The organism is Sphingomonas sp. P2_B6 (assembly GCF_056404755.1).
Genome location: NZ_JBFUDK010000005.1, coordinates 55,689 through 171,031, shown reverse-complemented (window position 1 = coordinate 171,031; position 115,343 = coordinate 55,689). Strand labels below are relative to the sequence as shown.

The following is a 115,343-nucleotide window of genomic DNA, read 5'->3' as shown; positions in this document are numbered from 1 at the left end:
GCGCAGCTTGAGAGCGAGCGGATTCCGGCACGCGTGCTGCATCTCAACCTGCTGCTCCTGCGGCACATTACCGGCGCGACCTATCAGCAGATCGCGAGCTGCTGGGCACTGAACGAGTTCGTCTTTACCGGCGCGATCGATCCCGATGTCGGCCCCGAACAGGCCGAGCGGCTGGTCGAACGGTGCCAGGCCCATGCCAATCCCAATTATCCGCAGGCTTATGCCGATCCGGGCGATTTCGGCCGCCTGCTGATCCGGCTGCGCCACGAGATCATCCCGCGCTACCTGATCGAGTGCGCCGAGGAAATATTGGCGCAAGAGCCGACCATGGTCGGTTTCACCTGCCTGTTCGATCAGACCATGGCCTCGATCGCGGTGGCCAGGCTGTTGCGCGCGGCCCGGCCCGATCTCCAGATCGTGCTCGGCGGCTATGCGCTGGAGGGGCCACCGGGACGCGAGGTGCTGCGATCCTTTCCCTGGATCGACGCCGTCGCCGGCGGCGACGGAGAGCCGATCATCGGCCGGCTCGCCCGGGCATCGGTAGGGGAGGGGGCGCTTGACGCGATCCCCGGCGTGATGACGCGCGCCAACCCGGTTGGGCCGCCGCGCACGCTCTACTCCCTCGAGAACAGCCCCACGCCGGACTATGCCGACTGGTTCGCCGATCTCGAGGCGCTGAGCGAGCGCGACAAGCTGCATATCACCACGACGGTACTGCCGATCGAGAGCTCGCGCGGCTGCTGGTGGGGGCAGCACCAGCATTGCGTCTTCTGCGGCATTGACGAGCAGACTTTGGTCTATCGCCGCAAGAAACCGGAAACCGTGATACGGCTGCTGGCGGAGATGCGCGATCGCTATGCCGACGCGCCCTATCGCTTCTCCGACTATATCCTGCCCAATGAATACATGACCGAGCTGCTGCCCGCGCTCGCGCGCGTCTCACCGCCCTATGAGATGCACTGCGAGATAAAGGCCAATCAGAGCGAGACGCGCATGGCCGCCTTCGCCGATGCGGGTTTCACCGAGGTCCAGCCGGGCATCGAATCCTTCGACAGTGCCGTGTTGCGGCTGATGAAGAAGGGGGTGCGCGGTATCCACAATGTCCAGACGCTCAAGCTCGGTTATGAGCATGGCATCCTGGTCAATTACAATATTTTGTATGGTATCCCCGGCGAGACGGCTGACGGATATCTGCGCATGACCGAGCAATTGCCGCGCCTCTATCACCTGACGCCGCCGGTCACCCGCACCGAGGCGATCGTGACGCGTTTCGCCCCGCTCCACGCGAGCCCCGCCGCGTTCGTGCCCGGATGCGGCGAGGATTTCCGGCCCGAGCATCACAAATGCTACGACACGTTGTTCTCGCCCAAATGGCTCGCCGAAACCGGCTTCGACCTCGACAATTACGCGTATTATTTCGAGCGCTATTTTGACTATGCCGACGAGAATGCGCTGCTTTATTCGCTGATCGTGCGGATCGTGGATCACTGGAAATCGCAGCACCTCGCGCGCGACGTCCATCTTTCCTGGCAGGAGGTGCGCGGCGGTCTGGCGATCGACGATGCGCGTTTCAGCCGGCCGATCCGCACCATGCTGGGCGGCACCACCGCCGCGGTCTACCGTGCCTGCGATCGCGCGCCCGTAACGACGGCCACCTTGGCTACGGCGCTCGATCTCACCACCACCGAGATCGAAACGGCGATCGAGGAACTCGACGAGACGCGCCTGATCTGGCGGGAGGACAATCAGGTACTCGGCCTGGCGATCCCGGCCGCCATCGTCGACCGGCACCGACACAATGGCTGGCGATCCCGCTGGACGTCCGTCTATAGTTAGAGCCTTTTTGAGCTGGATTGACCCACCGCCTCCGGCTGGCGCGGATCGATTCAACATATGGTCTGCGCGTCATAGTCCTCCTTGGAACCAAGGAGTGTGCCCCCATGACCATCATTTTCCCAAACACACGACCGGCACACTGAGATGCCGACGGTCCCCACAGAACAGAACCGCGCGGGCATTGCCGGCGTGACCGACGCAAAGCTCCAGCCCGGCGATTATACCGGCACTGGGCTGCAGGCGCTCGGCGCCGGGATGCGGCAACTCGGCGGAACGGGCGCGACCATCGCCGGCGAGATGCGGCAGCGGCAGGACCGCGACGACGAGCTGGAGGTGAAGAAGGCGTGGAACGCCTATGCCGAGGGCGCCCGGGCGATCAGGGCAGACGCGCTGGGCAGGTTCGAGGCCGACCCGCGGGGCATGCTCGACAGCCTGACGCGGGATTATGGCGGCTTGCGCGACTGGATTCGCAGCGGGCTGAAGAATGATCGCCAGCGCGGCCAGTTCGACGAGGTGATCGCCGAGCGGTTCGCCTATGACCTGTCCGGCGCCCGCTCCGCCGCCGATCAAGCGCTGCGGCGCGGCCAGGACGAGCAGGGCCTGCGGATCGAGCAGAATGCGGCCGACGACGCGGTCGACACCTGGGACGATCAGGCGCTGTTCGACAAGCATCTGGAGACGGGGGTGGAATCGCTGGTGGCGCGGGGCCAGGCACGGGGGGACGATTCCGCCACGATCGAGCACAGCGCCGCCGCCTATCGCTCCGGCGTCCAGCGCCGCGCGGTGCAGGATATGATCGAGCGCGATCCGGTCGCCGCCGCCAACCGCTACCGTCTGATGCGCGACGGGATGACCCCCGCCGATCGGCAGGCGACCGACGCGATGATGATCGAACCGCTCGCTCGCGCGCTGGCGAGCGCGGAAGTGGACAAGCGCCTGCTCCCGGACAAACGGGGCGGGGCGCTCTCTCCCGAGCGGCAAGCGATGATCGCGTCGGAAATCGAAGACGGGCCCATCGCAGATGCGCTGAAGCGTTACGCGTTGGACGATCTGGATGATCGCTCCTCCCTGCAGGCTCGCGCCAGTAAGAAGGCCGCGGACACAGCCCGGGAGGCGGGCCTGGCTGTCGTTGGGCAGCTTGGATCGGACTTCACCTCGATCTCGCAGATCCCGGTAGCCGTGCGACGCGACCTCGACGAGGAAACCGATGAGGCGCTGCGTGGCTTGGCGAGGGCCAACCTCGATCCGACGCCGGTCACATCGGGCGGCGGTACGTCGCTGATGATGAACATCATGGCCTCCGAAAACCCGGCCGCGTTCGCCAAGCAGGATATGCGACTGATCCGCGCCAAGGTCACGCCCGAGGAATATGAGAGGCTGGCGCGGATTCGGAACGCGGCCGGCGGCACGCCGCGCGCTATCAATGGGCGGCCTTATCGGCGCATATGGGATAGGCTCCAAATCGGTGTTGCGAGCGCTGACGGCGATGATCTCGGCACCCAAATTGGCGATCCGCGCCTCGTGCGGATTTCCCAGGACGAAACATCTGCGACGCAAGGCATCGCCGACAGGAAGGGAGCAGGAGAAGCAGATCGCCATCTCGCTCCGGCGGTTACTGTGCCAGAACGCAGCCGCAACGGAGCACCAGGGCGGCATCGCGGTTCCCGGAACCAGCCGCGTGATAGCGGACTTCGGCCAAGTCGCGGTCGGGATCCGGCGACAGAGCCGACCGCAATCCCGCCTGATCGGCGGATAAGGCGTATCTTTCGTGGAATACCACGAGGTTCCGTGACGCTACAGGCGCCGGATGGCGCAACTTTTCTGGCTCCCGCGAACGCCGATTTCAAAGCAGCCTATCGATCGGCTGCGGGGCATTGGAACAGTTGGACGGCGAAGGCCCCGATCAAGGCAGCCGTCGGGCATTGGGCACTTATGATTTTCAGCGCAGAGGCGACATCTTCATTCCGCGCTACACTGACGCGTCCAATTATGCGGTTGGAGTCGTGATGGCAGGTGCCGGATATACGCTCGAGGAAACTTTCAGTATCGCAGGCGGCTTTGCCGCTTTGAATTCGTCGAACGCAGGTTCGGCGCGTCAAAGGTTATGGTGGAAGAGGGGGTGGATCGCGGCGATGAGGGGCACTTACAAATAGACGTGATCTCTCCCGAGTTTTCGTATCATCTCCCCTCGAACATATCCTTCGTTAGTCATCCATCGGCTACGTGCGTCAGGATCTGGATGGCGCAACGGAATCCTCCGCAAATCCTCAAAACCTCCTGCGATATTCGATATGGTTTGCCTATGTCCTTCACTTGTACCGCGACGGGGAGTGAGTCGATGTCGATGCGCAGTTTTACACGGTCAGCGATCTCCCAGCTCTCGTGGGGCTTGGTCGTCGCGATTATATCTCTGCCAGTTTCCCCATCGATCTACGCACTGATGGTGTACGGGCATCAGTGCGCCAATATTATCGAGCCCGGATCGGATTCCGCATTTCTATGCCTGGTTAATCTCGCGGCGACTGCGCCTCTTCTCGCAATAACGGGATCCCTGGCTGACGATGGCGCCGACACTAAAATGTGGTTCGGCATCGTTCTCGTTTCGCTGGCCATCGGGATATCCTTTTCGGTAATCGGTGCCTGGCGGCCGTCAGCACGAAGGACTGGAAGATAGGATAGCGCCGCGTGGCTATCCGGGCGACGCCGGCAGCCGCATCGCCCTTGATCGCGACCGAATTGATCCAGCCCAGCGGCTCGGTCGACGACGTGACGACATATTTGGTCACCGCATCGAACTTCGCGCCGATCGGGTCATCCTGCTGGAAAGGCCAATGGGCGGCGAAGATGTCATAGGTGAACCGCCCGAGCAGCAGGTCGAAATCGCCGTCCATATGCTGGCCCATCACCTCGTCCCACAGGGCCATCTTGCTTTACGCTGGTCGAAGCGCGGCCGTCTCCATTGCCCGGCGGATCGCGTCCTTCATCTGGGCGGGTGAGAAGGGCTTGTTCACCGCGACGACATGCTCCGCCGTCAGGTCGAGCGCGCTGTTGTCGGCATAGCCGGTGATGATGATCGCGGGCAGCCCCGGCCGGATCTGGCGGGCGCGGCGCACCACCTCGGCACCGGAGACGTGCGGCATGGCATAGTCGCTGATGATCAGGTCCACCTTGTCCGGATCGCGATCGAGCAGGTCGAGCACCGCGGGGCCGTCCGCCGCGGCGACGGGTGCATGGCCAAGGTCCTCCAGCAATGCCGCGGTGGTGGCGCGCACGCCCTCATGATCGTCGACCAGCAGGATGTTGAGGCTGGTGCCTTCCGCGAGGGCCTGGACAGGTTCGGCCGGTATCGGCCTGGGGGCGCAGTCCGCCGCGCGGGGCAGCCACAGGGCGACGCTCGTGCCCTCGCCCTCGCTGCTGTCGATCCGCACCGTCCCCCCCGACTGGTTGGCGAAGCCATAGACCATGCTGAGGCCGAGGCCCGTACCCTTGCCGACATCCTTGGTGGTGAAAAACGGCTCCATCACGCGTTCGAGCATGTCGGGCGCGATGCCGAAGCCGGTGTCCGCGACGGTCAGCACGACATAATCGCCCGGCGGCAGATCGAGATCGTCGCGCGCGCCGGCCTCCGCCCCGACCATGGCGTTGCGCGCGGAGATATGGATCGTCCCGCCGTCCGGCATGGCGTCGCGCGCGTTGATCGCGAGGTTCATGATCGCGAGCTCGAGCTGCGCTTCGTCGGCATAGGGGTGGGCGACGCCGGGCTCCAGATCCCAGGCGATCTCCACCAGCCCGCCAAGCGTATGCGACAACAGGTTGCTGACCGAATCCGACAGGCTGGTCAGGTCGATCGCCGCCGGCTCAAGCTTCTGCTTGCGCGCAAAGGCGAGCAGGCGGGAGACCAGTTCGCTGCCCTGGCCGGCCGCATGCTGCGTCATTGCAAGGATCTTGCGATGCTCGTCGGCCAGCGGCACGCGGCGCTCGATCATGCCCAGGCCGCCGATCACCGCGGCGAGCAGGTTGTTGAAGTCGTGCGCGATGCCGCCGGTCAGCTTGCCGATCGCGTCCATCTTGCGGACATGCAGCAGCTGCGTCTCCAGGTCCTTGCGATCGGTCACGTCGAGCAAGGTGCCGGCATATTCCATCGGCTCGCCGTCCGCATCGCGCATCAGCACGGCCTGATCAAGCACGTGGCGATAACGTCCATCGGCATGCTGCCAGCGATATTCCATCGCCAGCGGCGCGCCGTGCCCGCGACCCTTTAGCGTTTCTTCGACGCGCTGCCGGTCCTCGGGATGGATCCGGTCGTGCCACAGCGTCGGCGTGCGCCGAATCTCGTCCAGGCTGAAGCCCGTCATCGCGGTGAAATCGCCGGAGATCAGCTTCGGCCGTCGCGGAAAAGTGCCTTCGGTCTCGAGGTACAGCAGGATCGGCAGCGACTGGATGATCGCGCCCTGGCGCTGTTCGGCGAGGCGAAGCGCGCGTTCGGCGCGCAGGCGCTGGTCGTTCGCCTTCAGTGTGGCGTCGAGCAGTTTCTGCTCGGCCTGCGCCTTGCGGCGTATCTCAAGCGTCATCTGGAACAGATCGACGAACACCGCGACCTTGGAACGCAGCACGATCGGTTCGACCGGCTTGAACACATAATCGACCGCGCCCATCGAATAGCCGCGGATCAGATGTTCTGTCTCCTTGTTGACGGCGGAGAGGAAGATGATCGGGATGCGCTTGGTCTGTTCGCGGCCGCGGACCATCTGCGCGACCTCATATCCGTCCATGCCCGGCATATAGACGTCCAGCAGGATCACCGCGAAATCGCCGCGCAGCAATTCGCGCAGTGCCTCCGGGCCCGATTTCGCGACGACCACGTCCCCCACATCCTCCAGCACGGTCCGGATCGCGAGCAGATTATGTTCGTCGTCGTCGACCACCAGGATGCGCGCACGCGGAGCCGGCTCGGCGACGACCGTGAGCAGCGGTGCCGCCTCGGCCAGCGTCACAGGCTGAACCGCGAAAGGATGCTTGCGCCCCACCCGGTCACTCCGCCGCCGTCACGGCACGCAGCGGCGCGGCGGGCACACGATCGCGCGATCGCGCCACCCAGACGCGGAGCAGGGCGAGCAGCAGCTCGATGTCGACTGGCTTGGCGATGTAATCGGAGGCGCCGGCGTCGAGGCATTTCTGGCGGTCGCCCTTCATCGCCTTGGCCGTCACCGCGATCAGCGGGATATCGGCAAGCTCGGGAAGAGCCCGAATGCGCTGCATCGTTTCGTACCCGTCCATCTCGGGCATCATGATGTCGATCAGCGCCAGGTCGATGCCCGGTGTCTGTTCCAAGATCAGGATACCGTCCTTGCCACCCTCGGCGTGCACGACCTCGACGTCGTAGCTCTCCAATACGCTCGTGAGGGAGTAGATGTTCCGGATATCGTCGTCGACGATCAGCATCTTCGATCCGGCGAGTTCCGGCACCTCTGGCAGGCCGGCGATGGGCTCCGCGCCATCGACGATCGTCACCTTGGGCACCGCCGGGCGTGTCCGCGCGACGCGGGCCAGCTCGCGGAACACCGCGGACAGCGTTTCGGGCGCGGCCGGCTTCTCGGTCACGCCGAACGCGCCCATGTCCATCGCCATGGCGAGCTTGTCGGCGCCGGAGATGACATGGATCGGCAGATGCATGGTCTTGGGGTCGTGCCGCAGCAGATCGAGCAGGACGAAACCGTCGATATCCGACAGGCCGAGATCGAGCGTGATCGCATTAGGCTGCAGCTTGCGCGCCAGCGCCAGGGTCCCGGCACCGGCGGTCGACACGACACCCTTCAGCCCGGTCTCGCGCGCGATGTCGAGCAGGATCGAGGCGAAGGTCGGATCGTCCTCGACGATCAGCACGAACGGAGAATCGCCGAGTGAATCCCGATCGTCGGTCACGTCGATCGGCGCGGGCAGGGCGTTGGGCACGATCGCGCCGCTATTGTCGTAGCGCGCGGTGGTGGTCGCGACCGGGCCGGCACCCGCGTCGACCGCCTGAAGCGGCACGAACAGGGTGAAGGTCGATCCCTCGCCCGGCGTCGATCGCACTTTCAGTTCGCCGCCGAGCAGGCGGGCGATCTCACGGCTGATCGAAAGGCCGAGGCCGGTGCCGCCATATTTGCGGCTGGTCGTGCCGTCGGCCTGCTGGAAAGCCTCGAAGATCAGCTTCTGCTTGTCCTGCGGGATGCCGATGCCGGTATCGGTCACCGCGATCTCGATCGCATGATCGGCATTGCGCAGCACCGGATGATTGCTGCTCCACCCCGCCCGGGCATTGCCGACCGACAGGGTGACCGATCCTTGCGCGGTGAACTTGAACGCATTGGACAGCAGGTTGAGCACGACCTGTTGCAGGCGCTTCTCGTCGGTGCGGATCGTGGCGGGCAGATCGCCGTCGAACTCGACCTTGAAGTCCAGATTCTTGTCCGCCGCCAGCTGACGGAAGGTCCGCTCCATATGCTGTTTCAGCGCGTTCATCGGCATGTCGCCGATCTCGATCGAGACGGTCCCGGATTCGATCTTGGACAGATCGAGGATGTCGTTGATCAGGTTGAGCAGGTCGGAGCCGGCCGAGTTGATCGTGCGGGCGAACTCGGTCTGCTTCTCGTTGAGATTGCCCTGCGGATTGTCCGCCAGCAGCTTCGACAGGATCAGCAGCGAATTGAGCGGCGTGCGCAGCTCGTGCGACATGTTGGCGAGGAATTCGGACTTGTATTTGGAGGTGAGGGCAAGCTGCTCGGCCTTTTCCTCCACCGCGCGCCGGGCCATTTCGATTTCGAGATTCTTGGCCTCGACCTGCTTCTTCTCATTCTCCAGCAGCTGCGCTTTCTCCTGCAGCTCCTCGTTGGTGGCGTGCAGCTCTTCCTGCTTGGTGGTCAGCTCGGTCTGGCGCGCCTGCAGTTCCTGCGTGAGCAGCTGCGACTGTTTCAGCAGGCCCTCGGTGCGCATCGTCGCGGCGATGGTGTTGAGCACGATGCCGACCGATTCCATGAGCTGGTCGAGGAAGGTCTGGTGCGTCTCGTTGAACTCGCTGAACGAGGCGAGCTCGATCACCGCCTTCACTTCATCCTCGAACAGGGCGGGCAGGATGTTGACGTTGGTCGGCGCGGCATGGCCGAGGCCCGAGCCGATCCGGATGAAGTCGGCCGGCATGTTCTGCAGCAGGATCGGGCGCTTGTCTGCCGCGGCCTGGCCGACCAGCCCTTCGCGGAGCCTGAACTCGGATTTAAGCGCGCTGCGATTCTCCGCGCCATAGCTCGCGGCGAGCTCCAGCACGGTTTCGTCATTGTCGCGGTTGGTGACGTAGAACACGCCATATTGCGCGTTCACCAGCGGCGCGAGCTCGGTCATGATCAGATTGGAAACGGTGGTCAGATCGCGCTCGCCCTGCAGCATGCGCGAGAAACGGGCGAGGTTGGTCTTCAGCCAATCCTGCTCCGCATTCTTCAGCGTCTGCTCCTTCAGGTTGCGGATCATCTCGTTGATGTTGTCCTTGAGCGAGGCCATTTCGCCCGAGGCTTCCACCGCGATCGATCGGGTAAGGTCGCCCTTGGTCACCGCGGTCGCCACATCGGCGATCGATCGCACCTGGTTGGTCAGGTTGGCGGCGAGCTGGTTAACGTTGTCGGTCAGGTCGCGCCACAGGCCCGCGGCACCCGGCACGCGTGCCTGGCCGCCCAGCCGGCCCTCGATGCCGACTTCGCGCGCCATGTTGGTCACCTGGTCGCCAAAGGTCGACAGCGTCTCGATCATGCCGTTGATCGTGTCGGCCAGCGCCGCGATCTCGCCCTTGGCGTCCACCGCCAGCTTGCGCTTGAGGTTGCCCTGCGCCACCGCAGTCACCACGTCGGCGATGCCGCGCACCTGGTTGGTCAGGTTGGTCGCCATCAGGTTGACGTTGTCGGTAAGATCCTTCCACGTGCCGCCCACGCCCGGCACCTGCGCCTGGCCGCCGAGCTTGCCTTCGGTGCCGACCTCGCGCGCCACGCGCGTCACTTCCGAGGCGAAGCCGTTGAGCTGATCGACCATCACGTTGATGGTGTTCTTCAGCTCGAGGATCTCGCCCTTCACGTCCACCGTGATCTTCTTGGACAGATCGCCCTTTGCCACGGCGGTCGTCACTTCGGCGATGTTGCGAACCTGACCGGTTAGATTATCGGCCATCAGATTCACGTTATCGGTGAGATCCTTCCAGGTGCCGGCGACGCCGCGCACCTGCGCCTGGCCGCCCAATTTGCCTTCGGTACCCACTTCACGCGCCACGCGCGTCACTTCGGAGGCAAAGCTGTTGAGCTGGTCCACCATGGTGTTGATGGTGTCCTTCAGCTCGAAAATCTCACCCTTCACGTCGACGGTGATCTTCTTGGAAAGGTCGCCCAGCGCCACCGCGGTGGTCACTTCGGCGATGTTGCGCACCTGGCCGGTCAGGTTCGCGGCCATCGCGTTCACATTCTCGGTCAGGTCCTTCCAGGTGCCGCCGACGCCCTCGACCTGCGCCTGGCCGCCGAGCCGGCCCTCGGTGCMCACTTCGCGCGCCACGCGCGTCACTTCCGACGCGAAGGAGTTCAGCTGATCGACCATCACGTTGATGGTGTCCTTCAGCTCGAGGATCTCGCCCTTCACGTCGACGGTGATCTTCTTCGACAGATCGCCGCGCGCCACGGCGGTGGTCACTTCGGCGATGTTGCGGACCTGGCCGGTCAGGTTGCCGGCCATCAAATTGACGTTGTCGGTCAGATCCTTCCAGGTGCCGGCCACGCCTTCCACCTGCGCCTGGCCGCCGAGCTTGCCTTCCGAGCCCACTTCGCGCGCCACGCGGGTCACTTCGGAGGCGAAGCCGTTCAACTGATCGACCATCACGTTGATGGTGTTCTTCAGCTCGAGGATCTCGCCCTTCACGTCGACGGTGATCTTCTTGGAGAGATCGCCGCGCGCCACGGCGGTGGTCACCTCCGCGATGTTGCGCACCTGGCCGGTCAGGTTCGCCGCCATCAGGTTCACATTGTCGGTAAGATCGGCCCAGGTGCCGGCGACGCCCGGCACCTGCGCCTGGCCGCCCAGCTTGCCCTCGGTGCCGACTTCACGCGCGACGCGCGTCACTTCCGACGCGAAGCCGTTGAGCTGATCCACCATGGTGTTGATGGTGTTCTTCAACTCGAGGATTTCGCCCTTCACGTCGACGGTGATCTTCTTGGACAAGTCGCCCAGCGCCACCGCCGTCGTCACCTCGGCGATGTTACGCACCTGGCCGGTGAGATTGTCGGCCATCAGGTTGACGTTGTCGGTCAGGTCCTTCCACGTGCCGCCCACGCCCGGCACCTGCGCCTGGCCGCCCAGCTTGCCCTCGGTGCCGACCTCGCGCGCCACGCGCGTCACTTCCGAGGCGAAGCCGTTGAGCTGATCGACCATCACGTTGATGGTGTTCTTCAGCTCGAGGATCTCGCCCTTCACGTCGACGGTGATCTTCTTCGACAGATCGCCCGATGCCACGGCGGTGGTCACTTCGGCGATGTTGCGCACCTGGCCAGTGAGATTGTCCGCCATCAGGTTGACGTTGTCGGTGAGGTCCTTCCACGTGCCGGCAACGCCTTCCACGCGCGCCTGACCGCCCAATTTGCCCTCGGTGCCGACCTCGCGCGCCACGCGCGTCACTTCCGACGCGAAGCTGTTGAGCTGGTCCACCATGGTGTTGATGGTATTCTTCAGCTCCAGGATTTCGCCCTTCACCTCCACGGTGATTTTCTTGGACAAGTCGCCCGACGCCACGGCGGTGGTCACCTCGGCGATGTTGCGCACCTGGCCGGTCAGGTTGGTCGCCATCGCGTTGACGTTGTCGGTCAAGTCCTTCCAGGTACCGGCGACGCCGCGCACCGTCGCCTGGCCGCCCAGCTTGCCTTCGGTGCCCACTTCGCGCGCCACGCGTGTCACTTCCGACGCGAAGGAAGCGAGCTGCTCAACCATGGTGTTCACCACCTTGCCGATGCGCAGGAATTCGCCGCGCAAGGGGCGGCCGTCGATCTCGACCGTCATGGATTGCGACAGGTCGCCCTTCGCCACCGCGCCGATCACGCGGGCGACTTCGGCGGTCGGCTGGACCATGTCCTCAATCAGCTCGTTGACGGAACGGATCGCGCTTTCCCATCCGCCGGTCGCGGCTTTCACGCGGCCGCGCTGGGTGATCTTGCCTTCCTTGCCGACGACGCGCGACAGGCGCTCGAATTCCTCGGTCATCTGCTGGTTCAGCCCGACGACCTCGTTGAACAAGGTGGCGAGCTCTGCGTCGGGGCCCTGCAGATCCTCCGACAGGCGCGTCGTAAAATCACCCCGGCGCAAGGCGCGCAGGGCGGACACGATCTGGCGGCGGTCAAGCGACTCGCGGGGGGTTTCGATGTTCAAGATCAGCTCCCTGGCACTCTCCCCCCGAAGGTCCTTGTCCAGCCCCCCGGCCTCGCGGTGCGCAGCATACTGCAACCTTCTCCAACAGCTACTGAATTTTTCGAGAGAGCGGGAGTTGGATCGGGCGCGACAAAAGCACAGGACGCGGGCCGCCGTAACGGACGTCCGATTCCTGATCCAGATTAGCGCATTAGCCGGATCGTCCGACCGGGCAGCGCGATACCGCGGTATCGCACGAGGCGCGCCGGCGGGCTCAAACGTAATTCCGTTTGCGGACAGGAGCGATGGTCTGTTAGCCGTTCATCATGCGCGACGCGATACGCGACCTGTTTTCCACGCCTCGCAATACGAGGGACCATTTTCACACGGTGGACCTGTTGCGCGGGATAGCGGCGCTGGCTGTCGGGCTGTTCCATTATCTGAACTTTTTCATCCCCCCCGCGCAGCAACAGCCAGTGGCGAATTTTCTCGATCGAGAGCCGCTTCGCGAGGTTCTTTGGCCCGCCTATCATTACGGCCTCTGGGCGGTGCAGCTCTTCTGGCTCATCTCCGGCTTCGTCTTCGCCGCCGTCTATGTGGACACTGCCGTATCGGCGCGGACGTTCGCCATTGCCCGCATAGCGCGGCTCTATCCGCTGCATCTGCTGACCTTGTTCGTCGTCGCCGGGCTCCAGTTCTGGCGGCTGTGGTGGTTGGGGAATTTTCAGATATTCCAGTTCAACGACCTGTATCACTTCATCCTGAATCTGTTTTTCGCGTCGAGCTGGGGATTTGAGCGCGGCCTGTCGTTCAACGGCCCGATCTGGTCCGTATCGGTGGAAGTGGCGATTTATGCTGTGTTCTGGGTGACGCTGAAACCGCTTTACCGCGTCGGTGTGCTGGGACCGCTGGCGCTTGCCTGCCTGTTCACGACGGGATCGATATTCGATCTGCCCGGGACCGTCTTCTGGCAGTGCGGATTCTATTTCTTCACTGGTTCCGCGATCTACGTCGCTTTCTCGTTTCTGCGGCGCAGTCCCTGGCTATTTTTCGTCGCCGGCCTGGCGTCGCTCGCGGCGGCTATCCTGGCTGCCTTGCATGTTTCGTTCGAACATCTGATGCCGGTCATCATTCCGGGGCTGTTTCTGCTCGCCTGCGGGGTTGAGGCCGCGGGTTGGGGCCGCTCCTCCCGCTGGACGGAACTGATCGCCAACAACACCTATGGCGTCTATTTGTGGCATATCCCCGTCCAGCTCGGGTTGATGCTGATACTGGATGGCGTGGTCGGCGATCGAGCGGCCGTCTCAACCGGATGGTTCCTGCTATTATATCTCGGTCTGGTGATCGTCATCGCGCGGCTATCGTATCTGAACATCGAGCGCCCCGCCGGCCAGGCCATCCGGAGATTGTCCGCGAGGCGCCCGGGCGCGCCCGCATAAGTGCTTTCGGACAGGCGCTAACGCGCGCGGCCTAGATCAATCCGAGGGCTCGCATGCTGGCATGCCCGCCAGTCGACATGATCAGATGATCGTGCACCGCGATCCCCAGCGGCTGGCCCGCGCGGGCGATGCGCCGGGTGAGATCCACGTCGGCGCGGCTCGGCGTCGGATCGCCGCTGGGATGATTGTGGACCAGAATGATCGACGTCGCATGAAGCTCCACAGCGCGGCGGACCACTTCGCGCACATGGATCGCCGCCTCGTCGATCGTTCCGCGCGATATCACTTCGTCGAGGATCAGCCGGCCCCGCCCATCGAGATGCAAGGCACGAGCGATCTCGACCGCGCTGAAAGCGTGCGCCAGCCGCAAATAGTCGAGCAGCGCCGGCCAGTTATCCAGCACCGGCCCACGCGAGAAGCGCAAGGTCGCGATATGCGTCAGGGCGGCGTCGAGTCCGCCGATCAGCGCTTCCAGATCATGCCGGCCATCCAGCACCCGCAGCCGCGCATGGCCGCTCGCCATGAGCACGCCAGGCAGCGAGCCGAACTCCTGTACCAGCCTCGCGGACAGGCCAGCCGCGTCAGCGCCCGCTATGGAGTGAAGGAATCCCGCCAAGATGTGTCGGCACCGTAAATCCGAAGGCGCTTGCGGTGTCGCCATGTGCCGATCGCGACGATCAGCAACATCGGATAGGCCTCGAACGAGATCAGGAACTGATATCCCCGGGGCAATGCGCTGTGGTCGATCGCCCGGATCAGATGCGCGATGACGGCGAGGAGCTGCAAACCGGTGAGCCAGAGCGGCCAGAACCGCGTCGAGACGAGCGCCAGCACGAACAGGCCGACCAGCAGCAACAGATCGATCGCGAAGACCCAGACCTGCACCTTGAGAAATGATCCCGAAAAGGGTTGCGCCTGCGTGGCGAAGCTTGCGACCGAGGCCACCAGCATCATGGCCGCCGCGGCGCGCTCCGGCGCGCCGCCCCGGGCCAGCGCGTAGGCGCAGCAAAGGACGAGAATCATCTCGTACAGGATGACGCGCAGCATCTCGCGAGCGGAGCATTCAACCGGGCCCCGCGTCAACCGCGATCAGGCGGCCGAGCCTGTCGACGGCGTCGCGCGCCGCGGAAACATGGTCGTCGAGCATGCGTGCCCCCGCAGCGCCGGCGCGGCGCGCGGGCGCTGTCAAAATACCGTCAGTAAGTGCCGTTCAGGATCGCGCCGACGAACCGTCCGGCCCCATTGATCACCCCGAACCCGAGAAACAACATGGCCATCACGGACGCCGCGATCGCGAACGGCCATGCCAGGCGCTGGATCGTGCTCAGGTCATTGCGTTGCCCTTCTCGCGTAGGGATGGGCCAGCGCGCTTCCGGTCCGGTCGGCGTCAACCGCTCGCCCGGTCGGGGCCAGCTGTCGCGAACCGAAGCGGACGGCTGAACCGGGCCCTCCTCGTCCGGAAACGGGATTGCACGGGAATCGATGGGATCGGGGAGGTGGGATGGACCATAATGTGGTTCGACCGAACCCTCCCAGCCCTCGCGCGTGGCGACCATCAGGAGGGCGGCGCGAGTCGAGGCGACACCCAGCTTTTCGCGCGCGCCGCGCAGATGCCCTTCCACCGCGCGCTGGGAAATGCCGAGCTCGAACGCGATCTCCTTGTCCATCTTCCGATCCCATTTGCCGCGAAGACATTGCAGCTGGCGAGCGGTCAGGCCGTCAAGTCGAGTCGATCCCATTTGGAGCAATCTACTTCATGCCAAGCGCTTGGAAAGCATGCACACGTCCGAAATTATCGCTCCGGGAATCGTCGCAATTCGGTGCTCCAGGCGCCGCAATCGGCACTCGGCCGACAGAACGTCATGGCATCTCCTGCCAAATCCTATAGGATCGCAACAAGAAAACCGCCATGGTTGCGCAGGAGAGAGCCGATAATGTCCCGAACCCTGACCATGGCCCTCGCGCTTTTCGCGCTCGCTTTCGCCGCCAGCCCCTGTACCGCCGCGGAGGTCGAGCGTCGCAGCTTCGGCACGTTGCAGGACGGCACGGCGATCGAGGCGATCTCCCTGACCAACAGGCACGGGGTGAAGGCGACCGTGCTGACCTGGGGGGCGACGCTCCAGTCCCTGCTCGCGCCCGACCGCAAGGGACGGCTCGCCGATGTGGTGCTCGGCTATACCGACATGGCTTCCTATGAACGCAATAATTCCTTTTTCGGGGTGACGGTCGGACGCGTCGCGAACCGCATCGCCAAGGGTAGTTTCGTGCTCGATGGCCGCACCTATACGCTGCCCAGCGTCAACGGACGCGTCGCGAACCTCCATGGCGGGACGCGCGGCTTCGACAAGATTGTCTGGCAGGTGGAATCGGTGAAGAACGGCCCCACCGCGAGCGTGACCTTCAAGCATGTTAGCCCCGACGGCGACCAGGGCTTTCCCGGCACGCTCACCGTCCACGCGACCTTCTCGCTCGATGAACGCGACCAGTTGCAGATCGAATATCGTGCGACGACCGACAAGCCGACGATCGTCTCGATGACCAACCACAGCTATTTCACCATGGCAGGCGAGGATGTCGGGCGCGGATCGGACAACCAGCTGACGCTATTCGCGGATGGCTATACCCCAGTCGACAAGGACCTGATCCCGACGGGCCAGATCGTGCCGGTCGCCGGCACGCCGTTCGATTTCCGCACGCCTCGGGCGGTCGACGCCCGGGTGCGTGACGTCCGCGATCCGCAGATCCTGATCGGCCACGGATACGACCATAATTTCGTGCTGCGCGATGGGCATGGCGCGGTGCGGCTCGCGGCGCGGCTCAGCGATCCCGTGTCAGGGCGGGTGCTCGAGCTCTCGACCAACCAGCCGGGGTTGCAGGTCTATAGCGGCAACGGGCTGAACGGCGCGCAGATCGGCAAGGCCGGCCGGGCCTATCGCCAGGGCGACGGCGTCGCGCTCGAGGCGGAGAATTTCCCCGATGCGATCAATCATCCCGCCTTCCCTTCGGCGCGGCTCGATCCGGGCAGCGAATATCGCAACGTCATTGTCCTGAAGCTGTCGATCGAGTCCTCGGGCAAACGCTGAGCGTCGCCCAAGCGCGGCTTTTCCAACGCAAGAACCAAGAGGTATTTCATGGACGTCGGTTTCATCGGACTGGGCCTGATGGGCAGCGAGATTGCTGCCAACCTGATCAAGGCGGGTCACAAGGTCACCGTGTGGAACCGCAGCGCCGACAAGGCCGCGCCGCTGGTCGCGGCGGGCGCGACCTTGGCCGCGACGCCGGCCGAGGCAGCGCTAAGCCCGGTGGTGATGAGCATGCTCGCCGACGACAGGGCGCTCGAGGCGGTGGCGTTCGGCGAGGGCGGCCTATTGTCCTCCGGCACCCCGACCATTCATGTCTCGATGAGCACGATCAGCGTCGCCATCGCTGACCGCCTGGCCGAGGCCCATGCGAAAGCCGGCCAGACCTATATCTCCGCGCCCGTGTTCGGCCGTCCGCTCGCCGCCGCCGCGCGGAAGCTGTTCGTTGTCGCCGCCGGTCCGGCCGATGCCGTTGCCACCTGCCAGCCGCTGTTCGACGCGGTCGGCCAGCGCAGCTTCAACTTGGGCGAGACGCCGCACAAGGCGAACATCGTCAAGCTCAGCGGCAATTTCCTGATCATGACGGTGATCGAATCGCTGTCCGAGGCGATGACGCTCGCGGGCCGCTACGGCGTCGACAAGGGGACGCTGCTCGACACGCTGACGGGATCGGTGTTCGGCAGCATCATCTATGACGTCTATGGCAAGGTGTTGGTCGAAGAGAATTACGAGCCCGCCGGCTTCACCCTGCCGCTCGGTTTCAAGGACATGAACCTGGTCGCCGAAGCTGCCGTCGCGGCGGGCGTGCCGATGCCGATGCTGTCCCTCGGCCGCGACCGGCTGATCGCGACGATGGCGCGGGAGCGGCCGGAGCTGGACTGGGCGTCGATGGCGAAGACGGTCGAAGCCAATGCCGGGCTGTGAGCAGCGCATTCCCCCGCGCTTGCAACGCGGCGTCACCGGGCCGAGAACATAAGCCAGGCAAGGTGGAACGACCGACATGACTGAGCGCACCCTCAAGCGCGTCCACGCAGCGGTGCGCGACGATATCCGCGATCTGGTGACCCGGCGTCCATTGCCCGGGCCTGGTCTCGACCAGCTCGATCCCTTCCTGTTCCTCAACCATCACGGGCCGCAGACCTATGCGCCCGGCAATCACGGCCTGCCCTTCGGCCCGCATCCGCATCGCGGATTCGAGACAGTGACCTTCATCCTCGAGGGCAGCCTGGCCCATTCGGATAGCGGCGGGCATGAAAGCATCATTCATGCGGGTGGCGTACAATGGATGACGGCCGGGTCGGGGCTGATCCATGCCGAATTGTCGCCCGACGCGTTCAAGCGCGACGGCGGGCCGATGGAGATCCTCCAGCTCTGGCTCAACCTGCCCGGCCGGCTGAAGATGACCGCGCCGCGCTATACCGGCCTGCAGCGGGACGCGATCCCGTCGACCGATCTCGACGGCGCGACCTTGAACCTCATCTCCGGAAAGATCGCCGGGCTGACCGGCCCGATCGCCTCGCTGACCGGGGTATTCATGGCGACCGCCTCGATTCCTGCCGGCGGACGGATCGCGCTTCCCGCGCCGAAGGGCCGACAGGTCTTCCTCTATATCGTACGTGGCAAGGTCCGGCTCGCTGGCGCCGAGATCGATCGCTGGCATCTCGCAGAACTCGACGACGATGGCGATACCGTGGCGATCGAGGCGATGGATGACAGCCTGATCCTCTTCGGCCATGCCGACCCGATCGGCGAACCGGTCGTCGCGCATGGCCCGTTCGTGATGAACACGCAGCAGGAAATCATCGACGCCGTGCGCGACTATCAGGCGGGCCGGTTCAACGTGGTCGCGGCGGGCTGACGCTTAATGATGGACGCGACGCGGTAGCAGCTTCCAGGCGTCGCTGAACACCTGGCTCAGCCGACCGGGGAACAGGATGCAGTGCACTGCGAGCAAGATCCAGTCGACCGGATGCGCCAGCGCCGAGGCGACCAGTAGCGAGATCGGCAGGAACACCTCATAATATCCGTTGAGCAGGATCAGCTGGCGCGGGCGCGGCTGGACGATCGCTGCGTGCATCTCGAACCGTTCGAGCTTGAAGATCGCCAGAAAGGCGTAGAGCACCAGGGCGACGAACGGGATACGATCGTCGAGCAGCCAGAGCATCGCAAACAGCGCCGCGCATTCCAGCGGAAACATCACGCATGATCCGATCGCCCGCGCCCAGCGCCCCCCATGTCGCTGAACGAAGGTGCGGACATTGGCGGTACGGTCGGCCTCTTCATCGCTCAACTGGTGCCACAGGATGCCGCGTACCCCGAACGCGCCGGCCCATAGCGCGATCAGCCCGACCCAGACGGCATCCGGCGCGACGTTCGCCGCGTGAAAGGCGAGCAACGCCGCGACCAGCGCCGGGAAGAGATGCGCGCCGCTCGCATCCGCCATCACGCCGAACAACCCGCGCGCCTTTAGCCGCAATGGCGGCAGCGAATAGGCGCTGAAGGCGAGCCAGGCCCCGCCATAAGCAGTCAGCAGCAGCGGATCGTCGCGCCAGCGCCATGCCATGGCGAGGCCGATGAGCACGGGCACGGCGATGAGCAGGGCGATGACGATGGCCGATCGTCCTTCCGTCCGGTTCGGCTTACCCGCCCGCCTGTCTTCATCGCGGTCGGTAAGATCGTTGATAACGCTGACATAGACGGCGCCCGGCGCGATCGCGGCCAGCAACGCGATCGCGATTGGCCACGCGGCGGCAATCGACGCATGGCGATAGGTGAGCGTCGCATAGAAGACGCCGAGGATCGGAAGCAGCTTATATTCCCACCACTCGGTAGCCCGGATGATTTCCCCGATCCGCACCTGATTTCCACCCCCTGGCTCGCGCGATCATCGCCGATAAATCGCCCCGGCATAACCGCCTTGTTGGTAATTTGGTGAGATTTTCCGTTGACGGAATAAAGCCGCGGCGTGGTAGCGACACTCGATAAGGGGATGCGATGTTGAACAGTGCCGGTCTGCGCCATATCGCTTTTGTCAGCTGCAATGAGACCCATTGGGGCGGCAGCGAGGAGCTGTGGGGCGCAACCGCTGCGGAACTGGCGCGCCGGGGCCACCGCATATCGGTGGCGAAGCCCAACCTTCCCAAGGGCGAGCCGGCGATCAGGCGGCTGCACGAGGCGAAGTGCAAGTTGTACGATCTGGCCAAGTTTCCGCTGTTGCCCAAGAAATTTTACGGCATCTTCTCGCTGATCAGCCGCGCCGCCGGGCTGAGCTGGCAACTGACGCGCCTCGACATCGCGCTGCGCTTTTCTCGCCCCGACCTGGTAGTCCTGTCGCAGGGCGGCAATTGGGACGGTTTCCTCTATGCCGGGGTGCTGCGGCGGCTGGGCATCCCCTATGCGCTGATCTGCCAGAAGGCGACTGAGCTCTATTGGCCATCCGACTGGATGCGCGCGCGGTGCAAGGCGATGTATGCCGAGGCGGCGGCAGCATATTTCGTGTCGCGCCACAACCACCGGCTCACCGAAGAACAGATGGGCATGGCGATCCCCAACGCCGAGGTGGTGCGCAATCCATTCCTCACATCCTGGGATGCGCCGCTCCCATGGCCCGATGAGAGCAACGGGCTGAAGCTTGCCTGTGTCGGTCGCTTCTTCCCAATGGAGAAGGGGCAGGACATGCTGCTCCGCGTGATGGCACTGCCGAAATGGCGCGCACGCGACGTCAGCGTGACCTTTTTTGGCGAAGGCGACCGCATTGAGGGACTGAAGGAAATGGCCGCCTTTCATGGGCTGGACAATGTCTTCTTTCCCGGCTTCGTCCGTAACGTGCAGGGCGGGATATGGGCCCGGCATCATGCGCTGGTTCTCCCGACGCGCGCGGAAGGCCTGCCCCTGGTCGTGGTCGAGACGATGCTGGCCGGCCGCGTGACGATCACCACCGATGTGGCGGGCAGCGCGGAAGTCTGCACCGACGGCGAGACCGGCTTTCTCGCGACCGCGCCGACCGAGGCGGCGATCGACGAGGCGATGGAACGCGCCTGGGCGGCGCGGGCGGAGTGGCCGGCGATCGGCGCCGCGGCGGCCGCCAGCATCCGCACTCAGGTGCCGCCGAGCCCGGCGAGCGCCTTTGCCGATATCGTGCAGCGCCTGATCGACGGACGCACCACGCCGGCACAGGTTACGACGCCTGTCGAGGAATTCGCCAAGGCGGCCGAATAGGCGCTTATGCCCGGGTGCCGGGCTGGGAGAACAGATAGTCGCGGGCAAAGGGCGCATAGACCGCGTCTGCCGCGAGCCCGTCCGACAGACCTCGCGCCTGTTCGAGCAGTTCGTCCGTAACGATCGTGCCGTCGACGGGCCTCGCCGGCCGCAGCCGGTCGAGCAGCGCGATCAGCGGGGCCAGCCGGTTCTCGAAAACCAGGCCTAGATACAGGCGCGAGACGGCCCGGCGAAAGGGCAGGCGCCGGACCAGCCGGGCGAAGCGGGGATACCAGCGCAACTCGACCGGCGAGAGCGAGCGATTGACCACTGTATCCTCGAAATCGAACGGTGCGACATCGAGCCTGCGTTCCATCTCGGCGCGGAACGCCACGGGATCGCGCGCCAGCAATTCATAAGGCAGCACGATCACCCGGTCGCCGAACCGGGCGCGGTACATCGCGATCATCTCGTCATAGCGCCAGGGGTTCTCGCCGCCCTGCCATATCTGGGTCTCGAGGTCGTCGGCGCCGCCCACCCGGACATATTGCGAATAGGAAGACAGGATCATCGAACGGAATCCACGCGTGACGATCAGCACATGGGCGTCCGGGAAGGTTTCAGCGAGCAGGGTGCACGCCCGGGATTGCCGTTCGCCCAACGTGCCATCGCCTAGATTCGATAAATCGATACTGCGCGTCCCGGCATCAGGAAACGGCGACGTAAACGACTCCTGGCTGGTCACACGCCATCGATGGCCCGGCCTGGCCAGGGCTGCTTCCGCAACCATCGCATAGACGTTCCGGAAACCCCCGATGCCGCCTTGGACATAGGCGATCTGCGGATGCGCCGCGAACCAGCGCTGGAGAAAGGTCGAGCCGGTCTTGGGATAGCCGATATGGATCAGATGGCGGGTCATGCCGCCGCCTCCGGCAGCGAACGGGCGAGCGCCTCGATGGAGAAGCCGGTGGTCAATTCCTCCGATCCCCAATGCGGCGTATCCGGGTGGGCTGGCGCAAGGCTGCCGTCGCGGCGGCGTTCCCGCCCGCCGAAATAGACCGGCGCGCGAGGCCAGCTTCCGTCCGGCGACTGGGCTGCGATCAGCGCGCTGATCAGGCTCTCTCGCGGTGTTGCCCCGCAATAGCGCTGCGCCGCGATGGACAGAGCCAGCTCCAGTGCGTTGGCCGGCGCCGCAGCATCGAGCTTGGCGAGAAGCAGATCCCGCCCCTCCGCCGACCGGCTCCCGAGCGCGCGGGCGAAGAAATACCAGAGCACGAACAGGTTCTCATACCATTTGTCGGCATCGGCCTCCCCATCGCGACGAAGAATGTCGACCAGCCGCGCGACCACGCGCTCATGTCCTGGGAAATCGCCGAGATAATGAAGGCAATTGGCGTTCACACCTGCATCGACATCGCCCGGCGCGGCCGAGGTTTTTTTGAAGAAGAACCAGAGCGTCGCCAGATGGCGAAGCTGGGGCAAGGTCACCCGCATATGCGCAAGGCCGGTCCACCGGGCGCGCGGCATGATCCAGGTCAGGAACATGCCCTGCGTGTCGCGGTTCGCCAACAGCAGCATGGGGTCGGCGACTTCCGTCGATCCCGCTGCGGCAAGCACCGCCGACACGCAGCTGGTGTCGTCCATGTCGGGTGGCAATTGCCGAAAAAAAGGATGGCCGGTCGTCCAGTGCCGCCACAGGCCGTGGCGGTCACGCTGAGTAAGCAGGAACGCCAGCGCGCGCTGTTTCATCGCCGCCGCTTCGGGTGCGAACGAAAGGGCGTGCGCGACGAGCGCGGTCGGAAAGATCGACGGGTCGGGTTCGCAGTCACCGGCCATGTCCCGGCGCAACGACGTGACGACACGGAACTCGCCGCTCGGCAATTGCGCACGGTCGAGAAAGGCCAGGGCCTTGTCCAGTGCCTCCCGCGCCGCCGTCGTCAAAGGGTCCGACCCGTTCCGGACGCTTGCCACGATCGTCATTCCCCCACGCGCCGGGCCACACATCCGTGCGCTGTCGCTGTCACGCGGTGTTTAGCCACTCGTCCGTTGCCTGTCGACGGCTGGACCGCCGAGGCCCGAGAGGCTAGCGCTGCCGTCATGGATGCGGAATCGTTCGGCACTCGCTATGACGCTCTCCTCCAGGCGCCGCGCATGCGCGCGCTGTACGGCGACAGCGGCTATTTCAACATCGGCTATTGGGAAGCGGGTGCGACCGACCTGGTGACAGCCTGTGGTCGCCTCATCGACGAGCTCGCATCGACCGTCCCCGACGACGCGTCCTTCATCCTCGATATCGGCTGCGGCATTGGCGGCGGCACACGTCGGCTGACCGACCGCTTTCCCGACGCGCTCGTGCTCGGCGCGAATATCTCGCGCTGGCAGCTTGCCCAGGCCAAGCAGCGCGGGGTAACCGTAGCCGTGATGGATGCCGTCCATCTCCCGATCGCCTCCGGCTCGACTGATGCCGTGATTGCGGCCGAATCCGCGCAATGCTTCGACACCCGCGCCGACTTCTTTGCAGAGGCGTACCGCGTATTGCGGCCGGGCGGTACGCTTGCCGTGGCAGACATGTTGTTCCGCGATACCGGCCCAACCGGAAGCTGGATGATCCCGCTCGCCAACAATGTCGAATCGCTCGACCAATATGCTGCACTGATCACGGATGCGGGCTTCGAACTGGGTTCGCTGCGCGATACTGCCGTCACTTGCTGGAAGCCGTTTTGCGCGGCGATGCGCGGCGTCTTTCCGGGGCACGAATCCCGCGTTGACGAGATCGAAGCCTCGCTCGCTTTCTACGCGATCGCCTTCGCCACCAAGGCCTAGATCTTGCGCGCCGCCTCGATCAGCAGGACGGGGATGCCGTCGCGGATCGGATAGGCAAGGCCCGCCTCGTCCGAGATCAATTCGCTCGCGGCTGAATCAAGGCGAAGCGGCGTGCGCGTCGCCGGGCAGACCAGCCTCACGAGCAACGCCTCGTCGAAATCATGCTGCATTCCGGGCCTTTCCTTGGTCATTCGCCGTCAGCTACTGCCTCATGCGGCTCATCCCATTCGCTGTCCAGCCGCACCAGCTGATGCGCCCAGATCAGCATGTTCGAGACCGGGTCGGGATCAGTAGAGACATCGACATGGCATTCCCGGCTGCGCGCGCTTTCGACGGCCAGCGGATACATGGTCGCGGCATCGAGGATCGTCGCGCGGACGATGTAGCGACCGGCAAGAAGCGGGAATTTCGGCAATGTGCAGCGCAGGATGCCGCGACCGGCATCGAGGTGGCGCGCCACCGGGTCGACCGTCCCGCCGATACAGGTCCAACGGTCCTCGGACCAGATGCTGAAGGCCCAGATCACCTCGGTCGGCTGGTCGGCCTCATAACGTATCGCCACCTCGACCGGCCGGCCGGTGCGTACCTCATCGCCATCGAGCGACCGCATGCTCAGCCCGCCCATGCGCACTGGCCCGGCCGCCGCGAAATCCTCGAGCTGGTTCGCGTCGGCCAGTGGCCGCTGCTCGAGCATCCGGCTGACCGTATGGGCGACATCGCCTTCATAGGCGACGCGCCCGCGCTCGATCAGGATCGCACGGTCGCACACCGTCTGGACCTGCTGGACATTGTGCGAGACCAGCAGCAGCGATCCGCCGCGATAGACGAATTGCCGCATGTGGCGGATGCATTTGTGCTGGAAGGACAGGTCGCCGACCGCCAGCGCTTCGTCGACCAGCAACAGGTCCGGGCCGAGATGCGCCGCGAGCGAATAGGCGAGACGCGCCTTCATGCCCGAGCTGTAGGACATCAGCGGCGTGTCGATGAACTCGGCGAGCTCGGCGAAATTGATCACCGTCTCGAGCAGGTGCGCGGTCGCGTCCGGATCGAAACCGTGCAGCGCCGCGCCGACCTCGATATTCTCCCGGCCGGTGAGCAGCGGGTTGAAGCCGGTGCCCAGCTCGATGATCGCCTCGGACCGGCCGGCAATGCGCACTTGGCCCGCATCCGGCTTCAACAGACCGTAGAGCACCCGCAACAACGTGCTCTTGCCCGCGCCGTTGCGGCCGATCACGGCCAGCGCCTCGCCGCGCTTCACCTCGAACGAGATATCCTCCAGCGCCCAGAACTCACCGGGCCTCAGGCCATGGGGTTTCGACTGCCGGCCTGACAGCTCGCCGACGATGTCATGGAGGCCGTAGAACAGCGCCTTCTTGAGGTTGCCGCAATATTTCTTGGAAAGGTTCGACACCGATAGAGCGGCGTCGTCGGCGTGCGGACCGGCGGGGTAGGTCGCAACGTCCATATCAGCCCAGCCTGCTGACGACGTGCGGTCGCGCCAGCCGGTACCAGAACCATGCGACCAGCAGGCCGGCCATGGCGATGGCGATCACAACGAAGAATTCAGTCGAGACATGCGCCCGGCCAAGCATCCAGACGCGGCCGGTAATGAGCAATGGCGCGACCGGATTGAGGTAGAGCAGGCCCTGGGCGGATATCGGATAGATGACCGGGGTCAGGAAGAACCACAGGGTCGTCACCAGCGTGACAGCCCGTCCGACGTCATCATACAGCATCCCAAGGGGCGCAAGCGCCAGCCCGATGGCGATGCCGAGCAGCACGAGCGCCATGACGCCGACTGGAATCAGCAGCATCACCGGCGCCAGCGGGACCCACCAGACGATGACCAGCATCGACATCACGACGCGGATCGCGTTGTTGACCAGCACTTCCATCACCCCGGCGAGCAGGATTGCCTCATGAGGCACGCGGCTGCGGGTGATCAGCTGGCGCGCGGCGGTCAGGTGGAGCAACGGCGCATTGATCGCGTCGATGAAACATTGCCACAGGATCATCCCGGACAGAACGAACAGAGGGTAGGGCAGCTCGGTCGGCGGAATGCTGAGGATCCGCCGCGACTGGATATAGCTGCAGATCAGCGCGGTGCCGATGGCCGGCAGCAGCAGCCAGAGATAGCCGAGCAAGGTTCGCCGGTGCCGCACGCGCAAATTGCTGCGGAACAGCCGCCACGCGATCATGCCGGAAGCACGCAGATCAGCCATGGCCCTCGCGAGGAACTGGCGCGGCCGGCGCAGTTCCGGGGTGGCGGTGTAGACCACGTCTTCCATGACCGGGCTATGGCGTAATGGCTTCCGCAACGATAGCCTATCGGCCAATCAGGCGCCGGAACTGTTCCCGCGACACCGCCTGGTTGCGGTTCGGCACGAAGCCCAGGCTTTCCGCGATCCCCGCGCTTCCCGCCAGCCGATCGGCCACCGCAACCACCCCCGCGCCGTCCATCGCGAACAGCTCGAACCGGGCGCCGCCCCCGGCGCGATCGAGCGCATAGGTCACTGCGCGCGCTCCCTCGGGGATACAGGCGGAGGAGATTGCCGGGCGCGGCCGCGAGGACCGATTGGCGCGCGATCCGTGGATGGTCTTGTAGTCGAAGATCACCGCTTCACCCGCTGCGAGCGGGAGCGAGACCGACAGTTCGGTGAGCAGATCGCCATAGTCGGCAAAGAACGGCCGGACATGCGCGGCCTCGATATTGGGGACGAGCTTGTGGGTGCCGGGCAGCAAGGCGAGCGCGCCATTGCGGTCGTCGACATCGATCAGCGGGCACCAGATGTTGAGCGCGACCTGATCATTGTCCGGCAGCATGGTCCAGTCGCGATGCATCGACAGTGGCGCGGCGCCGGCCGGCTTCACCAGCAGGCCACCCGTCAGCATGCGATATCCAATGAGGACATGGCCAAGCGGCTCGCGCAGCGCGTCCTGCACGAAAGCCCAGGCCGCCTTGCGATAGGCGATATCGGGATCAAGCAGGCTGACATGATAAGCGTGATCGAGCGTCGACGTATTAGGCGTGAAGTCGAGCGCCGGCCTGATCGCCGGCAGCGCCGCGGCCAGCGCTGCCGCCGTTTCCGGCGAGAGCAGGCGAACGACGGTGTAGCCGTCACGATCGAAAGCGCGCTGCCGCTCGAGATCGGCGAAGATGCCTCGCGTCATCGCTTCCTCCGCGCCTCGTGTCATGTCGCCACCGCCTCGATAATGGCGATGTCGAGCGAAGTACGCACGATCCGCTCGATCCGGAAACCCGCCCGTGCCAGGAAATCGGCATATTCCCCGGCCCGGCGCACGCGTCCGTTGACGGTCGCGAGCAGAAGCAGGTCGAACGCCTTGCCTTCCATACCCTGATCGTCATCGGCGATCACGTCCTCAACGATCAGCAGGCGGCCATCCGGCGCCATCGCGCTGCGGCAATTCCCGACGATCTTCAGGGCCTGTTCCTCGGGCCAGTCATGCAGGACGTGCGACAGCAGATAGGCATCGCACCCGTTGGGCACCGCTTCGAAGAAATCGCCGCCCATGACCCGACAGCGCTCGTCCAGCCCGAGCCGCTGCATCGACGCACGGCCGGCCTCCGCATTGGCCGGCAGGTCGAACAGAATCCCCTCGAGATGCGGGTTCGCGAGCAGGACGGCAGCGAGGAGATTGCCGGCGCCGCCGCCGATATCGGCGATCCGGCGGATGGGGCCGAAATCATAGGCGGCAACGATCGCATCCGGCTCATCGCCATGGAAGCCGATCATCGTTTCGCGCACCTGCCGCGCAGTGTCGGCGCGGTCGTGATCGTACATTGCGCGCGGCCGGGCATCGAGCAGCGCCGAACGCCCCGTCTGCACGCTGTGGGAGAGTTTGCCGACCGCGTTCCACATGCCCGGCACCCCCAGCGCGCGGACGGCGCTGCGGAGATTGCTCGCATCGCTCGACCGCAGCGCCACACCGAGCGGGCCAAGCGAGAAGCGCCCGTCCGGTCCTTCCGCAAAGAATCCATGGCCGGTCAGGGAGCGCAGCAGTCGATAGACCGCGAGTTCGTCGGCGCCGCTTTCCCGCGCCAGTTCCGCCGCGGTCTTCGGCGCATGTTCCAGCATGTCGGCAAAACCAATGTCGGCGACTATCTGCACCGCGCGCGCCACGATATGGGCGCCGGCCAGGCCGAGCACCTGAGCACGGATGCTGCCGCCCGTCAAAGTCCCACCTGAAGGCTTTCCGGCGACAGCGCCGTCTCGGTCGCGAAATAGCGTATCTCGTCGAGCGGGCGGAGCGACCGCAGGGTCGATGAGCGGCGCAACAGGGTCGCGACCGCGATATTGACCGTCGCGCGGCCGATCTGCGCCCCGATACAGGCATGGGCGCCGGAGCCGAACGCGAAATGCCGGCTATTGCCCCGATCGAGCCGAAGCCGGTCGGCCTGCTCGAACTGCGCTGGATCGCGGTTGGCCGCGCTCAAGCACAGCCGAACCTCGGCGCCTGCCGGGATGGTCACCCCGTCAAGCTCGACATCGGCCCGCGCCACACGCGGCACCATATGCTCGGGCGGGTGGAGCCGCAGCACTTCCTCGACGAACGGCCGGACCAGGGTGGGATCGGTGCGGAGCGACTGCTGGTTCCGTTCGTCCTCGATCATGCGCAGGACCGCGCGGGCAATGACGCGCTGGGTTGTCGTGGTGCCGGCCAGCCACATCAGCCGGACGAGGCTCCGCGCCGACGCCTCGGGAACCTGCGCCTCGATCAGCGCGCCGAACATCGAGGAACGGTGTGCCATCGCATCGAGGCTCGTAATGAAATCGGCGAGAGGATCGGCTGTGTCCATGGAGCGCAGTTCGGCGGCGACGATATCCTCCACCCCCACCGCGTCGAGGCCGAGCAGATCGGCGGTGATGCCCCGGCTGATCGGGATGCCAAAGTCGGAAACCATGTCCAGCTCGGGCCGTACCAGCGCATCGGCCAGCCGCGAGGCCGTTTCCTCCAACCGCGCCGTCACGGCGGGGGAGAAGAGCCTGGCGACCGTGCGCCGCATCGCCGTCTGTCCCGGCGGATCGGCGGCGAGCAGCACGGCGTCAACATCGCGATAGGGCGCGTTGGAGAAATGCTCGGGCCGCGCAAAGGCCGAGCGGACCGCCTCATGCCCCAGTACGATCCAATAATCGTGGCAGGGGAGGAACAGCACCGATCCCTCCCGCCGCAGCGCCTCGTAATACGGAAACGGATCGCCGACGACGAGCGGCGCGCGCAGGTCGATCGTCGCCGCCGAGAGGGGGGGCGCTGCCGGCGGCGGGCGACGCAACAGCGGCCGTACGCGGTGCGCGACGGCGGCGACATATCGCCTCATGGACCTTCCCCCTTTCGTTGCCCCCCGCCCAAGGCGACCCGCGGTCGGCCAGGGCAGCATATGCCCGCGATACTTCAGATGGTGTCGATATAGATCGGCCTGCCATCCCGCAACGCGCTGGGGAACGTGACGCCGTCACTGACATTTTTCAGTGACGCGATAGAGCGGGGCGCGGCGGCCGTCGCGGTCGGTTGGGGCATCACCGTTGCACCGGGTTGACACGGTGGAGCAGCCTTCGCCATTCCACGCATTCGGGACACAAAATAACAAGGGACATTTGCTGATGCGGTTCGGGTTCGCGCTTCTCGCCACGACGCTCCTTTCCTCCATGGCGGTCGCTCAGTCGACGCCGACTGCCGAGCCAGCCAGGGATGTCTCGGCACCGGGCGGCGACATCCCGGCCAAATTCACGCCGCCCACCGCGAATTACAATTACGAGAAGCGCGACGTGATGATCCCGATGCGCGACGGGGTGAAGCTGCACACCGTCATCATCGTCGCCAAGGGCGCGAAGAACGCGCCGATCCTGCTGACCCGCACGCCCTATAATGCGTCGGGCCGCGTGGTGCGGATGGACAGCCCGAACATGATCTCGACGCTGCCCGAAGGCGACGAACTGTTCGTCAAGAACGGCTATATCCGCGTCTTCCAGGACATTCGCGGCAAATACGGCTCCGAGGGCGATTATATCGTCACCCGCCCGGTGATCGGCCCACTCAACAAGACCAAGACCGATCATGTCACCGACGCGTATGACACGATCGACTGGCTGGTGAACAAGGCGAACCTGCCCGAGTCCAACGGCAAGGTCGGCATGCTCGGGTCGAGCTATGAAGGCTTCACCGTCGTCATGGCGCTGCTCAACCCGCACCCCGCGCTGAAGGTCGCGGCGCCCGAGAGCCCGATGATCGACGGCTGGATGGGCGACGACTGGTTCCATTACGGCGCGTTCCGCCTGACCAATATCGGCTGGCTCGCCTCGCAGACCGGCTACAAGGCCGCCGGCAAGTCGGCGACGTCACCCGCCTGGGACGATTACGATACCTTCCGCAAGGTCGGTTCGGCCGGCGACTGGGCCAAGCAGTCGGGCTTCGACCAGCTGCCATACTGGAACCGCATGTCGCAGCACCCCGCCTATGACGAATTCTGGTCGGGCCAGGCGCTCGACAAGCTGCTCGCCGCCGCCCCCTCCAAGGTGCCGACTTTGTGGGAACAGGGCATCTGGGACCAGGAGGACATGTACGGCGCGATCCACGCCTGGGAGGAGCTCAACAAGGTCGGGCATGGCGGCAACAATTTCCTGCTGATGGGCCCGTGGCGCCACAGCGGCTTCAACTATAACGGCTCGTCGCTGGGCGTGCTCAAGTTCGACGGCGACACCGCGCTCCAGGCCCGGCGCGACGTGTTGCTGCCCTTCTTCAACGCCTATCTGAAGGACGGCGCGCCCGCCTTCACGCCCCCGGCGGTGACCTTCTACAATACCGGCGAGAACAAATGGGACCGGTTCGACAAATGGCCGCTCGCCTGCGACACCGGCTGCGCCACGCCGATGAAGCCGATCTATATGTCGGGCGACTGGGGCCTCAGCTTCGACAAGCCCGTGGTCGGCGACGACTCCTATGTCTCCGATCCCGCCAAGCCAGTGCCGCATCTGCCGCGCCCGGTGAATTTCGGCGACGGCCGCTGGCAGAGTTGGCTGGTGAGCGACCAGCGCCACGCCGACGGCCGCCCGGACGTGCTGACCTATGAGACGCCGGTGCTGACCAGCCCCGTCACCGTGTCGGGCGTGCCGATGGCGGACATCTATGCCAAGACGACCGGCACCGACGGCGACTTCGTGGTGAAGGTGATCGACGTCTATCCGGACGAAGTCGCGACCGACAAGACGATGGGCGGCTATCAGCTCGCGGTCAGCCTCGACATCTTCCGCGGCCGGTATCGCGACAGCTTTTCCAGGCCGAGCGCGATCCCGGCGGGCAAGGTGCAGCGGTACAAGTTCCGCCTGCCCGCGGTGAACCATGTGTTCCAGCCGGGCCACAAGATCATGGTCCAGATCCAGTCGAGCCTGTTCCCGCTCTATGACCGCAACCCGCAGACTTATGTGCCGAACATCTTCTATGCGAAGAAGACCGACTACAAGAAAGCGACCGTGACGATCGAACGCGGCGGCGCGACGCCGAGCGCGGTGTGGCTGCCGGTGGTGTCCGGGGCGGAGTAACCGCCTGCGCCGCCGGCGGACAGATCGCAGCCTGCGCCCGGCTCGGCGCGCGCCTGGCCAGGGGCGACGGTGTTCCGAAGGACGGGGCCGGCGCACATCCGCGGGCTTGAACGGATGATCGGGCGTTCCGGGACTGCCCGCCGTCACGCCGGTGCTTAGTCGCGCGACGCTCGATTTTCCGATGACCACCAGGCGAAAACCTCCTCCTGCAACCCGCGCACGAACGCCAGCGCCTCCCCGCCCGTCCAGGGACCATCATAGCCATGCCGCATGGCGATGCCGCCGACCCACCAGCCCTGGCCGGGCAGCCCGTCGGATTCGCGGACGACCAGCACCGCCAGTCCCGGCTCGCCCGCGGCGGCGCCCGCGCTGTCGATCGCGTCGAGCGTCTTGCATACGGCACGCATTTTCGGCCGGGTGAACCGGTGGCCCAGCTCGGCCAGCAAATGCGAATAGCTGATCGGCTCGCCAGCTTTGGCCGAGGCGATCAGGATGGCACGGACTCGCGCCACGTCGCCGATCGCATCATCGGCGGGAGAAGGCGGGTGGGCCGGGCCGTCCAGGGCAGTGCGCGGTTTGCTCATCGCCCTGGATGATGACTCATCGCGTTTCGCTTCGCGAGGGCCTATTGTTCGGGCAGGTCGATTGCAGATCGGGCAATCGACGCGGCCAATTCCTTGTGCGGATATGTCAGCCATTATGCCGACGAGCGAGTTGGTCCGGGGCGTGCGCAGGCGGCCCGCGAAACGACCTGATAGCCAGCCGCGGCGTCCGGCCATCCCTGACATTCGAACGGTAGCTCTTTGACAAAACGGGGAAGCGGCTCGATACATTAGCGTAATTTCGAGAGGGGGCTCCACACATTTTGTCGACCGCTGGTATTGTAGCGCCCTTATTGGAAGGCGACCCGATAGCTGGCTCGACGGTGTTCCGCCCGTCGCCCTGCCGGAGAGCGCGAAGCTGCCCGATGGCCATGACGATGCCCGGCCATGACAATCCGGCTTTGAACAGCAAACCGGGCAGCTGGAGATCGCGACCGGCCGCTATGCTGATGCGGTTGGTCGTCAGCCGGTGCGAAGCACGGGACGCGGCAGCGGTGAAGGAGGCCCAGCACAAAATGCCTGGGATATTCCGATTGGTCCCGGCTTACCGGCGCTCCAATCCCTTCGTGATCGCAGCATCAAGCAACGCATGCGTCATTGCAGTTCCGCTATCAGATAAGTGCCGCGAATCGAAGAACGCCAGCCTGTTGTCGGGAGCCAGTATCTGCACCCCGCCGTCAGGCGAGGCAAAGAGGTTAGCTACGTCAACGACCGTCACACGGTTGCCAGCAAATCCGGATGCTGTCGTAAGTGCCGCTATCCTCTTTCGTCGCGCACTCAGCGGCTCAAGGTAGGGCGCGTGTAAGCCGTTTCGGATGTTCTCTCTATTCACATTGTCGGGCAATATTGGGGGTTGCATGACAACGATTACATGCTTCGTGTGCGTTAGCGAAGTCGCGATTGTTTTCTGCAACACCTCCGGGCCACTCATTTTTTCGGCCCAATTGTCTATAAGCACGACCAAGTCGGGTTTCTTCTCAGCCATAAGCCTCGCCACTGTCGGCCAGCTTGTGTTTGCCGCGTCCGGCAACTGGTTCTTCCCGGCGGCGCCGACTGCGTAAAGCGTGAGCCCATGCTCTTTGGCGATCTCAGCGATTTCGGTGCCGTACATCGCCGCCTCGCTATCGCCAGACAGGAGGATGCTGCCCTTGTTGCCGCCGGCGACAACAAAGCCCCCGCGGGGAATGAGGCGCGTAGGCACGTCATAGTAGAGCGAGGTTCGTAGCCACACGCCGCCAGCCGCGACTGCGGCGATCACCGCAACAGTCCCGCCGAACAGGCGCCAGCGGCGCCCAGGGTTGTTGAGGAACGCGCGCGCCGGCGTTTCCACCAGGCGATAGCTCGTCTCGGTAAGCACTAGTGTGACTGCAACCTTGACCGCCGTCCTGCCCAATTCGCCGCTTTGGAACATCTCGTAGTCGACAAAGGAAAAGACGGGCCAATGCCACAGATACAGGGAGTATGACCGCTTGCCGATCGCTACCATCCAAGGCCGCGCAAGGAGCCGCAATGGTGCCGGGCCTCCTTCACCTACGGGGGCGATAAGCAACGCTGTGCCGAGGACTGGAAGGGCGGCCATCCATCCTGGAAACCCAGCGCCTTCATTCAACGTTGCGACCGCGAGAGCGATCATCACGGCGCCGATCCAAGCGGCCCCTGCTGCGCTCTTTGCTTCCAGCTTGCCGCCCTCCGCTCGGTACAGCGCCAAGCTTGCGCCGATCAGCAACTCCCATGCCCGCGTTGGGAGCAGGTAGAATGCCCATGTCGGACGGATGGGTGTGAGCCAGACGCAAGCCGCGAAGCTTACGGCAGCGATAAGCAGCAGGACCGCCAGCGGTCGCCTGACCAAGCGCATCAGGAAATACAAAAAGATCGGGAAGATGACGTAGAACTGTTCCTCAACGGCCAACGACCAATAATGAAGAAGCGGCTGCGCGTCGGCCGAAATCTGGAAATAGCTCCCCTGTGACAGGAGCTTGAAGTTTATGACCGAGAGAACCGCAGCCGCGCTGCTCACGCCGAGAGAGGCGAGATCCTGCGCTGAATAGATGAAATAGCCTGCTGCGAACGTCGCTAAGACCACTAGGATCAGTGCTGGGAAAATCCGCGAGATGCGGCGCTGATAGAAGCGAGCGATCGAAAAGCGGTCTCGAGCGATGTCATAAAGAAGAATCGAGCTAATTAGATAGCCCGAAATCACGAAGAATACGTCGACGCCCACGAACCCGCCAGGCAGGATAGATCTTTTTAGATGGAAGAGAAAAACGGACAGAACCGCAACGGTGCGAAGTCCGTCGATCTCCGGCCAATATTGCCAACGCGGTTGACCGTCCGCAGGGCCGTCCGGCTCAAGATGCGTCATCGTGTCCCCCTCGTCCACGCGCATAGCGACCATTGCAGGAGCGAGGAAGGTGTAGCGTTCCGCTAAGCGAGGTCCGCTCCCGCATATTGAGCCATCACGCCTGCGGCCATGCGATCAATGGTGTACCCCCGTGCGGTCATAATTTCGCGGCCAAAAAGCGCGCGTTTCCGTAGCTCAGGATCTTGAGCTGCCTCTCGGACGCGCGCCACAAGAGCCGGTATGTCGAAGACGTCGACCATAGTGCATCCAGGAAGCGTCGCCATAACCTCGCTTCCACCGGAGGAGGTGTCATAGCCCAGCACGGCAACCCCATTCGCTAAAGCCTCCAAGACGACCAGACCGAAGGGCTCGCGGCTTGATAGCATCAACAGCAAATCGCTCGCCTGCCAGACCTCTTCCGGTTTGGTCACGAAGCCGAGAACGGAAACGTTTTGCGTCAGATCTCTATCGAGGATGCGCCGCCGGGCTTCGTCAAGGTCGCTGCCCTCGCCTGCTAGCAAGAACCTCAAGTCGGCCATGTCGCGCAATTGGTCTGCGATTTCAATAAAGTCGAAAAGCCCCTTCTCTCGCTCGGCACGACCCAGGAACGTGACCGTAAAGGGGCTGTGCCGGTCCTTCGGTGGTGAAGCGAACTTGCCCGGGTCAATCCCGTTGTGAACGACGCCTAGCCGGCGGGGCGTGACAAGGCGCCGATCAGCCCATTCATCGGCTACCGAATGACTGATAGCTATCGACCTGCGCGCCCAAAGACGCCGCGCCAGATTGATAGCGAGATCGCGCGGGCCACTCTTTGGATATACGTGAAGGTGGGAAACCCAACGCTTTCCGTAAGATGCAAGGATCGGCGATGCCCAGATCGGCTCGCAATGGCTATGGATTATCGCGCCGCGATTAGCTCGCAGCTCTGCTTTCAAGCGCGCGGACTTGCCGACCTTGCCGCCGGACAAGGCAACGACCTCTATGCCGGCATCCTCGCACCGAGCGATTACCCGCTCCGAATGGGCTAAGAGTATGATCTTGACACTCTCTCCCGCTACCTTCTGCGCCTTAGCTAGGTCCACGACCAGGGTCTGAAGGCCGCCGAAGGGCTCGGGCGGCATTACGTGGACGATGGATCTGGCTGCGGTCATGATGCGGCGTATGCCATCGCGCCCAATGGCCGACAAGCGGCGGACATCTAGCGTTCCACCTCGATTGCACCTCAGCCACCCTAGTTGTGTAGACCCGGACTCTGATGGCGCATCTTCGATCCTGAATCGTCAGGAGGAGGATGCCCTATGGCAAGCGTTCTTCACGGCAGCGCCCGCACGACGCTGTGTCTTCGAGCCGAGTTCCAAGCGTCGAAAAGGAGCACCCGAGCCCTTGCCACCCGCTACGGCGTGAACCCCAAGACGGTGGGCATCCGCGCGGAGATCGCCGCGGCTGGCGTCGAGGCGGTCATCCCCGCCGAGAGCAATTGTCGCATACCCATCCCGAACGATCGCGAAAAATACCGCTGGCGCAATCTCGTCGAGCGCTTGTTCAGCAAGCTCAAGAACTGGCGGCGCGTCGCCACCCGCTACGACAAAACCAAAGAGCCCTACCTCGGCTTCGTCGCTCTCGCTTCAATCGAACTGTGGATACCCTTTGTCCACGACGCCTACGCTGTGACGGCGTCCGTAAATTGTTCGACAGTAAGTAATCTCGGGATTAATATATTGGGGCCGTTGATGATCCTTGCGATTTCTGCAGCGGTGTTCATTTGGTTTTGAGCGGTCGCTGCTCGATAGGTTGAGCCCGCGCGACAAGGCCTAGCACTCGCGTGCCTTTCGCGCCGCCGCACATCCCGCGAAGGGCAGACCAGCGGAATCCCGACGCGTTATGGAACGGTCGAGGTGGTAGTTTTACGGGTCTGATGCGACTGTACCTGTGACGGCCGCGTGCGTATGCTACCCGGTGTTGCGTGAGTGAGGAGAGTCGTAATTCAGGTCGGAGCGTTGAACCCGACGGGTGAAGCTAGCGCGCCGGTGAGCCCGGCGACCATGTCCCTTGTCGTCCTGATTGTATTGGCCACCCTCATTGTGATTCCGTGGTTAATTCTGAAGTACCGGGGACGAAAGACCCGTGATCACCGTCGTGCCGGTAGAAGGCAGAGGATCGACTTGTTCGGCGAGGATCGACGGTGACGTTGAAGCGCTATTCGCTGCTTTCGTGCAGGCTTGGGAAGCGCCGGCGCACCAATACCGACAGGATGCAAAAGTCGAGCGCGAGCGACGCGCGGCGGGGTTATGCGAAGAGTGTGGTGAGAGGCCGGCGTCGACAGGGCCGATCTATAGAAGTCGCTACTGTGAGATTCATCGTGTTCTGGATTATCCCTGAACCGCGTTCTTTACCAAGCATGTCGGCAAATTCGGTGGAGCGATCCTGGATATGATTGCATCGGGCGGCGGTGCGATCTCAGGGATGATCGGCAGACACCGGATGCGGGCAGGCATCAACCGCGGCGAGCGTCGTTTTCGCGCCGTCGATTGCAGCCTGTCGCGCGACCAGGTCTTTGATCGATCCAGCAGCATTGATCGTCGTGACGGCCGAGAGCCGGACCGACACTTGGTGTGAACAGACATAGCTCGAGAGATTGCGATCGGAGACGCACGCGGAAAGAGCGAGCAGGCCACCAAGGAAGAAGAGTACCTTCAAGTCACTGGTCCTTTGTCGTGAGGTTGACGTCGCCGCCATCGGTCGCGGCGACAGAGGATCGGGAGGTCGGGATGCGCAGGACGCCGATCAGGCCCCCGGTGATCGTGCCAAGGCCGAAGGTCTCCATTTTTCCAATGACGGCGTCGCTGGCGATGCCGGCGAGCACCGCGACGGTGAAGACGATCACCAGCGCGCCGAGCGTCGACAGATAGGCTATCAGCTGCTCACGTGGCGTCATTTCACCCCCTCGAGGTCGTGATCCTTGCTTGCCCAGATGCGCTCTCTGATGGCTCGCGGCAGGATAATGCAGCCTTGGCTCGCGGACTGGTTGCCCAGGCGGTTATCGCCGTGGATCCGGAAAGCGGTGCGGCCCAGCGGGTCAGTGCCCGGCGCGGGCTCCAGCACGATCGAGAACGGCCCGGTATTCGGGCTGTCCCGGACCTCCGTCAGGCGCCACCGGCCGCGCGGTATCGGGCCGATGCTCGACCTGTCCTGCAGCGCTGGATTGTTCACGCCGCGGCTGCGGCCCGAATAGCCATTCGACACGAACGTGCCATCCTTCCAGAGTTCGCCAGCGGACTGGTCCCATCTCCACATCACATTTTCCCTTTCAGCAGAGCCCACAGCGCGACGCCCGCCGTCGCCAGCCATCCGATCACCGGCGACTTGAGCAGCCAGCCGCCGAAGCCCATGGCGCCATCGCGCCGGTTCTTGTCCGCCTCGAGCTTCGCAACCCGCTCTTCGAGATCCTTGATCTTTGCGGGCAGGCCGGCGGCCCCGCCGCGCCATTCGGTTAGGCTGTCGATCTTTGCGGCCATGTTGCTGACGTTGTGAATGAGCTCCCGTAGCTGACCCTTCATCTCGCCCAGCATCATACCTGTGGTATCAATTGGGACCGTCATCGTGCGCCTCCTCGTTGCAAGGGAGCGGGGCGGGTATACGCTCAGAGCATGCTCCGGACCCTACGGCACGCTCTCTCGGCGCCTTTCCAAGCTTGGGCGAAAGCTGTGCGCGAGATGAAAGAGGACCAGGCGCGGAATAACGCGGCAGGCCGGTGTCTCGACTGTGGAAAGCGCCCGCCAGCCACGAATGGGCAAGCCTGTATTGAGTACTACGGGGCGAACGCGGCGCCATAATCACAGGCCGAGCCCGATTAGCGCGCTGTTGAGGGCGGCTTCGAAAGGGATCCAGCCCGCGGCGTTCAAATGGACACTGTCGCGCAGGTGTAGGTCCGGCGTGGTGCTTATCCAGCCAGAGGTGTCGATATAGAAGATGTTGGTGTCGCCGGCGGCCACTCGCGCGGCCACCGCTGCTTGAATGCGGGCGTTGTAGGCGACGCGGTCCGCATCCGAATAGGGTGTGGCATCGAACCGCGCTCGGTAGTGGTTATGGATGCCGAGGCAGACGATCGGTGCCGTCGCGTTCCCCGCGCGCTGGTTTGCCGTCATAGCCGTATAGTCGGCTTGCAGCGTCGCGAGTGGGGTCGAGAAATAATAATCGTTCACACCGAGCATGTTGACGATGATGTTGGCGGCCTGCGACAGGCCCGAGGTCACCAAGGCTGTGTTATCCCGGCCCCAGGTCGAAACTTTCTGCCCGCCCACGCCGCGTCGGATATTGGCCCAACCCCGGCGCTTGGCGAGCAGGAAGGACGCATGGGTGCGCGCATCTTCACCGGCCAGCATTTCGGTGTTGCTGTCGCCGTACCAGACATAGCGACTCTTGTTCGCGTGCGCTGCTGCGGTGAGCGTGTCGACTAGGATAGCGAAGCAATAGAAAAACCGGCCGGAATCGATGGGCCTGATTTCATATTCATGCGTGCCGGAAAGGCCAGTCGCCAAGGTGACACGTTCCATGGACGACAGATTCGGAAGGGTGATTACGCCCAGCGAGACACCGTCGCGCAGCAACTCGACGCGGCTCGCGCCCGTTACGCAATAGAGCCAGGCACTGACGCTCGTGGTCGTGGCACCGAACCGATGCCCCTCTCCACATGATGTGCTGAAGTAGCTGGTGCCGGCTGACGGAGTATAGTTGCCGGTGAAATTGTCCGGAGCGCCATCCTTCGAGATATAGGAGGCGTAGGCGGCGTCGTGGACACGATAGTAATTGGCAATATCCGCGGGCCGCGCGAGATTAGGGGCCGTCCCGCTCACCCGCATAGCTATATCGCTGTCAATCGCGATCCCCTTGATCCGGACACGATGCGGCCCATCCGGAAGCCCATTGAACAAGGGAACATAGGACCATCCCGCCGGCGCCGTAAAGGTGGACGCTACTCCATCGACCGTAATGGTATAGGTGCCCGCGAACAGCAGCGCATCGGCCCCTGTGCCGGCCATAATCGTCTCAACGTAGCTGTTGCTGATGCCGGACGATTGCACGAAAAGCACGACATTGTGGCCGCCCGAGAGCGTCGGCCCCGTGAAGTCCCCGAGTTTAGCGATAGCAGTGTCGGCGAAAGTAAAGAACGCCGTCGTCGCGAGCGGGATATATTCAATATAGCTTCCCGCCTTGACGATCGTCGCCGTCGCGTCTGAGATGTTCTGTGCCCATTTGAAGGTGAAGAATCCCGCAGTCGGACCGTTGTGGATCGTCGCGCTGAACTCAATGGAACCGGAACCCGAGGCACCGTCGATGCTGATATCGGCAGCGCTGTAGACTGTGTCGACCGAGATGCCGCTATAGGCACTCGCGCCAGGCGCCAGGGCATTGCGGTTCACCTGCACGCTGGTGGGAGCCGGAGGCCCAATGTGCCGCCACTTCATGTCACCGGCGTTGGACGCGGAATAGTTGATGTGCCCACGCAGGATCATCAACGAATTCGCGCCAAGTGGCACGGCAAGATCGGGGTCCGAAATCAAAACGGTCGAGGATACGACCGCCGTATCGAGCGGCTTTGCGGCCCGCCGGGGTTGGAAGGCAAGAAGGCTTTCGATCGCATCTCGATCATCGGCGACCTGCGCGCCAGCCTGCTCAGACCGTATCGCCGCCGACTCCGAACGGGCCACATCGCTGGCGACTGTGACCGCATCGTTGGGCGCCCAAACGAAGCCCCCCGGACCATATCCGAGGACGCGAGTTTCGCTTTGAGGGAGAGCAGGAAGATCCGCCGCCTCCGTCCCACGGGGAAATCTCAGCGCTCGACTTGCCGCATCTTTGAGCACTAAATCGCGAATTGCCGCGCGCCGATTGATTGTGTTCACCGTCGAAAGGTTATAGGCGCCCTGATCGGCAAACTCGCTGGCCTGGAGGAAGTCCGGCTCGGAAACGAGGAGGATCGCCGCCCCACTGGCCGGGGCCGTGGTGAAGGTCACCGTGCCGGAAACGTCCCCGAAGGCGACCGAGAAGTCAGCGCCATAGGCCTTGCGGATCCCATCGACATAGACGCCGACGTCCGTCGCGGCGACGACCGAGAAGTTGAAGGTGAAATCGGTTTTCGAGCCGGTCCCCAACTGGGGGGCGCTCGAAACATTCGGACTGATTGCGGCCACGCGACATCTCCTGTGATGAAGGAGGCATAAGGGGTGCGGGGAAAGGTTTGAATCGATCTGCGGATTGTCCGAAGCTCGGCAACCGCTACGGTCATAAGCGAGGCTAAGATGCTAGAACCCCGCTTTTGCATTGCTCATCGCTCTGATATCGTCGGCGGATGAACAAGCCTGCAGATTATAATTGGACCGGGGCGCCAGTTCACACCGCCACCTATCTTCACGAAATCGTTCTGAGTGAGGCTCGGCAGGCTCACGCCAGAACTATCCTTGATGTCGGGTGCGGGAATGGGCAGCTCGTCGCGCGGCTCCTAGAAGAAGGCTTTGACGCCATGGGCGTCGACGGCGACGAGGGTGGCGTCAGCGTTGCGCGCGGAATGTTCCCGTCGATACGGTTCGACGTCTCCCTTTTCAGCGATACGCCGCCGGGGACGTTTGACATGGTCTGTTCGACTGAGGTTGTCGAGCATCTCTACGCCCCGCACGAACTGGCCCGATATTGCTTTGATTCCCTTAATCCGGGCGGAAAGCTTGTCATTAGCACACCGTATCATGGTTATTTGAAGAACCTGGTGCTGTCGCTGGCCGGAAAATGGGACAGCCATTTTACCGCGCATTGGCACGGCGGGCATATTAAGTTCTGGAGTCGGAAAACGCTAAGCAAGCTTCTCGCCGATGCTGGATTCGAAGTGGTGCGGTTTCGAGGGACCGGTCGCTTTCCTTTCCTGTGGAAAAGCATGGTCCTTGTCGCCCACCGGCCGCTCGCGCACGGATAGTCGCTGGGCTGGAATTTTCGCATCCGTCACGCCGGCGATGCCGACCCGGTTCCGCTCTGTGGGGACCGTCGGCATCTCAGCGTGCCGATCGTGTATTGCGGGAAGTGGCGGCCATGCGCTCCTCCTGAGTTCAGGAGGGGCTTAGGGCGGTGAGGGCATAGGTTGAATCGACCGGCGCCAGCCGGAGATAGATCCAGAATTCGACCTATTATTGCGTTTGTCTGTGCGTCCTCCAAAGCTGTGACATAGTAGAAGGCCGAGTCGGGAGCGAAACGTTCGGGGCGGGAACGGTTCCTTAGGTCTATGTCGTCCAGACATGGGCGGTGGCACGAAGATGGGGAGCGGCCGGATGCGACAAACGACTTTGTCCGTGGCGCTGGAGGTCAAGCCGGAGAGCCATGACAAGCTCTCCGCCCTGATCGACCGGCTGCACGACAGCGGCAGCACGACGGGCACGGCCGGCGACTATGCCGGCTTCATGGCCGGCGTGCCCTCGGTCCATTTCCTCTCGATGAGCGTGTTCCCCGGCGAGGATTATGATCCGCTGTTCGTGCTCGAGGCCAATTTCGACGGCAGGCCGAGCGTGTTCTGGGGCCAGCTCGAGGCAGCGATCGGGGCCGATCTGCGCGCCATGCTGCGCTGCTGCAAGCGTCCGCTCGATCCGTGCGGGCCGCTCTACGACGCGGTGACCGCGCCCGACTCCCGCGCGCCGGTCGCCCCCTATTTCCAGGCGCGCTCGCTCGAACCAAGCGTCTATCATCACGGCAATCGCGGCATGACCCGCGACCGGATTCTGACCGAGCGCGACCTGTTCCGCGCGACCCGGACTGAGATCGCGACCGCCAATGGCGCGGGTCCCAGCCCCTATCGCGGCGAGGTGACCCCGGTCGAGATCCACCGCCATCTCCGCTCGGCGTTGCTGCCGGCCTTTCCCTGGCTCGCCGAACGCGCGCCGGCCCGCGTTCCGTTCCTCACGCGTTGCGGCGATTATCTGAAGGTGGCTGGCTTCGCCCTGCTCGTCTTCCTGGCGCTCGCGCTGCCGGGGCTGATCCTCGCGCCGATGATGCCGGACAACCGCTTCTACCTGCTGCTGGCCTTCGGCATCCTCTATTGCGGCATCCGCCTCTACATGATCCGCGAGCCGCTTCCCGGCACTGACACGGCCGGCAAGTTCAACCTGATCAGCGCGCTGTTCAAGCCGCAGACCCTTATCCTGATCCTGGTCGGCGGCTTGCTCTACGCCGTGCTCGCCCCGCTGATCACTATCACCATCTCGCTGATGACCGGCCTGCCGCTGGCGGAAGCAAAGGATCATGCGCCGCGCATCACGCTGTTCGGTGTGCTCAGCGTGCCTTTCTCCGTGCTGCTGATCCTGTGCTGGCTGCGCTGGCTCGAACGGCGCGATTCCTCGCAGGATGCGCCGCCGATCGACGAGGAGATGGTGCGCCAGATGGCGCAGCGCGAGGACTGGATTCCGCAGAACCATATGGGCTCGGTCGTGCTGATCAAGCCGGGCGTGCTGCGCACGCTCATCGTGCGCGCCGGCCATCACGGGCTCGGCCTGGTGCTGCGCGCCATGCCGAACAGCGGCATTCGCGGTTATCTCGGCAGCATGCGCACGGTGCATTTCGCGCACTGGGCGTTCGTCAACAATGGCAGCCGGCTGATGTTCTTCAGCAATTTCGACCAGAGCTGGGAAAGCTATCTCGATGATTTCATCGAGAAGGCGCATGTCGGCCTGACCCTTGCCTGGGGCTGCGGTGTGGGCTTTCCGGCGACCCGTTTCCTCATCCAGGACGGCGCCAGCCACGGCCGCAAGTTCAAGGCCTGGGCGCGGCATTCCATGGCGGTCAGCCGCTTCTGGTACAGCGCCTATAGCGACCTGACCGTCGACCAGGTCGAACGCAACAACCGTATCGCCAACGGCCTGCGCAAGCCGTCGCTCAGCACGAAGGAGGCGTCCGCGTGGATCAACGACCTGTGAGCGGGACGCCGCCGAAAAAGCCGCCGAGCTGGCAGTTGAAGGCGCCGCACTGCACCCTGACTCAGGGCCTGGTGGTCAGCGGCTTCGCTTCCTTGCCGACCGGGCGGGCGCTATTTCTCGAATTCACCTGGAAGGGAAAGGGCAGCGGCGCCTGGCTCAAGACGGTGGAGCAACTCGCCCCCGTCACGGACGCCGATGGGCGCGACGCGCGGGCGACCGCCATCGCCTTCGCCTATGCCGGCCTGGAAAAGATGAACCTGCCGAAGTCGGCGCTCGAATCCTTCGCGGCGCCATTCCGCGAGGGCATGTTTCAGGAGGACCGGCTCCGTCGTCTCGGCGATCGGCGCAAGGGCGAGTGGCTCGGCACCGTCATCGAAGGTGGGCCGAAATGGAGCTCGAACGCCAGGCAGCGCGGCGCCCTCACCACGGTCGAGGAGACCCAGTCGAGCGCCAAGACCTCGACCGGGCACCGCGAGGAACAGATCGTCACGCCGATCACCGTGCACGCTTTGCTGCTGCTCTACGACAAGGACGAGGACAGCGCCGAGGCCTGGGCCGAACAGGTCGAGGCGGCATTGAAGCCGCACGACATTCAGGTGGTCCACCGCCTGCCGCTTGATCTTCGCCCCGACGACAAGGGCGTCGCGCGCGAACATTTCGGTTTCGCCGACGGCATTTCGCAGCCTGTCCCCTTCGATGATGACGCGGTCGTGCTCAACACCGGGGCGCCCGCGGTGCGCGATTACTGGAACGGGGTCCCGCTCGGCGAGATCCTGTTCGGCCACACCAACGGCCACCACGAAAAGGCGCCCGGGCCGGTCGTGCCCGATGATGATAAGGGCCAGGCCGCGGGCCTGCCGCCGCACCCGCTGGCGGAGGGGTTCCTCGATTTCGGTCTCGACGGCAGCTACATGGTCGTGCGCGAGCTGAAGCAGGATGTCGTCGCCTTCTGGCAATCGATGCGCGACAATGCCGCGCACATCCGCGCGCGCGATCCGCAGGGCTCGGCGCATGTCACCACCACCTGGCTTGCCGAGCGCGTGGTCGGCCGCAACACCAAGGGCGATCTTCTCTGTCCTGCCGGCTATCTGCAGCCCGACGCCTATGACATGCCGGACAATGATTTCGGCTTTTTCGACCGCGACCTGCACGGTGTGGGCTGCCCGGCCGGATCGCATGTGCGCCGCTCCAACCCGCGCGACGGTCTCGCGCCGACGCCGGCCGACAAGCAGACCCTGCTCGATGCGGCGAACAACCACCGCATTCTGCGCCGCGGCCGCAAATATGGCGCGACGATCAGCGTGCCGCCCAAGGAGGACGGGGTCGATCGCGGGCTGCTCTTCATCTGCCTCAACACCGACATCGCCCGTCAGTTCGAGTTCGTGCAGCAGACCTGGCTGCTCAACCCGAACTTCGCGACGCTGTTCGATGAGACCGATCCGCTGGTCGGCCCCAAGGGCAAGATGACGATCCGCGAAAAGCCGCTGCGCCGGATCGTCGATGTCGACACCTTCATCCGCATGGCGGGCGGGGATTATTTCTTCCTGCCGAGCATGCCGGCCCTCCAGTATCTGGCGCTACTATGAGCACTCTGTCCTCGACCCAAGTATTGCGGCCGGGGCCGAAGGGCCTCAAGCGCTGGCTCATGACGAAGGCGATGGCGGCGATGCCGTTCTTTTTCAGGCTGCTGCGCTGGCTGAAACCCATCCCGCATTTCGGCAAGACCTATGTCGCGACGCGCTATGACGATGTGCGCGAGGTGTTCGCGACCGATCCGGCCTTTGGCGTGATCTACAAGGACAAGCTCGACGTCATCATGGGCGGCGAGCCCTTCTTCCTCGGCATGGCGAACACGCCGCAATATCAGGCGGACACCGCCGCGATGCGCAAGGTGGTGCGTCCGGGCGATCTTGCCCGCCTGGCGGCCGACGTCGAGGTGCGGGCGGAGGCGATCGTGGCCGGCGCGGGAGGCCGGGTCGAGGTGGTCGATACACTGGTCCGGCGCGTGACCTTCGATTTCATCGCCGCCTATCTTGGCGTGCCCGAGCCTCCCGGCGGCGACCTGCGCGTCTGGGGTACGCGCCTGTTCGAATATCAGTTCGTGGCGAGCGACGAGCCGCTGGTCGAAGAGGTCAAGGTGATCGCCCCCGCGCTCCGCGCGCATATCCAGGGCCAGATCGAGCAACGCCGGGGGAAACCCGGTGCCGACGACGTGCTGGGCCGCTGCCTGAAGCTGCAGGAAGCGGGCGAGCCCGGCTATAGCGACGCGCAGATCCGCACCGCGCTGATGGGCTTCATCGTCGGTGGGCCGCCCCAGCCGCCGATGGTCGTGCCGCAAGCGATGGAGCAGTTGCTGCGCCGCCCCGATGCATTGAAAGGCGCCCAGGCGGCGGCGCGCGCTGGCGACGATGTGCTGCTGGCCGGCTATGTGCGCGAAGCGATGCGCTTCGATCCACTCGCCCCCGGCCTGCCGCGGGTCGCGCTCGAGGACTGGACGATCGCCAGCGGCACGAAACACCAGACCCGCGTTCCGGCGGGATCGACGGTGATCGCCGCGTTCGCCTCGGGCATGCGCGACGGCCGCCGCGTGCCCGATCCGGAGCGCTTCGATCCGCGCCGGTTGCCTCACGAATATATCCATTTCGGCTATGGGCTGCATCAGTGCTTCGGCATCCACATCAATAACGCGACGCTTCATCTGATGCTGAAGCCGCTGCTGAAACGCCAGAATCTGCGCCGGGCGCCGGGCGCGGCGGGCAAGCTGCGCAAAAGCGGCGCTTTCGCTGAATCGCTGACGGTGGAGTTCGACTGAAGCTGCGTGATTATGCGGGCCGGGCTCGCTAACAACGCGCATGGCTTCCCTCGAAACGATCGTCGCCGATATCGCGGCCGAGATGGCGGATGCGCCCGACCGCGGTACCGTGGCCGATTATATTCCGGGCCTTGCCGGAATCGATCCGAAGAAGTTCGGGATCGCGGTGATCGAAGCGGACGGCACCAGCCACAAGGCGGGCGATGCCGACGAACCCTTCTCGATTCAGAGCATCTCCAAGGTGTTCAGCCTCACCCTCGCGCTCGGCGCGATCGGCGATCGGCTATGGGAAAGGGTTGGGCGCGAGCCGTCGGGCAGCGCGTTCAATTCGATCGTCCAGCTCGAAACCGAATCCGGCATCCCGCGCAACCCGTTCATCAATGCCGGCGCGATCGTCGTCGCCGACATGATCCTGGGCGCGCACGAGCCGATCGAGGCGATCGGCGAGATATTGCGCTTCGTGCGGTCGCTGGCGGACGATGACAGCATCTTCATCGACGAACGCATTGCACGGGCGGAACAGGACACTGGATTCCGCAATTTCGCGCTGGCCAACTACATGCGCGCCTTCGGCAATATCCGCCAGCCCGTCGAACGGACGCTGGGCGTCTATTTCCACCAATGCGCGCTGGCGATGAGCTGCCATCAGCTCGCCCGCGCTGGCGGCTATCTGATGGCGGGCGGCGTCAACCCTGCCACCGGCCATTCGATCGTCTCCGCGCAACGCGCGCGGCGCATCAACGCGCTGATGATGACCTGCGGCCATTATGACGGCTCGGGCGAGTTCGCCTATCGCGTCGGCCTGCCGGGCAAGTCGGGCGTCGGTGGCGGCATCCTGGCGATCGCGCCGGGCAAGGCGTCGATCGCCGTCTGGTCGCCGGGCCTCAACCCGCGCGGTACCTCGCAATTGGGCGCACTGGCGCTGGAGCGGCTCGTGCAGCGGACCGGGTGGTCGGTGTTCGAGCCTGCCGATGCAAGGCAAGCTGAGAGCCGTGCTTAGTCAGGTCATTTCAAGCGGGGATGTGACCAGGTCTTGCGTTGGTTTGACTCGCTTCTTGCCGAACGGATTCTTCATCCCCGCAACCTGCGAAGCCCCGCCCAGCGCCGTCGACAACCCATCGAAAATCCCCTTCATCACCGCGCCGCTCGCCTGCGCCCGGTTCGCCGACGCCTGGGACTGGTAGTTGAACGCGTTGATGTCGAAGCCGCGCGTGCGTTCGTTGCCGCCCTTGTAGATCTGGCCGATATCCTCGGCGCCGATCATCGCGGTGTCCTTCTGGATGGTCACGGGTGATCCGAAATTGAGGTCGACGCCATTGGCGGCCATCGCCGCGGTCTGCGCGCCCTTCATCTGCGCGATCTCGCGATAGCGGCGCTGCGCCTCGATATTGGTGTTATCGATCGAATCGCGCGCCTGCTCATTGGCGAGGCGCGCATTCTGATCGGCGATCTGCGCCTGATAGCGATATTGCTGCGCCTGGCCGATGCCGGCGGTCACGGCGCCGATGGACGAGATGGCGGTCGAGGCGATCAGCAGGGCTGTGGTGGGTTCGCACATCAGCGGCGCTCCTGGGAAAATTGGATAAAGCGGGTGCCGGCGATCATGATCGGCTCCTTTCCGATGGTGAAGCCGATCCGTTTCAGGAAGCGGACGGCGCGGTGATTGTCCTCCGCTACTAGATTCTCCAGCACGGGAGTTGAATCGAACATCGCCGACAGGATGCGCGGCCCCCAGCGCAGCATCGTTCGCGGGTGCCGGTAGACCGCGTCGCTGCCGAGCATCCAGGGCGAACCTTCGCCGCACAGCGCATTGGTCACCACCAGCCCGACCATTGCCTCGGGTCGCCCGTCGACCATCGCGGTCAGGCACAGCGAGGACGACAGCAGCCCCGCCCGCAACGCCTGGCGCGGCGTATGTCCCATCGCCGCGCACTCGGTCACATCGGCCGCGCGCATCCGTGACGCGATCGGGCCGACATGGACGGGCGTGGCACCGACCAGCGCGATCCGCTTATTCGGAGACAGAGGGGTCGAGATAGATTGCGCTCACGGTCATCGGCAGCGGATCGTCGGATCGCACCACCATGCGCGCGCCGCCATTGATGTCGGCGCGCAGATAGGTCTCGTACAGGCCGGTCATCAGCGCGGGCGGCTGGCCGGGCAGCTCGTTGATGCGCGATCGCAGCGGCTCCAGTGCCGCGTCGGTCGGCCCTGCCTTCACGCCGCGGCTGTCGATCAGCCGGATGACTGCCTTGGCCTGAATCTGCGGCTTGGCGATCGTCCAGCCGGCCTGGCCCTGAAAGGCGAGCGGCAGCGTCTCGATCGTCGCCGTATAGGGCAGCCCGACCGTCACCTTGACCGCCGGTTGATCGAGCTCAACCACGCCGTTCGAGACGACCAGGCCCGTGACGACGCCGCCATCGGCGAGCGCGGAGACCGTCTTCCCTTCGAGATGGCCGAGATTGCGGAGCATCGTCTGCGGTTCGTCGAACTGATAGGTCACCGCGCTGTCGAGGAAGCAGCTATTCTCGACCGCATCCCAGCGCGTGGCCGCCATCCGTTCGATCAACAGCTTTTCACCGCGGCGGACGGTCAGGTACAGCCGGTCCTCGGACCCTTCCGATATGACACACACGCTCTCGACGGTCCCGTCCGTCTCGCACAGGGTCCAGCCCCAAACCTGCTGTTCCTGCTCCCAGGTGAAGCAGAGCAGCTTGCCGTCGTTGCGCACTGCCCAGATCACCGATCGCGGTTCCTGCGCATAGGCCCAGGCCTTGATGTCGAACCCACGGAACAGGTGCGGCGAGAAGATCGTGATGTCGTTCGAATCGATGCTGTCGGTCTGAAAGGTGTAGCCGAGGGTCCGGATCCCGTTGCCGACCCCGGTCTGATAAAAACACACGCTGTCGATCACCAGGGGCGAGAGCCTCGAGGATCCGCGCCCGTTCTGGCGCCGACTGACGAAATCGGTCGCGGTGATATACCCATTCTGTCCGCCCTCGATCTTGAAGATGGAATCGGAGGTGAGCGCGAGCAGGTTGTTCATCGAGACGAGCTGGTTCACCGCGTTGACCCGGCCGGCGACCAGGGCAAAGGAAAGGGCATCGCTGGCCTTCAGGGGACGCGAGATATCCATGTTCTCGAAGCTCCCGGAGCGCGAACCCCAGATCGCGTTCGGGTGATTGTTCGTGCGACCCCAAAGCAGGCGCTGTTCGAAGAAGGTCACCGTCGAGGGGTAGTCGCCGGCGCCGGGGAAGGGATTTTCGCCCACGGGTGGTCCGTCCGAATAGTCCGGCCCGATATTGTCGTCGACGAAGCTGGTCGTCGTCGTCATGCCGATATAGCCGAACTCAGCGGTGTTATCGGCCTTGTAGACCCGGTAGCGTGTGGCCCCGGTTACCGCCGACCACGCCAGCGCGTTGCTGTTGCGCTTCAATGTCAGGTCGTTGGTCGCGGTGTCCGGAGTCGACGCCCGACTTTCCTGCCCGGAGACGTCATCAACTGCGGTCACGACATAGGTCGCCGGCTGGGGGAAATAGGCATTGCCGGCATTGGCGGCATCGACATTTGGCGACGATGCGGTCGCCGTCAGCCCGGTCGGCGCGCCGATCGTCGGCGCGAAGGCGACCGATGAGAAGGTCCAGTCGGTATGGCCTGCCCTCACCAGCTTGGTCGGCGCGTGATTGATATGGGCGAGATACATCGTGTCGGCCGATTGTTCGAAATCGACTTCAGCGAGCTCCGCGCCATTATAGGGCGAGCCGACGCGACAGAGACGGGCGACGCTCATGCCGGCCCGCTATCTTCTGGCGGATTGGCATCCTTGTTGTGCGACAGGACACCCGCCGAGACATAAGTGTGCGCGTCGGCGATATTGATCTTGGCGACCCACGCCTCCCCATCAGGCTCGCCGATCGAGTCCATCCGCACCCAGGCGCCGTTGATCCAGAAACGATGTTCCGCCGTGGCGCGCGGGAAGCCCGCGGCCTTCAACACTGGCTGCCACGAAAGTTCGATCGTCCGGACGGGATAATTACCCCAATCGCCAGCGCCGTCGCGATGCCGGGTATGGACCAGCTCCCCGACCTTGAGCAGCCGCGCCGCCTTCTCCTCGCCGCCAGCCATCCGAACCGGCGTGTCGTCGACAATGCACCAGCCGCCGCCCGGCGCACCGCCATATCCGCCACCCCCGGTATCCGGCGGCGGTGGTGGCGGCGGTGGCGGCGGAACTGGGGGTGGAGGAGGCGGGGGTGGCGGTGGTCCGGCCCGGACGATGCCGCCGGTGTCGGCGCTGAAGGGGGTGAAACCGGTGGAGTCGATGTCCACGGTGAAATGGCTGCTGTCGCCGACCGTTGTAACGCGACCCGTCATGCCGTTGAGTTCGGTCGTGCCGGCGATGCCGGAGAAATAGACCCGATCGCCGACCGCATATTCATGGAAGGCCGCCCCGATCTCCGTTGTCGCGCCCAGCGTGATGCTCTCGATCGTCAGCTTTTCTTCCAGCACCACGCCACCGAGCGCCGCCGGCCGCATATAGCCCTGGCCCATTTCCAGCGCGTAGGTCTGGGTGAGCGAGAACTGGAACGGGACCAGTCGCACCGGGGCCGTGGCGTCGTTCACCTCTGCGACGAAGCGAGTGCCCGGCCGCTTGGTCACACCGCCATATTTGAGGATCACGACGTTGCGTGCACGACGCAGCCCCGTTGCATAGGCGGCGACATCGACGCGGGAGATCAGGTCCTCGGCGAGTTCCCCCTTGGAGAAATTCGGCTGTCCGGTGCGCAGCGGCATCACAGGTCTCCGATCGAGCAGTCGGCGCCGGCGCCGCGCACCGCGGCCACATCATCGGGGGTGCGCGCATCGCGATTGGGCTGGCGGTTGATGTCGTCGGCAATGGCGCGCTGCGCCGCTACCTCGGCCTGCTGGAGCAGCTGCCCCTTTGTCTCGCGGCTGTCGCGCAGCGGCACGGCGAGCCGGGCGGCGAGCGCATAGGCAAGCGCGTCGGCGAACAGGCCGGGCATCGCCGCCTCGGCCACGTTCCGCGTGGTATATTCCAGGATCGCCCCCCGCATCTGGCTGAACAGCACGCCGTCCTCGATGACGAAGGGGTGGGCCAGTACAGGCACCGCGGGAAGGCTCACTGACCCTGCCGGCCAGCCACCCACCGGTGGCACGAGCCGCAGCGCGGTCGCCATGTCCGCGGGCAGGGCATAGGCATGTGCCCATTCGCTCGCCCGCGGATTGACGCCGAGTTCGGCGAGTGTCGTGATCCTGGTGGCGAAGCTCCAGTCGAAGCGTTCGAGCAGCAGCTTGAGGCAATGCGTATAATAACGCCGGCACTCCGCCGCCTCGGTGGTGGGCTCGTCGATATCGGCGATGGGCGGTGCGCGAAGCTCGCCAAGGGCGAGGTTGCAGATGGTGATGCTGATGGCCATGCGCCGTGTTTAGGCCGGCCGGAACGGAGTTTGAATCAAGCGCCGGAGGAGCCTTTTTCGCCTGCAGCATGCCGCGCAGCAAAACGTCGCTCGAAACCGGAAAAAATCCCCCTGTTTTGGCGCCTTGGCATGCACAGGGCAGTTGACGAAACGACCGCAAACGTGCGGATAATCATGGCTTGCGAAAAGGGGAGAGAATGCAGGACCGCGATCTTCTGGAAGGCGAAACGCGCGAGGTCGGCCGCCGTGTACGCGAGCAGATCGCGCGCCGCCGCATCTCGCGCCAGGCGCTGGCCGATATGGCGAAGATCAGCCTGTCGACGCTCGAAAAGGCGTTGTCCGGCGGACGTCCGTTCACGCTCGCCACGACGATCCGGCTCGAGGAAGCGCTTGGCGTCACGCTCCGTCCGGTGGCGCCGCCCGCGCCTGCCCTGTCCCATGACCTCGCACCCGAAACCATGGGCGCCTATGCCCATGCCGCGGTGCGCTGGATCGAGGGGCGCTACCTGACGCTCAGGCCCAGCTTCGGCAGCCCGGGCGACATCTTCGCCTACGTCACCACGATCCGCTGGATCGACGAGGCGGGGCATCTCGGCTTCGCTGAATCGCAGCGCATGGATGCGCGCTTCGAACAGGCCGGGCATGTCTCCATGCCGAACCTGTCGGGCCATATCTACCTCGTCACCAATGTCGCCGGGCAACATCGCATGGCGATCCTCGGCCGTCCGACGATCGAGGGCGCGCTCTACGGCGTGCTGACCACGCTGCAGGTCGGCACCGGCTCGCAGCTCGTGCCGGTCGCCTGCCCGATCGCGCTGGCGAAGCTGGGCGGCGAGGCCGATCCGGCGATTGGCCGCATTGCACCGGGCACGGCGGAGCATCCCGACTATCGCGAGCGGCTGGACGTCGCGACCCAGGGCGATTTCGTGCGCTTCTATAGATAGGCCACTATTGACCACCGGCCGAAAGGGGCTTGCATCCATATCGCCATTGGGGACGTATAGTCCGCATAACATGGTCGCGTCCGTCAGCCCGTGCCGTTTCGCGGTACTGGCAAAGAATGATAAGATCCACGCGCCGCCCCGCTCGCGGGTGGCGCTTGCGGGGCGAGACCATGGCTGTCCGGAACTGCATTCACCCGATCTGCATCGCGTTGGCGTGCGCTCTTGGCGTGGCCGCGCCGCTTGCCGCCCAGACTGATCCCACCGCCGAGCTCGACATGTTGTCACGGGATTCGGTCCAGACCGGGCCGGGCATCGCGCTTGCCCGCCGGCAGATCGGGGAGGGCGATCTGATGGCCGCCGTGGCCACGCTCGAGCGGGTGCTGATGGCGCATGGCGATGCCGATGCCGCGCTGCTGCTGCATGCGACCCTGCTCTGCCGGCTCGACGACCGCGAGGGCGCCCGGGCCGAGCTGGAGGCGCTCGACCGGCCGCCGCCTGGCCCGGCCTGGGCTGAGATGACGGCGGCCTGCGGCCCGATGCAGCGTCCCGGAACGGGAGGGTGATGCCATGACCCTTCTGGTCTCCCGCATCGCCGCCGCGCGCCTGTTGCTCGCCGCCACCGCGCTCACCATCGGGGGCGCTTCCCTTGCCGCGGGCGCGCCGGAGGTGATCGGCATCAACGCCGCGGTCCTCAACAATGTCCGGATCCGCCCCGGTGGCGCGACGGTCGCGCGCACCGCGGTCGTGCGGCAGCGCGTGGCGCTTGCCGATGAGGTGCAGACTGGCGGCAGGAGCCAGCTCCAGGTCCTGCTGCTCGACAGATCCACCTTCACCGTCGGGGCGAACGCGCGGCTGACGATCGATCGCTTCGTCTATGATCCCGCCCGTGGTGCCCGCTCGGTCGGCGCCTCGGTGGTCAAGGGCGCGTTCCGTTTCATGTCGGGCCGGCCTGATGCGAAGGGTAGTTCCTCGATTCGCACGCCCGTCGCGACGATCGGCATCCGCGGCACGATCGTCGACGGCGTGGTCGGCGAGGATGCGGTGCGTATCGCCGTCGGGGAACGCGGCGTCGGACCGGGCGTCCGCAGCGATCCCGCGACCGCCTCGCTGATCATCCTGCGCGGGCCCGGTCGTGGTGCGCAGGGCAGGGTGCAGCCTGGCATCATCGACGTGTCGTCGGGCGGGCGGACGGTCACGGTCGATCTGCCGATGCGCGCCGTCTATGTGCCGCGCCCCGGCGCCGCGCCGATTGGTCCCTTCGTCATTTCGCCCGAGGGATTGCGCGCGGTGCAGGCGCTGATCTTCCCCTCCCTGGCGCCGCGTTTCGGGCTCGCGCCGGAAATGGCCGGCCAGCCTTATTACCCGGTCCAGCCCACCACCCGTCCGCGTCCGCCCGGCGGCCCGGACTATCTGGAGGACAGTGCGGGCGGCAATCCGACTGGCTATCCTACCGGCTATGCGCCGCAAGGGCCGGGCAGCTATATCCCGACCATCCCGCAAGGGATGCTCGAGACGGCCCGGCGGCCGCAACGATCGGCGCCAACGGGCGATCAGCAAACGCCGGCGCCGACACAGACATCTGGCGGCGAGAACGAACGGATAACCACCCAGAAGTCCACGCCCACGCCAACCCCGGTACCGACACAGGTCGATACGCCGGTGTCCGACCAGGTCCCGGCACCCGCATCGACGTCAGGCCCGAACGAGAAGATGTCGGTTCCGACACCGACGCCCGCGCCGCCCGCGCCGAAACCGGTAGGCGCACCAGCGCCGGGGCCCAACGCGCAACTGCCGGCCCCAACGCCGATGCCTACTCCGACGCCCAAGCCGGTTTATGCGCCGGTGCCGGGTCCGAACGACAAGGTGCCGACGCCTCCGGCCAAGCCGATCAATATGCCGGCGCCCACGCCGAGCCCAACGCCCACCCCGGCACCGCCACCCAAATATCCACCGGGCCAGAACCCCAATCCGAACAACCCGACGGTCGTGAAGTGATGACGCGGCCCGGCGGTCGCGTCAGCGGCGGGGCGTGTAGGCCGGCAGCTGGATTTCGTCCTTCTCGACGCTCGCCAGCGTGCCGGCCAGTCCCTGCCGGTCGCGTGGATCGGTCGCCTTGGCGGCCAGGTCCTTGAGGATCGCGGCATAGGCGATCTTCATCGCGCCGGCGGCGGGCACGGCGATGTCGGGTTTCACCCCGACATGCTCCCAATTGGTCCCCGTGACCGGGTTGATTGCCCGGCCGGTCGGGATGAAGGCGACGAAGCCCTGACCCAGCGGCACATAATCGCCCGGATTGGCGCCGCCGCCGGTCGTTTCGCCGACCAGTACGCCACGCTTCTGCGTCTGCAGGTCATAGGCGCATTCTTCGCCGCCCGAGAATGTATCGTGCGACGTCAGCACATAGATCGGCCTTGTATAGCGCACGCCGGCCGCCGGGCTGGTCCAATAGGCGCGCGTCTTGCCGTCGGTGCGGCTGTAAAGGTCATTCAGATGCCTGGCGTCGCCCTCGGCGAAGAAATGGCTGAGCAGCCAGGCAACGCTTTCCGGCTCGCCGCCGCCATTCTGGCGCAGGTCGATGATCAGCGCGTCGGTGCCCGACAGCAAGGTGATCGCCGCGGTATAGGCCTTGGCCACGAACGCCGTCGGGCCGAAGCCGCGGATATCGAGATAGCCGACATTGCCGGGCAGGCGCTGCACGCGGTTGATGCCGAAGGCACGCTGCGCCCCCTCCTGGCGGCCCTGCGTGACCTGCTCCGGGGTCATCGGTCCATCCTCGCTGGGCGGCGCCCTGAATTGCGGCTCGAATCGCACCCGGAAATGCCCGTCCTTGCCGATCTCACGCAGGTCGTTGCTCAGGGCATCGCCGAACGCGGCGCTGCTGCTGGCAGCGTCATAATCGCCATGGCGCAGCTTTGCCGACAGAGCCGCGGCGACCTTCGCAGCGGTGTCGGGAAAGACATAGTGGCTCTTGAGTTGCCGGCCCAGGGTCTCGACCACGGCCGCTCGGGTGGCGGGCGTGATCGGTGCGTCCGGCGCTGACTGAGCGAGCGCTGCGTGACTGGCGGTGAGGCCGAGCACGGACAACAGGGTGAGGGAAAGGCGCATTACTTCTCCTAATCGATTAGTAGATAAAGGTAAAAAAGGGGGAGCTCAGCGGGGTGCGAGATCGAAGCTGGCGCCGGTTTCCGGGGCGACTTCGAGTCGCTGGAATTCCCAGGCATCGCCCTTGCGAGTGCCGACGGCATGCAGGCGCGCCTTGCCCTTCGGTCCCCACAGGGAAATCGTCATGTCGGTCCGATACTCATCGAGATAGCTCGGGCCTTTCGTGCCGATCGCGCTGACCGGCTGGCCGATCGCCCCGATTACGCGCTGGTCGCTGCTCACGGCGCTGGCGGCGGCCTGATAAGCGGCGGTGTCGATGAACGGGGGTGGCGGCAGCGGAGGCGCCGGCGGCAGGGGCGGTGGCGGTACGATCTGCGCATCGTGGATCCAGCGGCGCACGCCCGTATCGATCGGCGCCGGACGGCCATCGACCGAATAGCTCTCGTAGTGGCGTCCATGGATATCGGTGGAACGCTTGTACAGGCGCTGCCGCCCATCGACGGTGTCGTGGATTTCCATCGTGTTGCCGACCAGTCGGCCCCAGAAAGACATGCCGTCCCCGGAGCGCGCACCGGCGGGTGTTGCCTGCCCAGCGAGCACGACACCCGTGCCGACCAGCGCGAGCAAGCCGAGCGGCACGCCCCAGCGCAGTGTGGGCGGCGTATCGGGTGACAACAGGCGTTTGATTCGATTCATCAGTAATCCTCCATTGGCAGGTAAAGCGAAACGAAAACCAGGCATGCGCAGGCGCTCGAGCGTGCTCAGCGCCTCGGCCAGCACGATCGGATCGCCGCAGGCTGTGACCGCCAGATCGTCACAGGCATGTTCGCGCTCGGCCCGGATGCGGCGGCTGAGCCACCAGGCGGCAGGATGATAGAAAAGCAGCGTCTCGATCGCGCATTGCAGGCCGTTCCAGATCCAGTCGAGCCGGCGGATATGCGCCAGTTCATGCGCGATCAGCGCCTCGATCTGTTCGGGTGCCAGGCGTGTCAGGATCGATAGCGGCAGCCAGATCACCGGCCGCAGCGCGCGCGCGGTACAGGGCAGGACGGAATCGTGCAGCAGCCGGATCGCGACGTGCCGGCGAACGCCGATGGACCGGCGCAGCGCATCGGCGCGCGCCTGCCAGAGCGGAGGCAGCGGCTCGAATACCGTGGTGTCGAGCCGTCGCAGCATCGCCCAGCCTCCCGCCAGCCTGATCGCCATCAGCGCGACGCCGGCGATCCAGAGCCAGCCCAGCCAGAGCGGCGCATCGCCGGCACTCGTTCCGGGCAGCACCGCGAGGGGCGGGAGCGGGGCGCCGGCTGGCCTGACCATGGCTTCGCCAGCCGGGATCGCCGCTTGTTCGCCCATCATCGTCACGAAAGTCAGTATCGGCGCCGCCGCCATCGCCAGCAGCGCGACCATGCCGACCGCGTGACGCAGCGAAGCGCTGCGTCGTGCGAGCAGCGCGAACAACGCGGCGGCGATCAGGCCAAGCGCGGCACCCTGCCACAGCGATTGCAGCAGCGCGCTCGCCAGGGCTGCCTCGATCGTCTGGCTCATGATCCCCGCCGCCGTGCTTTCGCCTCGGCGATCATCGCCTCGATCGCGTCGAGATCCGCGGGGCTGGCGGCGTCCGCATCCAGCGCGCGCTGCACCAGCTGCACGGCCGATCCGGAAAAAGCCCGGGTCATCAGGTCCTTTAGCAGGGCGGATTGCACCGCCGGTTCGGGATGGGCCGCGGCATAGAGATGAGTCCGTTCGCGCTCGTCGCGGCTGACCAGGCCCTTCTCGGCCATGATCGTCATCATCTTCAGCACCGTCGTGTAAGCGGTGTCCTTGGTGCGGGAGAGCGCTTCGTGAACGTCGCGCACCGTGCACGGGCCACGACGCGCCCACAGCACCCGCAAAATCGCCAGTTCGCCTTCGGTAGGATGAGGGTTCACGCGTCGCTCCTTGGTACGACGCCTATAGTACTAATATGTTAGTAGATGTCAACCACCTGTCTGATAATCGGGCCGGCTACCCGATTCCCGCCAATACCGGGCCAGGCCCAGTTCCTCGACGAATCCAGCGAAGCGCGGGTCCTTCCGCATCGCGGCGGTCGAAGGCAGGAAGATCATGCGCGATCGCCGGGCGGTGGGCCGGCTGTAGATGCGCTGCTCGGGCGAGAAGCGGAGAGCGCCGATATCGAAGCTGCGCCCGAAGAAATAGCCCTCGGCGATCGCGAAGGCGGTATCGACCCGGCCCAAGGCAGCCGCGAACTGCATCGAATTCTCGGCATAGCCCACACCCTTGTGCGCTGCCTCGACCGCGACGGCGATCGCGGCGTCGATATCGGCGCTCGTTCGTGATCGCATCGCCTGCGCGACGCGCAGGAGCATGTCGAAATCCCAGTCGGGGATGCCGGTCGGTCGTCCGTCGACATTCTCGCCGAAGCCGATCGCCTCGTCGGCGCGGCCGGTGTAGAGCAGCAGGTAGAAACGCGTGAACCAGACCGCGAAATGGGTCGGGAACAGGGCAAAGGCCTCGTCCATCGCGCGATCGGCCTCGTCGAGCCGGTTTGCAGCCCAATAGGCCACGACGCGCGCATAGGAGGAACCCGGCGTCGGCATCGATCGCGGCCACAGCGCGTCGACCAGCGTGGCACATTCGCGGCACCGCCCGACATCGCCGAGGATGCCCGCCAGCGCGCTCGTCAGCATGGGCTGGTTGGGGCGATCGGCGAGCCCGGCGCGGAGCCGCGTCTCGATCTGTCCCCAATGCCCGATCACCGGCGTCAGCACGCCCATCGCCGCGCCGGCATAGACATTGGCCGGGTCGATCTCGCGCGCGCGCTTGCTCGCCGCGGTCGACCGGGCGCGCAAATCGGCTTCGAACTGCGGCGCCCGGGCGATCGATGCCCCGGCATAGGCCAGCGCGAGCAGACCCCAGCCATCGGCATAATCGGGCGCGGTCTGAGTCACGCGGCGGAGCAGGCCGATCGCCTGGCTGTTGCCCTCCAGCGTTCCCTGTCCGATCGCGAGCACTGCCTGCTCGACAAGCGGGGCCACCTTGGCCGGCGGCCCCTTGCGCCCGAGCAGCTGCGGCAGCAGCAGCGCGCCGCCACTGGCCGCGGCGAGGGTTGCGACGGCGCCCGCGATGATAGCGCGCCGGTTCGGCGAACGCTCGATCATGGTGTTGACCGGCACGAGGATGGGCGGTGGCGTTTCCCGCGCCGGTTCGGTGGTCGCGACGGTCAGGCGATAGCCGACTTTCGTCACTGTCTCGATCGTGAAGGCGCGGGCGCCGATGCCGTCCGCCAGCCTGCGCAAGCGCGACATGACGCGGTTGATCGCATCCTCCCCGACGACCCGGCCTTCCCAGCAGCAACGGATAAGGTCGTCGCGGCTGACGACACCGCCCTCCGCGCGAGCGAGCGCCACTAGCACCTGCATCACGCGTGGTTCGACCACTTCGCGGGTGCCATCCTCCGCCGTCACCTGGCGAAGGTCCGGCCGGACGTCGATCGACCCGATCCGGAACGGCGCCGCATGCGCAAGATCGATCCGGTCGTTCACCCCATCGCCCTTTCCACCCCGCCGCGCCCGCGTCGAGCCCGCCGCAGCCATATCGGTTCTTGATCGGTATTTCATCGGTCAATCATCACCTCCTCATCCTCTCGGGCAAGCGCGGCGGAGGGCAATGTCGCAATGCCCGGCGCGGTCGTTCCGGCCGGCGATTTGGAGGAGAATGATGATGACGAAGACCCTGACGATCGCCGCGGCCGCGGTCGCCCTGTTCGCCGCGATGCCGGCCGCCGCCAACCCGATCGCAGTGCGTCATGCCGATCTCGATCTGGCGAGCCCCGCCGGTCGCGTCGAGCTGGACCGCCGCATCGCGCGTGCCGTCGAGGCGAGCTGCGGTTCCTATTTCCAGGCCTCGCCCGAAGAACAGCGGGATATCGACGCATGCCGCGCCGGTGCCGTTGCGGGGGTGCGGCCGCTGAAGGACGCCCTCATCGCCCGCGCGACCGGCACGGCGTCGACCAGGGTCGCGTCGCGCTGACGCGGATCGACTGCCTCGCGATCAGAAGCTCGTCGTCAGGTTGGTCGACACATATCTGGTGTTGCCGGATCGCGGCGCGTTCGGGGCATCGCGCAGGAAGCGCCCCTTGGCCAGCCACACCCCGTCAAGCTCGATGCGCACCCGGTCCGCAACCAGCCAGTATCGTACCCGCGCATCGACCTGATGGCCGGCAAAACGGCCTGATCGTCCCGTGACATCGCGCACGCCGGTGGTGGAAAAACTGTCGTTGCGATCCGCCAGCCATATCGGCCGGTAGCTCACGAACCAGTCGATCGCCCTGTTGGGCGTTGCCTCAAGCCGGATGCCCGGCGTCATCAGGTTGGCGCGGCCCACCGCATTGTACAGGCCGGCCGGAGCGAGATCGGCGCGGCGCATGCCGAACAGCGAGTCGAACCGGCCATAGGAGCCTCCCGGTCCGTCGCCGCTGGCCCGGTCGAATTCGATCGAGACATGGGGCTTCCATCCATGGGCAAAGCCGTAGCCGATCTCGGCATGGACGAAGGACGCGCTCACATCGAGCATGGCGGCCGTCGGCGCCAGGCTGCTGCGGATATGGCCGAGCTGGTAGATTGCCTCGACCTCATAGTCGAACCCGCCCGCCTTGGGCTCGCGGACGATGCGGGCGCCGATCGTGTTCAGCGACCGATCGCGGCTGGGCCGCTCCGGCGCATCGCGTTCGCCGAGATGGTAGAAGGACAGTTCAGCCATTGCGGGGCCGATCGTTTTCGTGCGCGAGACCGTGCCGCCCCACAGCACCTGGTCGAAGCTCTCCCGGTCGACTTTCAACCGGTTGTCGAGGAGGGAGGTGAGGTCGTCTGGCAAGCGGATTTGCGGCAGGACGTAGATGAAGGTCCCGCGCACCCCGCCCCGGGCGGCGATGTCGGCGCGCAGGCCAGTATAGCCATTGGTGGTATTGCGATAATCGTCGGCGGCGACCAGCCGGCGCGAGCCGATATTGAGCAGGAAGCGCCCGCCCTGCAGCGAAAGAGTGGTGCCGGGACCCAGGGCATTCGGTGCGTCGACCGCGACATAAGCCTGTACGAGTTCGGCCGCATTCACTTCGCCGGTGGTGATGGGCGTACCGCGATCGGCCAGATAGGCCCGGCTGTCGTAGAGCTCGGCCGCGATCCGCACTGGCCCGTGGCGGTATTGCGCGGTCAGGATCGTGCGCAGGTTGATCAGCTCGTCGCTGGCGTTGAACCCCACGCGCGGCTGGCCATCGATCGCCTCGTAGCGAAGGCGAACGCTGCCGCTCAAGTCGAGGCCTTGGCCGAAGGCGGGCGTGGCGGCGAAGAGGAGGCAGGCCGCCGTCACGGCGCCTCTCATGCGGTAACCCCGGCGAGATAGAGCGCGATGCCCGCCGCCGACGTCGCCGCGAGCGTCGGGATCGTGCCGGCCTTGAAGCGCAGCACCGCCACCACCGCCGCGACCGACAGCAGCAACGCCCATGGATCGACGCTCGACAGGGCCGGCAGGTCGAAGTGCAACGGGCCGGCCTCGAACGGCCGCACGACGCGGAACAATGTGTGGACGGCGAACCAGATGGCGAGGTTCAGGATCACGCCGACAACCGCCGCCGTGATGGCGGAGAGCGTGCCGGCGATCGCCGCGTTGCCGCGCAACCGCTCGATGAACGGCGCGCCGAGGAAGATCCACAGGAAACAGGGGATGAAGGTGACCCAGGTCGCGAGCAGCCCGCCAAGCGTCCCGGCGAGCAGCGGCGGCAGCACGCCCGGATCGCGATAGGCACCCATGAACCCGACGAACTGCAGCACCATGATCAGCGGACCCGGCGTCGTCTCCGCCATGCCCAGCCCGTCGAGCATCTCGCCGGGCTGAAGCCAGTGATAGGATTGCACGGCTTCCTGCGCGACATAGGCAAGCACGGCATAAGCGCCGCCGAACGTGACCATCGCCATCGCCGAGAAGAAGGTCGCGATCTGGCTGAACACGTCGTCCGGGCCAAGCCACAGCAACAGGACCGCGACGGGCGTCAGCCACAGCGCGAGCCACACCGCCGCGATCCGCAACGCCTGGCGTTTGCCCATGCGTGCATGCTCGGGCAGCTCCTCGCCGAGCAGCGTATCGCGGTCCTCGACGATCGCGCCCTTCGACGCACCGTGCCCGCCACCGACCTTGAACACGCCCAGCCCCGCGCGACCGCCGACATAGCCGATCGCGCCGGCGGCAAGGATGATCAGGGGGAAGGGAATGCGGGCGAAGAAGATCAGCACGAACGCCGCGCCCGCGATCACGAGCATGACGCGATTCTTCAGCGCCCGCGAGGCGATCCGCACCACTGCCTGCAGCACGATCGCCAGCACTGCCGCTTTCAGGCCGAAGAACAGCGCCGTGACGATGCCGAGCTTGCCATAGATTGCGTAGATCCAGCTCAGCGCCATGATCGAGACGACGCCCGGCAGCACGAACAGTCCGCCGGCGATGATGCCGCCCTTCGTGCGATGCATCAGCCAGCCGATATAGGTGGCGAGCTGCTGCGCCTCGGGGCCGGGCAAGACCATGCAATAATTGAGCGCGTGCAGGAATCGGTGCTCACCGATCCAGCGTTTCTCCTCGACCAGTACGCGGTGCATCATGGCGATCTGGCCCGCCGGCCCGCCGAAGGAGAGCGCGGCGATGCGCAGCCACACCCGAAAGGCCTCACCGATCGAGACCTGCTCGGGCGCCCGATGCGCCGTTTGGGCGGCGGTCATTTCGGGCTCCGCGATGTCACCGGCCTGTGGGATGCCCAGTCATGCGTCTCGCCGGTCGCATCCCGGCACCAGCGATACAGCGCGTCATAGATCGGCATGCCCGCATCGAGCTGGGCCAGATCGTCGGCAAACATCCGCGACAGGCCAAGCGATATCGCCAGCAGCCCGGCGGCTTCGGGCACCAGGTCGAGGCGCGCGGTGTCGGCACCGCGCACGATGGTCGACATGCGGGTGAGCGCTTCGATGCCGCCCAGCCCGAATTCCTCGATCATTACATCGAACGTGCAGAGATCGCCGCGATGCGTCCAGCGCACGCCTTCGCCCTCCACATCGAACGGTGTCGCGCCCAGGCGCACGGCCACGCCGGTCACTTCGGGGGCGGGCACGAACAGGAACTGCGCGGCGGGATCGACGAAGCGGCGGATCAGCCAGGGGCAGGCGATCCGGTCGACCTTGGGCCGCGCGCGGGTGACCCAAAGCGTGCGGCCGGCGCCGTCGCGCGGCGGCACCGCGGATTGGTCGACCATGGCAAAACCTGCGGCCGCCCAACCGGGCACACCGTCCTCCAGCGCGTCGGCGTCGGCGCCCGCCTGGCGCAACAAGGCGGCGATGCCATGGCTGGCGGTATCGCTTTCGCCGGCAACGACAATGCCGCGTCCGGCAAGGGTCGGCCCCCACTCGGCCGCGTCGGCAAAGGCGCGCCGCACCGCGCCGGGGATGAGGCGCGGCTCGGCGACGAATTCGGCTTCCGTGCGGATATCGACGATCGTCGGGCAACCGGGGGTGCCGATCAGCTTCACGAGCTTGTCGGCGGCAATGGCATTGATCGCGGGCATGATGCGTCCTCAAACGATAAGGGACGCGATACTTCAGCCTGTCGCCTCATGGGGAGATCGCGATCCCCATGAGGCTAAAAGGCAATGTCGCGACGTTTCTGTCAAGCCTTGGATCAGGGCTTGGTGGTATCCAGCACGATGTCCTGCATCACGATCTTGTCGTGGCGGACCACGAACACGTCGACGCCCGATACCTGTTTCGGCGTGCCGCGGAACTGCATCCAGCGCAGCAGCGCGACATCGCCGCCCAGCGGCTCGACCACCGTCTCCATCGCGCGGATGCCGTCGATGCTGCCGGAGCCGGTCAGCACGACGAACACTTTCCGCGCATTCGCCTTGCCCGAATAGACGCCGGGCGCGTTAGCCGGAGTCTGGCCGGGGACCAGGCCGGGCGGAGTGATCACGACCGTATCGTCGGCATAATCGGCCATCACCGCATCGACATTGGCGGTCTTCATCGAGACGACATGATCCTTCACGACCTGCTCGGGCGTGCGATCAGCCGCAAGGGCGGGCGTCGCGCCCAGCAGCGCCAGCGCGCCTGCGAGTTTCACCCCCATGGATTTTACCAAGGTCGACATCTCTCTCTCCGCCCGTTTTCGTTGGAACGCGTGATCGCTTAATATGATATAGGATTCAAGCCTGCTTCCGCTCATGGCTGGCGCATCCCATATCAGTGCGCCCCGATACGGAGATTCACCATGCTCAAGCGACGCGCCCTCGGAAACCAGGGCCTGGAAGTCTCGGCGCTCGGGCTCGGCTGCATGGGGATGAGCCAGTCCTATGGCAGCTTTGACGACGCCGAATCGATCGCCACGATCCACCGCGCGATCGACCTCGGGGTGACTCTGTTCGACACCGCCGAGGTCTATGGCCCGTACACCAATGAAGAACTGCTCGGCCGTGCGCTTCAGGGCAAGCGCGACAAGGTGGTGATCGCGACCAAGTTCGGCTTCGATCTCCGGCACGAGAATCGCACCGGCGCCGTGAACAGCCGGCCCGATCATATCCGCGCGGTTGCCGAGGCATCACTCGCGCGGCTCGGCACCGATCATATCGACCTTCTCTATCAGCACCGCATCGACCCGGCGGTGCCGATCGAGGACGTCGCCGGCACGGTCGGCGAGCTGATCCGCGAGGGCAAGGTGCGCTATTTCGGCCTGTCCGAGGCGGGGGTGGCCAATATCCGGCGGGCGCATGCGGTCCAGCCGCTCACGGCATTGCAAAGCGAATATTCCCTATGGGAACGCGGGCTCGAGGTCGAGATCCTGCCCGTGCTGCGTGAACTCGGCATCGGGCTGGTGCCGTTCASTCCGCTCGGCCGCGGCTTCCTGACCGGCACGGCGATGCGCGCGGAGGACTATCCCGAAGGCGATTTCCGCCGCGGCGATCCGCGTTTCCAGGGCGGGAATTTCACCGCGAACATGCGCGCCGCCGATGCGGTGCGCGCGCTGGCCGAAGCGAAGGGCGTGAAGCCGGGCCAGATCGCGCTCGCCTGGCTGCTCCATCAGGGCGAGGACCTGGTGCCGATCCCGGGCACCAAACGGCGCACCTATCTGGAGGAGAATGTCGCCGCGGCGGAGATCGCGCTGAGCGAAACGGAACTGGCTGGGCTCGACGAAGCGCTGCGCCCAGGCGTCGTCGCGGGCGAACGGTACGGCGAGACCGGCATGGCGATGCTCGACCGCTGATCGCGGTTCAGGGCTTGTCGGTGAAGCGCTTGACCTTCACCGGCAGGTCCTTGCCCTTGGTTCGCCGCGACGGGATCTGCACCGGATGCTTCTTCTTCCACGCGGCGAAGGTCATCGGTCCGTCCGGCGTATCGATGATCAGGTCGTCGGTCGAATCGGCCATGGTGCGCTTCCGGTTGGCGGTGGCGCGGCGTCGATGCCGCCGCTCGGGACAATCAGCCCTTTACGGCCTTCGGCTTGGCATAGGGCACGAACTCGCCCAGCCCGACAAAGCCGGTCTGGAAGTGCACCGACCGGTCGACCAGCTTGATCGTGTCGAGGCTGCACAGCTGTGAGCCGAAGGTCCTGCTGACCAGGATATCGTCGCTGTCGAGCGAGCTTTGGCCGACGCGCGGGCGGTTGACGTACAGCGTGCTACCGATCCGGTAGACGATTGCGGTGCCGTCATAGACCGTGGACGAACTGATGTTCTGCTGGCTGATGCAGCTCACCGGCTTGCCGGCGACGCGGCCTTCCAGCGCCTTGGCGAGTTGGGCCTCGGCCTTGCTGTTGTCACGGTGATCGCGCGCCGCGGCGGGAACGGTGGCGCCCATGCCGATCAGCGCGGCGCCGAGGAACAAGGAGGAAAGGATACGCATAGGGACCCTCGCAGTTTTGAGTGTTGATGGCGCCCATAGCACATCGTTGCTGAACCGGCGATGAGTGGCCGGGACAGAACCGGTTCCTCTGGTCAGGGCACGCGGCGGGCGGTGAGAATCTTGATCGTCGGCGCCAGCATCTGCCCCTTCATCACGCCCTCGCCTTCGGTGGGGGAGGTCGGCGCCATGCCGATCCGGCGCACCACGTCCATCCCCTCGACCACATGCCCGAACGCCGCGAAACCGAGATTGTCGCCGGGCTGGTCGGGTTTGGCATCGAGCGAGGAGAGATCGCCGATCGCGATGAAGAAATCGGCGGTCGCGCTGCCCGGCTTGTCCCGCGCCATCGAGATCACGCCGTCCTTGTTGGTGAGGCCGGTCTGGGTGGTCGGCTCGTGCGGCACCGGCGGGAACAGTTTTTTCGGATCGTTGCGCAGGCCGCCCTGGATCAGCCCGAGCTCGGGCTGGAGCTTCATCGCCCGGTAGAAGGTGATGCCGTCGAACCTTTTGGTGTCGACATAATGCAGGAAGTTCGCGGTCGTGTTCGGCGCGCGATCCTTTTCCAGCTCGAGCGTGATCGGGCCTTCGCTGGTCGTCAGTACCACGCGAACGGTGGCGGGCACCGGCGCCGGCACGACGGGTTCGGCGGTCTGGGCGGAGGCAGTACCGATGCCCAGACACAGGGCGGCGAGGAAGGCGAATCGTCTGAACATGCGCTCAGCCTAGAGCGTCGCCGCGCGCTCTGCCAAGCGGGATGGCTGCCCCCGCGCGGATCGGCCGCGCGGGGGCATGCGCATCAGAATTCGGCGCTCACGCCGAAGGTGAAGGTCCGGCCGCTGGTCGTATAGACCTCGGGACGGTCGGCATTGATGTCGGCGAACTGACGGATCGCCTCATTGGTCAGGTTGATGCCCTCCGCCACCAACCGGATCTTCGGCGTGATGTTGAAATGCGCCTGGAAGTCGATGTTGTTGGTGCCCTTGATACCGCCGCCGGTGTTGGCGAGATTGCCGGTGCTGGTCAGATACTGGCTGCGATAGGCGTCCGACACGCGCACGCCCCAGTCCTTGTCCTCATAGTAAAGCGTCACGTTAGCCGCCCATTTGGACAGGTTGAGCAGCGGCAGCGTCTCGATCCTGGTCGTCGTGCCGGAGGTGTAGAGCGCCTTCTGGTGCCCGTCGAACCAGGTGCCGTTGGCGACCGCGCCGAGATGGTCGAACGGTGCCGGCAGGAAGGTGAAGTCGTGCTGGACCGCGACTTCGATCCCCTTGATGTCGGCGCCCGGACCGTTGACCGGCCGGCTCACATCATAGGGCGTGTTGCCGTCCTGGCCCTGGATCAGCAGCGACAGCGGCAGGCCCGTCTGGCTGTACGGGATCGTCGTGCTGTTCGTCGTGATGAAGCTGTCCATCTTCTTGTAGAAGAAGCCCACCGAGGCGAAGCCGGTACGGTCCATATAATATTCGATCGAGCCTTCGATCGAGGTCGCCTTGTACGGCTTCAGGAACGGATTGCCGAAGCTGGCGCTCCCCCCGTTCGGCCGCGTGGTGAGTGTGCCTGCTGCCGCCAGGTCGCCGAGCGCCGGCCGGTTGACGTTGCGGCTCGCGCTCAGACGCACGACCACATCCTTGGCGACGTCGAGCGCGAAATTGGCGGCGGGCAGCCAGCCATTGCTGTTGGTGCGGATCGTCACCGGCACCAAGGTGTTCACATTGTTCACCGGCACGGTGAGGTGACCCGAGGAGGTCAGGTCGGTCGAATAATAACGCAGGCCGGCATTGCCGCGCAGGCGCATGCCGCCAACCAGCGTGTCGAGATCGACTTGGGCGAAACCGCTCCAGGTCTTCTCGTCGACCAGGAAATCGCTGCCGGCCTGCAGGTTCTTCGCCGCCAGGTCCCGCTGATCGCCGATATAGGCATACACCCCGTCCACATTGCCGACGATATAGGGCAGCAGCGAATCCCGCCCGATCACCTCCTTCAGATTGTTCGGAATCGCCACGTTCGCCGGGACGTTGTGGAACACCTTGTTGACGTAGATATAGCCGCTGTTGCTGAAGTGCTTGAATTCACCGCCGGCCTTGAAGGTCAGCGCGTCGGTCGCTGCGAAGGCAGCGCTCAGTTTGCCATTGGCATATTTGCTGGTGATCCCGTTTTCCTGCACGTCCAGGCGCTGCAGCGTCCAATTGTTGGGGTCCGTCAGGTCCTTGCCATAGGTGTTGACCGGGATGGTCGGCCGGTCGTCGAAGCTGAAGGCCATGTTCTTGGCCTCCATGAACACCTTGTCGAACACCGGCTGGCTGAAATCGGATTCCTCGTAACCGCCAAGCGCGCTGATCGTCAGTCGGTCGGTCACCTTCCAGCTCGCATTGGCCACGCCCTGGTAGAAATCGGTGTGGTTCTTGACGATGTGATGCTCGGAACGCTGGTCGATGCCGGTATAGCTTGCAGCGCGCAGCGTGTTGCCGTCGATCACCGCCGACTGGATGATCTGGCCGCCATTGACGGTGGCGCCGGTCAGCGCGTTGGTGCCGGCGCTGGCGATGGCATAGTCGTCGCGGTAATCCCACAGCCGGCCATAGAGGAAGTCGACGTCGATCTTGAACCGGTCGCCAGGATGATATTGCAGCGACGACGTGACGCCCAGCCGCTTGCGGTCGGTGTACCAGGTCGAGGGCGATTCAGCCTGGGGCGCGATGATGTTGCCCGATTGCAGCTGCTGAGAGGTCGCGGCGTCGATATTGGGGCCGATATTGCCAGGCGCATATTTGACGAAACCCCAGCCCCAGTTGCGATAGCCATATTCGTTGCTCTTGATCTGGCTGTAAGCGACCGAGACGAGCGCCCCGAAATCGCCCCAGCGCCCGGAGGCGAGGCCGACGACGCGCGGGGTGATGCCGCTGGTGTTGGTGTTGGTCTGGCCCTTGGCCGAGACGACGATTTTCGAGCCGTTATAATCGAACGGCTTGGCCGTGTTCAGCCCGACGGTGCCGGCGATGCCGCCTTCATCCTGCTCGGCCGCATAGGATTTCTGGATCGAGACGCGGTTGAACAGCTCGGACGCGAACAGGCTGTAGTCGAACGAGCGCGACCGGCTGACGCCGCCGCGATTGTCCATGCCCGATGCGGTGTTGCCCAGCACTTCCATGCCGTTCAGCTGCGTGCGGGTGAATTCGGCGCCGAGACCGCGCAGCGCGATCTGGCGGCCTTCGCCCGAATCGCGCGTGATGGTGATGCCGGCGACGCGCTGGAGCGATTCAGCCAGGTTCAGGTCGGGAAAGGCGGCGATATCCTGCGCCAGGATATCGTCCTCCGATCCCACGGCGGCGCGCTTCAGTTCCTGCGCGCGGGTGAGGCTCTGGCGATAGCCGGACACGACGATGTCGCTCTCGCTGATGGCTTCCTGCTCCGGCGCGGCGCCGCCGGTCTCGACCTGCGCGATCTCGCGCACGGCGTGGGTCGGACGGCGCAGGGCGGCGGGTGCGGCCACGGGCTTCAGCACCGCGACGCCGTCGCTGATCGACGCCGACAGGTTGGTCCCGCGCAGCATCAGGTCGAGTGCTTCGCGGACGCTATGCGCGCCGCGCACGCCGGCGGTGCGGCGCTTCGCCACGACGTCGGGCGCCACGATCACCTGTACGCCCGTCGCGCGCGAAAATTGCGAGATCGCCGTGCGCAGGTCCGATGCGCCGATATCGAAGCGCATCTGGCGTGCCAGCGTGCCCTCGACCGGCTTCGCCTGCGCCATGGCCGGCGCAGCGAGCGCCGCCGCCAGCGCGATCAATGAAAGTCCCTTTGTGCGATCCATGATATTCCTCCGCTCAGGCGTTTGTTCGCCTCGGACGGAGGACGGGGTTGGGCACCCGGTCCGGACAAAAGAATTTTGTTGCAGTGCAATGACAGTGGCGGAGCGAAAACGCCTCTCACTCCGCCGCCGGCGCGAGCCGCAGCTTGTCGCCGTCTTCGACGACCTCGAAACCATAAGCGGTTCCGATCGCGCCGAGCAATTGGCGCGGTTTATCAAGCTTGAAACGGCCGGAGAGGGCGATGTTGCCCAGTGCCCCTGGCGGCTCCATGATCACCGGTCCACCGCGCCGATTGAGCGCGTCGACCAGGTCGGACAGCCGCATATCGTCGGTATCGAGCCAGTCCTGGCGCCAATCCTGTTGCGTTGCGTCAAAGCGCGTCGGCGCCTGCGCCACGCCGCCCTCGAAGCGCGAGCGCCATCCCGCCGGCACCTCCACGCTGTGCGCGTCCGCGCCGACGCCGCCGAACCGCACGCGCCCGCGATACACCGCGAGCTTCACCTCGCCGCGCGCCATGTCGACGTCGAAGGCAGTGCCGAGCACCTGAGTCGACGACGCGCCGGCCTGGACGATGAACGGCCGGTTCTTCTCGTGCGCGACGTCGAAATAGGCCTCGCCCCGGTTGAGCGCGACCCGCCGCTTGTCGTCGTCGATCGTCACGTCGATGCTGGTCGCACCGTTGAGATGAAGCGTCGAGCCATCGGCAAGCGTGACGTCGCTCTGCTGCCCGCGCGCCGTTTCGTAATGCGCGACGATGGGGGCCGGGGCACTGGCGAACCATCCGTTCGACACGCCGCCAATCCCCACGCCCGCCACGAGCATGGCGGCGCCGAGTGTCGCGATTCCCCGCCGCCGCGTGGCGCGCATCGCCAGAATATCGTCGTCGGAAAGCCGGCCAAAGGACGCCGATTGCTCGAGCGCCTCAGCCAAAGCGGGGTCGTCGAGCGTCGCCTGGACGTCATCGGCAAGCGGCGGCGGCGTCGCCGGGGCGGCATCTTCGGCCAGCGCCCAGCGGGCGGCATCGCGCAAGGCGGTGCGGCGGCTCATGCCCGGGCTCCCGCCGGCAGGCCGCGCCGTTCCAGCGCGGCGCGCAGATCGGCCAGCGCCCGGCTGCAATGTTTCTCGATCGCCGAAAGGCTGAGCTGCAGGTCGTTCGCGATCACCGTCGCCGGAATGCCGTCGAGCCGCCGGCGCAGGAACACCTCGCGGCGTAGCGGCGGCATCACCTTCAGCGCGCGCACCAGGATGTCGACCCGCTGGCGGTAGTCGAGAATTTCCTCGGCGCGGGGCTGGGGACAGGCAATGTCCTCGGCCAGCTCGGCGGTCTGCGGTTGAGCCTGGCGGCGGCGCATATGGTCGAACACGAGGTTGCGCGCGACCGCGAAGCAAAAGGCGCCGACATCCGCCACCGGCCGGGTGCGGCGATAGCTGTAGAGCCGGACATAGGTTTCCTGGACGATGTCCTCGCCGTCGTTGCGGTCGCGCAGCCGGCCTTCGACGAAGCGCTGCAGCGCCTGGCGCAGGTCGATCTCATCCCGCGCGAGGCCCCGCGCGGCGGCGATGGGCGACAGCTCGTTCATGAGATCCGCCCGGCGCAGAGGGGCAGGGCGCGGCGGCGCGGCATGCCGGTCATTGGTCGCTCCCGTCCCTGGAAATTCACACGAGTCCCGTTCCCCTAGGCGCGCTCCATGACCCATCAGTGACAGTCGCGCGGATGAAGCGCTGACTCGTCGCTTTACTGTAACGCGCGGCCCTTAAGGCCCCGCCCTTTGGTGGCGGGAGTGGATCATGCGCGGAACGATGCTGATGGCGACGATGGCAGCGCTCGCCTTGGCCGGCTCGGCTCCCGCGCAAAAGCCGGAACGGCCGTTGTTCAGCATCGGTGCCATCGCCGATGCGCAATATGCGGTCGAGCCCGACAATGGCCAGCGCCTCTACCGCACTACTCCCGCCAAGCTCGCCGCCGCGGTCGCCGATCTCAACCGGCAGAAGCTCGCCTTTGTCGTCCATCTCGGCGATTTCATCGACCGCGACTGGGCGAGCTATGATCTGATCCTGCCGGTCGCGCGCAAGCTGAAGCACCCCTGGCAGTTCGTGCTGGGCAATCATGAATTCTCGATCGACGACGCGCACAAGCCGATGGTCCCGGCCAAGCTCGGCATGAAGGCGCGCTATCACAGCTTCGTGCAGCATGGCTGGATGTTCATCGTCACCGACGGCAACGACCTCAGCAGCTATGCCTGGCCCGAGGGCAGCGCCGAGCTCAAGACAAGCATGGCGGCACATGCCGGCCTCTACGCCGACAAGCCGCTATGGGACGGCGGCATCGGCGACGCGCAGCTCCACTGGATCGACGCGCAGCTCGCCGAAGCGGACAAGCGCGGGCTGAAGGCAATGCTGTTCAATCATTTCCCGCTCTATCCGGAAAACCCGCACAATCTGTGGAATGCTCCGGCGGTGATGGCGCTGCTCGAACGACACCCTTCCGCGAAGATCTGGCTCGACGGCCATAATCATGACGGCAATTACGGCGCCCGCGCCGGCATCCACTATGTCAACCTGAAGGCGATGCTCGACACGGAGGAAACCGCCTATGCCCGGCTCGACTTCTTCGCCGACAAGGTGGTGGTGCACGGTACGGGGCGGCAGCAGGACATGACGCTGTCACTGCGGTGACGCTGGCCGATCCCGATTTCCATGCCTAGACTGTGCGGGTCAGGGGCCGTGGAGAGGAACCGCCATGCAGATCGTCGACCGCGCGGCCGTGAAGGGCTCGCTGCGCCCGAGCAACCATCCTTATCTCAACGGTGCCTGGACGCCACTGCATGAAGAAGTGACCGCGATCGAACTGGAGGTGATCGAGGGCGCGATCCCGACCGATATCGACGGCGTCTATCTGCGCAATACCGAGAATCAGCTGCACCAGCCGCTCGGCCGTTATCATCCGTTCGACGGCGACGGCATGATTCACCAGATCGATTTCCGGAACGGTGCTGCCTCGTACCGCAATCGCTTCGTGCGCACGCGGTGCTTCCAGGCCGAGCAGGAAGCGGGCGGGTCGCTCTGGGGTGGCCTGGCCGATCGCGCCGGCACCTCGCTGCGCCCCGGCTTCGGCGCGCATGGCGCGCTCAAGGACAGCAGCAGCACCGACATCATCGTCCATGCTGGCAAGGCGATCTCGACCTTCTATCAGTGCGGCGAAGGCTATGTGCTCGATCCCGAGACGCTCGAACAGCACGGCATGGCGCCTTGGGTGCCGCTCGACGGCATCTCCGCGCATCCCAAGGTGGACGAGCGCACCGGCGAGCTGATGTTCTTCAACTACTCGAAGCACGCGCCCTTCATGCATTACGGGGTGGTCGACCGGGACGAGAAGCTGACGCATTATATCCCGGTGCCGCTGCCAGGCCCGCGCCTGCCGCACGACATGACCTTCAGCGAGAACTGGTCGATCGTGAACGACCTGCCGGTGTTCTGGGATGCCGAGCTGCTCAAGCGCGACATCCACGCCGCGCGCCTGCACGAAGGCGTGCCCGCCCGTTTCGGCCTGATCCCGCGCCATGGCGGTGCCGACGAAATCCGCTGGTTCGAGGCGGTGCCGACCTATGTCCTCCATTTCCTCAATGCCTATGAGGAGGGCGACGAGGTGGTGATGGACGGTTATTTCCAGGAGGATCCGACCCCGGCGCCGCTCGACAATGCCGATGGCTATGGACACCTCATGGCCTATGTCGACGAGCACAGCTTCCGCCCGAAGCTGCACCGCTGGCGCTTCAACCTTGCCGACGGCACGACCCGCGAGCAGCGGCTGGACGATCGCATCCTTGAATTCGGGATGATCAACCAGCGCGTTGCGGGGCGGAAGCATCGTTACATCTATTCGACCACGTCGAAGCCCGGCTGGTTCCTGTTCAACGGCTTCGTCAAGCACGACCTCGACACCGGCGAGTCCTGGGAGCTGATGCTGGAGGACGGCCGCTACGCCAGCGAAGCGCCCTTCGCGCCGCGTACGAATGCGGTGGACGAGGATGACGGCTATCTCGTCAGCTTCATCATCGACGAGAATCGCGGCACGTCCGAATGCGTGCTGATCGACTGCAAGAGGTTCGAGGAGGGACCGGTCTGCCGCATCGCGCTGCCGCACAAGATCTGCAGCGGCACGCACGCGCATTGGGCAGAGCGGTCGGTGCTGCGGGCTGCAGGGTAGAACCTCAGCCCAAAACCACCACGTCACCCCGGATTTGTTCGAGACCTCTGCAAAAGGCTGTGCTGTTTTGTGGAAATGTGATTCACTTTCCCCGACGAGGGAGAGTGTCGATGTCGGAGCAGCTTGGATTGGTGGAGTCGTTCCTGCCTGCTGGTTTTGGACGCAATGAGCGTCTGGACGGGATATCTGGACTGATCGATTGGGCGCCGATCGCTGCCCTGGTGCGCAAGGTGCGGCCTGGTACGATGGGGCGGCCGCCCTGGCCGCCGCTGGTGATGATGCGGGCGCTGCTGCTTCAGCAATGGTATGGTTTGTCGGATCCTGGCCTGGAGGAAGCGCTGTCGGACCGTGTTTCGTTCAGGCGTTTTTGCGGATTGGCACTGGACGAGGGCACGCCGGATGAGACCAGCCTTTGCCGCTTCCGCAACGCTCTCAAGGATGGAGACCTGGGCGAGGCCTTGTTTGCCGAGATCGGCCGCCAGCTCGACGCAGCTGGCTTCGTGGTCAAGACCGGCACGCTGATCGACGCCTCGCTGATCCGCCCGGCGGTCAAGACACCGCGCGACGGCTTTGCGGCACGCACCAGCGAGAACCGCTCGGCGCTCGATCCCGACGCGAACTGGACCATGCTCGATCGGGGTCGTCGTTCCTTCTTCGGTTACAAACTGCATGTCGGTGTCGATCAGGGCTCGGGCATCATCCGCAGCCGCAAGCTGACGCCCGCCAAGGTCTATGAGAGCACGGTCGCCGACAGCCTCATGCTTGGCGATGAAGCCGCGATCTATGCCGACAAGGCCTATGAGAAGCGGGAGCGACGCCAGATGCTGAAGGCCCGCGGGGTCAAGGACCGGATCCAGCATCGCCGCGTGCGCGGCCAGTCGGCGCTGCCCCACTGGCAAACAGTACGCAACAAGCTGATCGGGCGTGTACGCGGCGCGGTCGAGCGCACCTTCTCCACCCTGAAAGGCCGATATCGTCTGGATCGCATGCGATATCGAGGCATCGCCGCTTGCGCCCTGCAGATCGACCTCGCCGCCATTGCCTATAATCTCAACCGGGCCGTGACGCTCGCAACCCGATGACGGCACCTCAACCGGCTTCGAAAACCCTACTCTCGCTCTATACAAACTGGCGCTCGACGATAACCGCCCTGGCGCGGACGACTTTCGCAGAAGCCTCGATTTGTTCCGGGGTCCATCGTCCCGCAAACATAACGGCTGCGGCGTCTGCGGAAATATGGGCGCCGGAACGAGTCCGGCATGACGCAGTTTGGTGGAATTACGCTTTCGGCCACCACGGCACGAACCCCGACGTCCGCCGCACATAATCCTGATAGCCCGCCCGCTTGCGCTTCAGCCTTCCTTCGATCGTCGGCACGCCCGACCATCGGATCAAGGTCCAGGTGAGCAGCGCCGGCCCGGGCAGCGCCCATATCCCCGACCAGCTTTCGGCGGCGATCAGGTACAGGCCCCACCAGGTCAGCGCGTCGCCGAAATAATTGGGATGGCGGGTGAAGCGCCACAGCCCCGTCGCCAGCACCTTGCCTGCATTGGACGGATCGCGGCGGAACTGAACCAGCTGCCAGTCGCCCACGCTTTCGAACAGGATGCCCGCGATCGCGATGCCGGCGCCGGCGAGACCCAATAAGCCGACCGGCGGCCCTGCATCGATCTGTCCCAGCTGGACCGGCAGGCACACGATGAACAACAACGGCGCCTGAGTCGCGAACACCAGCAGCAGCGACGCGCGGGCGAAACCCCAGCCCTTGGCTTCCTCCACCATCGCGAACATCTTGCCATAGCGCCGGTCCGGCCCCTGGGTGCGCCAGCGCCAGAGCAGGTACAGGCCAAGCCGCACGCCCCACACCGCGCACAGCCCGAGCAGCAATGCCTTGCGGGTCGGATCGCCGCCGGTGTGGAGGAAGCTCGCGACGCCGAGGAACACCATGCCCAGCGCCCAGACGCTGTCGATCGGCGTCACGTCACGCGTCTTCAGGCAGACCAGCCAGAGCAGGACGAACAGGGTGACCAGCAATGCCGCATTGGTCGCAAGGAGGATGAGCGCGTTCATGCGGCCGCGCGCTCGACGATGAAGCTGACCGTCGTGGTGGTCGATCCACCGATATTGAGCGTCTGCACTCGCCGTGCCCCCTCGACCTGATAGTCGCCCGCTTTGGCGGTCACCTGCTTTGTTGCATCGAGCAGCATGCGCACCCCCGTCGCCCCCACCGGATGGCCAAGCCCGATCAGCCCGCCCGACGGATTGATCGGCAGGCGCCCGCCCATTTCGATCGACCCGTCTTCGATCGCCCGCCAGGACTCGCCCGGGTCGGTCAGGCCGAGATGGTCGATCGCCATATATTCCGTCGCGGTGAAGCAGTCATGCGTCTCGACCGCGTCGATCGCCCCGATATCCACGCCGGCCCGCGTCCTTGCGTCGAGAATGGCGCGGCGCACCTGCGGGAAGACATAGGGCTGGCCTTCGCTCGCCTGCACTTTCGCGGCGTAGGAAATGGGGGCGGAGCGATGCCCCCAGCCACTGATCCGCGCCAGGCTCTCCAGCGGCACGCCGCGCGTGCGGGCATAATCGGCGGCGCGTTCGGGTGAGGCGAGGAACATCACCGCCGCGCCATCGGTCACCTGCCCGCAATCCATCTTGCGCGTCCGTCCTTCGACCACTGGATTGGCCTCGTCATCGGCGGTGAAATGCGCCGGCGTGAAGACATGGCCGCGCGTCTGGGCATTGGGATTGCGCTTCGCATTGCCGAAATTGATCTCGGCGATGCGCATCAGATGTTCGTATTCAAGGCCGTGCCGCCGGTCATATTCCTCGGCGAGATCCGAAAAGGCGCGCGGCCAGACAAATTCGGCATCGCCATATTCATGCCCGTTCCACGCCGCCGCCCCGAGATGCTGCGCCGCCGTCCGCCCGGGCACGTTGCGCATCTGCTCGATTCCGACGACGCAGGCCAGGTCGTATCGCCCCGCCTCGATCTCCGCCGTCGCCGCCAGCAGCGCGACGCTGCCCGAGGCGCAGGCCGCCTCGTGCCGCGCGGTCGGAAGCCCGTCCCACGCCGGATCGATCAGCCCGAAGAAGCCGCCAAGCAATCCCTGGCCGGCGAACAGTTCGGCGGTGAAATTGCCGACATGGCCGGTCTCGACCTCATCCGCGTCGAGCGCGGCCGCTTGCAACCCGTGGCGCACCGTCTCGGCAAAGGCATCCGCGATATCGATCCCCTCGCGGCTCCAGTTGCGCGCGAAGTCGCTCTGCCACCCGCCCAGGATATAGACCAACCTCGCTCTCCCCTCTTTTCGCCGAGTGTCGCGCGTTTGGCGGCGCTTGGCAATTTGGCGTGCGGTTATCGCGCGCGGTCGTTCCCGAATTTGTCCGCGCGGCGCTGGCCGACCATCAGGCCCCGTTCCAGCCGGGCGCACAGCGCGGCATAATAATCCGACAGGAACCGGTAGTCGTCGCCGTCATCGGGGATGTCGGCCTTGCGCCGGATCGTCGCCGCGACCGTCGCGATCGCTTCGTCGCGGCCGCCGCGCAGCACATCCTCGAGCGTCTGGAGCTCATAGACGCCGTAAAGGCTGAGCGCTGCTTCGCTGAAGGTCCGCCGCTGTCGCGATACCTCTGCGCCCAGATCGTCGCCCAGCGTGTTGCTGACGGTCCGGACGACCCAGGTGCCGGCGATCAGGTCGCCCACCCGCAACCGGTCGCGATTGAACAGCGGGAAGAACAGGAAGATGCAGCTCCAGCTCAGCGAGAACAACACCAGGAACCCATCCGCCGTGCCCTGCGCCGATTGCATCGCCAGGAACGACAGCGGCAGGAACACCTCGATCTCGCGCATCGCGTTGCGCGCCAGCACGGCACCGCCGGTCAGCCGCGCGCCGTCGCGCGCGACCACGCGCAGGCCCATCAGCCGCTTGCCCGGCGTCGCGCCCCGCCCGCCCATTTCGAACAGCACGAACCAGCCATTGCGCAGGACGAAGAAGCCGATCAGCCACAAGATGGCGAATGACGTCGACTTGCTCGCGGTGAAGAGCAGGCCGATGACGATGGTCAGGATGATCAGCACGACCAGCATGGCTAGCCCGTCGAGCATGAAGGCTGCCGCGCGGGCGCCTGCGCCGCCCAGCTCGAGCTGCAGGTCCACGCCCTCCGGCGTCACGAAATTGCGGCGGAGCGACTTGGGGGCCGTGGGCCCCTTGCGGAACGGCCAGCGCATCAGCGGCGCCGCGGCAGGTAGAAATAGACCAGCCAGCCGGCAAGCATCGCAAAGCCGATGCCGTAACGGGTGACGTCGCCCGTTATCGTCTGTCGGCCAATGCCTTCCAGCAGGCCCGCGATCGCCAGCATGATCACTGCGCCGCCCATCGCGACCGCGCCGGCGCGTCCCGCAACGACCACTGAATCGCCGCGCGCGAGGCGCCCGGGAAAGGCGATGGCAGTACCGATGCGGAAGCCCGCGGCACCTGACAGGATGATGGCGAACATCTCCGTGGTGCCATGGATCGTCAGCCAGCCGATGAATTCGAAGCCGAGCCCCTTCGCGGCGAAAACTGCCACCATCGCGCCGAGCATCAGCCCGTTATAAATGATCAGCATCGCCGTCGGCACCGCGAAGGCGAAGCCCAGCGCGAAGGCGAAGATCGCGATCTGGGCATTGTGCGTGAACAGGAAGGTCGCGAAGGTCGCGAGCAGCTCTTCCTTGCTGTCGTAGAGCGTGGCCTTCAGCGTTGCCGCCGATGCAGTCGGGTCGCGCCCGCCGGCCATGTCGCCGCCGACGATCCCGTAGAACCAGGTCGGATCGTGAATGACCAGCAGATAGCCGACCACCGCGCCCGCAATGGTCAGCAGCAGCGCGACCAGCGTCTCCCGCCACAGCGACTTCACCGCTTCCGGCCAGCCATGCGAGAAGAATCGGCCGAGCTGGCCCAGCGCCGATGTCGGCACGCCGTAAATCTGGAAATAAGCGCGCGCGCAGAGCTGCTCAAGATAGCCGACGAGCGAGCGGTCTAGCGAGGTTTCGCGCGCGACCGACAGGGTCGACAGGGCCGAGCGATAGAGCAGCGGCAGGGCGAGCAGATCGTCGTCGGACAGCGACCGCACCGATCGTTTCTCGCACCGCGTGATCAGCTGGTCGAGCCGATCCCAATCGGCCGCATGCACCTTGCGGAACCGGCTGGCGTTGACCAGCACCGGCTGCGCATCGACAAAGGCCGATGCCTTGCCGGGCGTCCGGGCGTTCGCTGGCGCGGTCACAACAGGTTCCTCCGCTTGAGATCGATATAGCCCTCGACCAGCCGCTCGCTGACCTGGTCATGCTCGCTTTCGATCAGGTGCACGCCGAGATGGCGCAGCCGCGTCATCACGACCCGCCGGTCCTTGAGCAGCGCGGCGGCGGTCACCGCGCGCGTCACGTCGTCGGCACTCTCCGGCGCACGGTCGGCGATCGATTCGACCTCCTCGTCGCGCAGCACGACGATCAGCAGCAAATGCGTCTTGGTGATCCTGGCGGCAGCGCGCACCAGGAACTCGGCGGTGGTCAGGTCAGTGAATTCAGTGAACAGGACGATCATCGATCGCCGTGTGAGCTGAGTCGCCAGGGTAGTCAGGGCGAAGGTGTAGTTGGTCTCCTCGCCGCTATAATCGATGCCCGCCGCGAGCCGCTGCAGATTGGCGAAGGCGGCCGTGCCCGAGATCAGGCCGCTGGCGATGCGCGGTCGGGAATCGAAGGCATGGAGCGCGATCCGGTCGCCCAGCTTCAGGGCGACCCACGCGGTCAGCAGCATGGCGGAGACCGCACGGTCGACGCGCGGCAGGCCTGCGACGGGCTCGGTCATCTGGCGCCCGGCGTCGATCGCGAACACGATCTGATTGTTGCGCTCGGTGCGATATTCCTTGGCGTGCAGCTTCATGTGCCGCGCCGATTGTTTCCAGTCGATCGCGCGGCGGTCCATTCCCGAGCGGAACTCGACCAGCGATTCGAAGTCGGCGCCATCGCCGCGGTCGATCTGCGCGATCAGCCCCTGCAGCGCGTGCCGCTGGAAGATCTGCGCCCCGCGTTCGTGCACCGGGCGGATATCGGGCAGGATCGGGAAGGTCAGGCTCACCGGTATTTCGCGCTGCTTCCACGCCAGGCCGAGCGGCCCGTGCCAGCGCAGCCACAGCCGGTCGATCCGCGCCAGCCCGCGCCGCAACGTCGTTAGCGGCAGCAACGCCGCGCCCTTGCCATCTTCCAGGGCGATCCACAGCCGCCCGTCATTCTCGACCGAAACCAGCGGATCGGTGGAAACGGCAATCTCCGCCGATTTCGGCGCCCGCCCGTCGCTCAACGTGACGCTCACCGTCGCTTCTGTCGTCGCCCCGACGCAGACGCTCGGAATCGGTGTGATCTGCGCGCTGCCTTTGCGCGCGCCGGAAAAGGCATCGATCAGTGTCAGCAGCAGCACGGCGATCGGCCAGGCCAGCCCGGCATACCAGCGCGACGGCAAGAGCACGGCGAGCAGCAACACGGCGGGAGCACCCGCCGCGGCTGCAATCACCGCCGTGCGCGTCGGATAGATCAACGGGGAGCCTCGATTGCCTCGATGATGCCGCGCAAGACGTCTTCGACCGTACGCCCGTCGATTTCGGCCGCTGGCGACAGGATCAGCCGGTGGCGCAGCAATGCCGGCGCCAGCGCCTTCACGTCGTCCGGGATCACGAAGTCGCGCCCGTCGATCGCTGCCCGCGCCCGCGCCGCACCGGCCAGCATCGCGCCGGCCCGCGGGCTCGCGCCGCTTTCCAGATCGGCCACGTCGCGCGTCGCGCGGATCAGCGCCGTGATGTAATCGATCACCTCCTCCGCCAGCCTTATGGCGGCCACCGCGGCGACGGCCGCATCGATCGTCGCGGCGTCCGCTTTCTTCTCCACGCCCCATTCGGCCGGCGTCATCGCCTGGTGCGCGCCATGGTTCGCGACGATCCGGCGCTCGTCCTCGGCGGAGGGGTAATCGACCGTCTGCTTGAACAGGAATCGATCGAGTTGTGCCTCGGGCAGCGGATAGACGCCCTGCTGCTCGATCGGATTCTGCGTCGCCACGACCATGAAGCGGTTGCCGAGCGGCAGGCTCTCGCCGTCCACCGTCACGGTGCGCTCCTGCATCGCCTCGAGCAAAGCCGCCTGGGTCTTGGGCGGCGCGCGATTGATCTCGTCGGCCAGCAGCAGATCCGTGAAGATCGGCCCGCGTGTCAGGGTGAAGGTCGATGTCTGGAAATTGAACAGGTTCGCGCCGATAATATCGCCCGGCATCAGGTCAGGCGTGAACTGGATGCGTCCGAAATCGAGCCCGACCACGTCGGCGAAGCTCCGCGCCAACAGAGTCTTGGCGGTACCGGGAGGACCCTCCAGCAGGATGTGCCCGCCCGAAAAGAGCGCGACGAGCATCAGCTCGACACTGTCCTCCTGGCCGACAACCGCCTTGCCGATCTCCCCGCGGATCGCCTCGGCGAGCGCGCGCACATCTGTCGTCACCTGTTCTTCTCCCACAACCATTGATGCAGCGCCTGCGCCGCGGAAAGGACTGAATGCCGGTCGCGCGCGTCGCGCGCTGCCTGGGCCAGCTCGCTGAAGCGCGCGCGGCGCCCGAGCCCGTCGAGATGCGTGTCCAGCGCCGCGTCGCGCAGGTGCGGCGGCACCGCGAAGATCGTGGCGGCCCGGTCGCGCACCGCATCGGCATAGCGCGTGCCGAGCATCGCATAGCGGCCGGCCTTGCGCACCAAGGCGGCGGCATTGTCGATCAGCGCGGCCTTGCCGAAGGCGATCGCGCGGGCGCGCCGCCGCGGCGCGCCGAACCGCACCGCCCCCTGCCACGCCGCGAGCAGCACGGCGATGAACACCGTTAGCGTCATCGCCAGGAAAGGCGGGTCGAGCGCCAGCTTGAGCGGGCTTGGCGATTTGCCGAAGCCATTCAGCGTTACGTCGAAATAGATCGAGGTCGCCTCGTTCGAATTCAGCCAGTCGAGCAGATCCAGCGCCGAGGCCGCCTGACGCGCATCGGCCATGCCGATATTGGAGAGCAGGTCGGGATCGGCCAGCACATAAAGCGGCTGGTCGGCCAGTTTGGCCAGGACGATGCGGCCCTGCGCGTCAGTGATCAGCGGCGTCAGGCCAGTGCCCGAGATCGTCTGGAGCGGCCGCGGTGCCGTGAAGCGGACGCTCTTTGGCAGGTCAGGCGAGGTGACGAGCGGCCTGCCGCCGCTGCGGTGCCGGGCGGTTTGGAGCATGGTGCCGGGCGCCAGCACCCCATTGGGTTCGGAGACGGGTTTCAGACCCTGCTGGTGGACCCAGCCGGTCCGGTCCTCGTCACCCACCGTCTGCCATTTCGGCAGGACGACGAGCGTCGGCTTTCCCCCACGCTGGCTGAGCACGGGCGAAAGATTGGTGGCCGCCGCCTCGGGCGTCAGCACCACCAGATCCTCGGTACCTAGCAGATGCACGTCGCGCGTGACCTGCGGATCCCGGTCCGTCGCCTCGGCCAGGCGGACGAGCGCGCTGAAACCGGTCGCGGCGTTGGACAGCGCATGTCCGCCGCCGTTCCGGCCGGACCGCATGTCGGGGGCATAAGCGCCCAGCACCAGCGTGCCGATAAAGCCGAGAATACCGATCGCCAGGATCAGCACGACCGTGCGGGCCCTGAACACGCCGTCCGAGACAGCCGGAGTTCCGATCGCGATGTCGCTCATACGCGCCAGGTCCCCGGCAGCGCGAAATCGGCATAGGCGGCGCGTGCCGTTTCCCAATCGTCAGCGGAAACGGGCCGGCCGCCGAACAGGCTCTTTTCCACAAGGCGCGCGATGCCGGTGAACAGATCGCGGGCCGATGGCGGGATATCGGCCGCCGCGGCGAGTTCCCGGCTGGTGAGCGCGGGGCGGACGAGGCGCGGGCGGCGGCGCGCGATATCCTCGATCGACCGGGTCAGCAAATGGTGGACCGCCTCGGCAAAACGGCCCTGCCTCGCCATCGCATCGGCTTCATTCAACCAGGCGCGCGCCGGCGCCGCTTCGGGCGCCCAGGCCTCTTCGGGCATGTCCGTGGATGCGCCCTGCGACCGCCGACGCCGTGGCAGGCGCCAGACGCCATAGCGGATTCGTTCATACACCACCCACAGCAATGCCGCGGCGGCCAGGGCGATCACCGTCCACAGGAAGATGCGGGCGTAAGGCGCATCGGGCATGAAGCTGCTGAGCCAGCGGAAGAACCGGCCGACCGGCCTCAACACTTCCGTCAGCCATTCGCCGAAGCGCACCAGCCATGCCGGCGGCTGCGGTGGTGGCGGCGCCGGGGTCAGCGTGAATTGAGTCGACGGGTCGGCCTTCAGCGCCCGGTAAGCGCTGGCGAACCGCTCGGCCGCGGCTGCCGCCTCTTGCGAATTACCCCCGCTCACCTGTTCCCCCGGTCGTAGTCCGCTTCGCCCCGACACTAGCCGCTACATGCGCCGGCGCAATCACGGATATCTGTCCAAAACGGTTATTACTTGGGGCTTTACAGCGAAAGGGGTCTTCGTCAGTCTGCCCCGGATAAGGCGCCAAGGCGCCTTCAGGGGGACGCGAATCATGGCGACGAGCATTGACGGCGCAAGCGACCGGTCCGTTTCGATCGGACGAATCTTCAGCCGAGCCTTTGGGACGATGGGCGGCAATCCGATCACCGTTTTCGGCATCTCTTTCGTGTTCGGCGCGGTCCCCGGCGTGCTCATCAACTATGTCGCGCAGAGCCTGGGCTATTCGCAGCAGAATCTCACCACTGGCGTGATCTCGCCCATCCTGTTCTTCACCATCCTGGCGGTCACGCTCGTGCTCGGCGTGGTTTTCGCGATGCTCAGCCAGGGTGCGCTGGTCCGCGCGACGATCGCACACAGCGAAGGTCGCGAGGCGAGCTTCGGCGACTGCGCGATGACCGGCCTGCGCGTCGTCGTCCCGCTGTTCCTGCTCGGCATCCTGCTCGGTCTCGGTGTCACGTTCGGCTTCCTGCTGCTCATCGTTCCCGGCATCATCCTCTATCTGATGTGGGCGGTCGCGGCGCCGGCGCTGGTGGTGGAGCGGACCGGCGTGATCGAGGCGTTCGGCCGCAGCAGCTATCTGACCAGCGGTGCGCGCTGGAAGATTTTCGGCCTCGGCCTGATCATGCTGGTGATCTACTGGATCTTCTCGGCAATCAGCGGCGTCGTCATCGTCAGCATCTACGGCCTGCAGGGTATGGTCGCCGCTACCCAACAGGGGCTGCCGATCGGTTTCCTGCTGGTGAGCGCCGTGATCTCGACGATCGTCACCGCCATCGTCGCGACGGTCCAGACCTCGCTCTATGTCGAGCTGCGCAACTGGAAGGATGGCCCGGACACTGAGGCGCTGAGCGAGATTTTCGCCTGAACCAGCCGACAGGGGCGGGATCAGCGCAGCGGAACGGCCGGGATACGGCTCGTCACGACGTTGCGGGTCTGCCGGTCGAGCGACCACAGCATTCGCGGCGCCGAACGATCCCAGGAGATCGCCTGGCCGCCGGTCGGCAAGGGGATGGTCGCGACATGCTCGAGCACCGTGCCCGCTTCGGGCAGGCGCAATGCATAAAGCTCGGGCCGGTCATGGCCGGTGACGTAGAGCAGCCCGTCATCGCCCCATGACCCGCCCGAACAGCTCATCGGATCGAAGCGCGCCAGCACGCTCGCCGGGAAATGCCAGGAGGCGGTCGGGCGGAAGTCGGCATCGAGCCGGACCAGCAGGGTCCAGCGATGGTCGTGCCCCGGCTCGCCGCCATGGTCGGCGGGGTAGTTGGCAAGGCCGGCATACCAGTCCTTGCCGCGCCGCTCGATCCAGGTGAGCGAGCCGGGCAACGGGGGCAGGGCGATGCTGCGGATATGTTTCAGGGTGGCGGTATCGAAGATCTCGACCGCACTCGACATCGGCACGGCCGGATAGTTGGACGCAGCACAGATGAGCTGCGTGCCCTCGACCACGCACGAATTCATATGCGGATACAGCGCACGCGGACCTTCCCACTGGGCCACGCGCTTGCCGGTTTTCTTGTCGTATTTGCCGATGCGGTTGTTGGTCATCGGATAGAAGAAGCGGGCATCGGCGGCGACGCCCTGCCGCGCTTCCTCGGCGGTCCAGCGCGCGACCGGCTGGGCCGCGCCAAGTTCGGGCACGGCCGCCGGTGCCGGAGCCGCCACCTCCTGCGCACCGCCGGTCGTGGCGGAGATCATTGCCGTGGCGGCGGCGAGCAGGAGGAAGCTGCGCATCAGAACTTGGCCGATACGCCGGCGTAGAAGGTCCGGCCATAGCGTTCGTTCTGGATCAGCCAGTCGGGATTGCCCGCCTGATATTGCCGGGTCGGCTCGTCTGTCAGGTTCTGCGCTTCCGCGAAGATGCGGACGCCCTCGAACACGCCGACGCTGATCTTGGCGTCGAGCCGGCGCAGATCGTCATTATACTGGTCGTTATAGGAAGGGCTGCCGATCGCGAGCAGCGCCTTGCCGGTGTTGTGATAGGCGACCGACGCCTCGACCGGGCCCTTCTGGTAGAACACCTCGGCACCGTAGAGATATTTGGACTGGTTCGGGAAGGTCGAGCTGCGCCCGTCCGGCAAGGTCAGGGTCGAGCTGGTCAGGGTGCCCGTCAGCTGGATGCCGAGGCCCGACAGCAGGCCGGGCAGGAACGTGAACTGCTGCTGATATTGCGCCTCGATGCCGACGATGTCGCCGTCGGTCGCGTTGAACGGCTGGGTGATCGTCAGGGTCGGATAGGCCACCCCGTTATAGGTCGTGTTCTTCAGCACCGTCGCCTGGGAGAAGATCGGGTTGCTGATGAACTTGGCAAACACGCCGATGCTCAGCAGGCCCCCTCGCGCGAAATACCATTCGGCCGTCGCATCCAGATTCTGCGCGCGATACGGCTTCAGGTCGGGGTTGCCGAGCGACACCTGCGCATTGATCGTGTCGATCGATCCGCCGGGCGAGAGATTGCTGTATTCCGGCCGTCCCAGGCTGGTCGAATAGGCCAGGCGGAACACCGTGTTGCCGCTCGGCTTGATCCGCACCACCAGCGAGGGCAGGAAATCGTCATAGCTGACGCTACGCGCCGCCGGCGTGATCGTCGTGCCGTTCTGGAGCTGGAAGCCCGTGATATCGAGCGCGGTATGCTCGTAGCGGATGCCCGGCGTCACCGTGACGTCGCCGAAATTCAGGTTCGCCATGGCGTAGACCGCGGCGACCTTCTCGGTCAGCTGGAAATCGGACAGCGTGTTGTTGGCGAGCGTCGCGACCGGATCGAGCGGCATCAGGGCGTCGCCCAGATGCGCGTCGGTGAATTGCTGTAGCGCCGGGATGTTGAAGGTCGGGCTGTTGCTGAAACATTGATCGGTATCGGCGCTGTTCGGATAGACGCAGATGGGGGGGGCGCCGAGACTATACTGGCCGAGCGTCCAGCGGTTCGCGGCCGAGCCGCGCACCCAGGTCGGGTTGTCCTGATCGAAATCGCGGTTGGTCGTGCGGTATTTCGCGCCGGCCTTCAGGAAGCTGCCCTCGCCGACGCTGTCGAGTTGATAGGTCGCGTCGAACCGGCCCTGCCAGATCTTCTCGGTATTGAGTTGATGTTGTTTGGTGAACTGGCGGAACTGCATCTGGTTGGCGACGCATTCGGTGTCGGGCTTGGCCGAATAGACCTTGTCGCTGAAATCGAAGGTCACGCGGCCCGGGTTGCAGCGGAACTGCCAGATCGGGAATTTGTCGAGCGTCTCGTTGCGACTGTACGCACCCTCATAATCGAGCTTGAGCGCGCCGAGATCGGTCGAGCCGCCAACCATGCCCGTCGCCAGCCACTTCGCCTTGTAATCGAGCCGCAGATCCTCGCGCCGCTCCGGCCCGGTGCCGGGCGCGCCCGTCATCGAGCTGGCGGTGCCGTTGGTGAAACCGGTCAGCCCGTCGGCATTGAGCGTATAGGGCGTGGTCGTGAAATCCAGGCGATAGCGCGGGCGCACCTCGTCCTCGATGAACTTCGAATAAACGCCGCGGATGTAGAAGCTCTGGGTATCGCTCGGGCGCCAGTCGAATGCGCCGGTCGCGCCGATACGGTGCCGGTCGAGCGAATATTCGGTATATTTGATATTGTCGGGCAGGCCGCCGCGCGCCGCGCCCGCGACCGGCTTCCAGTTATCCGGATAGAAGCCCTCGCTGACGAAGTCGCGATTGGAGAAGCTGCCGCCGAGCACCAGGCCGAACTGCTCGTCGGCCCCGAACCTGGTGGCGATGCTGAGGTCGGCCTGCACCGGCACCTTGTGGTTGAGTTCCTGATAGCCCGCCTTGGCGCTGCCGGCGATGGTGAACTTGTCCTTGAAGTCGAACGCGGTCTGCGTGACCAGGTTGATCGTGCCGCCGATGCCCTGGCCGTCCATGTCGGCGGTCTTCACCTTGGCGACCTCGACCCGGTTGAGCAGCTGGCCCGAGATGATGTCGAGCGGCAGCGACCGGGTCGTACCGTCGGGATTGCCGATCTCGATCCCGTTCAGCGTATAATTGTTGAGGTTGGAGGGCACGCCGCGGATCGAGACGTAACGTCCCTCGCCCTGGTCGTAGGTGACGCCGACGCCGGGCAGATGCTCCACCACTTCGGAGACGTTGCGGTCTGGCAGGCGGCCGATCTCGTCGGCGCTGGCGACGTCGGTCACGCCGATCGCATCGCGCTTCAGCTCGATCGCGCGCTGCAAGCTGCCGCGCTGGCCGGTGACGACGATATCCCCGGAGGTGTCGCTGCCGTCGACGCTCTGAGCATGGGCGGTGGTGGCGGTGCAGATGGCGATGATCGAGACGCCGACCCGGCTGACCGTGCGAATGCGCTTCATGAAGTTCCCCCTGAACATCTGCGGCGAGGCAAGAGGTACCACCGCTTTGGTGGCAATCTCCTCGCCGACGCCCTTGCGGTTCAACGTTACCGCGCCATGACCGGCTTGTGGCATTTCCGTTACGGAATCGGGTTTTTGCCGAACGATGCGGCCGGCAACTAGGACCATAACGGTACTGAAAATAGTGTCAGGCGGGGCCAGGGTGCATCCATGCGGGGAATTTGGGCGTAGCTTGCCTCATCGCCAGAAATGGAGAGAACAATGTCCAGGCGAACGATCGGAGAGGAACTTCAACACCTGTTCGCCCGGCGCGATCAGGGCCTGCTGCCCGAGGACGAATTCCAGCGGCGCAAGGCGCATCTCCTGCGGGTCAGCGCCTGCCGGCTACCGGCAATGGCGCCCGACCCGATCGGCACGCTCGCAAAAGCGGCGGCGATCACGGGTGGGGCCATCGCACTTGTCGCGCTGATGGCGGTCGGGGTCGCGTGATGGAGCAGTCACCGCAGGTCAACGCCGGTCTTCGCCTCTCCATCTGAAATCGGGGCCCTTGCAGGTGCGGACGGCATTACCGCATTCCAGCTCGTGATTCTGGCTCCATAGCGCGCGCCTGCCGCCGGCGGCGCCCTGTCGGCGTTGTCCGTCGAACAGCATCGCCAGCTTCAGCCGAGCGATCTTCCCGGGAAGTGCAGCCGATATGGCAGTAGTTTCCCTCTGCTTCGCAAGAATCGCTGTTGTGACAATGTAAACGCCTGAATCGTCAGAATATCCATGTTAGTAAGTAAGCCGGAAATGTCGCTTCCAGCCAATACACGTTTTCAAAGCCGGCAGTATTTGAGCGGCGAGGGACGAATCGATTAGTCGATTCGGTATCGATACAAATATCCGCAGGGTCGCAGACTCACTCGGGGGGCACCATCCTGAGGAGAAGATCATGGCTGACCATATTCAAGATATCGAGATATTGGGCGATCTGCTCGGACAATCCGACGCGATCGCCAATCTGCTGCAGGCGCGGGGCGCCTTCGATTCGGCCTATGCCGCGTTTCGCGCCGAGGACGCGAAGAAGTTCCAGTCCGTGCTCGACCGCGCGCAGTTGCAGATCCATTGCCACAGGATCTGCCACTGGATCCGCACCAAGGAATGCGTCTTCCTGTGCCTGGAGCTTGCAGGCCCGCCGGCACCGGCAACCGCGCTCGATCCGCGTGTCCTGGCCAGGGCGATCGTCCGGCTCGGCGAGGATGAGAAGCTGGTGCGGCGCGTCGCCGAGGTGCTGGCCAGGCGCGACAGAGCGGGCTTTGCCGAGATACTGAAGCTGCTCGAGATCGAGCCCTATGCGCATCTGTTCTGCCACTGGCTGTGCGTGATCCGATACCGGCTGGTGTGCCGCTGGATCTGTCATGTCGGCAAGATCGAGCGGCCAGTGCTCTGGGTCGAGCTACAGTCGGCGGCGCGCGCCATCGCCGTGCTGGTCAAGGACGAGAAGGCCTTTCGCGCCGCCGTCATCGCATCGACGGCCGGGGACGCGGCGAAGCTCGGCGCGGCGATCACCGGCGCGCAGCTCGGCCTGCGTTGCCACTTCGTATGCGAATTCTTCTGTTCCTGGCGCTGTGTCCTGGTCTGCCTGACCCTGGCGCGCGCTTATCCGTTCGCGGCGATCGAGGGGCCGGCGCAGATCAAGGAAGCCCATGAATTCGCCGCCGCCATCGTCAAGCTCGCGCAGAACCCGACGGACCTCATGCGCTTCAGCGCGGCGGTCGGTAGCGGCAATGTCGACGCCTGGGCGGCGTTGATCAAGCAGTACAAGTTCGAGCGCTTCGCCCTTCAGCTGTGCCACTGGATCTGCGGCTGGCGCTGCAGCCGTTTCTGCAGGCTGGTGTGCGTCAACATCGATTATCATCCGTGGTTCACGCATATCGGCGATTTCAGCATCACCGGCGATATCAGCCCGGCGACCGGCCGGACGGTAGGTCCGCGCGGCGGCCATGGAGGGCCCGATTTCGGCTTTTTCGGCGGGCTCAGCCTGCGCGGCTTCTGCCCGAAAAAGGACCCTGCTCACCCGGCCGAGAATATGGCGTACCGCTTCCTGTTCCAGCCGGCGGGCGCGGCACAGCCGATCCCGATCGGGCCCGGTTTCGTCGCCGAGGTACTGGTCGGCACGCGCTACACCTTCTGGAACGGCAACCCCAACACGCTGCAGACCGTGCGCCTGCGCGGGACCAACCCGACGCCGACGCCGCCGACGCCGAACGCGGATCCCAGCCCGCCCGATCATTTCATCGTGCCGGATGCGGACGGCTGGGTGCTGGTCGATCAGGGCGCGCTGGACGATGCGTTCAGCGGGTATCTGATGGGGTTCAATTCGGGTGCGGCGATCCTGCCCAACGGCGCGGCACCGACCGGCGTCGCGGCCGGAACGGCGGTGCCCGCCGGAGACCAGAAGAACGGCGTCGATTGCGCGATCATCTTCCAGGCGACGCGTGTCAGCACCATCGCTCTGGTCAATGGCGGCGCGGCGCCGGACTATAGCAACCAGATCGGCAAGGTGAGGATCAACAACTGGAGCCAGGTCGCGCTGCTCGACCTGCTGCAGTTCCACACCAGCGGCGGCACACCCTGTTCCCCGCTGAGCTCGGCGCTCGATATCGAATATAGCGTCGATCATGAGCTGATCGCTGCCTGGAGCATCGGGCTGTCGACCGCGGCGCCGGGCGTGTCGCTGACCAACCCTCCACCGCCGCCTTCCACTGCCCGTGGCGGCGCCGGCACGCATCATGAGGACATTTCAACCTGGCCGACCTGTTCCTACACGGTGACGCTGACGACGCGGCGGCGGCTGACCAACGGATTGAACGACGATCCGAACTGGCCGACCTCGAAGACCTTCTGCATCGGCCGCGGCACGGTCAGGCCCCGCCCGGTCTGATCGCGCCCGGCTTGATCGCGCCCGGCTTGATCGCGGCGAGGGTCGCCACCTCACCCTTCCGCCTCGTCGAACGAGACGGAAGGGTGGGAGTGCGCTAAACTGCTGCGATGGACCAATCCGAGACCACCGCGCCCCGCGCCACCCTTATCGCCAGGCTGACGCTCGCGGGCCTGCTCGTGCTTCTCGGGCTGTGGATCGCCTGGACGTTTCTGCCGTCGCTGGCCTGGGCGGTGGTGATCGCGGTGGCGATCGATCCGCTGCAGCTGTGGCTGCGCGCGCGATGGCCGGGGCCGGCGGGCCGCACCTGGATCGCGGCGGCGATCACGCTGCTGGTCGCGTTGCTCGTGCTCGTGCCCGTCGCGGCGGGCATCGCCCAGGCCGCGCGCGAGGCGCATGATGTCTCGGTCTGGATGACCCAGGCGCAGACGAACGGCCTGCCCTTGCCGGCATGGGTGGCGAAGGTGCCGGTCGGCCGCGAGATGCTGGCCAATTGGTGGCAGACGAACCTCGCCACGCCCGAGGGTGCAATCCATCAATTCCATCAGCTGCGCGCCGTCGCCGACACGAGCCTGATCGGCACCAATGTGCTGCATCGGCTGGTGATTTTCGGCTTCACCCTGCTGACCTTGTTCTTCCTGCTGCGCGACCGCGACGCGATCATCGCGCAGATGCGCCGCGCCGGAGACCGGCTGTTCGGGCCCACCGGGGAGCGCGTCGGCGAACAGGCGCTGCGCTCGATCCGCGGGACGATCGATGGCCTCGTCCTGGTCGGCATCGGTGAGGGCGCGGTGATGACGATCGTTTATATCGTACTCGGCGTGCCGCATCCCCTGCTACTCGGCGCAGTGACGGCGGTGGCGGCGATGATCCCGTTCGGCGCGGCATTGGTCTTCGCGATCGCCGGCGCCTTGCTGATCGGTCTCGGCTCGGTCGGCGGCGCGGTCGCGGTGATGGTCATCGGTCTGGTCGTGGTCGGCATCGCCGATCACTTCATCCGCCCCGTGCTGATCGGCGGCGCGACGCGGCTGCCCTTTTTGTGGGTGCTGATCGGTATTCTCGGTGGCGTCGAGACCCTGGGATTGCTTGGCCTGTTCATCGGCCCTGCGACGATGGCGGTGCTGGTGATGTTGTGGCGCGAGTTCCTGGAGGCGCCGGGACAGGCCGAGGAAATTCCCGCGACTCAGTAAACCCCGCCGACTGCCTGCACCGTCGCCACCGCGATCTGCAGCCGGTTGGTGCGCACGTCGAGCAGCGACCGTTGCGCGTCGAGCGCCGCGGTCTGGGCGGTCACCACTTCCAGATAATCCGATGCGCCGTCGCGGTAGCGGATCAGCGCCAGGTCGCGGGTGCGCTCGGCCGCCGTCGTTGCTGCCTGCTGGTCCGCCTCCTGCATGGCGAGATAGCGGGCGCGCGCCAGGTCGTCCTCCACTTCGCGAAAAGCGGTCAGCACGGTCGAGCGATAGCTGGCGGCCGCCTCGTCATAGTGCGCGCGGCTGATCGTCACCCGGGCGCGGCGGGCGCCGCCGTCGAAGATCGACAGCGCCGCGGAGAGTGGACCCAGCGCCCAGAAACCATTGGGGGCGCTGAAGATTCCGCTGTTCCCGGCCTCGAATCCGCCCGATCCGCCCAGCGTAAGCGATGGATACAGCGCGGCGCGTGCCACTCCGATCCGGGCATTGGCGGCGGCGATACGCTCGGCCGAAGCGATCACGTCCGGGCGGCGCTGGAGCAGGTCGGAGGGCACGCCGACCGGAATCACCGGCGGCGCGAGCGGCATCCTGGCCACGGCCAGCGAGAAGCTGGACGGGGACTCGCCGACCAGGATCGCGACGGCATGTTCCAGTGCGGCGCGATCGGCCGCGACTGACGACAATTCGGCCCGGGCGCTCGACAGGATCGAGGAAGCGCGGCTGACGTCGATGCCCGACGCGATGCCGCCGGCATGGCGCGTATCGGTCAGGTCATAGGCGCGCTGGAACGCGGCGACCGTCTGCTCCAGCAGGGTGATTCGCGCATCGAGCCCGCGCATCCGGACATAATTGTCGGCGAGCGATGCTTGCAGACCGAGCCGGACGGCGGCGAGATCCTGCGCACTGGCGCGGGCGTCGGCGGCACTGGCCCTGATCGAATTGCGCACCCGCCCGAACAGGTCGATCTCATAGGCAAGCGACGCGCCGACGCGCAGATCCGTATCGGTCGCCGCCGAGCCCGATCCGAACGGCCGTCCGGCGGAAATGCGCGAGCGCTCCGCGTCCGCGCCGACATCCACGCTGGGCAGCGCTTGCGCGCCTGTTTCGCGCAGGGCGGCGCGGGCCTGGTCATAGCGGGCAACGGCGGCGGCGAGATCCGGGTTGGCCGCTTCGATGCGGGCTTCGAGATCGTTGAGGGTAGGGTCGGCGAACAGGGTCCACCATTTGCCGGGTTCGGGTGGTGTGGTGGCGATGGGCTGCCACGGGCCGAGTTCCTTGTACGCGGCCGCGGCGGGGCTGGGGGGGAGGGCCTCAGGTGGGGCGAGCGAACAGGCGGTGAGAGTCGTGGCGAGCAACGCGGCCAAAAAGCCCCTCCCCTTCAGGGGAGGGGTTGGGGTGGGGCAGTCCCGTACACGCCGACGCTGGTCCATGTTGCACTGCCCCACCCCAAACCCCGCACCGGGTGAAGAGCGCCCCGCGCTCTTCAGGCCATGCCGGGGGCATGGCCGACCCGGTGCGCCTGAAGGGGAGGGGCGTAGAAGAAAGCCCACCTCAACTCGCCGCACGGCTAACCCCCGGCTTGGCCGTCCGCACCGCGTCGCCCGACTGGAGCGAGTCCGGCGGATTGTCGATCACCCGGTCATTGGCGTTCAGACCCGCGCTGATCTCGACATTGTCGCCATTGTCGCGGCCGATCGTGATCGTCTTCAGCAACGCCTTGCCGTCCGGCCCCAGCACCGCGACCTGAGTGCCGTCCGCCCCGATGATCAGCGCGCTCGGCGGCAGGCGGACGCCTGCGCCCGGGCTGCCCGCACCAAGCGGCAGCTTGACCTGGGCATAGGCGCCCGGCTTCAGCGCGCGGTCGCCATTCGCCGCCTGGAATTCCATCAGCACCGTGCCTGATTGCGGGTCGACCGCGCCGGCGCTGCGCACCATCTGGATGTCGAAATCGCGTCCCGGATATTCCGGCACGTTCAGCGACGCGTGCAGGCCCGGATGGAAGGCGCCCGAATAAGGCTGGGGCACGCGCACATAGACGCGCATCCGCCCGATATCGGCGACGGTGAACAACGGCGTCGACGCGGCCGTGCCCGCGGTGACGAGCGCGCCGATCTGAGTCGACCGGCTGGTCACCACGCCGGAAAAGGGCGCGACCAGCCGCGTGAAGCCCTGCAGCGCGCCGAGCCTGCGGACATTCGCGCTCGCCGCATTGGCGATGGCGGTCTTGGCGGCGAGATCGCCGATCTTCTCGTCGGTTTCCTGCTTCGACACCGCGTCCTTCGAGAGAAGATTGTTCCAGCGCGCGGCGGTCGACTGGGCAAGCGCGCGATTGGCCTGGGCGGTCTGGAGATCGGCGCGGGCGGCGGCGACCTGCTGGTCGACTTCGGGCGCGTCGAGCACCGCGAGCACCTGCCCGGCGCGGACCGGGTCGCCGATATCGACGAACCAGCGGCTGATATAGCCCGTCGTCCGGGCATAGATGGCGGCGCTGTTATAGGCCTGGACGCTGCCGGGCAGGGTCAGCGCATCGGCCTTTTCCGCAGGTGTGGGCCGGATGATCGTGACGACGGGGGTGGATTGCGCCTCGGTCCAGGTCGTCAGGCTGCTCTCGGCGCGCATCCGGCTGACAATGCCGAACGCGACGACCAGCAGCGCGACCACCACCGCGACGATCGCATAGGTCCGCAAATGGCTTTTGGGTCGCGTATCGGGCGTATCGGTAGCGACGTCAGGCATGCACTTCCTCCAGCGCGGCGCCCGTGGCGGCGCGCCTGCTTTTCTTTTCCGCATCGCGGCGGTGCGCAATGCTGAAGATCACCGGCACGAACATCAGCGTCGCGATCGTCGCGACGATCAGCCCGCCGATCACCGCGCGGCCGAGCGGCGCATTCTGCTCGCCGCCTTCGCCCAGGCCCAGCGCCATCGGCAGCATGCCGATGATCATGGCGAGCGCGGTCATCAGCACCGGGCGGAACCGCGTCATGCCGGCCTCGAGCGCGGCCTTCATCGCCTCGCCATGTTCCGCCAGCCTTTCGCGCGCGAAGCTGACCACCAGGATAGAGTTGGCCGTCGCCACGCCCATGCACATGATCGCGCCGGTCAGCGCCGGCACCGACAATGTCGTGCCGGTGATGAACAGCATCCAGATGATGCCGGCGATCGCGCCCGGCAGCGCGGTGATGATCACGAACGGGTCGAGCCAGCTCTGGAAGTTCACCACGATCAGCAGATAGATCAGCAGGATCGCGCCGATCAGGCCGAAGAACAGGCCGGAAAAGGCCGTGTTCATCGTCTGGTACTGGCCACGCAGGGTGACCGTCACGCCCTTCGGCGCCTGGTCCTTCATCTGCTTCAGCACATGGTTGATGTCGCCCGCCACCGCGCCGAGATCGCGTCCGCTGGGCGTCGCGAAGATGTCGATCGCGGGGGCGATATTGTAATGGGAGACGATCGCGGCGGCATTGCCGCGCGACACGGTGGCGATGCCGCCCAGCACCTGGGACCCGGCATGGCCGGCACCGGTGATCGGGATGTTCTGCAATTCGCTGAGCGAGCCGACGCGATATTCCGGCGTCTGCGCGACGACTGAATAGGACACGCCGTTTTCCGGGTTGAGGTAAAAGACCGGCGAGGTCTGGCCCGATCCGGCGAGCGCCCCGGCCAGGCCGTTGGTCACGTCGCGTTCGGTCAGGCCGAACTGGCTGATCCGGCTGCGATCGACCGCGACGCGCATCTCGGGATAGCGCGCGCTTTGCTGGATGCGCGCATCGGCCAGGCCGGGGATCGTTTGCAGCCTGCGCAGGATGTTGCGGGCATAAGCGTAATTGGCGGCCTGGTTGCGCCCGCCGGTGATCTGCACGTCGATCGGCGCCGGCGCGCCGAAGTTCAGGATCTGGCTGGTGATGTCGGCGGGCAGGAAGGAGAAGGTCGTGCCCGGGAAGGCGCGCGGCAATTCCTCGCGCAGCTTGCAGACATAGCCTTCGGTCGGGGCATGGTCCTTCGACAGCTGGATCAGGATGTCGCCGTCCTGCGGCCCGATCGTGCCCGAATTGTTGTAGACCAGGTTGATGCTGCTGAACGCCAGGCCGATATTGTCGACGATCGAGACCAGCTGGTCCGCCGGGATGATCTGACGGATGCGGCGCTGGATGCGGTCGAATTCGGCCGAGGTCTGTTCGATGCGCGATCCCACGGGCGCGCGGACATGCAGGGTTATCTGCCCGGCATCGACCGAGGGGAAGAAATTCTGCCCCAGGAACGGCACCAGCAGGAACGACAGCAGGACGATCGCAAGGAAGCCGATCACGAACCGCCGGCCGGCGCCCAGCGCCCGCTCGAGCAGGCTGCCATAGCCGGCGCGGATCCGCTCGAACCGCGCCTCGAACCCGCGCTGGAACCGCACCAGCGGGTTGCGCGAGGTTGGGCTGCCCGCTTCATGGATATGCCCCGGCGCATGCGGCTTCAGCAGGAACATCGCCATGGTCGGCACCAGCGTGCGCGACAGGATGAACGACGCGATCATCGCGAACACCACGGCAAGCGCCAGCGGCACGAACAGGAAGCCGGCGATGCCCGGCAGGAAGAACATCGGCACGAACACGATGCAGATGCACAGCAGCGAGACGAACGCCGGCGTCACGATCTGCGCCGCGCCGTCGAGGATCGAGGGGACCACGCCCTTGCCCTGCTCCATGTGCCAGTTGATGTTCTCGATCGTCACCGTCGCATCGTCGACCAGGATGCCCACCGCCAGGCTGAGCCCGCCGAGCGTCATGATGTTGAGCGTCTGCCCGGTCGCCGCCAGCGCGATCAGCGCGGCCAGGATGGCGAGCGGGATCGAGATCGCGATGATCACCGTCGAGCGCCACGACCCCAGGAACAGCAGGATCATCAGGCTGGTCAGCGCCGCCGCGATCGCGCCTTCCCTGACCACGCCGTTGATCGCTGCCTTCACGAACAGCGACTGGTCGCCGATCGGCACGATCTTCAGCGTGTCGGGCAAGGTCGTCTGGATATTCGGCAGCGCGTCCTTGATCCCCTGGACGATCGCCAGCGTGGAGGTCGCGCCGTTCTTCAGGATCGTCATCAGCACGGATCGCGATCCGTCGACATGCACGACATTGGTCTGCGGCGCGGTGCCGTCGCGCACATGCGCGATGTCGCGCATATAGATGGTGCCGCCATCGACCACCTTGACCGGCAGCGCGTTCAGCTCCTCGATCGATCCCGGCGCGTTGTTGAGGCGCACGGTATATTGATAGCCGCCGATCTTCACGAAGCCGGCCGGGTTGATCTGGTTCTGCGCGGCGATGGCGTTGGTCACGTCCTGCGCCGACAGTCCCTTGGACTGCAGCGCCTGCGGATCCATGTCGATCTGGATCTGGCGCGATCGTCCGCCCGAGGGATAGGGGATGGCGGCGCCCGGTACCGTGACGAGGCCGGGGCGGATGCTGTTCTGCGCGAGATCGAACATGCGCCCTTCGGACAGGCCCTTGCCCGACAGGGCGAGCTGCAGGATCGGCACGGTCGAGGCATTGTAATTCAGGATCAGCGGCGGCGTGGTGCCGGGGGGCAGCTGGCGCAGCACCGATTGCGACACCGAGGTCACCTGCGCGGTTGCGGTGCGGATATCGACGCCGGGCTGGAAATAGATCTTCACGATGCCGATGCCGGGCATCGACTGGCTCTCGATATGGTCGATGTCGTTGACCGTGGTGGTCAGGATGCGCTCATAGGGCGTGATGATCCGGCCCGACATGTCGTCGGGCGACAGGCCGGCATAATTCCACGCCGCCGCGATCACCGGCACCTTGATCTCGGGGAAGATGTCGACCGGGGTACGCGCGGCCGAGAGTATGCCGACGATCGCGATCAGGATCGCCATGACGATGAAGGTCAGCGGCCGCGTCAGCGCGACCTTGACGATTCCGATCATTTGGGTCCGATCATGGCGGATCTCCGGGCCTGGGGAGGCGCAACAACTGAGTCTTCCGGCGCCGAATGGGCCTTTGCTGCACGTGCGTCCAATATGATTTGACCCCGGATCAAGACGTGGGACATATCGATTATGGAGCTTCGCCACCTGCGTTATTTCGTTGCCGTCGCCGATGCGCTGCACTTCGGCCGGGCGGCGGCGCAGCTCGGCGTGTCGCAGCCGCCACTCAGCCAGCAGATCCGCGCGCTCGAGGACCTGCTCGGCGTGCGCCTGTTCGAACGCAGCAGCCGCAAGGTCGCGCTGACCGAGGCGGGCCGCGTCTTTCTCGACCAGGCGCGGGCGACGCTGGCCCAGGCCGAGCATGCTATCGACGTCGCGAAGCGCGCCGCGCGCGGCGATTTCGGCAAGCTCGCCATCGGCTTCAATCCGTCCGCGCCCTTCGTGCCCGCCGTCGCCCGCGCGATCTTCGCGTTCCGCCAGCTTTATCCCGACGTGCGGATCGAGCTGTTGGAGCTGTCCCCCGGCGCGCATGTCGCGGCACTGGCGGCCGGCGATATCGACATCAGCTTCCTGCGCAGCCCGACGCCGCCGGTGGTGCCACCCGGCATCGTCGCCACGCATGTGCTGGAGGAGCGGCTGTTCATCGCCATGCGGTCGGACCATCGTCTCGCCCGCAAGACCAGCCTGTCGTTCCGCGATCTGCACGGCGAGCCGATGATCTTCTACGCGCGCGACCAGAAGGGCAGCTTCGCGACGAATTTCCTCGAAATGCTTCATGCGGAAGGCGTCGACCCGCTGGTGGCGCAGGACGTGCGGGAGATTTCGACCATGTTCGGCCTGGTCGTCGCCGGCCTCGGCGTCGCGGTGCTCGCTGAATCGCTCTGCGCGCTGCAGCCGGCGGGCCTCGCCTATCGCGCGCTCAGGGGCAAGAAGGCGATCTCGTCGCTATGGATTCTCAGCGCGAAGGATGCCGAAGGGCTCGCCGCGCGGCAGTTCCTGGCGGTGCTGGAAGACGCGGGGCAGCCGTCGGACCGCCCCGCGCCATGACGTCAGTTGCGTAGCGAGCGGAAGGTGGCGCGCAGGTCTTCAGTGAAGGCCTGGGGCTGTTCCCACGCGGCGAAGTGAGTCCCCCTGGCGTGGCGCCTGTAGAAGACGAGGTTGGGATAGGCCTTGCGCGTCCAGCTTTCCGGGGCCTGGTAGATCTCCTCGGCAAAGGCGCTCACCCCGGTCGGCAGCTCGATGCCCTTGGGCGCGAAAAACGCCAGCTTGCTTTCCCAATAGAGCCGCGCCGAAGACACTGCGGTGTTGGTCAGCCAGTATAGTGTGATATTGTCGAGGATATCGTCGCGCGTCAGCCCTTCGCGCGCGCCGTCGAACACGCGGGCGATCAGCTTGTAGCTTCTGATGTCGTGATCGAGCATCCACGCGGCGAGGCCGACCGGCGAATCCGCGAGCGCGTAGAGCGTCTGCGGCCGTCCCGCCATTTCCTGCGCGTAACCCAGGCCGTGCGCGTAGAAATCGACCAGCTGGTCCCACGCATATTTCTCGTCCGCCGACAGGCCGGCCGGTTCGGGACCGCCGGGCAGCAGCGCGGAGATGCTGTCGGGCACCGTCGCCGGCATGTTGGTGTGAATCCCGACCAGCCCGGCCGGCTTCTGCAGCGCCATCTGCTCGGTGACGGCATTGCCCCAGTCGCCGCCCTGGGCGACATAACGGGTATAGCCAAGGCGGGTCATCAGCACGCCCCAGGCCCGCGCGACGCGTTGCGGGTCCCAGCCGGTCGCGGCCGGCTTGCCGGAAAAGCCATAGCCCGGAAGCGACGGGATCACGACGTCGAACGCATCCGCGGCGGTGCCGCCATGGGCGGTCGGGTCAGTCAGCGGGCCGATGACCTTGAGCTGCTCGATGATCGACCCGGGCCAGCCATGAGTGATGATGACCGGCAGCGCACCGGGATGCTTCGACTTCACATGGATGAAGTGGATGTCCAGCCCGTCGATCGCGGTGATGAAGGCGGGATAGGCGTTGAGCTGCGCCTCGGCGCGGCGCCAGTCGTGATGATGCTGCCAGTAATCGGCGACCTTCTGCATCGTCGCCAGGGTCACGCCCTGCGTCGTATCGCTCACCGTCTCGCGCTCGGGCCATTTGGTGGCGGCGAGACGGCGGCGAAGATCGGCCAGCGCTTCGTCCGGCGCGCGATAGTGAAAGGGACGGATCGACGCGTCGCCGGCCGCTTCGCTGGTTGCCGTGGCGGCACCGATGACGAAGCTGGCCGAGGCGGCCATCTCCGCCTGAGCGGCGCCCGGCGCCGGGGCCTGCGCATCGGCATGCCCGGCAGAGGCTGGCGCGGTGGTTTCGGCATGCGCGCTACCGGACAATATCGCGCCGAACGCACCTACCATGGTCGATGCCAGGAGCTGGCGCCGACCGATCGAACTCCATAACAAGCCCATGATCATTCTCCCCGTTCAGGGCGGGCAGGAATGATGCGTTCGCTTCGAATAGGACCCAGGTGACAGCGCACGCGCTACGGTCCCCGCCCGTGCGGGTATCGTGCCTGACGCCGGCCGAGTCGGTCAAATCGGATCGATCGCACCGGACGTTGTCCGGTCGGCATGTCGTGCCCGGTTGCGGTGGACGCTGGCCTGGACGCGGCCATCTGGAATCCCGATGCATTGACACCCGCTCGGGCCGCCGCGAGGATCGGCCTGTCGGCAGCCAGGCTCCGAGCCGTGTGACGAGGAAGTATCTCGTGGTAGAGTTGACGGACCCGACCGCTGCTCATCGCTGGCCCGCGACAGCAAAAACGGGTGTGTCGAGCGCGATCTCCCTGGCGTGGCTGCTCGACCCGGTTTCGCCCGCGACATTCGTGGCGGACCATTGGGAGCGCGCGCCGCTGTTCGTCAGCCGCTCCAGTCCCGGCCATTATGCCTGCCTGCCGGGCCTGAACGAGGTCGATGAACTGATCACCGCGACCGCGTCGCGCTCCCCGGGCATGACGGAAGATGTGCGCATCATCAGGACCGATGAAAAGGGAGAGCTTTCGGTTCGGCCGCCCCGCATGCTCGAAAACGGATTGCCGGATATCCAGGCGATGTACCGGGACTATCAACATGGCTGCTCATTGTCGGTCAATCATCTGCACCGCCGATCGGCTTCGCTTGCCCGGCTCTGCGGCCGCCTGGAGGAGGATCTCCACCATCCGATCGGGGTCAATCTCTATCTGACGCCGCGCGGATCGCAGGGTTTCCAGCCCCATATCGACACGCACGACGTTTTCATCCTCCAGGTCCATGGCACCAAGGACTGGTATTATGCCGAGCCCGACGACGCGCTGCCGCTGCCGTCCATGAAGCCGCCATGCCATCATCGGCTGGACAGATATCGCAAGATCACGATGCGGCCCGGCGATCTGCTGTACCTGCCGCGCGGATTTCCGCACTTCGCCAAGGCCACCGCAACGTCCTCGCTTCACTATACGGTGGGGCTGGAGCCATATCGATGGATCGACTTCATGTATGATGCGCTCCAGGAAATGGCGCATTCGGACGTCGCATATCGTCATGCCCTTCCCCCCGGCTTTTCCGATCGGCCGGTGGACGGTGCCAGCCCGCGCGCCTTTGCAGGCGAGCTGGTCCGCCAGCTGCAGGACGACGGGTTCCTGGCGCGTGTCGGGCAGCGGCTGGAGGCGCGAAGGCTTCGGCCGGGCAAGGCCACGCCGATCGGGCATTTCGCGTCCATCGACGCGGCCCAAAATCTTGCCGCTGAATCCGTCCTGGTCCGCGTCCCGGGCGTCCATTGCCGAGTCCGTCGTACCGAAGATGCGGCCATTATCGATTTCACCGGAAACTTCGTGTCCGGTCCCGATTTTCTGATGCCATTGCTCCAGTTTATTGCCGAGAATCGCGCGTTTGCTGTAAAGGATTTGCCGGGTACGCTGGCGATGGCAGACAAGCTTGATTTGATTCGGCGTCTGATCGGCGAAGGCCTGCTGCACATCATCCCTACCCGCTAACCCGGACGTCCAAGGAGGAAGTGCCATGACCAGCGACACAACCCCATATCAGCAGCCCGGCCCATCACATCAGTCCGGCAGAGCCAAGGGCCCTATCGCGGGCGACGACCTGCCCAACGACGCCGAACTGGTGTTCAGCGAATGGCTGGCGAGCCTGGAATATCAGGATGGTCGATATCATGAGAAGGTCATCGGATTGCTCGCCCGCGAGGCGATGAAGGACGAGGCTTTCAGGCACAAGGTCGTGGCCGATCCGGCCGGCGCCTTGTACGATCTCGGATCGACCCTGGCCCTGCCGGAGGATTTTTCGATCAGGTTCCTGGAAAATACCGACAAGGAGCTGAACGTCGTCCTGCCGCCGCTCGCCTCGACGATAACGGACTATCTGGAAACGCTTGGCCGGGAGGACGCCGATTATCCGATAGCATTGCGCGATCGCCTCCAGTCGCGCACCGCCGCGCGGATGCCCACGCTGTTTCAGGACGACTGGAATCTGAGCGACGCGGGCGATGATCTCTCTTTCCTGATGATCGCGCCGCCTGGCTGACCCCTTCGGCGCGTGTTCATCTCATCGCCGCGTTGGCTGCCGATATCGTCGGCCATCGAGGCGACGCGGCCTAGAGTAGCTTGCATTAAATCAGAGCCACTACCACCCGTTCGTCCTGAGTAGCCATCGAGGTGCCGCGCAGCGGCGTATCGAGAGGGCGTATCGAAGGACAGGTTCCGCGCGACAACCTGTCCTTCGATACGGGCTCTCGATACGCCTTCGGCACCTCGATCCCTACTCAGGACGAACGGATCAGATTTAACGCTCGCCTCCCTAGAGTCTGATGACTTTACCTTTACCCGTTCGTGCCGAGTGAGACCGAGTAGCGCCGCAGGCGCGTATCGAGGGCTCGTATCGAGGCACTGTTCCGGGCGACACCTGTCTCTCGATACGCCATCTCGCTACGCTCCTGCGGCGCTACTCGATAGCTACTCGAGACGAACGGCAGGGACCGGATCGACCTGAAGTCATCTCGCTCTAAGCGTGTGAAACGGCGGCCCAGTCCAGCCCGAACCGGCTCAGATATTTGCGCAGCCGGTCGGCGTCATTGGCGCTGCTCCGCCGGGTGCGCGACGCGGCAAAAAGGGTGCGGCCGGCTTCGGACAGCGATCGGCTGGTGCGGCAGACGCGAATGGTCTCGGCGAGCTGAACGCGGTCGAACGGGTCGATGTCGGCAAGCGCTTCGGCATCGAGCAGCTGGGCGAGCACACCCAGCCCGTCGTCGGTCTGGCCCGACCACAGGCGCTTGAGCCGGATGATTTCAGCTTCGACGCAGTCCAGATCGATCCGCCCCTTCGGCGAGAGCGTCGCCATGCGCGTCACGCTGGCGGCAAGGTCGCGAAAATTGCCGGGCCAGCGCGCATCCGCGCCGGTGGCGAAGGCCAGATAACGCTGGCGGGCTTCCTTGTTGAAGCTGGCGCGATCCCCCTCGCGCTCGGCGAAGCGATCGAGTTCATAGTCGAGATTGGGCTCGATATCCTCGCGCCGGTCGGCAAGGCCGGGCAGCGTGAAGGTCCACAGGTTGAGCCTTGCGTAGAGATCGTCGCGAAAGCCGCCGGCCGCCACCGCGTCGCCGAGATCGCGGTTGGTGCCGGCGATCAGCTGGAATTCGGATGCCGCTTCCTTGTCCGCGCCTACCGGCAGGAAGCGCTTGTCCTCGATCGCGCGCAGGATCATCGCCTGCTCGTCCAGCCCGAGCTCGCCGATCTCGTCGAGGAACAACATGCCCTTGTCGGCGGCGCGCAACAGGCCGGGGCGGTCAGCGACCGCGCCGGTGAACGCACCCTTGCGGTGGCCGAACAGCGCCGACATCGCGCCGTCGCCCTTCAAGGTCGCGCAATTCACTTCGACGAACGGCCCGGCGACCTGGTGTTTCAGCTTCTTGAGTTCATAGATGCGGCGCGCGAGCAGGCTCTTGCCGGCGCCGGTCGGGCCCATCAGCAGGATCGGCGCCTTCGAGCGCAACGCGACGCGCTCGATCTCGTCGATCATGCGGTTGAAGGCGGCATTGCGGGTGTCGATGCCCGATTTGAGGAACGAGGTGCTTTCGGCGCTGGCCACCGCGAACCGCGTGGCGATGCTGTCGTAGCGCGACAGGTCCAAGTCGATCGTGTTCCAGATCCCGGCCGGGTTGAGCGACCCGCGCTCGGGCTGGGTCTGGAGCAGGCGGCCGGGCAGATACCGCGCCTCGGTCAGCAGGAAGAGGCAGATCTGCGCGACATGGGTGCCCGTGGTGATATGGACCAGATACTCCTCGGTGTCGGGATCGAACGGCTCCGCGCGGGCGAAGTCGAGCAGCTTGCCGTACACTTCCTCGAAATCCCACGGGTCCTTGAAGTCGAGCAGGCGCATTTCGACCGTGGTCTCGGGCGAGACCGCGGCAATGTCCTCGACGACATAGTCCGCGAGCCGGCGATGGGGGCTGCCGTGCAACAGGATGAAGCGATCGACCCGCAGGTCTTCGTGCATGGTCAGGCCCACGCTCGGCCGCCATTTATTCCAGCGCGACGGCCCGAACTTGGCGGCGTCGAGCGTCGAGCCCAGGAATCCGATGACGGTGAGCGGCTTCATTCTTATCCCATAGGATAAATTCCTATCTGTAGCGATAAGAAAGTGGATAAGCGCCGCAGCGGCTGTCGCGCCCGGATGTGGCGATCTTCTTGAATAATATCATTCATTATCAGGCAATTATGAAATTATCGGCCCCGTCTCGGCCGAACTGGCACGCGAACTGCTCTGTATCCGGCATCGAGCGAGGCGATATTTCGGCCTCCTTGGTAGCGGAGCAGAGCAGGGGCGGCCGGAATGGGCCGGCCGCCCCGAAGGATTTTCACAGGGCGTAGCTCAGGCCGCGCAGAGCACCGGCCTTGGGCGCCGGGGGTCGCAGGTTCAAATCCTGCCGCCCTGACCAGTAAGAGGAGTTGGACGATGGCCAACAAGGGACTTTTTGCTTCGGCGGTGGCGAAGCTCTTGCCGCGCACGGACACGGTGAACCGCGAAGGAGCGTCGGCCTATGCCTATGGGCCCCGGGAAAAGCTCGCGCAGCTTGCCGCGACCGGAACGCTGGCGGACAATTTTTACGGAGCGGCGGAGACGCAGCTGGCCGAGGTGCTCGATGCCGCCAGGGCGGTCGATCCCTATTTCGTGGCACAGGCCGCGATCTACGCTCGCAAGTCGGGGGCCATGAAGGACATGCCGGCCTTGCTGGCAGCCTATCTCACGGTCGCCGATCCCGATCTGTCGGTCGCGGTGTTCAATCGCGTGATCGACAACGGGCGGATGCTGCGCAACTTCGTGCAGATCATGCGGTCGGGGCAAGTCGGGCGGACGTCGCTTGGGTCGCGGCCCAAGCGGCTGGTTCAGCGCTGGCTGGAGCAGGCAACGATGCCGCAGTTGATGGCGGCGGCGACGGGCAAGGATCCGTCGCTGGCGGACGTCGTGCGGATGGTTCACCCCAAGCCGGCCGATGCCGCGCGCAAGGCGTTCTATGGCTGGTTGATCGGGCGTCCCTATGACGTTGCCGCTTTGCCTGCCGAGATCGCTGCGTTCGAGGCCTGGAAGGCGGACGCCACGCTTCCGCTGCCCCCGGTGCCGTTCGAATGGCTGACCGCTTTTCCGCTTACTGCGGAGAATTGGGCGGAGCTGGCGACGCGGATCGGGTGGCAGGCGCTGCGGATGAACCTCAACACGCTTGCGCGCAATGGCGCGTTCGGCGTGGCAGGGGTCACCGACGCGGTTGCCGCGCGGCTCGCTGACCCGGACGCGATCGCGAAGGTCCGGCCGATGCCCTATCAGCTGATGGTGGCATTGGGCCAGGTCGGCGAGGGCGTGCCGCTCAAGGTCCGGGCGGCACTGGAGGATGCGCTCGAGCAATCGCTCGTGCGGGTACCGCTGGTGCCGGGCAGCGTGGTCGTCTGTCCCGACGTGTCGGGGTCGATGGGGTCGCCGGCGACGGGTTACCGCAAGGGCGCCTCGTCGAAGGTGCGGTGCATCGACGTCGCGGCGTTGGTCGCGGCGGCGGTGTTACGGACCAACCGGGACGCCCGCGTGCTGCCGTTCGAACAGAAGGTCGTGAAGCTGAAGCTCGATGCCAATGCCCGCGTGGCCGTGAACGCGGCGAAGCTGGCGGCGGTCGGCGGGGGCGGGACGAATGTCTCGGCGCCGCTGGCGATGCTGAACGCCGAACGCGCGACCGTCGATCTGGTCGTCATCGTCTCCGACAACGAGTCGTGGGTCGATGCCGGCCGGCGCGGCTCGACGGCGACGATGGCGGAGTGGAACAAGCTGAAGCGCCGGAATCCGGCCGCGAGGCTCGTCTGCATCGACATCCAGCCATACGGGACCACGCAGGCGAAAAGCCGGGCGGACATCCTCAACGTCGGGGGATTCTCCGACGCCGTATTCGACACGATCGCGCGCTTCGTCTCCGGCGAGACGCGCGACTGGGTCGGGATCATCAAGCAAGTGGAGGTATAGGAACAAGCCGTGGCGAATGCCGACGGGATTACATTGCGCCAAGGGGAAACCCGAAAGTCCAGAGTAGAGCGCCCGGGAAGCAGCGATGCCGAACGGGAGATGGGGTTCGAGTCCCCCCGTTGCAGCGGTAGCTTAAGGACGTTCTCGTCACTCTTGTCGCCACGGCCGATTAAACATCACGGCGAATGCCGGGAAGGACTACACTATGACTGCGGGTGTCGCGGGTTCGAATCCCGCCCGCTCGAAAGAGCGGTAGCTCAGTCTGGATAGAGCACCGGTCCCCTCGGGGGCGGTCTTTCCCAATCCTCGTCGCCGTGGACGAGATCAACATGGCGAATGCCTGACGGACTACATCGACTTCTAATCGCCAGGTCGCGGGTTCGAGTCCCGCCGGGTCTTTCATGGGCCCGTAGCTCAGTTGGTAGAGCGGGGAAGTCCGTCAAACACCTGGTCGCCACGAACGCTAAAATCCGGCGAATGCCGCGCAAGGACTACATCCTCAAACGATGTCCCTCCGGGGGCTGTCCTTCGCACTTCTCGTCGCCGAAACCATTGAAAAGCTGGCGAATACCGGCGGGGCTACATCGGTAAAGGCCGAAAGGCCGAGCGGTTCGAATCCGCCCCGGAAGCAATTCCGGGATGTCCCGCCTAACCTTGTCGCCGGCACCGAAATTCAGTCGGCGAATGCCGGCGGGACTACAGGTCAGAGCACCTGCCGGAAGGCAGGAGGTCGGCGGTTCAACTCCGCCTCCGGGCAACCGGATAGCTCAGGGAAATGTCTCGCCATGCCTCGTCGCCGACACCATGATCGAACCAAGGGAGGTCGCGATGACCGAGACGACATATGACTACCAGCACGTCGAAGGCGGCGTACCGATCAAGATGTGGACGCGCGGCGTGCCGGTCGAGGACGGCGCGCGGGCGCAGCTCGCGCGCGCGGCGCAAATGCCGTTCGTGTTCCGGCATGTCGCGGTGATGCCCGATGTCCATATCGGCATCGGCGCGACCGTGGGGTCGGTGATCCCGACCAGGGGCGCGGTGATTCCGGCGGCGGTCGGCGTCGACATCGGCTGCGGCATGATGGCGGCGCGCACCTCGCTGGTCGCAAGCGACCTTCCGGACAATCTGGAGGCGATCCGCTCGGCGATCGAGCAGGCGGTGCCGCACGGCCGCGCCGTGGGACGCAGCAAGCGCGACACTGGCTCATGGGGCGATCCGCCGCCGGCGATCGTCGAGGCCTGGGCGACGCTCGTCCAGCGCTTCGATCGGCTCACCGAGAAGCATCCGCGGCTGAAGAACACCAACAACCTGGTGCATCTCGGCACGCTCGGCACCGGCAACCACTTCATCGAGCTGTGTCTCGACGAGGAGCAGCGGGTGTGGGTCATGCTGCATTCGGGGTCGCGCGGCGTCGGCAACGCGATCGGCACCTTCTTCATCGAGCTGGCCAAGCAGGACATGCGCAAATGGCACATCAACCTGCCTGACCAGGATCTCGCCTATTTCCCGGAAGGGACTGACCATTTCGACGAGTATGTCGAGGCGGTCGGCTGGGCGCAGGACTTCGCCGCGCTCAACCGGCGCATGATGATGACCAATGTCATGCGCGCGCTGCGGGGCCAGATCGCCAAGCCGTTCGAGGCGGAGATGGAAGCGGTGAACTGCCACCACAACTACGTCCAGCGCGAGAATCACTTCGGTGAGAACGTGCTGGTCACGCGGAAGGGGGCGGTGCGTGCGGCAAAGGGCGTGATGGGCATCATCCCGGGATCGATGGGCGCCAAGTCGTTCATCGTGCGCGGGCTGGGCAACCCGGAATCGTTCGACAGCTGCTCGCACGGCGCCGGTCGGGTGATGAGCCGGACCGCCGCCAAGAAGCTGGTGACGCTCGACGAGCATATCGCGGACACCGCGGGCGTCGCGTGCCGCAAGGATGAAGGCGTCATCGACGAGACGCCCAGGGCGTATAAGCCGATCGAGGCCGTGATGGCCGCGCAGGCGGACCTGGTCGAGATCGTCCACACGCTGAAGCAGGTGGTGTGCGTCAAGGGCTAGTCCCCTGCCGCACACCGCCCCATACGAGAAATAGCATGATCATCATCGATGGATCGGAAGGCGAGGGCGGAGGACAGGTGGTGCGCAATGCGCTCGCCCTGTCGCTGGTCACCGGCCAGCCGTTCCGCATCACCAATATTCGTGGGCGTCGCGAGAAGCCCGGCCTGATGCGCCAGCATGTGACCGCGGTCGAGGCAGCGCTGACCATCGGCGGCGCGGTGTGTGAAGGCGTGTCGGTCGGATCGTCCGAGCTGAGCTTCACGCCCGGGCGGGTCGTGCCCGGCGACTATCGCTTCGCGGTCGGCACGGCGGGCAGCACCGGCCTGGTGCTCCAGACCATCCTGATGCCGCTGCTGCTTGCGGACGCGCCGTCCCGGATCGTGCTGGAGGGCGGCACGCACAACATGATGGCGCCGCCCTTCGAGTTCATCGAGCGCGCGTTCCTGCCTGTCATCAACCGCATGGGGCCGCACGTCTCCGCGCGGCTGACCCGGCACGGCTTTTTCCCGCGCGGTGGCGGGCGGATCGACATCGACGTGACGCCCGGCAAGCTGACGGCGGTGGAGTGCAGCGATCGCGGCGGGCTGACCGCCGTTTCCGCCACGGCGCTGTTCGCCGGCCTTCCGTTCGACATCGCCGAACGCGAGATCGGGACGGCGCGCAAGCTTCTGCCGGACTGGCCGGAGGAGGCATTCTCGGTGCGGCAGCTGCCCGCCGAGCAAGGGCCCGGCAACGCGCTGCTGCTGGAGGCGGCGTTCGACAACGTCACGGAAGTCGTCACGGGCTTCGGCAAGCTGGGCGTCTCGGCGGAGTCGCTGGCCAGGACAGCGGCGCACCGCATGGCGGGATTCCTGGCGTCGGATGCCTTTGCGGGCCCCTATCTGGCCGACCAGTTGCTGTTGCCCTTCGCGCTGGCGGGTGGTGGCAGCTTCACGACGGTCAAGCCGAGCCAGCATGCCCGCACCGCGGCGGAGGTGATCCGGCTGTTCACCGGCCAGCACTGGGTGTTCGAACAGCAGCCTGGTGGCAGCCATCTGGTGCGGCGGAGCTAGGGCGATTTCGAGCTGGTGTGATTCTCACCAGCGCCTCGACCGGAAGTCCGTCCAAACCTGCCGTCATGCTGAACTCGTTTCAGCATCCAAGGTGCAAACAACCGATGCCGCCGCTTGTTGAGCGTTGGATGCTGAAACGAGTTCAGCATGACGGAGGTCAATATTATCGAACGACCTTCAGTTACAGGACACCAGTCCCGTTCGCCCTGAGCTCGTCGGGGGGGGGCGCTGCCACCTGGCCGCGCCTCCCCCGTCGATTCAACGTTCTCGCTTCCCGGTCCAGTCCCTGTCGCGATGGGGGCCTGTGCCGGGCCGGAGCGCCGGCGGGCGGGAAGATGATCCCTAGTCAAAAACATAGGGGTCGCGAAATTCATTACTTGCCAATATTATTTCCCAACGCCGGCACGATGGATCTCACGGCGAACCGCCGCTATCCTTGGCGAGCCGGCCGCGTAATGCGTATGAAGTCGACGTTCACGCCGCACCCGGAATCGAAAACGCCCTCTGCTTGATGCCTCTTATAATTCGCCTCCGCGGCAAAGACGATCCTGTGGTGATCTGTCGGCAGTCGAAGAGATACATGAATGTACTGATCCTTTACCTCGATGGTCCGGTCAGTTGCCCTGTGCGATATCTGCCTTTCGCAGCGCTCAACGAGGGGAGGCGCCGCCAGGGCAAGGAACCCTCGCATAATTCGCTCAAGTATAGATGCGGTCACGTCGATCGAACGCACCCGCTTCAACGCTGCTTTACAAGCCCAACACACCTGCTAGCCTTCCCCCAAGCGGAGGGAATCATGCTGAAGATCGAGAAGCTCACTCATGTCTATGGCAATGGCACGCGCGCGCTCGACGGCGTCGACCTGACCATCCCGCCCGGCATGTTCGGGCTGCTCGGCCCGAACGGCGCCGGCAAGTCGACCCTGATGCGCACCGTCGCGACCCTGCAGACGCCGACCTCGGGCTCGATCAGCTTCGACGGCCTCGACGTCATCGCCGAACCCGAGAAGCTGCGCCGCACGCTCGGTTATCTCCCGCAGGATTTCGGCGTCTATCCGCGCGTCTCGGCGTACGACATGCTCGATCACATGGCGGTGCTGAAGGGCATTGCCGGCCGCGGCGAGCGCAAGACGACGGTCGAGGGGCTGCTCCACCAGGTCAATCTCTGGGACGTGCGCAAAAAGGCGCTGGCCGGTTTCTCGGGCGGCATGCGCCAGCGCTTCGGCATCGCCCAGGCGCTGATCGGCGGGCCGAGGCTGATCATCGTCGATGAGCCCACCGCCGGCCTCGACCCGGAGGAGCGCAACCGCTTCCTCAACCTGCTCGGCGAGATCGGCGACGATGTCGTGGTGATCCTGTCGACGCACATCGTCGAGGACGTGGCCGATCTCTGCCCGCGCATGGCGGTGCTGGCCAACGGGCGCATCCTGCTCGAGGGCGCGCCGCTCGACCTGATCGAGGCGACGCGCGGGCGGATCTGGGAAAAGACGATCGATCGCAGCGAGCTGGAGGACCAGCGCCAGCGCCACCGCGTCATCTCGACCCGGCTGTTCGCCGGCAAGACGATCATCCACGTCCTGGCGGACGCGGCGCCAGGCGCCGGTTTCCATCCGGTGTCGGGCGGGCTCGAGGACGTCTATTTCTCGACGCTCGATTCTTCGCGTCGCGCGGCCTGAGCGGGGTATCCGGCATGTTCGGCGGCGTCTTCGGCTTCGAGCTTCGCTACCAGATGCGCAACCCGGTCTTCTGGGTCGCAGTGGTCGTCTTCTTCCTGCTCTCGTTCGGCGCGACGACGATCGACCAGATCCAGATCGGGTCGGGCGGCAACGTCCACAAGAACGCGCCCTTCGCGATCGCGCAGGTCGTGATCATCATGTCGCTCTTCTACATGTTCGTCTCGACCGCGTTCGTCGCCAATGTGGTGGTGCGCGACGACGAGACCGGCTTCGGCCCGATCGTGCGGGCGACGCGGATCACCCGCACCGCCTATCTGCTCGGCCGCTATACCGGGGCCTATGTCGCCGCTGCTGTCGGTTTCCTCGCGGTGCTGGCCGGCATCTGGGTCGGCACCTTCATGCCCTGGGTCGACAGCGAAGTGCTCGGCCCGAACGCCTTCTCCTATTATGCCATGCCGTTCCTGTGGATCGGCCTGCCGAACCTGCTGCTGACCTCCGCCCTGTTCTTCGCGCTGGCGACCGCGACCCGGTCGATGATGGCGACCTATCTCGGCGTCATCGCCTTCCTGATCCTGTGGACCATCGCCAGCGTCGTGCTCGATCGCAACCCGGCCTATGAACTGGCGGGCGCTTATGGCGAGCCGTTCGGCATCGGCGCCTTCTCCTATGCGACCAAATATTGGACGGCGGCCGACCGCAACACGCTGGTGCCGCCGCTCGACGGCATGCTCCTGTGGAACCGCGCGGTCATCGTCGCGATCGGGCTCGGCGCGCTGGCGCTGGCGACCGCGACCTTCCGCTTCGGCACCAAGGCCTCGAAGGCCAGCCGTCGCGCGCTGAAGCTGCAGCTGCAGGGCGACGCGCCGGCACCGTCCGGCCCGATCGGTCCGGTGCCCGTGCCCGGTTTCGGGCGCGCGACCGCGCTGGCCCAGCTCCGCGCGCGTACCCGGCTCGAGCTCGGCCAGGTGTTCAAGAGCCCGGCCTTTTTCGTGCTGATGGCGCTCGGCCTGTTCAACGCCGCCGGGGCGATGGTCGATTTCGGGGAGCTGTTCGGCACGCCCGTGCTGCCGGTCACCCGGGTGGTGATCGGGCTGCTGCAGGGATCGTTCGGCATCATCCCGCTGATCATCGCGGTCTATTATGCCGGCGAGCTGGTCTGGCGCGATCGCGACCGCAAGATCCACGAGATCATCGATGCCTCGCCGATCCCGGACTGGGCCTATGTCGTGCCCAAGGTGCTCGCGGTCATCCTGGTGATGTGCTCGATCCTGCTGGTCAGCGTCGTCGCCGGCGTGGTGGCGCAGCTGCTTCACGGCTATGGCGAGTTCGAGCTCGGCAAATATCTGCTCTGGTACGTGCTGCCCGACACGATCAACTTCACCCTGATCGCCGTGCTCGCCGTGTTCATCCAGGCGCTCAGCCCGAACAAATATATCGGCTGGGGCGTGATGGTGTTCTACTTCATCATCGTCCGCGTCACGCTGCGCAATCTCGGCTTTGGCGATGCGCTGTACAATTACGGCCAATCTCCCCCCGTGCCGCTTTCCGACATGAACGGCATGGGCAAGTTCTGGATCGGCGCCTGGTGGCTCCGGCTCTACTGGTCGGCCTTTGCGGTGATGCTGCTGGTGCTTGCCCATGCCCTGTGGCGCCGCGGTACGGAGACGCGGCTGCGGCCACGGCTGAAGCGTTTGCCGCGCCGTCTCGCCGGTCCGGCCGGGCTGGTCGGTGCCGCGGCGCTCGCGCTGTTCGTCGCCAGCGGGGTGTATATCTTCATCAACACCCATGTGTGGAATCACTATACCACCCAGGTCGCCGACGAAGCCTTCATGGCCGATTATGAAAAGGCGCTGCTGCCCTATCGGAAGCTGCCCCAGCTTTCGGTAACCGCCGCGCGCGTTGCGGTCGATCTGCGTCCGCAGGAACCGGGCCTCACCGCCAGGGGCGTGCTCACCCTCGTCAACAAGACGACGGCTCCGATCCGCGACGTGCATGTGCGCATGGGCGATCAGGTGACGCGGATCGGGTCGTTCGCCATTCCGGGGGCGACGCTCGTCCGCGACTATCCGAAATTCCAGTACCGCATCTATCGTCTCGCGGCCCCGCTCGCGCCGGGCGGCACGACCAGCCTGACCTTCCGCACCGAGCGCACCCAGCACGGCTTCCGCAACAGCGGCAGCGACACGCGCGTCGTGCAGAACGGCACCTTCGTCAACAATTTCGAATTCGTGCCGTCGATCGGCATCGACCAGAGCGGCATGCTGCAGGACCGGGTCAAGCGCCGTAAATACGGCCTGCCGCCGGAGCTTCGCCCCGCGAAGCTGGAGGACATGGCCGCGACGCGCTTCAACCAGCTCCGCACGGACTGGATAAAGACCGACATCACCGTCACCACCGATGCCGGCCAGACCCCGATCGCGCCGGGCTACAAGGTCAGCGACACGACAGCCAATGGGCGGCGCACGGCGCGGTTCGTCGTCGATGCGCCGATCCAGAATTTCTATTCGGTCCAGTCGGCGCGGTATGTCGAGAAGCACCGGATGCATGATGGCGTCGATCTCGTCGTCTATTACGATGCAAGGCACGGGGCCAATGTCGATCGCATGCTGGCCGCCTTCGCGCACGGGCTCGATTATTATCAGCCCAATTTCGGTCCCTATCAGTTCCGCCAGGCGCGCATCATCGAGTTCCCGGATTACGCGCAGTTCGCCCAGGCGTTCGCCGGCACGATGCCCTATTCGGAAGGCATCGGCTTCATCGCCGACCTCTCCGATCCGGAGAAGATCGATTACGTCACCTATGTGACCGCGCATGAGCTGGCGCATCAATATTGGGCGCATCAGGCGATCGGCGCGGACATGCAGGGCTCGACCATGCTGACCGAGACCCTGGCACAATATTCGGCGCTGATGGTGATGGAGAAGCTGTACGGCCGCGACCAGATCCGCCGCTTCCTGAAATTCGAGCTCGACCGCTATCTGCGCAGCCGCGGCGGCGAAGTGATCGAGGAGCTGCCACTCTACCGGGTCGAGAACCAGCAATATATCCATTACCGCAAGGGCTCGCTGGTCATGTACCGGCTGAAGGATGCGCTGGGCGAGGCACGGGTCAATGCCGCGCTGAAACGCTATCTCGAACGCTTTCGCTTCAAGGGCGCGCCCTATCCGCGCTCGCTCGACCTGATCGCCGAGTTCCGCAAGGGGGCGAGCCCCGAGGAACAGGCGCTGATCACCGATCTGTTCGAACGCATCTCGCTCTACGACATCAAGACCAGGGCTGCGGTCGTGAAGAAGCTGCCCGATGGCCGGTTCGAGACCACCCTGACGGTCGAGGCGCACAAGCTCTACGCCGACGGCAAGGGCAAGGAGACCGAGGCGAAGATGGCCGAGACGGCGGAGTTCGGCCTGTTCGCCGCGATGCCCGGCCGGGGCGCCTTCGCAAAGAAGGACGTGCTGCTGCTCCAGCGCCTGCCGCTCAGGACTGGGACTCAGACGATCAAGCTGGTGACGGCGACGAAACCGGCCTTTGCGGGTGCGGATCCCTATAACGTCCGGATCGATCGCAACTCCGACGACAATGTCATCGCGACGACGGAGTGAGGGTCAGGGCGTCGTCGCAAAACCGGCCGCCACGGCATAGACCACGCCCTCCCGGTGCGGATCGAGCCCGATCAGCCGGTTGAGCGCGCCGTCGCGAAAGCCGCCCATGCAGAGCGTCGCCAGCCCCAGTTCGACCGCCGCGAGGCAGAGATTCTGCGCGACATGGCCGGCCTCGAGCAGAATGTAGCGATAGCCCCGCGGCCCATATTTCTTCTGCGACCGCGGAAACACCGCGCCGATGCAGACGACGATATTGGCGTCGATAATGAACGGCCAGGTGTAGAAGATCGTCGCTGCCTCAGCCTGCCAGTCGCCGGCACGCACCAGTTCGAGCGCAGGCCCGCGCGCATCGAAATGATAGATGCCATCGGCCAGTCCCTCCACCTCGCGGAGCAGCAGATACAGCTCGAGCGGATAGAGGCCCCCCGCCGAGGGAACGCCCCGCCGGAGAAAGGCATGGCCGCCCTCAAGTGCGGCCCGGTCGACGATGCCATAGGCCGCGTGCAGCAGGTCGGAGAGCATCTGCCCGCTCATCGCCCGGTGCTCGAACGCCCGCACTGAATACCGCGCCGCCGCCAGCGCGACGACGCTGCCCGGGACAGGCGGCGGCAGCGGGATACGCGTCGCGTCGAGGTGATCCTTGAACTCCTGCGCAAAGGGCGCGCCGCGATAGGCCTGTTCGTTCAGCCAGGGCTCGGAATTGAGGTGGAACAGCCGGGAAAGCTGCATGGGATCGTCGATCGGCAGCATCGCAGCCATCAGGCCAGGGGATGGGGGCAGGGGTTGAGCGTCGCCTCGGTGCGCGCCGCGTCGCGCAGGCCCCAGGCGACCGGCGCGTCGAACAGTCGCGTGCCGCCCAGCCGGGCCTCGCCATGGCCGAAATGGATCGGCTGGAAACCCGTGGCGATGCAGCGGACGACGCGGATGCCGGTCGCGACGATGTCGGCCCCGGTGATGTCGACATAGGCGACCCGCGCGCCCGCGCGGACCAGCCCGTCGACGACCAGGTCGAGCGCCGCCGCGGGATCGGCGGTCTCTGG

General features: G+C 65.4%; 92 protein-coding genes, 1 tRNA gene and 2 pseudogenes (2 of these 95 cut by a window edge). 36 read left to right on the top strand and 59 right to left on the bottom strand.

Features of this window, described 5'->3' with window-relative positions:
- Positions 1-1,836, top strand: the 3' portion of a protein-coding gene (locus AC1DX5_RS09595; RefSeq protein WP_478015089.1) for a RiPP maturation radical SAM C-methyltransferase. 84 nt of this gene lie to the left of the window's left edge; 1,836 of the gene's 1,920 nt are visible here — the last part of the coding sequence; its start codon lies beyond the left edge, outside the window; the stop codon is at positions 1,834-1,836.
- Between the two features lie 144 nt (positions 1,837-1,980).
- Positions 1,981-3,843 (top strand): hypothetical protein, encoded by a 1,863-nt coding sequence (locus tag AC1DX5_RS09590; RefSeq protein ID WP_478015087.1) that lies wholly within the window; start codon positions 1,981-1,983, stop codon positions 3,841-3,843.
- A gap of 566 nt (positions 3,844-4,409) precedes the next feature.
- Here the strand turns inward: AC1DX5_RS09590 and AC1DX5_RS09585 are convergent.
- The 3 genes from AC1DX5_RS09585 to AC1DX5_RS09575 are packed head-to-tail and all read right to left on the bottom strand — an operon-like array spanning position 4,410 to position 12,255.
- Positions 4,410-4,760: a dihydrofolate reductase family protein gene (locus AC1DX5_RS09585; RefSeq protein ID WP_478015085.1), complete on the bottom strand. Its 351-nt coding sequence runs from the start codon at positions 4,758-4,760 to the stop codon at positions 4,410-4,412.
- Positions 4,761-4,766: 6 nt separating this feature from the next.
- Positions 4,767-6,863 carry a response regulator gene (locus AC1DX5_RS09580; protein WP_478015083.1) on the bottom strand — a complete coding sequence of 699 codons (2,097 nt, stop codon included), beginning with the start codon at positions 6,861-6,863 and terminating at the stop codon, positions 4,767-4,769.
- A 4-nt stretch (positions 6,864-6,867) separates the two neighbouring features.
- The gene (locus tag AC1DX5_RS09575; protein ID WP_478015081.1) at positions 6,868-12,255 is read right to left on the bottom strand and encodes a HAMP domain-containing protein; all 5,388 of its coding nucleotides are present in this window, start codon (positions 12,253-12,255) and stop codon (positions 6,868-6,870) included.
- Positions 12,256-12,560: 305 nt separating this feature from the next.
- On the opposite strand from AC1DX5_RS09575, the gene AC1DX5_RS09570 reads away from it, so the two are divergent.
- Positions 12,561-13,673: an acyltransferase family protein gene (locus AC1DX5_RS09570; protein ID WP_465170664.1), complete on the top strand. Its 1,113-nt coding sequence runs from the start codon at positions 12,561-12,563 to the stop codon at positions 13,671-13,673.
- Between the two features lie 31 nt (positions 13,674-13,704).
- Here the strand turns inward: AC1DX5_RS09570 and AC1DX5_RS09565 are convergent, their stop codons facing one another.
- The 3 genes from AC1DX5_RS09565 to AC1DX5_RS09555 all read right to left on the bottom strand — a co-directional run bounded on the left by AC1DX5_RS09565 (position 13,705) and on the right by AC1DX5_RS09555 (position 15,412).
- Positions 13,705-14,196 carry a JAB domain-containing protein gene (locus AC1DX5_RS09565; protein ID WP_478015079.1) on the bottom strand — a complete coding sequence of 164 codons (492 nt, stop codon included), beginning with the start codon at positions 14,194-14,196 and terminating at the stop codon, positions 13,705-13,707.
- Positions 14,197-14,264: 68 nt separating this feature from the next.
- Positions 14,265-14,720, bottom strand: coding sequence for a hypothetical protein (locus AC1DX5_RS09560; RefSeq protein ID WP_478015077.1), 456 nt, complete (start codon positions 14,718-14,720; stop codon positions 14,265-14,267).
- Between the two features lie 149 nt (positions 14,721-14,869).
- On the bottom strand, positions 14,870-15,412 hold the full coding sequence (locus AC1DX5_RS09555; protein WP_478015076.1) for a response regulator transcription factor: 543 nt from the start codon (positions 15,410-15,412) through the stop codon (positions 14,870-14,872).
- Between the two features lie 195 nt (positions 15,413-15,607).
- On the opposite strand from AC1DX5_RS09555, the gene AC1DX5_RS09550 reads away from it, so the two are divergent.
- The 3 genes from AC1DX5_RS09550 to AC1DX5_RS09540 all read left to right on the top strand — a co-directional run bounded on the left by AC1DX5_RS09550 (position 15,608) and on the right by AC1DX5_RS09540 (position 18,611).
- Entirely contained in the window at positions 15,608-16,756 is a 1,149-nt protein-coding gene (locus AC1DX5_RS09550) for an aldose epimerase family protein (RefSeq protein ID WP_478015074.1), read from the top strand.
- A 48-nt stretch (positions 16,757-16,804) separates the two neighbouring features.
- Positions 16,805-17,677 carry an NAD(P)-dependent oxidoreductase gene (locus AC1DX5_RS09545; RefSeq protein WP_465174836.1) on the top strand — a complete coding sequence of 291 codons (873 nt, stop codon included), beginning with the start codon at positions 16,805-16,807 and terminating at the stop codon, positions 17,675-17,677.
- Between the two features lie 76 nt (positions 17,678-17,753).
- Positions 17,754-18,611 carry a pirin family protein gene (locus tag AC1DX5_RS09540; protein WP_465174835.1) on the top strand — a complete coding sequence of 286 codons (858 nt, stop codon included), beginning with the start codon at positions 17,754-17,756 and terminating at the stop codon, positions 18,609-18,611.
- A 3-nt stretch (positions 18,612-18,614) separates the two neighbouring features.
- On the opposite strand, the gene AC1DX5_RS09535 is transcribed toward AC1DX5_RS09540, so the two are convergent.
- On the bottom strand, positions 18,615-19,610 hold the full coding sequence (locus AC1DX5_RS09535; protein ID WP_478015072.1) for a UbiA family prenyltransferase: 996 nt from the start codon (positions 19,608-19,610) through the stop codon (positions 18,615-18,617).
- Positions 19,611-19,747: 137 nt separating this feature from the next.
- Here AC1DX5_RS09535 and AC1DX5_RS09530 point away from each other — a divergent pair, with 137 nt between their 5' ends.
- Positions 19,748-20,971: a glycosyltransferase family 4 protein gene (locus AC1DX5_RS09530; RefSeq protein ID WP_478015070.1), complete on the top strand. Its 1,224-nt coding sequence runs from the start codon at positions 19,748-19,750 to the stop codon at positions 20,969-20,971.
- 4 nt (positions 20,972-20,975) lie between these two features.
- Here AC1DX5_RS09530 and AC1DX5_RS09525 read toward each other — a convergent pair whose 3' ends face one another.
- The gene (locus AC1DX5_RS09525) at positions 20,976-21,869 is read right to left on the bottom strand and encodes a sulfotransferase (protein ID WP_465170655.1); all 894 of its coding nucleotides are present in this window, start codon (positions 21,867-21,869) and stop codon (positions 20,976-20,978) included.
- Positions 21,866-22,921: a prenyltransferase/squalene oxidase repeat-containing protein gene (locus tag AC1DX5_RS09520; protein WP_465174832.1), complete on the bottom strand. Its 1,056-nt coding sequence runs from the start codon at positions 22,919-22,921 to the stop codon at positions 21,866-21,868. The genes AC1DX5_RS09525 and AC1DX5_RS09520 overlap by 4 nt, the downstream gene beginning before the upstream one ends.
- A 126-nt stretch (positions 22,922-23,047) precedes the next feature.
- On the opposite strand from AC1DX5_RS09520, the gene AC1DX5_RS09515 reads away from it, so the two are divergent.
- On the top strand, positions 23,048-23,773 hold the full coding sequence (locus tag AC1DX5_RS09515; protein ID WP_478015068.1) for a class I SAM-dependent methyltransferase: 726 nt from the start codon (positions 23,048-23,050) through the stop codon (positions 23,771-23,773).
- Here the strand turns inward: AC1DX5_RS09515 and AC1DX5_RS09510 are convergent.
- From AC1DX5_RS09510 to AC1DX5_RS09485, 6 genes and pseudogenes are all read right to left on the bottom strand, one after another.
- Positions 23,770-23,943 carry a Trm112 family protein gene (locus AC1DX5_RS09510; RefSeq protein WP_478015066.1) on the bottom strand — a complete coding sequence of 58 codons (174 nt, stop codon included), beginning with the start codon at positions 23,941-23,943 and terminating at the stop codon, positions 23,770-23,772. The genes AC1DX5_RS09515 and AC1DX5_RS09510 overlap by 4 nt on opposite strands.
- A 17-nt stretch (positions 23,944-23,960) precedes the next feature.
- A pseudogene (locus tag AC1DX5_RS09505) lies at positions 23,961-25,022 on the bottom strand (ABC transporter ATP-binding protein); the annotation flags it as partial.
- Positions 25,023-25,239: 217 nt separating this feature from the next.
- A complete protein-coding gene (locus AC1DX5_RS09500) occupies positions 25,240-26,061 on the bottom strand; it encodes an ABC transporter permease (protein ID WP_478015064.1) in 822 nt (273 codons plus the stop codon).
- 37 nt (positions 26,062-26,098) lie between these two features.
- Complete coding sequence (locus AC1DX5_RS09495) at positions 26,099-26,944, bottom strand: phytanoyl-CoA dioxygenase family protein (RefSeq protein WP_478015062.1); 846 nt, start codon at positions 26,942-26,944, stop codon at positions 26,099-26,101.
- Between the two features lie 20 nt (positions 26,945-26,964).
- Positions 26,965-27,969 carry a methyltransferase gene (locus tag AC1DX5_RS09490; RefSeq protein WP_465174827.1) on the bottom strand — a complete coding sequence of 335 codons (1,005 nt, stop codon included), beginning with the start codon at positions 27,967-27,969 and terminating at the stop codon, positions 26,965-26,967.
- Positions 27,966-29,111: a cytochrome P450 gene (locus AC1DX5_RS09485; RefSeq protein ID WP_478015061.1), complete on the bottom strand. Its 1,146-nt coding sequence runs from the start codon at positions 29,109-29,111 to the stop codon at positions 27,966-27,968. The genes AC1DX5_RS09490 and AC1DX5_RS09485 overlap by 4 nt, the downstream gene beginning before the upstream one ends.
- Before the next feature lie 283 nt (positions 29,112-29,394).
- On the opposite strand from AC1DX5_RS09485, the gene AC1DX5_RS09480 reads away from it, so the two are divergent.
- Positions 29,395-31,329: a CocE/NonD family hydrolase gene (locus AC1DX5_RS09480; protein ID WP_478015059.1), complete on the top strand. Its 1,935-nt coding sequence runs from the start codon at positions 29,395-29,397 to the stop codon at positions 31,327-31,329.
- 155 nt (positions 31,330-31,484) lie between these two features.
- Here AC1DX5_RS09480 and AC1DX5_RS09475 read toward each other — a convergent pair whose 3' ends face one another.
- From AC1DX5_RS09475 to AC1DX5_RS09465, 3 genes are all read right to left on the bottom strand, one after another.
- Positions 31,485-31,913, bottom strand: a complete 429-nt coding sequence (locus AC1DX5_RS09475; protein ID WP_465170646.1) for a ribose-phosphate pyrophosphokinase — start codon at positions 31,911-31,913, stop codon at positions 31,485-31,487.
- Positions 31,914-32,475: 562 nt separating this feature from the next.
- Complete coding sequence (locus AC1DX5_RS09470) at positions 32,476-34,293, bottom strand: acyltransferase family protein (protein WP_478015057.1); 1,818 nt, start codon at positions 34,291-34,293, stop codon at positions 32,476-32,478.
- Positions 34,294-34,355: 62 nt separating this feature from the next.
- Positions 34,356-35,393: a glycosyltransferase family 4 protein gene (locus tag AC1DX5_RS09465; protein WP_478015221.1), complete on the bottom strand. Its 1,038-nt coding sequence runs from the start codon at positions 35,391-35,393 to the stop codon at positions 34,356-34,358.
- Positions 35,394-35,570: 177 nt separating this feature from the next.
- On the opposite strand from AC1DX5_RS09465, the pseudogene AC1DX5_RS09460 reads away from it, so the two are divergent.
- Positions 35,571-35,690, top strand: a pseudogene (locus AC1DX5_RS09460) (IS481 family transposase); the annotation flags it as partial.
- A 1,039-nt stretch (positions 35,691-36,729) separates the two neighbouring features.
- On the opposite strand, the gene AC1DX5_RS09455 reads toward AC1DX5_RS09460, so the two are convergent.
- The 5 genes from AC1DX5_RS09455 to AC1DX5_RS09435 form a co-directional block, all read right to left on the bottom strand.
- Entirely contained in the window at positions 36,730-36,969 is a 240-nt protein-coding gene (locus tag AC1DX5_RS09455; protein WP_465170643.1) for a hypothetical protein, read from the bottom strand.
- Between the two features lies 1 nt (position 36,970).
- Entirely contained in the window at positions 36,971-37,207 is a 237-nt protein-coding gene (locus AC1DX5_RS09450) for a hypothetical protein (protein WP_465170642.1), read from the bottom strand.
- Positions 37,204-37,566, bottom strand: a complete 363-nt coding sequence (locus tag AC1DX5_RS09445) for a tlde1 domain-containing protein (RefSeq protein WP_478015056.1) — start codon at positions 37,564-37,566, stop codon at positions 37,204-37,206. The genes AC1DX5_RS09450 and AC1DX5_RS09445 overlap by 4 nt, the downstream gene beginning before the upstream one ends.
- On the bottom strand, positions 37,566-37,871 hold the full coding sequence (locus tag AC1DX5_RS09440) for a hypothetical protein (protein ID WP_465170640.1): 306 nt from the start codon (positions 37,869-37,871) through the stop codon (positions 37,566-37,568). The genes AC1DX5_RS09445 and AC1DX5_RS09440 overlap by 1 nt, the downstream gene beginning before the upstream one ends.
- A gap of 234 nt (positions 37,872-38,105) precedes the next feature.
- Positions 38,106-40,463: a GDSL-type esterase/lipase family protein gene (locus AC1DX5_RS09435; RefSeq protein ID WP_478015054.1), complete on the bottom strand. Its 2,358-nt coding sequence runs from the start codon at positions 40,461-40,463 to the stop codon at positions 38,106-38,108.
- 158 nt (positions 40,464-40,621) lie between these two features.
- Between AC1DX5_RS09435 and AC1DX5_RS09430 the strand changes: the two genes are divergently transcribed.
- From AC1DX5_RS09430 to AC1DX5_RS09410, 5 genes are all read left to right on the top strand, one after another.
- A complete protein-coding gene (locus tag AC1DX5_RS09430) occupies positions 40,622-41,236 on the top strand; it encodes a class I SAM-dependent methyltransferase (protein ID WP_465170638.1) in 615 nt (204 codons plus the stop codon).
- 349 nt (positions 41,237-41,585) lie between these two features.
- Entirely contained in the window at positions 41,586-43,220 is a 1,635-nt protein-coding gene (locus AC1DX5_RS09425; RefSeq protein ID WP_478015052.1) for a hypothetical protein, read from the top strand.
- Entirely contained in the window at positions 43,202-44,806 is a 1,605-nt protein-coding gene (locus AC1DX5_RS09420) for a Dyp-type peroxidase (protein ID WP_478015051.1), read from the top strand. Before AC1DX5_RS09425 ends, AC1DX5_RS09420 begins: the two co-directional genes overlap by 19 nt.
- Before the next feature lie 59 nt (positions 44,807-44,865).
- On the top strand, positions 44,866-46,032 hold the full coding sequence (locus tag AC1DX5_RS09415) for a cytochrome P450 (RefSeq protein WP_478015049.1): 1,167 nt from the start codon (positions 44,866-44,868) through the stop codon (positions 46,030-46,032).
- Positions 46,033-46,072: 40 nt separating this feature from the next.
- The gene (locus AC1DX5_RS09410; protein WP_478015047.1) at positions 46,073-47,032 is read left to right on the top strand and encodes a glutaminase; all 960 of its coding nucleotides are present in this window, start codon (positions 46,073-46,075) and stop codon (positions 47,030-47,032) included.
- Here the strand turns inward: AC1DX5_RS09410 and AC1DX5_RS09405 are convergent, their stop codons facing one another.
- Genes AC1DX5_RS09405 through AC1DX5_RS09385 form a run of 5 tightly spaced genes read right to left on the bottom strand, consistent with a single transcriptional unit; the run spans position 47,033 to position 51,467 of the window.
- Positions 47,033-47,590 carry a virion core protein, T7 gp14 family gene (locus tag AC1DX5_RS09405; protein WP_478015045.1) on the bottom strand — a complete coding sequence of 186 codons (558 nt, stop codon included), beginning with the start codon at positions 47,588-47,590 and terminating at the stop codon, positions 47,033-47,035.
- Positions 47,590-47,988: a hypothetical protein gene (locus AC1DX5_RS09400; RefSeq protein WP_465170632.1), complete on the bottom strand. Its 399-nt coding sequence runs from the start codon at positions 47,986-47,988 to the stop codon at positions 47,590-47,592. The genes AC1DX5_RS09405 and AC1DX5_RS09400 overlap by 1 nt, the downstream gene beginning before the upstream one ends.
- Positions 47,989-48,043: 55 nt before the next feature.
- Complete coding sequence (locus AC1DX5_RS09395; protein WP_478015043.1) at positions 48,044-49,822, bottom strand: phage tail protein; 1,779 nt, start codon at positions 49,820-49,822, stop codon at positions 48,044-48,046.
- Complete coding sequence (locus AC1DX5_RS09390) at positions 49,819-50,823, bottom strand: hypothetical protein (RefSeq protein WP_478015041.1); 1,005 nt, start codon at positions 50,821-50,823, stop codon at positions 49,819-49,821. The genes AC1DX5_RS09395 and AC1DX5_RS09390 overlap by 4 nt, the downstream gene beginning before the upstream one ends.
- Positions 50,823-51,467: a phage connector family protein gene (locus tag AC1DX5_RS09385; protein WP_478015039.1), complete on the bottom strand. Its 645-nt coding sequence runs from the start codon at positions 51,465-51,467 to the stop codon at positions 50,823-50,825. The genes AC1DX5_RS09390 and AC1DX5_RS09385 overlap by 1 nt, the downstream gene beginning before the upstream one ends.
- A gap of 197 nt (positions 51,468-51,664) precedes the next feature.
- Between AC1DX5_RS09385 and AC1DX5_RS09380 the strand changes: the two genes are divergently transcribed.
- The 3 genes from AC1DX5_RS09380 (at position 51,665) to AC1DX5_RS09370 (ending at position 54,406) form a co-directional block, all read left to right on the top strand.
- Positions 51,665-52,411, top strand: coding sequence for a helix-turn-helix domain-containing protein (locus AC1DX5_RS09380; RefSeq protein ID WP_465170628.1), 747 nt, complete (start codon positions 51,665-51,667; stop codon positions 52,409-52,411).
- A gap of 170 nt (positions 52,412-52,581) precedes the next feature.
- Positions 52,582-52,974: a tetratricopeptide repeat protein gene (locus tag AC1DX5_RS09375; protein ID WP_465170627.1), complete on the top strand. Its 393-nt coding sequence runs from the start codon at positions 52,582-52,584 to the stop codon at positions 52,972-52,974.
- Between the two features lie 4 nt (positions 52,975-52,978).
- Positions 52,979-54,406 carry a FecR family protein gene (locus AC1DX5_RS09370; protein ID WP_478015037.1) on the top strand — a complete coding sequence of 476 codons (1,428 nt, stop codon included), beginning with the start codon at positions 52,979-52,981 and terminating at the stop codon, positions 54,404-54,406.
- A 21-nt stretch (positions 54,407-54,427) separates the two neighbouring features.
- Here AC1DX5_RS09370 and AC1DX5_RS09365 read toward each other — a convergent pair whose 3' ends face one another.
- Genes AC1DX5_RS09365 through AC1DX5_RS09350 form a run of 4 tightly spaced genes read right to left on the bottom strand, consistent with a single transcriptional unit; the run spans position 54,428 to position 59,106 of the window.
- A complete protein-coding gene (locus AC1DX5_RS09365; protein WP_478015035.1) occupies positions 54,428-55,516 on the bottom strand; it encodes a S41 family peptidase in 1,089 nt (362 codons plus the stop codon).
- A 45-nt stretch (positions 55,517-55,561) separates the two neighbouring features.
- The gene (locus AC1DX5_RS09360) at positions 55,562-57,058 is read right to left on the bottom strand and encodes a M56 family metallopeptidase (protein WP_478015033.1); all 1,497 of its coding nucleotides are present in this window, start codon (positions 57,056-57,058) and stop codon (positions 55,562-55,564) included.
- Positions 57,055-57,441: a BlaI/MecI/CopY family transcriptional regulator gene (locus tag AC1DX5_RS09355; RefSeq protein WP_465170623.1), complete on the bottom strand. Its 387-nt coding sequence runs from the start codon at positions 57,439-57,441 to the stop codon at positions 57,055-57,057. The genes AC1DX5_RS09360 and AC1DX5_RS09355 overlap by 4 nt, the downstream gene beginning before the upstream one ends.
- A gap of 48 nt (positions 57,442-57,489) precedes the next feature.
- Positions 57,490-59,106: a winged helix-turn-helix domain-containing protein gene (locus tag AC1DX5_RS09350; RefSeq protein ID WP_465170622.1), complete on the bottom strand. Its 1,617-nt coding sequence runs from the start codon at positions 59,104-59,106 to the stop codon at positions 57,490-57,492.
- Between the two features lie 127 nt (positions 59,107-59,233).
- Here AC1DX5_RS09350 and AC1DX5_RS09345 point away from each other — a divergent pair, with 127 nt between their 5' ends.
- Positions 59,234-59,542 carry a UrcA family protein gene (locus AC1DX5_RS09345; protein ID WP_465170621.1) on the top strand — a complete coding sequence of 103 codons (309 nt, stop codon included), beginning with the start codon at positions 59,234-59,236 and terminating at the stop codon, positions 59,540-59,542.
- A gap of 21 nt (positions 59,543-59,563) precedes the next feature.
- Here AC1DX5_RS09345 and AC1DX5_RS09340 read toward each other — a convergent pair whose 3' ends face one another.
- From AC1DX5_RS09340 to AC1DX5_RS09325, 4 genes are all read right to left on the bottom strand, one after another.
- Positions 59,564-60,877, bottom strand: a complete 1,314-nt coding sequence (locus AC1DX5_RS09340; RefSeq protein ID WP_478015032.1) for an alginate export family protein — start codon at positions 60,875-60,877, stop codon at positions 59,564-59,566.
- An 8-nt stretch (positions 60,878-60,885) separates the two neighbouring features.
- Positions 60,886-62,277: a chromate efflux transporter gene (chrA, locus tag AC1DX5_RS09335; RefSeq protein ID WP_478015031.1), complete on the bottom strand. Its 1,392-nt coding sequence runs from the start codon at positions 62,275-62,277 to the stop codon at positions 60,886-60,888.
- The gene (locus AC1DX5_RS09330) at positions 62,274-63,113 is read right to left on the bottom strand and encodes a chromate resistance protein ChrB domain-containing protein (protein WP_478015029.1); all 840 of its coding nucleotides are present in this window, start codon (positions 63,111-63,113) and stop codon (positions 62,274-62,276) included. Before AC1DX5_RS09330 ends, chrA begins: the two co-directional genes overlap by 4 nt.
- Before the next feature lie 113 nt (positions 63,114-63,226).
- A complete protein-coding gene (locus tag AC1DX5_RS09325; RefSeq protein ID WP_478015027.1) occupies positions 63,227-63,694 on the bottom strand; it encodes a nuclear transport factor 2 family protein in 468 nt (155 codons plus the stop codon).
- A 120-nt stretch (positions 63,695-63,814) separates the two neighbouring features.
- On the opposite strand from AC1DX5_RS09325, the gene AC1DX5_RS09320 reads away from it, so the two are divergent.
- Positions 63,815-64,804 carry an aldo/keto reductase gene (locus tag AC1DX5_RS09320; protein ID WP_478015025.1) on the top strand — a complete coding sequence of 330 codons (990 nt, stop codon included), beginning with the start codon at positions 63,815-63,817 and terminating at the stop codon, positions 64,802-64,804.
- Between the two features lie 7 nt (positions 64,805-64,811).
- On the opposite strand, the gene AC1DX5_RS09315 is transcribed toward AC1DX5_RS09320, so the two are convergent.
- From AC1DX5_RS09315 to AC1DX5_RS09290, 6 genes are all read right to left on the bottom strand, one after another.
- Entirely contained in the window at positions 64,812-64,967 is a 156-nt protein-coding gene (locus AC1DX5_RS09315; RefSeq protein WP_465170615.1) for a hypothetical protein, read from the bottom strand.
- 52 nt (positions 64,968-65,019) lie between these two features.
- Entirely contained in the window at positions 65,020-65,442 is a 423-nt protein-coding gene (locus AC1DX5_RS09310) for a hypothetical protein (protein WP_465170614.1), read from the bottom strand.
- Between the two features lie 92 nt (positions 65,443-65,534).
- On the bottom strand, positions 65,535-66,155 hold the full coding sequence (locus tag AC1DX5_RS09305) for a peptidylprolyl isomerase (RefSeq protein ID WP_478015023.1): 621 nt from the start codon (positions 66,153-66,155) through the stop codon (positions 65,535-65,537).
- 83 nt (positions 66,156-66,238) lie between these two features.
- Positions 66,239-69,250 (bottom strand): TonB-dependent receptor, encoded by a 3,012-nt coding sequence (locus tag AC1DX5_RS09300; RefSeq protein WP_478015021.1) that lies wholly within the window; start codon positions 69,248-69,250, stop codon positions 66,239-66,241.
- A 115-nt stretch (positions 69,251-69,365) separates the two neighbouring features.
- On the bottom strand, positions 69,366-70,295 hold the full coding sequence (locus tag AC1DX5_RS09295) for a FecR family protein (protein WP_478015019.1): 930 nt from the start codon (positions 70,293-70,295) through the stop codon (positions 69,366-69,368).
- Positions 70,292-70,828 carry an RNA polymerase sigma factor gene (locus AC1DX5_RS09290; protein ID WP_465170610.1) on the bottom strand — a complete coding sequence of 179 codons (537 nt, stop codon included), beginning with the start codon at positions 70,826-70,828 and terminating at the stop codon, positions 70,292-70,294. Before AC1DX5_RS09290 ends, AC1DX5_RS09295 begins: the two co-directional genes overlap by 4 nt.
- 208 nt (positions 70,829-71,036) lie before the next feature.
- Here AC1DX5_RS09290 and AC1DX5_RS09285 point away from each other — a divergent pair, with 208 nt between their 5' ends.
- The 3 genes from AC1DX5_RS09285 (at position 71,037) to AC1DX5_RS09275 (ending at position 74,537) form a co-directional block, all read left to right on the top strand.
- On the top strand, positions 71,037-71,924 hold the full coding sequence (locus tag AC1DX5_RS09285) for a metallophosphoesterase (protein WP_465170609.1): 888 nt from the start codon (positions 71,037-71,039) through the stop codon (positions 71,922-71,924).
- A 64-nt stretch (positions 71,925-71,988) separates the two neighbouring features.
- Positions 71,989-73,455 (top strand): carotenoid oxygenase family protein, encoded by a 1,467-nt coding sequence (locus tag AC1DX5_RS09280; protein ID WP_478015017.1) that lies wholly within the window; start codon positions 71,989-71,991, stop codon positions 73,453-73,455.
- Positions 73,456-73,565: 110 nt separating this feature from the next.
- Positions 73,566-74,537, top strand: a complete 972-nt coding sequence (locus tag AC1DX5_RS09275; RefSeq protein ID WP_478015016.1) for an IS5 family transposase — start codon at positions 73,566-73,568, stop codon at positions 74,535-74,537.
- Positions 74,538-74,733: 196 nt separating this feature from the next.
- Here AC1DX5_RS09275 and AC1DX5_RS09270 read toward each other — a convergent pair whose 3' ends face one another.
- The 8 genes from AC1DX5_RS09270 to AC1DX5_RS09235 form a co-directional block, all read right to left on the bottom strand.
- The gene (locus AC1DX5_RS09270) at positions 74,734-75,525 is read right to left on the bottom strand and encodes a DUF1295 domain-containing protein (RefSeq protein WP_478015014.1); all 792 of its coding nucleotides are present in this window, start codon (positions 75,523-75,525) and stop codon (positions 74,734-74,736) included.
- Positions 75,522-76,748 carry an acetyl-CoA acetyltransferase gene (locus AC1DX5_RS09265; RefSeq protein WP_465170606.1) on the bottom strand — a complete coding sequence of 409 codons (1,227 nt, stop codon included), beginning with the start codon at positions 76,746-76,748 and terminating at the stop codon, positions 75,522-75,524. Before AC1DX5_RS09265 ends, AC1DX5_RS09270 begins: the two co-directional genes overlap by 4 nt.
- Before the next feature lie 65 nt (positions 76,749-76,813).
- A complete protein-coding gene (locus AC1DX5_RS09260) occupies positions 76,814-77,686 on the bottom strand; it encodes an RDD family protein (RefSeq protein WP_465174792.1) in 873 nt (290 codons plus the stop codon).
- A complete protein-coding gene (locus AC1DX5_RS09255) occupies positions 77,686-78,723 on the bottom strand; it encodes a stage II sporulation protein M (protein ID WP_478015012.1) in 1,038 nt (345 codons plus the stop codon). Before AC1DX5_RS09255 ends, AC1DX5_RS09260 begins: the two co-directional genes overlap by 1 nt.
- The gene (locus tag AC1DX5_RS09250) at positions 78,720-80,030 is read right to left on the bottom strand and encodes a DUF58 domain-containing protein (RefSeq protein ID WP_478015010.1); all 1,311 of its coding nucleotides are present in this window, start codon (positions 80,028-80,030) and stop codon (positions 78,720-78,722) included. Before AC1DX5_RS09250 ends, AC1DX5_RS09255 begins: the two co-directional genes overlap by 4 nt.
- Entirely contained in the window at positions 80,027-80,998 is a 972-nt protein-coding gene (locus AC1DX5_RS09245; protein WP_478015008.1) for an AAA family ATPase, read from the bottom strand. Before AC1DX5_RS09245 ends, AC1DX5_RS09250 begins: the two co-directional genes overlap by 4 nt.
- The gene (locus AC1DX5_RS09240) at positions 80,974-82,188 is read right to left on the bottom strand and encodes a hypothetical protein (protein ID WP_478015007.1); all 1,215 of its coding nucleotides are present in this window, start codon (positions 82,186-82,188) and stop codon (positions 80,974-80,976) included. Before AC1DX5_RS09240 ends, AC1DX5_RS09245 begins: the two co-directional genes overlap by 25 nt.
- Positions 82,185-82,889, bottom strand: a complete 705-nt coding sequence (locus AC1DX5_RS09235) for a DUF4129 domain-containing protein (protein ID WP_465170600.1) — start codon at positions 82,887-82,889, stop codon at positions 82,185-82,187. Before AC1DX5_RS09235 ends, AC1DX5_RS09240 begins: the two co-directional genes overlap by 4 nt.
- 169 nt (positions 82,890-83,058) lie before the next feature.
- Here AC1DX5_RS09235 and AC1DX5_RS09230 point away from each other — a divergent pair, with 169 nt between their 5' ends.
- Positions 83,059-83,871: a DUF7847 domain-containing protein gene (locus AC1DX5_RS09230; protein WP_465170599.1), complete on the top strand. Its 813-nt coding sequence runs from the start codon at positions 83,059-83,061 to the stop codon at positions 83,869-83,871.
- A 20-nt stretch (positions 83,872-83,891) separates the two neighbouring features.
- Here AC1DX5_RS09230 and AC1DX5_RS09225 read toward each other — a convergent pair whose 3' ends face one another.
- Both AC1DX5_RS09225 and AC1DX5_RS09220 read right to left on the bottom strand, forming a co-directional pair.
- The gene (locus AC1DX5_RS09225; protein WP_465174789.1) at positions 83,892-84,740 is read right to left on the bottom strand and encodes a hypothetical protein; all 849 of its coding nucleotides are present in this window, start codon (positions 84,738-84,740) and stop codon (positions 83,892-83,894) included.
- Entirely contained in the window at positions 84,740-87,337 is a 2,598-nt protein-coding gene (locus AC1DX5_RS09220) for a TonB-dependent receptor (protein WP_465174788.1), read from the bottom strand. Before AC1DX5_RS09220 ends, AC1DX5_RS09225 begins: the two co-directional genes overlap by 1 nt.
- A 261-nt stretch (positions 87,338-87,598) precedes the next feature.
- On the opposite strand from AC1DX5_RS09220, the gene AC1DX5_RS09215 reads away from it, so the two are divergent.
- From AC1DX5_RS09215 to AC1DX5_RS09205, 3 genes are all read left to right on the top strand, one after another.
- On the top strand, positions 87,599-87,826 hold the full coding sequence (locus AC1DX5_RS09215; RefSeq protein WP_465170596.1) for an SHOCT domain-containing protein: 228 nt from the start codon (positions 87,599-87,601) through the stop codon (positions 87,824-87,826).
- A gap of 442 nt (positions 87,827-88,268) precedes the next feature.
- Entirely contained in the window at positions 88,269-90,260 is a 1,992-nt protein-coding gene (locus AC1DX5_RS09210) for a hypothetical protein (RefSeq protein ID WP_478015005.1), read from the top strand.
- 107 nt (positions 90,261-90,367) lie between these two features.
- Positions 90,368-91,447: an AI-2E family transporter gene (locus tag AC1DX5_RS09205; protein WP_478015003.1), complete on the top strand. Its 1,080-nt coding sequence runs from the start codon at positions 90,368-90,370 to the stop codon at positions 91,445-91,447.
- Here the strand turns inward: AC1DX5_RS09205 and AC1DX5_RS09200 are convergent.
- From AC1DX5_RS09200 to AC1DX5_RS09190, 3 genes are all read right to left on the bottom strand, one after another.
- Positions 91,441-92,814, bottom strand: coding sequence for an efflux transporter outer membrane subunit (locus AC1DX5_RS09200; RefSeq protein ID WP_465170593.1), 1,374 nt, complete (start codon positions 92,812-92,814; stop codon positions 91,441-91,443). The two genes, AC1DX5_RS09205 and AC1DX5_RS09200, sit on opposite strands and share 7 nt — an antisense overlap.
- A gap of 187 nt (positions 92,815-93,001) precedes the next feature.
- On the bottom strand, positions 93,002-94,186 hold the full coding sequence (locus tag AC1DX5_RS09195; RefSeq protein WP_478015001.1) for an efflux RND transporter periplasmic adaptor subunit: 1,185 nt from the start codon (positions 94,184-94,186) through the stop codon (positions 93,002-93,004).
- Positions 94,179-97,385 carry an efflux RND transporter permease subunit gene (locus AC1DX5_RS09190; protein ID WP_478014999.1) on the bottom strand — a complete coding sequence of 1,069 codons (3,207 nt, stop codon included), beginning with the start codon at positions 97,383-97,385 and terminating at the stop codon, positions 94,179-94,181. Before AC1DX5_RS09190 ends, AC1DX5_RS09195 begins: the two co-directional genes overlap by 8 nt.
- 132 nt (positions 97,386-97,517) lie before the next feature.
- On the opposite strand from AC1DX5_RS09190, the gene AC1DX5_RS09185 reads away from it, so the two are divergent.
- Entirely contained in the window at positions 97,518-98,432 is a 915-nt protein-coding gene (locus tag AC1DX5_RS09185) for a LysR substrate-binding domain-containing protein (RefSeq protein ID WP_478014997.1), read from the top strand.
- Between the two features lie 2 nt (positions 98,433-98,434).
- Here AC1DX5_RS09185 and AC1DX5_RS09180 read toward each other — a convergent pair whose 3' ends face one another.
- Positions 98,435-99,838: an epoxide hydrolase family protein gene (locus AC1DX5_RS09180; protein ID WP_478014996.1), complete on the bottom strand. Its 1,404-nt coding sequence runs from the start codon at positions 99,836-99,838 to the stop codon at positions 98,435-98,437.
- A gap of 299 nt (positions 99,839-100,137) precedes the next feature.
- Here AC1DX5_RS09180 and AC1DX5_RS09175 point away from each other — a divergent pair, with 299 nt between their 5' ends.
- Together AC1DX5_RS09175 and AC1DX5_RS09170 are read left to right on the top strand one after the other, a co-directional pair.
- Entirely contained in the window at positions 100,138-101,400 is a 1,263-nt protein-coding gene (locus AC1DX5_RS09175) for a cupin domain-containing protein (RefSeq protein ID WP_478014995.1), read from the top strand.
- A 25-nt stretch (positions 101,401-101,425) separates the two neighbouring features.
- The gene (locus AC1DX5_RS09170) at positions 101,426-101,947 is read left to right on the top strand and encodes a hypothetical protein (RefSeq protein WP_478014993.1); all 522 of its coding nucleotides are present in this window, start codon (positions 101,426-101,428) and stop codon (positions 101,945-101,947) included.
- 477 nt (positions 101,948-102,424) lie between these two features.
- Here the strand turns inward: AC1DX5_RS09170 and rtcR are convergent, their stop codons facing one another.
- On the bottom strand, positions 102,425-104,017 hold the full coding sequence (gene rtcR / locus AC1DX5_RS09165) for an RNA repair transcriptional activator RtcR (protein WP_478014992.1): 1,593 nt from the start codon (positions 104,015-104,017) through the stop codon (positions 102,425-102,427).
- Positions 104,018-104,279: 262 nt separating this feature from the next.
- Here rtcR and AC1DX5_RS09160 point away from each other — a divergent pair.
- From AC1DX5_RS09160 to AC1DX5_RS09135, 6 genes are all read left to right on the top strand, one after another.
- Positions 104,280-104,357, top strand: a tRNA-Pro gene (locus AC1DX5_RS09160).
- Between the two features lie 17 nt (positions 104,358-104,374).
- Positions 104,375-105,922 carry a vWA domain-containing protein gene (locus AC1DX5_RS09155; RefSeq protein WP_478014990.1) on the top strand — a complete coding sequence of 516 codons (1,548 nt, stop codon included), beginning with the start codon at positions 104,375-104,377 and terminating at the stop codon, positions 105,920-105,922.
- 828 nt (positions 105,923-106,750) lie between these two features.
- Entirely contained in the window at positions 106,751-107,977 is a 1,227-nt protein-coding gene (locus AC1DX5_RS09150; protein WP_478014988.1) for an RtcB family protein, read from the top strand.
- 35 nt (positions 107,978-108,012) lie between these two features.
- Positions 108,013-109,029 carry an RNA 3'-terminal phosphate cyclase gene (gene rtcA / locus AC1DX5_RS09145; RefSeq protein WP_478014986.1) on the top strand — a complete coding sequence of 339 codons (1,017 nt, stop codon included), beginning with the start codon at positions 108,013-108,015 and terminating at the stop codon, positions 109,027-109,029.
- Positions 109,030-109,825: 796 nt separating this feature from the next.
- A complete protein-coding gene (locus tag AC1DX5_RS09140) occupies positions 109,826-110,704 on the top strand; it encodes an ABC transporter ATP-binding protein (RefSeq protein ID WP_478014984.1) in 879 nt (292 codons plus the stop codon).
- Between the two features lie 14 nt (positions 110,705-110,718).
- On the top strand, positions 110,719-114,303 hold the full coding sequence (locus AC1DX5_RS09135; protein WP_478014982.1) for an ABC transporter permease/M1 family aminopeptidase: 3,585 nt from the start codon (positions 110,719-110,721) through the stop codon (positions 114,301-114,303).
- 3 nt (positions 114,304-114,306) lie between these two features.
- Here AC1DX5_RS09135 and AC1DX5_RS09130 read toward each other — a convergent pair whose 3' ends face one another.
- Together AC1DX5_RS09130 and AC1DX5_RS09125 are read right to left on the bottom strand one after the other, a co-directional pair.
- Positions 114,307-115,062, bottom strand: coding sequence for a SagB family peptide dehydrogenase (locus AC1DX5_RS09130; protein ID WP_478014980.1), 756 nt, complete (start codon positions 115,060-115,062; stop codon positions 114,307-114,309).
- Positions 115,062-115,343 carry the end of a YcaO-like family protein gene (locus AC1DX5_RS09125; RefSeq protein ID WP_478014979.1) on the bottom strand. It continues 1,017 nt past the right edge of the window, so 282 of the gene's 1,299 nt are visible here — the last part of the coding sequence; its start codon lies beyond the right edge, outside the window; the stop codon is at positions 115,062-115,064. The genes AC1DX5_RS09130 and AC1DX5_RS09125 overlap by 1 nt, the downstream gene beginning before the upstream one ends.

What these genes read in the sequence shown, in the direction of transcription:
- AC1DX5_RS09310 (WP_465170614.1), bottom strand. Translation starts at nt 65,442, where the DNA reads ATGCGTATCCTTTCCTCCTTGTTCCTCGGCGCCGCGCTGATCGGCATG.
- AC1DX5_RS09525 (WP_465170655.1), bottom strand. Translation starts at nt 21,869, where the DNA reads ATGACCCGCCATCTGATCCATATCGGCTATCCCAAGACCGGCTCGACC.
- AC1DX5_RS09330 (WP_478015029.1), bottom strand. Translation starts at nt 63,113, where the DNA reads ATGCCCGCGATCAATGCCATTGCCGCCGACAAGCTCGTGAAGCTGATC.
- AC1DX5_RS09275 (WP_478015016.1), top strand. Translation starts at nt 73,566, where the DNA reads ATGTCGGAGCAGCTTGGATTGGTGGAGTCGTTCCTGCCTGCTGGTTTT.
- AC1DX5_RS09260 (WP_465174792.1), bottom strand. Translation starts at nt 77,686, where the DNA reads ATGCGCTGGCCGTTCCGCAAGGGGCCCACGGCCCCCAAGTCGCTCCGC.
- AC1DX5_RS09180 (WP_478014996.1), bottom strand. Translation starts at nt 99,838, where the DNA reads ATGGGCTTGTTATGGAGTTCGATCGGTCGGCGCCAGCTCCTGGCATCG.
- AC1DX5_RS09410 (WP_478015047.1), top strand. Translation starts at nt 46,073, where the DNA reads ATGGCTTCCCTCGAAACGATCGTCGCCGATATCGCGGCCGAGATGGCG.
- AC1DX5_RS09440 (WP_465170640.1), bottom strand. Translation starts at nt 37,871, where the DNA reads ATGACGGTCCCAATTGATACCACAGGTATGATGCTGGGCGAGATGAAG.
- AC1DX5_RS09495 (WP_478015062.1), bottom strand. Translation starts at nt 26,944, where the DNA reads ATGACGCGAGGCATCTTCGCCGATCTCGAGCGGCAGCGCGCTTTCGAT.
- AC1DX5_RS09415 (WP_478015049.1), top strand. Translation starts at nt 44,866, where the DNA reads ATGACGAAGGCGATGGCGGCGATGCCGTTCTTTTTCAGGCTGCTGCGC.
- AC1DX5_RS09430 (WP_465170638.1), top strand. Translation starts at nt 40,622, where the DNA reads ATGAACAAGCCTGCAGATTATAATTGGACCGGGGCGCCAGTTCACACC.
- AC1DX5_RS09485 (WP_478015061.1), bottom strand. Translation starts at nt 29,111, where the DNA reads ATGAGGCGATATGTCGCCGCCGTCGCGCACCGCGTACGGCCGCTGTTG.
- AC1DX5_RS09465 (WP_478015221.1), bottom strand. Translation starts at nt 35,393, where the DNA reads ATGCCGCCCGAGCCCTTCGGCGGCCTTCAGACCCTGGTCGTGGACCTA.
- AC1DX5_RS09285 (WP_465170609.1), top strand. Translation starts at nt 71,037, where the DNA reads ATGCGCGGAACGATGCTGATGGCGACGATGGCAGCGCTCGCCTTGGCC.
- AC1DX5_RS09185 (WP_478014997.1), top strand. Translation starts at nt 97,518, where the DNA reads ATGGAGCTTCGCCACCTGCGTTATTTCGTTGCCGTCGCCGATGCGCTG.
- AC1DX5_RS09220 (WP_465174788.1), bottom strand. Translation starts at nt 87,337, where the DNA reads ATGAAGCGCATTCGCACGGTCAGCCGGGTCGGCGTCTCGATCATCGCC.
- AC1DX5_RS09385 (WP_478015039.1), bottom strand. Translation starts at nt 51,467, where the DNA reads ATGGCCATCAGCATCACCATCTGCAACCTCGCCCTTGGCGAGCTTCGC.
- AC1DX5_RS09375 (WP_465170627.1), top strand. Translation starts at nt 52,582, where the DNA reads ATGGCTGTCCGGAACTGCATTCACCCGATCTGCATCGCGTTGGCGTGC.
- AC1DX5_RS09480 (WP_478015059.1), top strand. Translation starts at nt 29,395, where the DNA reads ATGCGGTTCGGGTTCGCGCTTCTCGCCACGACGCTCCTTTCCTCCATG.
- AC1DX5_RS09510 (WP_478015066.1), bottom strand. Translation starts at nt 23,943, where the DNA reads ATGCAGCATGATTTCGACGAGGCGTTGCTCGTGAGGCTGGTCTGCCCG.
- AC1DX5_RS09280 (WP_478015017.1), top strand. Translation starts at nt 71,989, where the DNA reads ATGCAGATCGTCGACCGCGCGGCCGTGAAGGGCTCGCTGCGCCCGAGC.
- AC1DX5_RS09470 (WP_478015057.1), bottom strand. Translation starts at nt 34,293, where the DNA reads ATGACGCATCTTGAGCCGGACGGCCCTGCGGACGGTCAACCGCGTTGG.
- AC1DX5_RS09365 (WP_478015035.1), bottom strand. Translation starts at nt 55,516, where the DNA reads ATGCGCCTTTCCCTCACCCTGTTGTCCGTGCTCGGCCTCACCGCCAGT.
- AC1DX5_RS09515 (WP_478015068.1), top strand. Translation starts at nt 23,048, where the DNA reads ATGGATGCGGAATCGTTCGGCACTCGCTATGACGCTCTCCTCCAGGCG.
- AC1DX5_RS09135 (WP_478014982.1), top strand. Translation starts at nt 110,719, where the DNA reads ATGTTCGGCGGCGTCTTCGGCTTCGAGCTTCGCTACCAGATGCGCAAC.
- AC1DX5_RS09475 (WP_465170646.1), bottom strand. Translation starts at nt 31,913, where the DNA reads ATGAGCAAACCGCGCACTGCCCTGGACGGCCCGGCCCACCCGCCTTCT.
- AC1DX5_RS09170 (WP_478014993.1), top strand. Translation starts at nt 101,426, where the DNA reads ATGACCAGCGACACAACCCCATATCAGCAGCCCGGCCCATCACATCAG.
- AC1DX5_RS09350 (WP_465170622.1), bottom strand. Translation starts at nt 59,106, where the DNA reads ATGGCTGCGGCGGGCTCGACGCGGGCGCGGCGGGGTGGAAAGGGCGAT.
- AC1DX5_RS09530 (WP_478015070.1), top strand. Translation starts at nt 19,748, where the DNA reads ATGTTGAACAGTGCCGGTCTGCGCCATATCGCTTTTGTCAGCTGCAAT.
- AC1DX5_RS09570 (WP_465170664.1), top strand. Translation starts at nt 12,561, where the DNA reads ATGCGCGACGCGATACGCGACCTGTTTTCCACGCCTCGCAATACGAGG.
- AC1DX5_RS09215 (WP_465170596.1), top strand. Translation starts at nt 87,599, where the DNA reads ATGTCCAGGCGAACGATCGGAGAGGAACTTCAACACCTGTTCGCCCGG.
- AC1DX5_RS09405 (WP_478015045.1), bottom strand. Translation starts at nt 47,590, where the DNA reads ATGTGCGAACCCACCACAGCCCTGCTGATCGCCTCGACCGCCATCTCG.
- AC1DX5_RS09450 (WP_465170642.1), bottom strand. Translation starts at nt 37,207, where the DNA reads ATGACGCCACGTGAGCAGCTGATAGCCTATCTGTCGACGCTCGGCGCG.
- AC1DX5_RS09395 (WP_478015043.1), bottom strand. Translation starts at nt 49,822, where the DNA reads ATGAGCGTCGCCCGTCTCTGTCGCGTCGGCTCGCCCTATAATGGCGCG.
- AC1DX5_RS09540 (WP_465174835.1), top strand. Translation starts at nt 17,754, where the DNA reads ATGACTGAGCGCACCCTCAAGCGCGTCCACGCAGCGGTGCGCGACGAT.
- AC1DX5_RS09445 (WP_478015056.1), bottom strand. Translation starts at nt 37,566, where the DNA reads ATGTGGAGATGGGACCAGTCCGCTGGCGAACTCTGGAAGGATGGCACG.
- AC1DX5_RS09295 (WP_478015019.1), bottom strand. Translation starts at nt 70,295, where the DNA reads ATGAGCCGCCGCACCGCCTTGCGCGATGCCGCCCGCTGGGCGCTGGCC.
- AC1DX5_RS09190 (WP_478014999.1), bottom strand. Translation starts at nt 97,385, where the DNA reads ATGATCGGAATCGTCAAGGTCGCGCTGACGCGGCCGCTGACCTTCATC.
- AC1DX5_RS09555 (WP_478015076.1), bottom strand. Translation starts at nt 15,412, where the DNA reads ATGGGATCGACTCGACTTGACGGCCTGACCGCTCGCCAGCTGCAATGT.
- AC1DX5_RS09290 (WP_465170610.1), bottom strand. Translation starts at nt 70,828, where the DNA reads ATGAACGAGCTGTCGCCCATCGCCGCCGCGCGGGGCCTCGCGCGGGAT.
- AC1DX5_RS09585 (WP_478015085.1), bottom strand. Translation starts at nt 4,760, where the DNA reads ATGGCCCTGTGGGACGAGGTGATGGGCCAGCATATGGACGGCGATTTC.
- AC1DX5_RS09305 (WP_478015023.1), bottom strand. Translation starts at nt 66,155, where the DNA reads ATGTTCAGACGATTCGCCTTCCTCGCCGCCCTGTGTCTGGGCATCGGT.
- AC1DX5_RS09550 (WP_478015074.1), top strand. Translation starts at nt 15,608, where the DNA reads ATGTCCCGAACCCTGACCATGGCCCTCGCGCTTTTCGCGCTCGCTTTC.
- AC1DX5_RS09345 (WP_465170621.1), top strand. Translation starts at nt 59,234, where the DNA reads ATGACGAAGACCCTGACGATCGCCGCGGCCGCGGTCGCCCTGTTCGCC.
- AC1DX5_RS09240 (WP_478015007.1), bottom strand. Translation starts at nt 82,188, where the DNA reads ATGAGCGACATCGCGATCGGAACTCCGGCTGTCTCGGACGGCGTGTTC.
- AC1DX5_RS09325 (WP_478015027.1), bottom strand. Translation starts at nt 63,694, where the DNA reads ATGTCGACCTTGGTAAAATCCATGGGGGTGAAACTCGCAGGCGCGCTG.
- AC1DX5_RS09205 (WP_478015003.1), top strand. Translation starts at nt 90,368, where the DNA reads ATGGACCAATCCGAGACCACCGCGCCCCGCGCCACCCTTATCGCCAGG.
- AC1DX5_RS09380 (WP_465170628.1), top strand. Translation starts at nt 51,665, where the DNA reads ATGCAGGACCGCGATCTTCTGGAAGGCGAAACGCGCGAGGTCGGCCGC.
- AC1DX5_RS09390 (WP_478015041.1), bottom strand. Translation starts at nt 50,823, where the DNA reads ATGCCGCTGCGCACCGGACAGCCGAATTTCTCCAAGGGGGAACTCGCC.
- AC1DX5_RS09230 (WP_465170599.1), top strand. Translation starts at nt 83,059, where the DNA reads ATGGCGACGAGCATTGACGGCGCAAGCGACCGGTCCGTTTCGATCGGA.
- AC1DX5_RS09150 (WP_478014988.1), top strand. Translation starts at nt 106,751, where the DNA reads ATGACCGAGACGACATATGACTACCAGCACGTCGAAGGCGGCGTACCG.
- rtcA (WP_478014986.1), top strand. Translation starts at nt 108,013, where the DNA reads ATGATCATCATCGATGGATCGGAAGGCGAGGGCGGAGGACAGGTGGTG.
- AC1DX5_RS09225 (WP_465174789.1), bottom strand. Translation starts at nt 84,740, where the DNA reads ATGCGCAGCTTCCTCCTGCTCGCCGCCGCCACGGCAATGATCTCCGCC.
- AC1DX5_RS09245 (WP_478015008.1), bottom strand. Translation starts at nt 80,998, where the DNA reads ATGGTTGTGGGAGAAGAACAGGTGACGACAGATGTGCGCGCGCTCGCC.
- AC1DX5_RS09155 (WP_478014990.1), top strand. Translation starts at nt 104,375, where the DNA reads ATGGCCAACAAGGGACTTTTTGCTTCGGCGGTGGCGAAGCTCTTGCCG.
- AC1DX5_RS09560 (WP_478015077.1), bottom strand. Translation starts at nt 14,720, where the DNA reads ATGCTGCGCGTCATCCTGTACGAGATGATTCTCGTCCTTTGCTGCGCC.
- AC1DX5_RS09315 (WP_465170615.1), bottom strand. Translation starts at nt 64,967, where the DNA reads ATGGCCGATTCGACCGACGACCTGATCATCGATACGCCGGACGGACCG.
- AC1DX5_RS09590 (WP_478015087.1), top strand. Translation starts at nt 1,981, where the DNA reads ATGCCGACGGTCCCCACAGAACAGAACCGCGCGGGCATTGCCGGCGTG.
- AC1DX5_RS09370 (WP_478015037.1), top strand. Translation starts at nt 52,979, where the DNA reads ATGACCCTTCTGGTCTCCCGCATCGCCGCCGCGCGCCTGTTGCTCGCC.
- rtcR (WP_478014992.1), bottom strand. Translation starts at nt 104,017, where the DNA reads ATGAAGCCGCTCACCGTCATCGGATTCCTGGGCTCGACGCTCGACGCC.
- AC1DX5_RS09210 (WP_478015005.1), top strand. Translation starts at nt 88,269, where the DNA reads ATGGCTGACCATATTCAAGATATCGAGATATTGGGCGATCTGCTCGGA.
- AC1DX5_RS09140 (WP_478014984.1), top strand. Translation starts at nt 109,826, where the DNA reads ATGCTGAAGATCGAGAAGCTCACTCATGTCTATGGCAATGGCACGCGC.
- AC1DX5_RS09130 (WP_478014980.1), bottom strand. Translation starts at nt 115,062, where the DNA reads ATGGCTGCGATGCTGCCGATCGACGATCCCATGCAGCTTTCCCGGCTG.
- AC1DX5_RS09195 (WP_478015001.1), bottom strand. Translation starts at nt 94,186, where the DNA reads ATGCCTGACGTCGCTACCGATACGCCCGATACGCGACCCAAAAGCCAT.
- AC1DX5_RS09360 (WP_478015033.1), bottom strand. Translation starts at nt 57,058, where the DNA reads ATGAGCCAGACGATCGAGGCAGCCCTGGCGAGCGCGCTGCTGCAATCG.
- AC1DX5_RS09300 (WP_478015021.1), bottom strand. Translation starts at nt 69,250, where the DNA reads ATGGATCGCACAAAGGGACTTTCATTGATCGCGCTGGCGGCGGCGCTC.
- AC1DX5_RS09400 (WP_465170632.1), bottom strand. Translation starts at nt 47,988, where the DNA reads ATGCGCGCGGCCGATGTGACCGAGTGCGCGGCGATGGGACATACGCCG.
- AC1DX5_RS09270 (WP_478015014.1), bottom strand. Translation starts at nt 75,525, where the DNA reads ATGAACGCGCTCATCCTCCTTGCGACCAATGCGGCATTGCTGGTCACC.
- AC1DX5_RS09545 (WP_465174836.1), top strand. Translation starts at nt 16,805, where the DNA reads ATGGACGTCGGTTTCATCGGACTGGGCCTGATGGGCAGCGAGATTGCT.
- AC1DX5_RS09425 (WP_478015052.1), top strand. Translation starts at nt 41,586, where the DNA reads ATGCGACAAACGACTTTGTCCGTGGCGCTGGAGGTCAAGCCGGAGAGC.
- AC1DX5_RS09565 (WP_478015079.1), bottom strand. Translation starts at nt 14,196, where the DNA reads ATGGCGAGCGGCCATGCGCGGCTGCGGGTGCTGGATGGCCGGCATGAT.
- AC1DX5_RS09500 (WP_478015064.1), bottom strand. Translation starts at nt 26,061, where the DNA reads ATGGAAGACGTGGTCTACACCGCCACCCCGGAACTGCGCCGGCCGCGC.
- chrA (WP_478015031.1), bottom strand. Translation starts at nt 62,277, where the DNA reads ATGACCGCCGCCCAAACGGCGCATCGGGCGCCCGAGCAGGTCTCGATC.